This is a genomic window from Sulfidibacter corallicola (genome assembly GCF_017498545.1).
Lineage (GTDB): Bacteria > Acidobacteriota > Holophagae > Acanthopleuribacterales > Acanthopleuribacteraceae > Sulfidibacter > Sulfidibacter corallicola.
Window position 1 is genome coordinate 4,862,400 of record NZ_CP071793.1, and the last position, 115,343, is coordinate 4,977,742.

Here is a 115,343-nt window from a genome sequence, read left to right on the forward strand (position 1 = left end):
CACCACTACGTGACCGGTAAATACGCCCTCGACCTGCATCCCCGGGACATTTTCTGGTGTACCGCCGACCCCGGTTGGGTCACCGGCACCACCTACGGCATCATCAGCCCCTTCCTCAACGGTGTGACCAGCGTGGTCGACGTGGCGGAATTCGACGCCGATCGCTGGTACCGAATCCTCCACGACGAACAGGTCAGCGTGTGGTACACCGCACCCACGGCCATTCGCATGTTGATGAAGGCCGGGGCCGAAAAAGCCCGCGAATACACCTTTCCCCACCTGCGCTTCATCGCTTCGGTCGGCGAGCCGCTCAATCCGGAAGCGGTCCATTGGGGCACGGCCCACCTGGGGCTGCCGATCCACGACAACTGGTGGCAAACCGAAACGGGCGGCATCATGATCGCCAACACCGCGGCCATGGACGTGAAACCCGGCTCCATGGGCAAACCGCTGCCCGCAATCGAGGCCGCCGTGGTTCGTCGCGAAGGCGGACGCATCGTTCCGATCGAGGAACCCGAGGTCGAGGGCGAGCTGGCGATTCGCACCGGGTGGCCTTCGATGTTTCGCGACTACCTGAACCAACCCGAACGCTATGCCGCCTGCTTCGCCGACGGCTGGTACCTTTCCGGTGATTTGGCCAAACGCGACGCCGACGGCTATTTCTGGTTCGTGGGTCGCGGGGACGACGTGATCAAATCCGCGGGCCATCTCATCGGCCCCTTCGAGGTGGAGAGCGTTCTGATCGAGCACCCGGCGGTGGCGGAAGCCGCCGTCATCGGCCTACCCGACGAGGTCGCCGGTGAACGGGTCAAGGCCTTCGTGGCCCTCAATCCGGGAATCGTCATCGACGACGACCTACGCAAATCGCTACGGGGTCACGCCCGTAAACGCCTGGGCGCGGCCGTGGCCCCCAGGGACATCGACATTCTCGCCCAACTGCCCAAAACCCGTAGCGGCAAGATCATGCGCCGTTTGTTGAAGGCGCGCGAGTTGGGCCTACCCGAGGGAGATACGTCCACCCTGGAGGCTGAATCATGATTGCCACCACCATTCCCTTCGATCGGGAAAAATCACTCGCCCTGTACGAGAACATGTTGTTGATCCGCTTCTTCGAAGAAAAGGCGGCGGAATTGTACACCCGCCAAAAAATCCGCGGCTTCCTGCATCTCTACATCGGTGAGGAGGCCGTCGCGACCGGAATCGTGGCCGCACTCGAGCCCCGCGACGGCGTGGTGGCCACCTACCGCGAGCACGGTCACGCACTGGTCAAAGGGATTTCCGCCGCCTCGATCATGGCGGAAATGTACGGCAAGCAGGAGGGTTGCAGCGGCGGACGAGGCGGCTCCATGCACCTGTTCAGCGCGGAGAAACGGTTCTTCGGCGGGCACGCCATCGTCGGCGGTCACCTGCCCGTGGCGGTGGGCCTCGGACTGGCCGAACGCATGCGCGGCGGCAACGCGGTCACGGCCTGTTTCTTCGGGGAAGGTGCGATCGCGGAGGGCGAATTCCACGAGTCCATGAACCTGGCCGCCCTGTGGCAGGTCCCGGTGCTGTTCTGCTGCGAAAACAATCGCTACGCGATGGGTACCGCCCTGGAACGCTCCGAATCCCAGACGGATCTGTGCGCCAAGGCCGCCTCCTATAACGTGAACGTCATGCGCGTGGACGGCATGGACGTGGCGGCCGTGTACCAGGCCTCGGTCGAGGCGGTGGGCTATGTACGCGGCCAGGGCAAGCCGATGTTCCTGGAGTTGAATACCTACCGTTTTCGCCCCCATTCCATGTTCGATCCGGAACTCTATCGCGACAAGGCCGAGGTCGAAGGCTGGAAGAAACACGATCCGATCGCCTCGTTCGGCGAACGACTTCGCGAACAGGGCTATCTGGACGATCGCGAGGACCGAATCCTCAGGGACAAGATCGCGGCCGAGATCGCCGAAGCGGTCGACTTCGCCGAACGCGGATCCTGGGAGCCGCTGGAACGCCTCACCACGAACGTGTACACGGAGGTGGGATCATGAACCAAACCACCGTCACCTATCGAGAAGCGATCAAGGCCGGTCTCGCCGAGGCCCTGCGAAGCGACGATCGCGTCTTCATCATGGGTGAGGACGTGGGTCGCTACGGAGGTACCTACGCCGTCACCATGGGGTTTCTGGAAGAATTCGGGGAGGCACGCATTCGCGATACGCCCCTGTCGGAATCCGGCTTCGTGGGCGCGGGCATCGGCGCGGCCATGGGCGGCATGCGGCCGATCGTCGAAGTGATGACCGTGAATTTCTGCCTGCTGGCCCTGGATCAGATCGTCAACACGGCGGCCACCATGCGTCACATGTCCGGCGGTAATTTCAGCGTACCCCTGGTGATTCGCATGGCGACCGGTGCGGGCCGCCAGCTCGCGGCCCAGCACTCGCACAGCCTGGAGGGCTGGCTGGCCCACATCCCGGGCATCAAGATCCTGACGCCGGCCACCGTCACCGACGGGTACGGCATGCTGGGTGCGGCCCTCGCCGACCCGGACCCGGTCCTGATCTTCGAGCACGTGATGCTCTACAACCACAAGGAGCGATACGATTCACCCGAGGACTGGCAGCGGCCGGTCGACATCGAGAAGGCCGCCATACGTCGCGAAGGCGGCGACGTTTCCCTGATCACCTATGGCGGCTGTCTGTGGAAAGCCCTGGATGCCGCCGAACAACTGAGCCAGGAAGGGATTCAGGCCGAAGTCATCGACCTGCGTGTCCTGCGTCCGCTCGACACCCGCACGATTCTCGATTCGGTGGTGAAAACCAACCGGGCGGTAATCGTGGAAGAAGCGTGGCGCAGCGGCAGCCTTTCCGCGGAAATCGGCATGCAGATCGCGGAACGGGCCTTCTACGATTTGGACGCGCCCATTCAGCGGGTTTGCGGCGCCGAGGTCCCGATTCCCTATCCCAAACACCTGGAGGATGCCGCGGTTCCCCAGGTTCCCCAGATCCTTGCCGCGGTAAGGGAGGTCATGGGTCGTCATGTTTGAAGTCACAATGCCCTCGCTGGGGGCCGACATGGAAGAAGGCACGCTGATCGACTGGCTGGTCGAAGTGGGCGACAGCGTGGAAAAAGGGGAAGCCATCGCCGAGGTGGACACCCAGAAGAGCGCTCTGGAAATCGAGGCCTGGTCGGCGGGAATCGTCCGCAAGCTGCTGGTGGAGCCGGGCGAGACCGTCGCGGTCGGTACGCCGATCGCGCTGTTCTCGGCCGAGGACGAAGCCGCCGAGGAACTCCCGGCGGAACAGCCGGCATCCACCGCGACGGCGACGGCCTCGGTCCAAGCCGACGAACCACCGGCCCCGGAACCTACGGTTTCCCAGACCGCTGACGCGGACGCAGCACCCACCATCCAAACCCAATCCCAACCCACCGGAAAACCCGGGCGGGCCCGCGTCTCACCAGCGGCCCGCAAACTGGCCGGCGAACGCGGCATCGACCTCACCGGCCTGAAAGGCAGCGGTCCAGGTGGGGCCATCACCCTGGCCGACGTGGAACAGGCGGGCGAGCCCCGGGCCTCCGACACGCCCAGCGAGATGCGCCAAGCCATCGCGGCAACCATGAGCCGCGCCAATCGGGACATTCCGCACTACTACCTCGGCACCCAGATCTCCCTGCAGCACGCCACGATCTGGCTGGAATCCACCAATGCGACCCTACCCATGGCGCAACGCATCGTGATGCCGACCCTGCTGATCAAGGCCGTCGCCCTGGCTTTGGAGAAGTTCCCCGAAATGAACGGCTTCTATGTGGACGACGGCTTCCGGCAAGGCTCGGGAATCCATGTGGGCGTGGCCGTTTCCCTGCGCACCGGCGGCCTGGTGGCACCGGCGATCCACGATGCGAACCGGCTTTCGCTCGAGCGTCTCAACCAGGCCCTGACCGACCTGGTGGCCCGCTCCCGCGGCGGCGGTCTCAAACGCGCCGAATTCGCCGATCCCACCATCACGATCACCAACCTCGGCGACCAGGGCGTGGATACCGTTTTCGGTGTGATCTATCCGCCCCAGGTCGCCCTGGTGAGTTTTGGGAACATCGCCGTTCGGCCCTTGGTCCAGGACGGTGAACTGCGGGCGCTGCCCTGCGTGTATGCCGGGCTCTCGGCCGATCACCGCGTCACCGACGGCCGCCGTGGCGCCATGTTTCTCAACAAAATCAAAAGCCTTTTGCAAAAACCCGAAAAACTGGCGAGGATCCCATGAACGCGAAAGATATCGAACGACTCGTTTTTTCCGCCCTGACCGACATCGCCCCGGAAGTCGATCCCGAGGACCTGGAACCGGACGAACCCATACAGGAACAGATCGATTTCGATTCGATGGACTTCCGCAACCTGTTGTTGAGCCTGCACGAATCGCTGAACGTGGACATTCCCGAGAAAGACTACGGCCGGCTGCGTTCGGTCGACGAATTGGTCGATTACCTGGGAGCCAGGTTATAGGCCTGCAAGCGCGGCGTTCGAGCAGGCTCGACGACCCTGCCCGAAGGGCCTCGCGACATGCGGGTACCGCGCGCGGGCATTCTTCGATGGCGTGGGAGGAGGCGTTCCGACATTCGAGAAGTGATAAGGTATTAGACGATTCTTTCCCGTAGAGGCGACGACATGCGTCGGTCGGGTCTCGGGGGCGAGCCATGTCCGCCCGACCGATTTTTATTGCAGCGTTTTCGGTTTGGGCACTGTCCCATCGCGACAAGGGAGGAGCCCTTGGCCGATGAATCGTTTTGGATCGAACAGATCAAGAAAGGGAATACCCATTTCTTTCGCTTGTTGTACCAGGCCCATTACAAAATGGTGTTTCGGCTCTGCTATCGCTTCACCCGCGATGTCGCGGAAGCCGAGGAACAATTGCAGGAAGTCTTTATGAAGGTGTTGGGCAAATTGGACGGCTTTCGCGGCGATTCCGCCTTTTCCAGTTGGCTCTACCGTTTGACCACCAACCACATGCTCAACCACCAGACGCGGGTCCGGCGCCACGCGAACACCATTGCGTTGGATGAGAGCTTGCAGGGTCATCACCACGAAGAAGACCCCTTGATGAAGGCCGCTCTGGCGCGCGCCATCGAACAGTTGCCGACGGGGCTCCGCACCGTGCTCATCCTCCACGATCAGGAGGGACTCAAGCACGACGACATCGCCGAACTTCTGGACATCAGCGCCGGCACATCGCGATCCCAATTGACGCGAGCCCGCATGGCGCTCCGCAAGAAGCTGGAACCGTTGCTGCGACGGAAGCCCAGCCATCCCCCATCGTCCGCTCGAGGATGCGCCCCGGCAGCACGGGCCAAAGGAGGCCGACCATGACCCCGGAAGAACTGGAGAGCTTGATTTCGCGGGACATCGACTCGGAATTGAATCGAGAAGAAGCGGCGGAGCTGGAACGCGTTCTGGCCACATCGGCGGAGGCACGTCACCTCCACGAGGATCTGCATCGACTCCAAAGCTTGCTGGGGGAGGAGCCGATCCCCAGCGCGCCGCAACCCTCCGAAGCGACGCTCGCCAACTTGGAGCGGGAAGCGCGCACCCGATTCGGCCGCAGATCCCCCATCCGCGGCTTGGTGCTGGCCGTCGCGGCTGCGCTGGTGATCGGGTTCGGTGTCTGGTTGTGGTTCGACGCCGCGCCATCCACCCAAAAGACGCTTCCCGGCGAGCGAACGACGGGCCAATGGACGGAGATTCGCGCCGAAATCGATCGCACCCAACGGGAGTTCGATCGGGCCATCAAGAAAATGGAGGGTTTGGCCGAGACGCGAATCGCCCAAATGCCCGAGGCGCAAGCAGCACACCTGGCAGCCGACCTGAGGGAGATCGATGCCGCGATCGCGCGTTGTCGCGACCTGCTGGAAACCCATCCCCAAAACCACATGCTGTACGCGTCGCTGGCGCGTGCCTACCAAGCCAAAGTGGATTTACTCGAAAAAATTATCAGCTCCTGAACATGCGACGAGCGCGTGGCAACTCCAGGATATACGCGACAGGTTATCACGTTAAATATCAGAGAGATACCTATTCACTCCCCAGGCAGCACCGTCCCTCCATCCAAAAAAATCGGGCGTCAAAAATTGTACTATTTTCGTTCTGGCGCTTTGTTGCCGATACCCCTGGAAATGAAGGCCTCGTCTCCGTGGAGCTCGCTAAAAATTTGCGTTTTGTACGGGTTCTGGTTTTCAATTTAGTGGTACCATGCAGATTCGGCCCTCGACCGGGTTGCGAATAGGAGGTGGATGCGTGGAAACAGCAGAGCTTGTCACGAGTCTCAAGGTAAGCGTGCAAGAAATTCCCAGTTTGAAAAAAATCAAGGAAGGCTTCCATAACCCCCATGTGAAAGCGTGGAAGACCAAACTTGAAGAGGTCCTGAAAGACGGGGGGTCCTGTTGTGCGAAGGCCCTCGCCACTTTGACTCGAATCAAGTTATCTCTCAGCGGTTCCAAATTCATACAAGAACAAACGTACATCAATCAATTGGAGGCGCTCGAGCGCACACTTAAGCAAACCATTCAAACGATTGAATTTCTCGGCAGACCCGAAGACAACGACATCCTGCCGCACTGGGGAAAACCCAAAAGCCAACACCTCGCCGCGGGCCACTTGATGGTGGGCGACGAAGAGGTGGCCACAGAAGAAATCACGATTCATGAAGTATTAGACTGTTTGGTCTCGCTGGCAGAAGATTCAAACCACTTGAGTGAAGGCATGCGCTCGCGATTGATCGAGCCTTTGGCCGCCATTCTCGGTGATGATTTGTTACAACCCTTCCTCAACCAGAAGCTCGACGTGCTTCTGGGCCATTGGCCGGAGTTTTCCGGCAAATAAATAGCCGGTTTGAACATGTGAAAAACCTTCCGAAATCGGAAGGTTTTTTAATTTTTGGATACCGATTCTTCCTGTAACAGATCCAAAATCCGGCGCGCCAGTCGCGTGGGGCCTTGGCCGTCCAGGCGCTGCTGCGAGGCGTCGGAGATGGCGCGAGCGTGGTGGGGATCGAAGATCAGGTGGCGCAATCCGTCGACGGCCTCGGCCAGGGAATGGCCGACCACCGCCAAATCGGCTTGTTGCAATGCTTTGAGCTCCCGATCCTCGTCACTCCGGCCAGGTGCCAGGGTAACGGTCGGTAGTCCGTGATGCAGACATTCGAACAGGCTGACACCGTAGAGCGCGAATCCGAAATGGCAGCGGGTGATGAGGCTCGAGAGATCTTTGGGGTTCTCGTGCACGGTCCATTCGAGGCGCGGCTCGGACGGCAATTTCGGCTCGCGGGCAAAGGGACCCCGAACCCAGTGAACCTTGAAATGGGCGGGAAGGTCTTCATCCAACTGGCCGGGAAGCACATCGCCGAAGCCGTGGACGTCGCTGCCGCCCGTCAGCACCAGCAATTCGGAGCCGGGTTTCCAGGTGCGCGTCATCCTGCGTGAACCCAGGAGGAAACATTCCCAGCCGAATACCAGATTGGCGGACTCCATATCGCTTTCGCGCAGGAAAAACGAAGGTACCCACTGAAGATCGACGCGCTCCGAATCGGTGACGGTGAAATCGAGGGACACGACCTTGATTCCCTTGCCGCGCAGGCCTTCGATGAACCGCAACCATTCTTCGCCCAGGTACCGGGCGGGCAGATCGAGAATCACGACCTGAACCGAGCGCTGCGCCAAATCTCGCTCGATGGTCTCGAACATTTCTTCGAATTCCACGAAAACGTGGGGCAACAGATCCAACTCGGCTTTCTCGAAGCTGGGGCCTTGGATCAGCAACTTGACACCGGCACTGGCCGCATCCTGGAGACCGGAGGCGACGGAAATCGCCCGGCTCAAATGACCCATGCCGGTTCCGGGACCGGTGGCGGTCACGATTTGTACCGAGGTCGAGGATTCCTGCGCTGTTTTTTGCCGAACCTGGGCATTGATTCCGCGCAGGGCGGGATCGCGATCCACTTCGTCGAGCACCCAGGCCAAGTCGACGATCGAGTCGGCGTCGTGAACGGCGTACCAACGGCGGTACAACTCGCTCATGAACTGGTAATCGGAAGGGGTGTCCACCGACAACCGCAACTTGGGTCGGTAAAACACGGGATCGTCCTCCAGGGGAACGTGATTCAAATCCTTGGCAAAATGAACCAGGCTTTGGCCCACGTGCTCGCGCTCGAAGGGCTGTTCGGCTTCCAAAACCAATCGATTCCAGACGATGAAGGGAAAGAGGTCGATGCCTTCGTGCACGACCGGCACACCGTCCCGGGTCGGAAACGCCACGCGATCCGCCCCGCGCGCCAAGGCGCGAATCATGCGCGAAATGGTGGTCGGTTCGATCAGGGGCGAATCCCCACAGATATAGAGCACCATTTTGGGCCGTTCGCGGGACACGATGTAATCGATGCGTCCCACGAGGTCGTTGACATCGCCCTCGTAGGCGAAGGCGCGCCGACCCTGTGCTTCGGCCCAATCGACCAAAGGCCGGTTGTAGCTGTCGGCGGTCGTCGCCAAAATGCATTCGCGCAGTTCGGGAACTCGATCGAGCCTGTCGAAAATGCGTGCGATCAAAGGCTTTCCGGAAAGATCGAGCAAGTGCTTTCGGGGCAGTCGATTGGAATTGAGACGGGCGCCGACTACGGCAATCACATCCACAGAAACCTCCACCTTTTGGAAACGCGTAGAGCAGGGATCAGCCCCCACGAAATCAACCCTGCCCGATCAACTCAACAAATCACCTGGCCGTTTCTCAGAAACCTGTTCCCCATGATTCCACTCGTCGAGAGCGATACTTGACACCCGGTAGAGGTAGCGCACTCACAAACCCTGGGCGGGACACTCGGTCACACCATACATCGTAAAAAGGCCCGAACCCCGACGGACGGTCCGGTCACGCGGTGACGCTCGGAGTTCCGCAAGCGCCCCGTTGGATAATTCATTCAAGGTATTTGGCTTCGATTCGGGCAACCGCGCATCGTCGCGTTTCTCCCAGCCACTCTTCATGGGCACGAAACCAGAAACGCTTGATATCGGTCGCCATTCCATTCACAACCAAAACTCGGTCGTTAGGCAAAAAGTCTAAACCAAAGAGTTGACCCTAGGCAACCAGGGAAAAGTCATCCGACCGGATGCAGCGCGAAGGAGACCGAAGCCATGTCGTCGGATTCTCTGCGCGTCTCGTCCCACTCGGCGAGGGAAAAAAGCACGCGCGTCAGGTGACCGGGCGGTCGCGGGTCGTGCCAAAGCATGGGAAAGACGGCACAGCGTCCGGGATCCCAAGATATGCGAAGCCGCCGCCTGGCATCGCCGAATTCCAGCCAACCCTCGGTCGCGCCGAACCCGGTGGTACAAGACACCAGGCTGGACAGTGGCGACCCGTGGTGGCAGGCTCGATCCAACGGGAAGATTTCGACCGATCGGCCGCCATTGTGGCACCTCAATTGGAGCGGGCCCCGGAAAGCATGGGGCAGCAGCGTGAAGTGACCCACACGCGCGGTACCCCGCGGGAGCAGCCACCCGGGAAATGCGTAGGTTATGGCGAGAGATTCGGAATCGGCGCGGAATCGGTACTGTTTGAGAATCGGACCGAGGTGCGTCCCGATCCGACCCTGAACCACCAGATCTCCGGTTTCGCCTTCGAGATACCATTCGGGTTCGCATCGCGCCAGGTCGGTCAGGCGGCGATGATCCGCGGGCAATTCCATCACCACGTGCCCGGAGTAGAAGTCGGCGCCCAGATCGATGCCCTCGAAGTAGCCGTGGGCCAAGGTGCCGATCAGCGGTGCGGCATCGTGCCGGGGAAAGGCCAGCCGTTTGATCGCCAAGCCACGGCGCAGGTTGAGGGCTACGTCCAGGTGATCGGTGCGAATTCGCAGCTCGATGCCCTCGGGATCGCGTTCCAGGGTCACCCCCAATTCGGACAGTGCCGGATCCGAAAGGCGACGACCAGGCTCGCTGGACACCGCGATCGGAAACGTCGGGTCGCCCCCGAGTTCACGAATCAGGGTCTGCAGGTCATGGAGGGCTCGCTGCAATCGGTCCGGATGGATGTGGGTGCGCAAGTCGCTGGACCACAACAGGCAGAGCCGCCGATAGAATTCGGGTCGGGCCACTTCGGCGGCGTTCTCGATCAGTTCGGCGGCTCGATGGCACAGGGAGTTGAGGCGTAGATCGGCACGTCCCGTGACGGCCCATCGCGAGACGTTGTATTTGGGCTGCTTCTTGACCGGGATGGGTTGATCGACCGCGTTGAGTCCCAAGGGAGCGGGCTCGGGTTCGTCCTGATTCGGGACCATGCGGGTCAGCGCCTTCGAGGGCAGCAGCCAGGTAACACCGTGGCGTGAAAGCACTTCGTCGAAAAGGGACCCGATGCGTTGCCATTCGTCGGGAGCCGCGCTCAGCGGTTCGTAATCGTAGCGCCGGGGTCGAAAGCCGAAGATTTCCACATCGCTGCAGTACAACGGCAATGGATGCGACGCGGTGGCGAAGCGGCGAGCCAGATAGGCGTGGTACTCGGTCGAATCGATATCCCGATGCACGAACCGCTGAAATTTCTGGAAGAGAATCGAATCGCTCCAGAGCACGGGAAGCGAAGGGCGATCCAAACCACGGGCCAGCCAGGGCGCTTGCCGCGGCAGTGCATCGCCCAGAAGCAAATGGGCGTTGTCCCAATCCAATACCAGGGCTTCGTAACCGTGATCGGCGTAGATATCGACCATGGCGGGGGAGAAGGCCATTTCGTTGACCAAGACGATGCGCGGCCGAACCCCCAGCAAGGATCGATAGCGGCGAAGGCCCCACTCCTGGTTCCAGTGATTCACCGCGTGCGGCATCAGCGGGCCGATCGCCTGAATGTATCCACTGCCCACCAGTTCACAGCGCGACCGTTCCAGCAAACCGCGAAACCGATCCATCCACTGGGGTCTCAATGCCTGGACCTGCTCCAGAGTCCAGGCCGAGGCCTCCACACCCAACGGAAGCCCGCGGGATTCGATCAGGTCCAGCAGCGGGGCGTAGCAGGCATCGATGACCCGTCCGCGATCCTCGGTCGCGATTGCCGAAAAGGCGAGGTTCAGGTGGAAGATGGCGTAGACCTGACTCATGAAACTCCCGTTTTCACACGACATATCCGTCTAGACTCACTATCGGTCGGCAGAACGGATTTCGATCGAAGCACCTCGTTTATTCTATGGCCCGCATCCTCGGAAGGGGCACCGTCGCGGCTGGACGAACCCGTTTTCACCACCTCGACCGCATCAGGGCGCGAACCGGGCTCGCATTTCGCGCAGGGGCCGCAGGCCATCCTCCGGATCGGCTCGCCACTGGCGATCGGGCAATTCGAAGGAATTTGGCTGTTTGCAGCCGTCGCCGTCCGCCGCGAACCCGGACTTGATGCCCGCGATGACCGGCTTGATTTGCTCGGGCAACCAGCAATGGCCGGCCTCGTATTCGGCCCCTTTGGCATCCAAGTCCAAATGGAACTCGATGATCGATGCGTTCCAGCGGTTGACCGCCCGGAACAACACTCCCATGTCCCGCGAGTGATCGGACCACCCCACCGGGCACTGGAATTCGGTTGACAGGGTTTCCATCGCGGCGAGATTGCAGGCCTCGGCCGGGGTGGGGTAGGCCGAACTGCAGTGAAGCAGGCGAAAATCGCCACATCCGAAGCGACGCAGTACCTCGACGGCATGCCGCACTTCCTCGAGATCGGCCATACCGGTCGAAAGAATCAGCGGTCGACCCGTTCGGGAACAAGCGCGCAACAGCTTGTCCCACAAGAGTTCGTAAGAGGCGATCTTGAAAAAATCCACGTGTGGCTTGAGGATTTCCACCGCTTCCAAATCAAAGGGGGTACAGCAGAAGGCCACATCGCGCAGCTTGCAGCGAACCGCCAATTCCGGAATGAAGCTAGACGGCAGTTCCCAGGCCTTCCGGGCTCGGTGAGTCTCGGATTGGGTCAGGATTTCGGGCGCAAACAGCGATTCCAATCGGAAGAGTTGGAATTTCACCGCATCACAGCCGATATCGGCAGCGACATCGATGAACTCGCGACAGCGATCCAAATCCTGATGATGGTTGCTGGAGACCTCGGCAATGAACAGCGGAGGTGAAACAGGCGACATGGAAACTCACTTTATCGAACGTTTTGGATGATTCCATTTATAGGCGGGTTTTCCGTTCAGTGAAAGTACTTTTTTCGTTCGGATCTATTCCTAAATATAAGTAGTTGTTGTCGTATCGGGTGTTTTCGCACAAATCAGGAGGAACCCGCAGCGACGCCGATCTCTTTCAAGCTGCACGGCGGTGTGGTAGCTTTACCTCACCGCGTTTCCCCACTCGAGACATGGCGATCTCGCCGGCCGCATCGATCCCGATCGCAGGACCGATGGCGACCCACTCTTGAAATATCCTGACGATCGGGCTGAATCATGATGGACACACGCTTCAAACCGTTTCAACCGACGCCTTCACCGGCGCCGGAATCCGACTATCGCGCCGAGCGCCCCTGTCCCATCTGCGGATCGTGGGAATCGCGATCGGTCCTGCACATGAGCGATTTCCAATTCTTCAGCGACGCCCCGAACCTGTGCAAACGCGCGGACATTCACCACGTGCAATGCCGCCGGTGCTTCGCGCTGTTCATGAACCCCTGCTACACCGAAGCCGGATTTCGGGTTCTATTCGCGGAAGCCGGCATGACTTACGGTTCCAGTGGTATGCGTCAAAGCGAGCAGATGGGGTGGCTGGAAGAACGCGGCCTGCTGGAGCAGGGATTCACCTACCTGGATGTGGGCTGTGCCGCGGGTTCCTTCATCGCCGCCTTGCCGGCCGAAGTGAACGCGGTCGGAGTCGACATCGATGCGGACGCGGTGGCCCGGGCACAGGAACGATTGGGCGGCGAGACCCGGCGCTTCGTGGCGGCCGACTTCGAAAAGCTCACCTGGGACGAACCCGTCGACGTCATTACCATGTTCCACGTGTTGGAGCACCTGCCGAAGCCGATCACCGTGCTCGAGCGCCTGCGGGCCCTGGCATCGGCCGAGACCCGGCTGGTGGTGGAAGTGCCGTTGTTGGAAAAGGGAAAAACCAACGACATCAACGGTTTCCTTACGCCGTCACACCTGACCCACTTTTCGCGAACCAGTTTGACGATGTGCCTCCATCGATCCGGTTGGCGGCTCGTCGACGCCACCGACCAGCCCGATTACAACGGCTACCGCGTCCTGGCCGAACCGGCCGAGCCGAACGCCACGGACCGGCCCTGCCAAGACGATATCGCCACGCTCTACGATTACCTGGCCGACTGGAACGCCAACCTCCATCGCTGCGCCCAACGCCTGGTGCGACAACTCGATGCCGAGTACCTGGTGATCCGCGGTGGCGGCATGCACACCGAATTCATCTACCAGTTGCTGCCACTGTTCCACATGGAACATTCCGGAACAAAGGCACGGGGTTACGCGATTCTGGACGGCGATCCGAAAAAGCAGGGGCGTCATTGGCGCGGCATTCCCATTCTCCCGCCGACCTGTATCGGCGATTTCGATTGGGGCTCGACCCAAATGTTGATCAGCAGTTACGGCCACCAGGAGGCGATGATCGAAGAAGCGCTGGCGGCGGGAGTGCCCCGCGAGCGAATCATCGCGCTCTACGATTTCATCCGTCGTTACTGAATCTCGTTTGGCGCCCGATCGGCCACATGACCGCTTGACAGACACCCGTCGCCTCATTTGAAATAGGGTCCACCACACCGACAACCGATGATTTCCCTCTCCTCCCCATTTCCTCGAATCGGGCGGCCGCGTCGCCGGCCCGGAAGGTGATTGGACCATGGCCGACCACAAAGGACATCGCGTCAGACTTTGGGAGCGCTATCGAGCCCAGGGATTCCGGGCCGGATTCCACCACCCCCACGAAAAACTGGAACTGTTGCTGACGCTGGCCCTGCCACGGTGCGATACCAAGCCGTTGGCGAAACGATTGCTCGAACGGTTCGGATCGCTGAACGGCGTCGTCACCGCAACCACCAGACAACTTTGCTCGGTCGAAGGGGTCGGCAGCAAAACCGCCCACCTTCTGCGCCTGCTCGGCGAAACCGCGGTGGTCCTGGAAGAGGAAAAGATCCGATTTGGTCGCTTCCTGAGCGATATCGACGAGATGAAGCGCTACCTGCGACGCGAGTTGGCTTTCGAGGAAGCCGAATATCTGCTGGTCCTGTTTCTCGATCAACAACGGCGTTTGATTCGCGCCATCCGGGTATTTCGCGGCACGGTCAACCAAAGCGTGGTGTATCCCCGCGAGGTGGTCAAGGAAGGCCTGACCTGCAACGCGGCGCGCGCCATGATCGCCCACAACCACCCCAGTGGCCTGGCCGAGCCGTCACGCCAGGACATCCATTTGACCCACAAGGTTCGCGAGGCCCTGGCCATGGTCGACATCTTTTTGGAAGACCACTTCATCGTCGGCAAGAACGAAGTCACCAGCCTGCGCGAGCGCGGTGTGTTCGACCGCAAACGCGGCACCAAGGCGAAGGCGTGACCGGCGAGCGACGCGCTCGGCTCAATCCCGCAGGGTTTCCACCAAACGCGCGGTTCTCAGCAGGTGGGCTTCCTGGAAGTGGTTGCCCATCAGTTGCAGCCCGATCGGCAATCCGTCTCCATCCGCGCCGTACGGCAGCGACATCGCCGGAATGCCCGCCAAATTGGCGGTGACGGTGAAAATGTCGCTGAGGTACATCGACATCGGATCGTCCGTGCGATCGCCGAACGGAAAGGCCGTCGTCGGCGTGGTCGGCGCCAGCAACACGTCCACCTTGGCGAAGGCCGCCCGGTAGTCTTCGATGATCTTGGTGCGCACCCTTTGTGCGTTGAGGTAGTAACCCTCGTAATATCCGCTGGAAAGGCAATAGGTTCCCAGCAAAATACGGCGCTTGACCTCGATTCCGAAGCCCTCCGAACGCGAGCGCACGTACATGTCGCGCAGGTTGGCCGCGTCGGCGGTTCGGTGAGTGTAGCGCACGCCGTCGAACCGCGCCAGGTTGGAACTCGCCTCGGCCGTGGCCAGCAGGTAGTAGGCGGGGATCGCGTATTCGGTGTGGGGCAGGGAGACTTCCACGATTTCGGCGCCCGCTTCTTCGAGGCGTGCGACCAGTTTCGCCATGGCCGCCTTGATTTCGGGCTGGACATCGCCGCTGGAGAATTCCACCGGCAGGCCGACCTTCAGGCCGGCAGGCGGCGTCTCCAAATCCGCCAGCACATCGGCGGTCGCGACCCGTGCCGAAGTGGAGTCGCGCTCGCAATGGCCCGCGATCACTTGAAACAAACGCGCCACACCGTCCACGTCGCGGGCGATAGGGCCGATTTGGTCCAGGCTGGATCCGTAGGCCACGAGGCCGAATCGCGACACACGGCCGTATGTCGGTTTGAGGCCGGTCACGCCGCAAAAGGCGGCCGGTTGGCGAATCGAGCCCCCGGTGGAGCTGCCCAACGCCAGGGGAACCAGGTCGGCGCCCACCGCCGCGGTCGAGCCGCCGCTGCTGCCGCCGGGCACGCGTTCGGGGTCCACCGGGTTACGGGTCTTCTGCAGGCCCGAGAATTCGGTGCTGGATCCCATCGCGAATTCGTCCATGTTGGTCTTGCCGATCAAAATGGCGTCGGCTTCCCTGAGTTTCGCGATGACCGAGGCGTCGTAGGGCGAAACGAAGGCTTCCAAAATCTTGGAAGCACAGGTGGTCTTGCGACCGGTGATATTGATGTTGTCCTTGATGGCGATGGGCACGCCGGCCAAGGAGCCAAGCGGCTCGCCCGCGGCCCGCTTGCGATCCGTTTCACGAGCGGCGGCCAGGGCCTCCGCCTCGTCGATACTCAAAAAGGCACCCAACGCTTCGTCGCGCTCGCGAATCTCGTCGAGACAGGCGCGTGTCAGCGCTTCGCTGGTGAAATCGCCGCGCTGCAGGGCGGCCAACATTTCTTTGGTCGTCTTTCCCGTTTCTATCGCCATAGCCACCGCATCCACTCCAACCGCGTCATCGACGCTTGATGTTCCGGCCCATCCGAGGGGTTATGGCACCGGAATCCTTGAGATCATTTGACCTGAATCACTTTGGGAACCAGAAAATGGTCGCTTTCCGTATCGGGTGCGTTCTGCAAGGCGGCCTGGGTGCCCAAGCTCGCACGCGGTTCGTCCTCGCGAAAAGCCGTGGCATCGTGAAGGATCGAGGAGGTCGCGGGAACCCCTTCCAAATCCAGTTCGCCGATTTTCGCCACGTGATCCAAAATGGAGCCCAGTTGCCGGGCCAAGAGTTCGGCTTCCGAATCATCGAACTGGAGGTTCGCCAGTTTGGCGTAATGAGCCACCGTTTCCTTGCTGATATCCGACATGGAAGCTCCTTCATAGCCGAGGGGCTAGCGCGAATGCGTAACGTTTTAGCAGGCTCGCGAGCCATGGGTCAACTGCAACTTGTGGGGAATCCAGGACGGTCGGTCCTTTCAAAAAAGACAAAGCCCGCGATTTTCCCTGGGAAAAGCGCGGGCTCCGACGTGGCGCGATTTCAAAAAACAGCGGTTTGCTCTACTGGTCGTCGGCCAACTCGATGCCCAGTTTGCCGTCTTTCATGGCGATGCGACCCGTTACCTTGACATCCAGATCTTCCGCATCGCTGAAGGTCATGAAGCCTTTCTTCAACCCCAGCTTGACGATGTACTTGACCGTGCGGGAGTTGGTCACCAGTTTCTTCTTGTCATCCATCAGGTAGATGCCCTGAACGTCGTAATTGGCCAAAAGCCCTTTGTTGAGGGTGGTCGCCACGTCGCGCAAGCTCGCGAGAGGGACTTTGGCGATGGTGACCCCTTTGACCGAGTTGGGAATCTGGTCCGGCGTATGCGTCGACGAATTGAACACGACGGCCAACATGGAAAAATTGGGATTCTTTTCTAGAATCAGCTTGAGCTTGTCCTCGATGCCTTCACCGGCAAACGCGGACGCTCCGCAGAAAAAAACCAACAACAGAGCCAAATTTTTCATTTTCGACATGTGGAATTTGGAAAAACCAGGTGTGAACTTCATAAAAGGAACCTCTCCAGGTGCAAACCTGTTTCGCCTTGGTAGTCCGAACCTCGACATCGAAAGAAGGGGCCGACCTACCATGGAATCGAAACGCATTTTAGCGACGGACAGAGAAAAAGCCGTCAACCGCCGCAGCAAAGCCGACAAGCATACCTCAAACGCTCGTAATTGAGTAGTCCCTTCAGCGTCAAAAGAGCAGCGAAGCAGCACAGATCGGCACCGAACCCACTGACACGAAAAGGACATGTCGCCCACGGGCCGGTTGGCAAAAATGTTCGGCGAATCGATGGGCATGCGCCGAATGACGGGGGTTGGCCGGAGGTCACGGATTCAGGACAGCCGGAGCCACTCTAAACCAGAAGATCGAGGACAAGGGTTTGGGCTTCCAAAGCACGCTTGAGGTTCTTGTTCTGAACTTCCTGAATCTGCTGGGCAATATCGAATGGCGAAGGCGCTTCCGGCAAAGCACCGGAACCCCCGGACCGAACGCGTTGAGTGGGCGTTGCCAAGGTTCCGCTGGGGTTGGGAACTCCGCCGCCGACGGCTTCTATCACGAGCTGCTCCTCAAAGGGTTTGAAAGGGAGAACGTTGAGAACGGTACGTTCAGGTCGATGTATTAAATCCTTCGACCGCCGCCACACTTTTCTTGACCCCGATTTTTCTCTACCCCAAAAACCCCGAAAGTGGTCATCGGGGCCCGTCTCACTCGGGTGCCTGCTCCTGCTCCATGCGCCACTTCTCACCCTCGCGCACGACGCGACCGTGAACTTTGGCATCGCGCTCTTCCCGGGAATCGGAAAAAACGAGAATCCTGTATTTGGGGGCCTGCTTCATGAGGTACGAAATGGTGCGCTTGTTGGTGACCAGCTTGCCCTCGTCGTCCAAAAGCAGGAGCGCCTGAACCTCGTTTTTCTTCAACGTATTGTTGACGATGGACCGCGACACGTCGGAAACGGATTTGATACCGACTTCCAGAATCTGAATATCGCCCACGGACGATTGGATCTGGGGAGATCGATTATTGCGCGCATTGTAGACGACAACCATGGTCTTGATGTCGCTATGCTCCTCGGCGATCGTTCGGACCTTGGCGACGAATTCGGTTTGCCCGAATGAATTGAGACCGACAGCCATGAAGACTAGGAACCAATACTTCATTGTGATCCTCGATGAAAAAAAGAAAGTTGAGACACGCATCCAAGTGAGAACGCAACGTTTTTACACAAATTCCATGAATGAAGTTGCGTGCCATGTATTGAATCAAGACAGTAAAAAATCTTACCACTTCCCAGGATTTGAGGAAATGAGGAGAAAAGCACATCTGGGACGCTTTTTTCATCACAATTAGTTGATTTTTCACGACCAACCGTTTCGACGCCGTTCACAGCGGCAGTCGAACGCCCGGAGGAACGTCGCCGCGGGCAACCGCTCTTCCTGTTTTCTGATGAAGCGGTCTCGATTTCCCGCTACCATAGCGGCACGCCCTGAGAATTTCCAATCCAAATCGCACACAAGGCGGTACATCCGGTTCCCGCCGCGTTCGCGATCGGTCCGGTCGGGATCGACCCGAGATACGGAACCCGAATCAACCCCCGGCAGGTGCTCGTCGCCGTTTCACAAGGGTTTCCGCCGGTCGCCCCGAAAGGAATTCTCCAATTCAAGGCCCCGAGGATTACCAGTATCATGAGCGATTCATTCATTCTCGCAATCGATCAAGGCACCACCAGCAGTCGTGCCATTCTCTTCGACAAACAGGGCCATCCCGTGGGTATGGCACAGGAAGAATTTCCCCAACACTATCCGGCCGACGGCTGGGTGGAGCACGATCCCAACGACATCTGGTCGACGACGGAGCGCGTTTGCCGTGCCGTGCTCGCGGACCGGGGCATCGACGCCGGCCAGGTGGCCGCGATCGGCGTCACCAACCAACGGGAAACCACCCTGATCTGGAATCGCAGGACGGGTGAACCCCTTCACGCCGCCATCGTCTGGCAGGATCGCCGCACTGCCGAGCTCTGCACCAAACTCAAGCAGGAAGGTCACGAAACCTGGCTGCGCCAGAAAACCGGCCTTTTGTTGGATCCCTATTTCTCGGCGACCAAAATCAAGTGGATCCTGGATCAGGTGCCGGGTGCGCGTTCCCTGGCCGCCGCGGGAGACCTGGCCTTCGGAACCGTCGACACCTATCTGCTCTGGCGCCTGACCGAGAGGCGGGTACACGCGACCGACGCCACCAATGCTTCGCGCACGCTTCTGTTCAACATCCACACCCAGCAATGGGATCCAGACTTGCTGGATCTATTCCAGATACCGGCGGAGATCATGCCTTCGGTCCTGGATTGCAGCGCCGACTTCGGCAGCACCCGCCTGTTCGGCGGCGACATTCCCATTCTGGGCATCGCCGGCGATCAGCAGGCAGCCACGATCGGGCAGGCCTGCTTCGAGCCAGGCATGGTCAAGAGCACCTACGGCACAGGTTGTTTCGTCGTCCAAAACACGGGGGACACGGCCATTCAATCCCAACACCGACTGCTCAGCACCATCGCCTACCGAATCGACGGCCGAACGACGTACGGATTGGAAGGCAGCATTTTCGTTGCAGGGGCCGCAATCCAATGGCTGCGCGATGAAATGGGGCTGATCGACACCTCTTCGGAGAGTGAAAAGATCGCGGCCGCATTGAGCGGCAACCACGGTGTCTACCTGGTTCCGGCCTTCACCGGCCTGGGCGCACCGCACTGGAATCCGGATGCGCGCGGCGCCATTGTCGGGCTCACCCGCAACGCGAGCGCCGCGCATGTGGTGCGGGCAACGCTCGAGGCGGTCTGCTACCAGACTCGAGACCTGATGAGCGCCATGGCCGGCGACGGCACCGAGGCCGCCACGCTGCGGGTGGACGGCGGCATGGTCGGCAACGACTGGTTGTGCCAGTTCTTGGCCGATATTCTCGGTCTGCCGGTGCAGCGCCCGGTCGTGGCGGAAACGACCGCCCTGGGCGTCGCGTACCTCGCCGGCCTGAAACTGGGTTGGTATGGATCGCTGGAAGAAATCGGCCGGTTATGGGAACGACAGGCTTCGTTCAAACCGGCGATGGACGAGCCGAAACGCACCCGTCTCTACGAAGGCTGGAAAAAGGCACTGGCTCGGGTGCAGTGATTTCCGGCTACCCCCATCCTTTTTATCGATCGCGGTGGAGATCGGCGGGGCGCTCGACCTTGCCGATTCCATCCGATCACCGCCCACTCGTTCCGAGACCTTAAATCTGCTCGCGGACCTCCTCGATCAACAACAAGCGCTCGGGCGACAAACGAGCCAGGTTCAATTCGCCCGCTTTCAGGGCCAAAGCGTCCAACAACGGCTGAAACACCCGTTCCAGACCGGCTCCTTCGATCATCTCGCGAACCTCCCCATCCTGGCCCGCCCGAGCCAGGCACAGGGCACCGACCAACGCCAGTCGCAGCACTTCTTTGCGGCAGGGGTGTTCCACATGTTCACCCAAAAAGGCCAGGATGCGCGGCATCGCCTGGTTCCAAGGCGCCGGGTTCTCCCCGACCAACTCTTGAAACCCTCTGCGGCAAAACGGGTTCTCGGGAGCGAGGATCAAGGCCATGATGGCGTGCTCGACGGCTTTGGCACGACGTCCACTGGCTGCCAACAGGTCCGCCAAATCCCAATAGGACTGACCGGTGTCCGGCCCTTTTTCGATCGCCTTCAACAGCGCCTCTTCGGCATCGTCCAGACGGTCCAATCGCTCGCGGTACAGAAGACCGAGATTGGACCAGGGCAACGCCCAGTTGCGGTCCAGGGCACAGGCCCGGTGAAAGGCGTGTTCGGCATATTCCGGTCGCTCGAGACAGTCCGCACACAGGACACCCAAATTGTTCCAGGGCGCGGCGATGCCGTCGCGGTACTTCATGGCCTGGCGAAACGCGTGCTCCGCATTCTCGACCTGGCCCATGTGGGTCAAGGCGATGCCCATGTTGTTCCACGCCGCAAAAAAGTTCTCGCGCAGGTCGATCGCACGCCCGTAGGCTTCCTCCGCCTCTTCGTGCCGTCCCATGTGGCGGCTGTACAGGTTGCCCAGAAGAAACCAATAGATCGGCTCGCGATCGCTGAGGGCCAAGGCCTTTTCGGCTTCGCGTTCGGCATCGGCGATGCGCCAGTCCACGTCGGCGTAGATCCGGGCCAGGTTGGCGTGGGGTAAGGCCAGGCGATCGTCGACCTGAATCGCCTGCTCGTAGGCGTCGCGCGCGCCTGGGAAATCGCCCCGCTCTTCCAGAACCGCGCCGAGCCAATTCCACATTTTTGCGTTTTCGGGCTGACGGCGAACGCCCTCGCGGCACGCGGCTTCGGCCACGGCCAGGGCACCCTGTTGGCGAAAGGCCAGGCTCAAGTCGGTCCAAGCCCCGTATCCGCGGTCGTCCAAATGGGTTTTGGCGACTTCCAGCAGCCGGCCCAAAATCGTCTGGGGCGTTTCCTCCGCTTCTCGCGGGTACTGCTCGAGAAGATGCGCCACGTGAAGCTCGATCTCCTGAAAACGCTTTTGCTGTTCCACGTTCCGCGCGGGTCGAGCCGTAAGTCCGCGACACTTGTCGGTACCGCATACGTTGCCGAACGGGTTGAGGTAGGCGAACCGCGGCAAACGCTGTTTCGGTGCAAGATCTTCGGGTTCCTCGGACTGCGCCCGCTTCGACGTCCTGTCACGATCGTCGGCGCGGTAGAAAAGTTCCATGAAGTCCAACATGGGACGCAGCCGACGGAAGCCATCGTGATCGAAGCGGGCGAGGTAATATAAATTGTAGAACCGCTCCACCACCTGATAGGTCTTGCGTTTTTCGGACCCGCCCACTTCTTCGATATAGCCTTCGTCGATCAAGCGCTTGATCTGGGCACTGACGTAGTTCGACGGTTTGCGAATATTGCGGGTAAGGATTCCCACCCCTACCGGATCCCACTGGCGGGCGATCGCATCGAAGGTACGGCGTACCAACGGCTTCAATGCCTGGATCCGGCTTTTGAAAAAGATGCCGTTGTCGTCGAACAGGCGTTCCAGATCTTCCTGAACCGAACGGGTTCCCGTCTCGTGCCAAATCCGAAACAGCATTTTGATCAGGCGGGGATTCCCGCCGGTGAGAATCCGCAGCGCATGAACCCGGGCCGGCTCGCGTTCCACCAGTTGACGCACGTTGTCGCAGTCGTGCCGATCGGCGAAATTCAAAAGCGCCCGACACACCAGATCGCGGCGAAACGGTTCCAGGTGAATCAGGCGAAAGTAGTCGTACAGCGGCGAGTCCAAATCGGTGATGTGAGAAAAGTAGCCCGGGGCGGTGGCGACCAGAACCACGTCGTCGCCGCGAGAAAACGCGTCTCGGAAACGCACCAGCTCCGCTTCCTTGGTCAAGGCTTTCATCACATCGTTGATTTGGTCGACCAGAAGCAGGACCCGCTTTCCCACCACGTCCCGAACCAGGCGAAAAAACACGGCTTGGGCCTTCGCGGCCAAGTTCTTGGGGTTTTCCTCGATGAGGCGATCGGCGTGATCGTTGAGCAGCCCGGCCGCCAGGGAGAGTTGCCGAATCGCGGCCAACCAAAAATCCGCGAAATCACCCACCGCGTTCGCCTGGTCCCCGAAATGTACCGGCAACCAACGGGCGTTCAAGGAGGGTTCGTCCTCGATGAAGTAGGTAAGTGTGTACAGCATGGTGGTCTTGCCGATGCCGGGGGGACCCAAAAGCAGCCGGGGCTCCGTGGTTTGCCCCGCATCTCGCAGGGATTCCAAAAGCGATTGGATCAAATGCTCTCTCCCGACGAGTTCTCCCAGCAAGATCTCTCGGGGAACCAGGTCCGGTTGATGCAATTGAAAGTGGGCCAAATTCATGGGGGGATGACTCCAAACACCACGCCGACACCAGCGGGTCGAAGGCGGTTCTCAACATCGAGGTCGTTCACAAACCAAAACGAGGGTGGACAGGGAAACCCTGTCTCAGAGAGGGAATGGTTCGATCGAATCTCACGCACAACCGAGCGGTGTGCGAGAAATACAACGAGATCCATGCACATCGGCGGCAGTCCAGGGGGCGCTGCCACGATGCGATCCTATGTCTCCGAATTGCCAGTTGATTGAGATTAGCTTAACCAGCCGGCGTGTGGGACGCAATAGGTTTGCTGCCAAAAGCTGAACTACGCCAAAAAAGTGCGAAGGGCACAGCGGTTCCGCTTGGCAACTTCAAGATAACGCAATTCATTCATTGCGTAATGGGGAATATTACGGACAAACTCAACCTATTGCAACAAATCTGTTGCTAAAAATCTCAATTATCAAGTCATCGACTCAGGAAAATTATCGTCGACGTACCGCTCACCCGATCGCGCCGCAGGCGGCAGTCCCTGTGCCCGTTGAAATTGGAACATCACGATGCCTCCGGCGACCGCCACGTTCAAAGAGGGAACGCCACCCCATTGGGGAATGGAAATCAGGTGATCACAGAAAGGGGCCGCATCCGCCAAACCACGCCCCTCGTTGCCCAGGACAAAGGCGATGTCGCGGTCGAACGTCGTTTGCGTGATGCAGGCCCCGCCGATTTCGACGCCCCAAACCTGGAACGCCTGCTGGCGGCAATAGGCCACCGCGTCGGCAAGGGTGTAGAAATGGCGCCAGGACAAAAACTGAAAGGTCCCCTGAGCACCGGTCGATTTGACGCGCTGCCGGCCGACGATCAACAGCTCGTCGCACCCGAAGGCATAGGCCGAGCGACTCAACATGCCCACGTTGTTTTCCTTTTCGATATTGAACACGATCAATTTGAACCGAAACGCTGGTTCGTTCATGGAGCGGCTCCCCTCGAACTCACTTCAAATCGGCGGTACCGAGCCACGGGCTTTCGATGCCGGCCCGCTCATCTTGGCACAAGCGGCGCGAAGCGGTAATGGATTATCTGGCGTGGGCGAGTTCGGAAAGACGCATCGGGACGGCCGAAGGCATTTCGATGCCAGACACAAAAAAAGCCGCTACCGAAGAAAGACTCCTTCGGTAGCGGCAACCTCGAACCGTCGAGAGACCGTCATACAAGGGATGGGTGGAGAGGAGAGAGGAACGGAGGGGCTGGTTGTGAGTCGGGAATCAGTTGACCTGGATGCGAATCGGCTTGGCTTCCTCGAGCTTGGGCAGCGTCAAACTCAGGACACCGCGCTCGAGATGGGCCTTGATGTTCGAAGCGTCGATTCCCGACGGAATCTTGAAAGCCGCCTGATAATCGGATTGGGTGAATTCGCCATGAACCTTGCGATACCCCTCGAATTCGGGGGCTTTTGCCGTCGCCTTCAATCTCAGGTAGTTGTTCTCCACCTGAATGTCGAGATTCTCCGCGGGAACACCCGGCAACAACGCGGTGAACAAGAGCCCCTCGTCGTTGCGTTGGAAGCGGTGGCGCGGTACCACGATCGGGCTGGCGGTTCGATTGGATTCGGGAACGGGGCTGTTTTGCGTGTCGGTCTTGGCGACGGGCGATTTTTCCAAAGTGGCTGTGGTCATTTTTTCCTCCAAAGTTCGGCTAAGCGTTTCGAAACGGTGACAAGGGAATCAGGCGACGTTTACCTGGATCCGTTTGGGTTTGTCTTCTTCGCGTTTGTCCAGGGAAATCACCAGGACGCCGTCCTCGAGGGAGGCGGCGACCGAGTCTTCCCGAACCCGAAAGGGCAGGTTGATGACGCGATGAAAGTTACCGAATTGAAGCGAGCCTTGTTCGACATCGTCGGGAACGACACCCTCGAGATGAAGCTTGTTGCCTTCGACCGAAAGCTTGAGCCATTCGGCGCGCCAACCGGGCGCATGGAGCACGGCCTTGGCGCCGTCTTGATTCAGGTAAAGATTGACGGGGTGGGCATGAGCCCGTCCGGAGTGTTGAAAGGAAGGGAAGAAACGTGAAAATTCACGGTCGAAAAAGTCGAAGTCAAATGCGGGCGACCAGGAGCGGGAAAGCTGATCGAGCAGTTGCAACATAGGGGACCTCCAAAAAGTGTGCGCCTGAGAGCCAGGCTAATTGCTGAAAAGAATAATAAAACCTTAGCTTATTGATGTCAAGTTTTATGACAACATTATTCACTTTTCTACACAACCACCACCAATCAAGCCAGTTACAGTGCAATTCTCAACTCTTTATATGAGCGCCTCACTATAAGATTTTATGCTCACACCAATAAAAAGGGCCGAATCCCACATCACGCGGGATTCGGCCCTGCCTTCATTTCCTCAGTTCCCGGGTGCGATTCGGCCGGTTCCGCCGGTTCCGCCTGCCCGACCTCCGCTCCGGGCTATCCTTCCCCTTCTTCCTTCGCCTTGAAATCCAGCGACGCCGAATTGATGCAGTACCTCAACCCCGTCGGCTGCGGTCCGTCCTCGAAAACATGCCCCAGGTGCGCATCGCAATGGCTGCACAACACCTCGGTCCGCCGCATGAAGTGACTGCGATCCTCCTTGGTCTCGATGTGTCGCTTTTCCTTGGGTTTCCAAAAGCTGGGCCAGCCGGATCCGGAATCGTACTTGGCCTCGGAGCCGAACAACAGGGTTCCACAGCAGATGCAGTGATAGTCACCCACCTTCTTGAGATCGTGGTAAGCCCCCGTGAATGCGCGCTCCGTTCCCTTTTCGCGCGCCACGTAATACTGCTCCGGCGTCAGTTGCGCTTTCCATTCGGCTTCAGACTTGTGGACTTTGTCACTCATGGCATACCTCCTGGTGAAATCCCAAACCGTTTTCTGTTGCGGGTGAAAAGACAGTTCGTTCGATCCATTGATTCCATCATATATAAATAGGTGCGGCTGTCGATGAAACCCACCCGGGAGCCCCAACGGTGCGCCCCATACCGAACAAATTTCGGCCAACTGTTGCCTTTTTGATATCGAAATCTTAAGATCGGTAATAGCGCGCTTTTTTTGGACGACCTATGTTCCGACAGACTCCATCGGCATTTACCCACTTTTCATGGATCATGATCTTGCTGATCCTCGGCAACATGGCCGAGCTGTCTCCGCTCCACCATCACGAAGAAGAACACGCCTGTCTTCAAATCGACGGTACCTTTTTCTACTTCGACAAGACCTCGGTCGACGACGAAACAGGTTCGGAGCAGCCCGCCCTGCACGGCATTCGCATCGGGGACCGCCACGAGCACCCCATCTGCGGGATCTGCCAGATGGCTTCTACCTGGCTGCTCGAACTGCCGGCGCATTCCGTTGGTAATCCGAACTCCGAGCTCGAAACGCGCCTCATATCTTCCAACGCGATCCGTCCGATCAGCGCTCCCTTTCACCAGCGAGGACCACCAACCAACTCCTGAGTCAAATGGAAAGGAAACTCGTGAAGGTCCCGACGCCGACGCACTAGAGCGGTGTCGTCGGTTCGTGTTGCCTGTCTTCCTTTCCAGGTCACCCTGTTTCAATGACTTCAAGCAAAGAATCTCAAGGAGTTGGACATGTTCCCAGCTATCGGGCACCTCTGCCGGGTTGCCCTATTCTGCCTGCCGTTGACCCTGTTTGCGGGCGGCAGTATCAAAGGAAAGGTGCTCACCGAAACGGGTGAGCCCATTCGCCAGGCCAAGACGATGATCTTGGACTTGAAACGCCTCGGAAAAACCGATACCGAAGGCTCTTTTCATTTTGCAGATGTCCCGGCAGGCACCTATTCGCTCCAAATCTCGAGCGACATTTTCGGTAACAGAATTCAGGAAGTGACGGTGGCGGATGGCCAGGACGTGGATATTCAAGTCGTATTCGACATTTCCATCCACGAAGATCTGACGATCACCGCGACGCCCAAGCGCAAAAGCGTTTCAGATGTGGCCCAAGCCATTGGCGTCATGAACGAAACGGACCTTCAACAAAAAATGGAACCGACCCTGGGCGAAACCCTGGCTCGGGAGCCGGGCGTCAGCGCCACCTCGTTCGGGGCGGGCTCCAGCAGACCCGTCATCCGGGGCCTCGGTGGTGATCGCATCCGTATCCTGGAAGGCGGCATCGGTACTGGCGACGCATCCAACGTGAGCGCGGACCACGCCGTCACCATCGATCCCAGCACCGCCGAACGGGTGGAAATCCTGCGCGGGCCGGCCTCGCTTCGGTACGGCAGCAACGCCATCGGTGGGGTCGTCAACGTCATCGACAACCGCATTCCGGAGTTCACCGCCAGCTCGCCCCTCAGCGGCTCCGTTTCGGCCCGAGGCAATTCCGGTTCGGACGAGCAGGCGTTTGCGGTCCGCCTCAACGGCGGCGTGGGCCAGTTTGCCTATCACGCCGACTTTTCCTCCACCGAGACCGAGGATTACGAAATTCCCTCGCCCCCCGAATTGGAAGGAGATCACGAGGATGAAGGCGAACACGAGGATGAAGAACCCTTCAACGGTACCCTGGAAAACAGCGCGCTGGAAAACACCAAGGGCACCTTGGGCCTTTCCTACGTGACGGATCGCGGCTTCGTCGGTTTCTCGGTCACGAGCTATGAAAGTGATTACGGCGTTCCCGGCCACGGGCACGGCCACGAAGAGGACGGCCACGACCACGATCACGAAGGCGAAGAAGAGGACGACCACGAAGAGGACGGCCACGAAGAGGACGAGCACGGTCACGAAGGTGAAGAGGAAGAACAGGTACGCATCGACCTGGATCAGCGTCGCATCGACGGCCGCGGTGAAATCAGGGTGGATAGCGACTTCCTGGACGTGTTGAACATGCGCATCGGCTACACCGACTACGATCACCAGGAACTCGAGGGCGACGCGATCGGCACGACCTTCGAAAACGAATACCTGGAAATGCGCGGGGAAGTGGTTCACAAAGCATGGGGACCTTTCACCTCCGGCTCCTTCGGGGTCCAGTACAACCAGCGCGATTTTTCGGCGGAGGGCGCGGAAGCCTTCGTGCCGGCCAACGAGAACGATACCTTGGCCGTCTACCTCTACGAAGAAATGGATCGCGGCAACTGGAGCATCGTGGTGGGTTCGCGATTCAGCCGTCAGAACAGCAAGACGACCGAACCCATCAATCGCGATCATGACCACGATCACGATCACGACCACGAAGGGGAGGACGACCACGACGACGAAGGTGAACACGGGGAAGAGGACGATCACGACCACGATGACGACGACGATCACGGGGACGACGACGATCACGATGAGATCGAAGGCGAACTCTTCGATCGCGATTTCGACGGTCTCTCGGCATCCATCGGCTTCGTCTACGGCAAGGAGAGCGACTACGGCTTTTCCACCAACGTAACCTACACGGAGCGCGCCCCCACGCCGGAAGAGCTCTTTTCGTTCGGTCCGCACCTGGCCACTTCCGCCTTCGAAATCGGCGATCCCGACCTGAAGAAGGAGTCCAGCATTGGTCTGGACGTTCAGTTCCGCAAAAAATCCGGCCCCGTCACCGGTGAAATCAGTCTCTTCACCAACCGCTTCGACGACTTCATCTACGAGGCTGCGACCGGCGAAGAGGCGGACGGTCTGGATGAATTCGCATTCGTCCAGGAAGACGCCGAACTGTACGGCGGGGAAGCGCACCTGGACATCTCACTGCTCCACAGCGATCCCCATCACCTTCACCTGGAACTGATCTACGACTACGTCCGTGGCGAGCTGGATTCCAGCGGCAACCTGCCGCGCATCACCCCGGCCCGGTTCGGCGTGATGCTGGAGTACCAGGGCGATACCTTCTGGGTTCGGACCGAAGCACGCGTTACCGAGGATCAAGACGACGTCGCCAACTTGGAAACCGCCACGGAAGGCTACACCTTCTACAACGCTTCGGCGGGCTATCGCTGGTTCGTAGGCTCGACCCTGCATCAGTTCCTGCTGCGCGGCAACAACCTGACCGACGAAGAAGGCCGCAATCACAGCTCGTTCCTCAAGGACCGGGTCCTGCTGCCGGGCCGCAACGTCACGCTTTCCTATCAGCTTAAGTTCTAGACAAACCATCCAACGATCGCAAAGGGCGCGGCACGGCCCGTATTTCTCGCCAGGGGGTGGGAAATGCGGGCAGGACCGCGCCTTTTTCTTTGCAAAAAAAACCCACGGAACACATGAGGAAAAAGGTTCCGTGGGTAGGAATTGCGTTCTGCAGAGACTCATCTGAGGTTGAGGTGTCAATGAGTCCGTCTTGTTTCCTAGAGGAAGAACACAGCCATTATAACGAGAACCCATTATCAAGAAAACCCATTTCTCGATATTCCCTTATCAAAAACCACAACCTTTCTTCGCAACTGGCCCGTAGCGGGGACTTCGACCGTCAGGGTTGGGTTGCGGGTTTGGCGACGCGAACCAGCCGGAACCCGATGGCGCAGTCAGCCTTCTCCGGTGCGTAGCTGCTGCGATTGGCGGAACGGGCGACGGAGGCGGGCGTGTTCCAGGCGCCCCCACGAATGACTCGCTGATTCCCGCTCTCAGGCCCTTTCGGATCGCTCAGGGGCGATTCTTTGTAGTATTCGGGATCGTAGTAATCGCCGCACCATTCCCATACATTGCCCAACATATCGTAGAGGCCCCAGGCGTTGGGGTCGCGCTTGCCCACTTCGCGGATCCGGCCCTCGGAATTCTCGAGGTACCAGGCATATTTTCTCGGCGTCGTTTGAAAGACACCTCCGGAAAAGAGGCCCTTGGTACCGGCCTTGGCGGCGTATTCCCATTCGGCCTCGGTCGGTAATCGCAAATCCAAACCCACCACTTCGTTCAACTTGGCCAAAAACTCCTGGATTTCCAGCCAGGACACGTTTTCCACCGGTAAGCGGGCACCACGACGACAAGCGGGATTGTTGCCCATGACGGCTTCCCATAGATCCTGGGTGATTTCGGTTCGCGTCATGGAAAAGGGGGAGATGGTGACCCTGTGAATGTGCATCTCGTCTTTCTTCAACATTACGCGGCTGCCCATCTTGAAGCTGCCCCCGGGCACCTCGGCCCACTCCAAGCCGGCGAAGACACGCTCCACCTCCTGTCGCCAGAGCAACCGCTGCCGCTGGGCTTCCTCAGTGCTCACGGGATCGGGCTCGGGAGCCGGTTCGGCGGAAATGGATTTCTGGAAGTAGAAGAAAAAAGCGGCGAGCACCAGAAAGCCCCCGAAAGCCAACCAGAGACCCCAAGGGTTCTTGGTTCGTTCGGGTGAAGCGGCATCGCCGCGGCGGCTGGCCGGCTCGGGTCGCGTTCCGGTGACCTCAGTTTCGGCCATGAGCATGGCGTGCTTGAAGGAATCACGGTCCACGGTATTCTCGTTGCTCACCATTTCCATGTCGTTCCAGGTACTGGTCTCCATTTGCGCCGGATGAGGCACGCTCCCGAAGAGTTCCGGAAACGAGGTATGGAGGACCGATCCCAAGGCGGCACCGTCCGCGTAACGCTCCTGGGGACTCTTGGCCAGAAGTCGGAGGACGATTTCATCCAATTTTTTCGGCAGGTTGGGCTTAATTGCCGAGGGCGGTTGGGGAAGGTCCTTGACGTGTTTGAAAATGACGCCCATGGGATTGTCGGCCTGAAACAACACACTGCCGGTGAGCATCTGAAAAAAAACGGCGCCCAGTGAATATAAATCGGTGGCGGGACCCAAGGTGCCGCCGGTAGCCTGCTCCGGACTGAGGTAATAGGGGGTTCCGAGCATGGCCTGGGTCGCGGTCAGGCTCGCCTGGTCCAACGCCCGCGCGATCCCGAAATCGACCAGGATCGGTGTTTCCTGGGCATCGAACATAATGTTGCCCGGTTTGATGTCGCGGTGAATGACATTGCGGCGATGGGCATAATCCAGGGCCCCGGCGAGCAGGCTGACGATCCGGACGGCTTCCCGCCACTCCAAGCCCTGCGCGATGCGCGACTCGAGACTGCCGCCTTCCAGGAGGGCCATGGTGAAATAGTGGACCTTGTCCATGGTGCCGATGTTGTGAATCGCCACGATATTGGGGTGCTGCAGCGCCGCCGCGACCTTGGCTTCACGCTGAAATCGCTCGACCGCAACGGGATCGGAGGTCTTGCCATAGGGCAGGACCTTGACGGCGACACGTCGATCGAGGTCGAGATCGTTTGCCTCGTAGACCACGCCCATGGCGCCTTCGCCGAGCTTGCGGATGATCTGAATGCCCTCCTCCGGATGAGACAGAAAAAACTCGTCGGTCCGGTTGATCAGCGTTTTCAGACGCGCCTCGGGCAGATCCTCGGCATGGAGATCGTCTTCATCCGCCAATCCCAGCCCGCAATACTGGCAAAAAAGCGCCTCATCCGAGCACTGGCTATCACAGTTAGGACATTTCACCCCTGGCCACTCCGCATACGATCACGATTAGGGCGATTCATTGTGACATAGAAGCCTGAGAAATGGATGAGGGAACCATTTGATCTGGGCGAGAAGCCCGCTTCCCGCCCGCCGAGGAACGCCATCGACGGGTCCCTCATCCCCGGCTCGATACGTCGGATGTTATAGTGGTGGGGACGACACCCGATTCTTGCACCGCGCCACCATTCTCATTCAGCCGACAGGCCGGGGTGTCCCATGTCCTTCCGCGCCTGGCCAGGCCTGCGCATTTCGGACAGGCTTTTCCGATTCCAGCGAAGAGATCTGGAAGAATTCGAGCGGGTCGCTCCGTTAGAGTGGAAACAACGAGCTCCGAGAAGTGCCTGCATCCATGCAGCCGATCCCGAAGCGGGAAAAGGTAGGCCAACCATGACCATGTTTACGCGAGAGTACATGCTGACCCATGCGGCGATGCGGGACAAAAATTGCGACGGCAAGTTCATCACCGGGGTCCATTCCACCGGAATCTACTGTTTGCCAAGTTGCCCGGCACGCAACCCCAAGGCGGAAAACATCCGCTTTTACCGCACCGAACGAGAAGCCAAGAAGGCCGGCCTGCGCGCGTGCAAGCGCTGCAAACCCGATGATTTCTATCGCGGTTACGACGAGGATCTGGACCTGGTGCGCGAATTGATGGCTCGGGTGCGCAAGGAACCCCAGAAATATCCCACCGCGGCGGCCATGACGCGATCTTCGGGTATCGGCAATACCAAGCTGAATCAGTTGTTTCGCAAGCATTATCACCGAACGCCGGCGGAGTACCTGGCGCAAACGAAGATCCAGGCGGCGGCCGAGCTGTTGGATCAGCCCGGAGCCGGGGTCCTGGATGCGGCACTCGGCGCCGGTTTCGAAAACAGTTCCACCTTTCACCTTCAGTTCAAACGCACCATGTTCCTCTCGCCCGGCAAGTACAAGAACCTGGGAGCGGACAACAGCTTCACGCTTTCCCTACCGGAGGATTACCGCGCTCCCGAAATCGTCGCCTACCTGACCCGCGATCCTACCGAATCGGACAACCGCCTCACCGACAAGGGCATGGCCAAAGCCTTCGAATTCGAAGGAACGCCCGCTGTCATGTATTTGGATTTCGGGAACGGCGAGGTTCAGGTCCGGCTGGAAGGCATGGCCCCGAATCGCGCGAACATGCGCTTCGCACACCGCATCGGTCTGAGGCTGCTCGGCCTCCAGATGGACCCCAAACCCTTTTTGACCCGCATTCAGTCGGAACCGAAACTGGCACCCCTGATCGTGGGTCGCGAAGGATTGCGCGTTCCCCAAACCCTGGACTTCTTCGAGGGCCTGGTTTGGACCATCGTGGGTCAGCAGATCAACCTGAATTTCGCCTACCGACTGCGCAGCACCTTGATCGAGCGCTGGGGCAAACCCTCCGTCGACGGCCTGCACACCCACCCTTCGCCGCAAGCCATCGCCAACCTGGACTACGCGGACCTGACCGGCCTGCAATTCTCGAAACGAAAGGCGGAGTACCTGATCGACACGGCGCGACTGGTGGTCGAAGGCAAACTCCGACCGGAACGGTGGGAACATGCCGGTGCCGGCGAAATCGAAAAGGAACTGTGTGCGATTCGCGGCATCGGAAGCTGGACGGCCCGGTACCTTCTGCTGCGTTGCTTTGGGTTCGCGGACAGCTTCCCACTCGGTGACGCGGGCCTGGCCGCCGCACTGCAAAGCTATTTTTCTTTGGAAAAAAAGCCGGATCGAGAGACCTGTACGACCTTGATGGAGCCTTTTTCACCCTACCGGGGCTTGGCCTCCTTCTATCTGTGGCAATACTTGAAAGAACGAACGGGCAAAACCACCGCGAGCCCCATCCCCTGGAATCGGGGAAAAACCGCGTGAATGCCGGGTGCCGCACCGAAGTCCACCGAACGAGGACGTGAACGGCCGCGGCGACCTCGATTCGGACCCGAACTGGAGGTAATCCCATGCACCTAGCCGCCCGATTGGACACACCCATCGGCCCCATGGTCAGTGTGATCGACGAAGACCGGGCCCTGGTCGCCCTGAACTTCGAAGCGCCCGACCTGCCCGACCCGTTGCAACACCAGTCATTACGCCACCTGAAACAGGGCGTGGACCTCGAATGGGACAAAGCCCCACCAGAGGACGTGGCCGAACAACTCTCGGCCTATTTCAAGCGCGAACGGACCGATTTCGATCTGACCCTGGCACCCAAGGGAACCCCGTTTCAACAAAAGGTCTGGACCGCGTTGCAGGCAATTCCCTACGGCGAGCACATCAGCTATGGGGAATTGGCGCGCCGCATCGGCAATCCCAAAGCCGCACGCGGTGCCGGCTCGGCCAACGGCGCCAACCCGATCGCCATCATCATTCCCTGCCACCGGGTCATCGGTGCCAACGGAAAACTCACGGGCTACGCCGGCGGTGTCCATCGGAAAGCGGCCCTGCTGGACCACGAACAGAACGCACTGTTCACCTGGTGACGAAAAGCCAGGAAAGGGAAAACTCGGTCGGCCCAGGCTGTCCACTTCGAGTGCGAAGCTGTGTTTGCGCTCATTTTTCGCGCGAGACCGTCTCCCAAGTCGCAAAGTTCCGCTTGAGTGACATCGAACCGCGGGGCTAAGCTTTCCGCATGAAGAACTTAATTACCTCAGCCTCCATATGTCGCTTCTCGTTCCGGTTATGCCTCGCCGTCGTGTCACTCGGGTTTCCGATCACCGCCGGCGAACCATCGTCCTTCTTTCCGGGGGCGTTTCAGGCGGAAATCTCGGGCGTGGGATTCGCCGCCGATGTGGCCTTCGATTCGAAGGGGCACCTCTTCGCCCTGGATCGCAAGCAACGCCGCATCCGCGTGTTCGATTCCACCGGAAACCCGCAAAGGCACTGGATTTACAAAAAGAGCCGGGTGTTGCTCGACCCGACCTCTCTCCACCTGACCGAGAAAGCCGTTTGGGTCACGGATGCGGGTCGCCACTGTGTTTGGCGGTTCGATCGAAAGACCAAGCGAGCCACGAAATGGGGTTCGATCGGCCGCGAGGAGGGTTCGTTTCAATCTCCCATGGATGTGGTCGTCGCCGGTGATCAGGTGCTCGTCGTAGATTCGGGGAACCGGCGCATTCAGGTCTTCGACCGCTCGGGCAAGGTGATTCGGGTGACCGGCCCCACCGGAGAAGGTTGGGCGTTCGCGCTTCCCAGGTCCATCGCAACGGATGGCGGCGCGCGCATCTACGTCGCCGACAGCGGGCGCAACCGCATTTTGGTGTTCGACCTGGACGGTAGCTTCGTCACCCAATTCGGCGATTGGGGTTTCTTTCCCGGCCTGCTCGACGAGCCCTGCGACCTGGCCTGGCTGGGCGAGCACCTGTTGGTTCTGGACCGCCGCAATCACCGACTGCAGGCTTTCGACGGCGCCGGTGAATCGAAATGGCTCTGGGGAATTCACGAACGCACGCCCCACGAAGGGGAAGGCCGGCTCCACTATCCGAATCACTTCGCCATCGATCCCGCGCAAAAGACCCTGGTGATCGCGGAGGCGCTCGAGGATCGGTTACAAATCTTTCAAACGGCACCCGCCGATGCGGATCGGCGCTACGATCCGATTCGCAACACGGGCAAAGGTAGGGTCCATTTCGGCCGGACCATCGCGTTGGCGGGGCAATTGATGGTGGTCGCCGAACCGGAAAACCACATGATTCTGGTCTACGACATCCGACGGGATATCCCGGTCAACATCAACAAATTCGGGGAGCGAGGTACCGGTTTCGGCCTGATGTCGCGCACGGAATCCGTGGATATCGATCCGGTGAACCGGCGAATTCGCTCCCTCGATCGAATCACCAGGCGGGTTCAGGACTTCCGCTTCACCTACGACCCCGAAGAACAACTGCGCCAGCGGCCGAACATGGTTCAATTCGCCAAAGCGATGGCCTTCGATACGCTGGCTCGGCGTGCCGGGTCCGACCCAACGGCAACGGGCGACTTTGCGGCGATTCGGACCGCGCCCGACGGCCACACCTTTCTGTTGGACCAGAACCGCCACCGCATCCTGGTCTACGACGGCAAATGGCGCTTCCAATTCGGTTTCGGCAGCTACGGCGACAAAAAAGGGCGTTTCAACCGGCCCACCGACCTGGCGCTCGACCCTTCGCGCGACAGGACCCTGGTGGTCGACAGCCTGAATCGCAGGGTCCAGGTCTTCGACCGCAAGGGAACCTTTCGCTTCGCGTTCGGTCGCAAACATTTGAAGGCCCCCTTTGGCGCGGCCGTCGATCAAGATGGTCACATCTACGTCAGCGACCAGGCCTTGGACCAGGTATTGGTGTTCGACGCCAAGGGCAAGTACCGGCACCGATGGGGTGAACGCGGCGACGAAATGGGCCAATTGTGGAATCCGGCCGGCATCGCGGTCAGTGAAGATCAACGGGTCTTCGTTATCGATTATGGAAACCATCGAATTCAATCGTTCCGGACGGACGGTTTCTGGCTGGCGACCCTCGGTTCCGGACGCGCCTTCACCTACAAACATCCACCACCCAAAGCAAAGAACCGAAGTTCCGCGGATCGACGCTGATTCGCAACGTCCCCATCCAGTCCCCCAAAGGAGAATTCACCGTGTTTCATTCGCGAATCCATCAAAAACCATGGCTCATTCTGGCGATGTTGTGGTGTTGCGGCCAAGTCTGTGCCGCGAGCACCGGTGAGGCGCCCGGAGTTCTGGCCACCAGTGACGAGCAGTTTTTCGTCGTATTCGAAACCGATCCCAACCCCATCCCCCAAAACGCGCCGTTCTCGATCGTCGTCTCGGTGTACGAGGACCGCGAGCGGACTCGGTCGGCGAAAGACATCGAACTGACCGTCGACGGGCGCATGCCGCAACACCGTCATGGCATGAACACGACGCCGGTCATCAAAGCCCTGGACAACGGCAAGTTCGAAGTGCAAGGTATGTTGTTCCACATGGTCGGCCTGTGGCAGCTCCACTTCGACATCACCCGCGACGGCGAGACCGTGCGGGCTCAAACCACGATTCTCCTGGAATGAACCCGGGCCAAGAATCCCCGAGGGTGTTCGAACACTCGCCTCCAGGATCAGACCCGAAACGTAAAAACTTGACATGACGACTTGCAAACTACTGTGAAAATCAAGGATAGTTAAGCACAAGGCTTGAATTTCCGAATTTTGAAGTTTTTTAACGTCATTATTCTTTTAGCACAGTCTCTACCAGACTTCTTTTCTCGGCTTTTTCCGGCCAACTCACCGCTCCTTTTCGTGACCGAAGTCACAACCACCGCGTTTGCGGCCAGCGGACAATCGCAAACGGCGAGACCTTCCCACGATGGGATGGGTGTCTTTTGATGCACGCAGTGAGGTATCGGACATTGGGTCGGCAAACTCGAACACCGCGAATTCTTCGGATCGGACTATGGTTGATGGTCTGCGGGTTCGCGCTGTCCGCCGCTCCCATTCGCGCGACGGAAGTGCCGATCGTCACGTTCACCGAAATCGAGAAACGGCTTTTACTGCAGCACCGTCGAGCGCCCTTGCCGAAAGATCCCACCAACCGCTACGCCGATTCGCCGGCGGCGGCACGCCTCGGACAATTTCTGTTCTTCGACACGCGCTTTTCGAAGAACGGGGAAATCGGCTGCGTGACCTGTCATCAGCCGGCCTTGGGATTCGCCGACGGTAAGTCTCTCGGCGAGGGTTTGGCAACCGTGGACCGACATGCACCGAGCCTGTGGAATGTCGCCCATCAGCGGTGGTTCTTCTGGGACGGACGGACCGACAGCCTGTGGGCCCAAGCGCTCCAACCCTTCGAGAACGAACGCGAGATGGGCACCAACCGAATGCGGATCCTGCACCGGATCGCCGAGGATCCGCTCCTGAAACAAGCCTATACCGACCTTTTCGGGCCCCTGCCCAACCTGGCGGATACATCGCGTTTCCCGCGTGACGCCCGCCCGGTCGATGGCGACCGAAACCATCCCGAGGCCGTCGCCTGGGCCGGCATCGGCCCGGAGGATCGCGACAAGGTCAACCGTGCCTTCAGTAATGTGGGCAAGGCCATCGCGGCTTACGAACGGCAATTGGTCAGTGACCCCACTCCCTTCGACCAATTTCTCGAGGGCCTGGAATCCGGCGATCCGCAGAAAATGGCGGCACTCGATACCAAAGCGCAACAGGGTGCCAAACTGTTCGTCGGTAAAGCCAATTGCCGGCTGTGCCACCTGGGTCCCAATTTCACGGATCTGGAATTCCACAACAACGGCGTCCCGCCTCTTGCCGGGGGCTTCCTCAGCGATCAAGGCCGTTATCAAGGCGTGGCGGCCGTCAAACGCGATCCCTTCAACGCCGCCGGGCCGTACAGCGACGATCCCGCCGGCGACAAGGCGGCGGCGTTGCGCTACCTCACTCGCCAAAGCGATCAATGGGGCCAATTCAAGACCCCGGGCCTGAGAAACGTGGCCAAACATCCGCCCTTCATGAGTCAGGGCCAGTTCGCCACGCTCGACGAAGTGATCCGGTTCTATTCCACCCTGAAAGACCGCGTGTCCAACGGTCATCACGAAGACGTTCTGCTGGTACCGCTCCACCTGACGGATGCCGAAATCGAAGCCCTCGTGGCGTTTCTCGAATCGCTGACCGCCCCGAATCCACCCCATCACCTGACCCGGAAACCCGACGATCCCCGAGATTCGGCCAAGCCCTAGCGGAACGGCGACCTCCCATGTCGCGTTCGGTTACACGCACCACCCACCCATTCGAAACCTGTCTCAATCATTCCCGATTCTCCACGTCGGGGAGAACTCGGTTTTAGTGCAGCAGTGTACCAAGGTGACCCTCATGAAAATAACCGGTTCGAGGCAATGCCGTTTATGGGTCCTGACCGTGATTTGGTCGATTTTCAGCGCATCCGCCCACGAGAACGATCCCAAGTTGCTGGACCGACAACCCCGCTACGAAGGCCCTGGGTATCGCAGTGATGTAGCCGGTAGAAGGGGTGAACCCGCGTTTCCATCCTCGGGCATCACCTTGATGGCCTGGTTGCCCCTGCCGGAATTCGGCGAAGTATACAGGGCCAGCGACTGCTGGGGCTACACATCGGACTCCGGTCGCGAATACGCCATTCTCGGTTTCATGGAGGGCACCGCGTTCGTCGAGATCACCCAGCCCGGCAATCCACAAATCGTGGCGGTCCTCGAGGGCTTCGTTTCCGCTTGGCGCGACATCAAGACGTATCGGCACTTCGCCTACGCCTCTACCGAGGGCGGAGGTGGAGTTCAAGTGTTCGATCTGGCGCAGATCGATGCAGGCATCGTCACGCTCGCCACGACAATTACCGAGGGAGGCACCCTGGAAACGCACAACGTGGCCATCGACGAAGACAGCGGCTTCCTCTATCGCTGCGGCGGCTACAACGTCACCGGCCTGCGAATCTACAGCCTGGCGGATCCCGCAAATCCCGAATTCGTGGCGAGGTGGGACGACAAGTACGTGCACGACGCCCAAATCGTGACCTACACCGAAGGTCCCTATGCCGGCCGCCAAATCGCCTTTGCCTGCGCCGGTTTCAACGGCGGTTACGTCAATCCCGGCTTGAGTATCATCGACGTGACCGACAAGAGCGACCTACGGGTTCTGACCCACTACGAATTTCCCGATCCGGTCTATTCCCATCAAGGCTGGCTCTCCGAAGACAAGCGGTTGTTCTACCTCAACGACGAGTTGGACGAGCGCGATTTGAACATCCCCACCACGACCCACGTCATCGACGTCTCCGACCTGGCCAATCCGGTTCAGGTTTCCACGTTCGGCAGCGGAAGCAGCGCGATCGACCACAACCTCTACGTCCGCAACGGACATATCTTCGAAGCCAATTACCGCAGTGGTCTGCGGGTGTTCAACAATGAGGCCGACGCTCGAAACCCGGTGGAAGTGGCGTTCTTCGATACCTATCCCGAAGACGACCAAGCCAAGAGCAACGGCTTGTGGAGCGTGTATCCCTTTTTCCCCAGCGGCACCATCATCGGGAGCGATATCGAGCGCGGCCTGTTCGTCTGGCGATTGACGCGATGCGGTTCATCCTACGATGTGAACGAAGACTGCTTCGTCGATTTAAAGGACTTTGGTTTGGTAGCGGCCCAGTGGAATCACTACTGCCAGGGTTGCGCCCAGGATACGGACCATAACGGACGCGTGACCGTGCAAGATATGGTGTCGCTCCTCAACAACATACCCTAAACCGGAAACCACTTCCGCCCGGCTCGGCCCCGGACAGCCCATGGATCGGGAGATTCGGCCGTATGCGGAATAAAAACATGTTCTTTCATTCTTTTTGTAGAGAGGGGAGTCACATTCGTCGTACTCACTCTTGAAGGTCAACTCTTTCATCCCTAGTTTGCTAGATTAGGATGATATCGATTTTTTTTGAACCGAGTGCATAGAGGAGAAATTTATGAAGATATCCGGATCAAGGTTTATCACTCTATTGGTCCTTGTCATGATCTGGGCGACCACCGCCGCATTCGCCCACCAGGACGATCCCAAGGTTCTGGATCGCCAACCCCGCTACGAAGGCCCTGGATATCGTTTCGATCTGGCCAACAAGACGGGCGAGCCCGAGTTCCCGTCATCGGGTATTCAATTGATGGCTTGGCTGACCTTGCCGGAGTTCGGCGGTCACTCCAGTGCCAACGACTGCTGGGGCTACACGTCGGGCTCGGGCCGCGAGTACGCCATTATCGGACTCAGGGGCGGTACCGCGTTCGTCGAAGTCTCCCAACCGGGCAACCCACAAATCGTCGACGTGCTTTCGGGCCCCAGTTCCTCGTGGCGCGATATCAAGACCTACCGCCATTACGCTTACGCCGTTTCCGAGGGCGGGGGCGGCATTCAGGTCTTCGACCTGGAACAGATCGACGCCGGCACCGTGACCCTCGCCGCAACGATCACCGAGGGCGGCAACACCGCCACCCACAACGTGGCCATCGACGAAGCGAGCGGTTTCCTCTATCGCACCGGCGGCAGCGGCAACGGATTGCGCATCTACGACCTGACCGATCCCGTCAACCCCGATCTGGTCGCCAGTTGGGACGACAAATACGTCCACGACGCCCAAATCGTGACCTACACCGAAGGCCCCTACGCCGGCCGCCAGATCGCCTTTGCCTGCGCCGGCTTCAACGGCGGCTGGGTCAACACCGGCCTGAGTATCATCGACGTGACCGACAAGAGCAACTTGCAGGTTCTGGCGCACTACGAGTTTCCCAATCCGGTCTATTCCCACCAGGGCTGGCTTTCCGAGGACAAGCAGTTGTTCTACCTCAACGACGAGTTGGACGAACAGGACCTGAACGTTCAGACCACCACTCACGTCATCGACGTCTCGGATCTCAGCGATCCGGTCCAGGTGTCCACCTTCACCACCGGTAGCAGTGCGATCGACCACAACCTCTACGTCCACGACGGCCGCATCTTCGAAGCCAATTACCGCAGCGGCCTGCGCGTGTTCAGCAACACCGAAGACCCTCGAAACCCGGTGGAAGTGGCCTTTTTCGACACCTATCCCGACAGCGATTCGGCCAATTTCAACGGCCTGTGGAGCGTGTATCCGTTCTTTCCCAGCGGGACCATCATCGGTAGCGACATCGAACGCGGCCTGTTCGTCTGGCGATTGGAAGAGTGCGGCACGCGCTACGATCTGAACGAGGACTGCAAGGTAGACAAAAGCGACCTGGAGCTGGTCGTCTCCGAATGGAACCAATTCTGTACGGACTGCAACCAGGATGCGGACGAGGATGGGCGCGTCACCATTCAGGACATGGCGATGATCATCAACAACATTCTCTGATCCCAAGATCCCAAACAATCCAAAAAAGCCGGAGCCTGGACTCCGGTTTTTTTGTGCCCAAACGGGCCGAGCGAGACCAACCGGCGAACGATATTGCCTCGCTCTTCTCCGGGATCACCGGGTTCCCGCCTCCGCGGTTTCATGGGGCGACGGCATGGGGCCACCCGGGTGGGGTGGAAAAGGCGGCGAATGGGGAAACATCGCCAACGATACGTGGAAAACGGGAGAATATTTTTCGCGAAAATAAGGCCATACACCCGCGAGGATTCGTCACATCCGAGGTGTTTCTTGGATGGTTGCCCAAGGAAAAATAGAGCGACACCAAATACCCAATGATTTTTTTTGCCGATATACCAAGAATATAAGTATAAAAAACATCGGTATTTCAGTGTGAATGTACACCAGATCCCTGTATTTATCATGCAGTTGCGATCACAACCGAGTAAATCGCGCTTTCATTGCAATTTCCCAAAAAAAGGTTTCTTACCCTAGATTCTATAGAATAACGAATTTATTTCCAGGTTTTTGAATGCAATCCTGATAGAATGAGCCTGCACCTTTTTTACCCCTTGACCGCGGAAATGAAAAGAACGAGCCCTGATCTTTTCGTTTTCGCGGACTTCCTTCCTCTCGAGGAACAACACAATCGAATCGTCGGCCGCGCATGGCCCTCGTGCTTTTGGCGCCCCCTGCCCATTGACCCCAACTTGACCCGGGCGCGATAATTTTCTCCAAAAGCCATCGGCCGAACGGGTCACGGAACGCTCGCCACCGCGCCGTTTGCCGAGGCGTTCCATGCAATGGGGTCAGCTATGTCATCAGATCAGGTGTTTTTGGATGCGATTCAACAGGCCGCGGCGCTGCTCGATGTGGCCAAAAGCGTATTGGTGATTACCGGGGCCGGCATCAGTGCCGATTCGGACCTGCCGGTCTACCGCGGTATCGGCGGCCTCTACAACGACAACGCCACCGAAGAAGGGATGCCGATCGAGGAAGCCCTCTCCGGCCACATGCTCCACGCCAATCCCGAAATCACCTGGGGTCACATCTCACGGATCGAGAAGGCTTGCCGGGACGCCACCCATAACCGCGGGCACCAAGTGGTGGCCGCCATGGAGAGGTATGTGGAGCGGGTCTGCGTGTTCACCCAGAACGTGGACGGATTTCACCGTTCAGCGGGTTCCACCAACATCATCGACATTCACGGCGACGTGCACGACCTGTTCTGTACCACCTGCCACTATCGCGAACGGGTCCACAATTACAGCCATTTGGACATTCCACCCAAATGCGATGGCTGTGGTGGGCTGATTCGGCCCGATGTGGTGCTGTTCGGCGAATTGCTCTCGACCGCCAAACTAAAAAGGCTGGAGGAAGAAGCCGCCAAGGGCTTCGACGCGGTGATGACGATCGGCACATCCAGCCTCTTTCCCTACATCATGCAGCCCGTGCTGATCGCCAAGGCGTTGGGCGTGCCTACCATCGAAATCAATCCCGGTGTTTCCGAAGTCAGCGAGGTGGTGGATATCAAGGTCACGGGACGTGCCGCGGACAGTCTGCACCGAATCGCCGAGCTATTGGCATGGGAAAAATGATCACCCCCAGCCCGTCACACGAGAGCGTATCCGGCATCGGGATTCGTTTCGAAAATGTATCTTTTATTTGCGCACACAGCACATGCACCATGAGGGACCGAGGGCCTATTTCAACTTCGGCGAATTTGTGCCGATGGCAAGGTATAACCTGATTTTCAAGGAGTATCCGCAAATGTCCGCAGAGGAAAAGAACCCCGTTCCAGAAGCGGATCTTCAACAACGGCCCATTGGCGAGCTGCTGATCGAAGAAGGCTTGATCACCAAGGATCAGTTGGGTCGCGCGCTCCGCATCCAAAGCAAACTGACCAACAAAAAGCGGGTAGGCCGCATCTTGATCGAACTCGGGTTCATTCGTGAAAAGCAACTCGAAGAGATCATGGTCAAGTACGCACGCAAAATTCGTCTCGGCGATCTACTCGTCGAGCGCGAGTTCATCAAAATTTCCGATCTCGAAGAAGCCCTCGCGCTCCAGAAGAGGCACCCCAACAAGCGCCTGGGCGAAATCCTGCTGGAAACCAAAAAGCTCACCGAAAAAACCCTGTGCGACGCCATCTCACTCTATTTGAAAATGGAGCGCGTCGTTCCGGATTTTCGAAAACTGGACCACGATCTGGTCAACAAGGTCTCCCTCAGTTTCCTGCAGCAAAACATGACGCTGCCGTATCGCGAGGTCGGCGGATCGGTGCAAATCGTCGTGACGCAAACCTTCAGCGACACCTTGAAGCCTATTTTTAAACGAGTCTACCAAAAGCCGCTCGAATTCTGCCTGGCCACACCCGGCGAGCTGGAAACGATTTTCCAGTACCTCCACCACCGACCCAAGATCCAGGGCGCCCGCGAATTGGAGCCCAGCAGCGACGAACAAAACGTCTCGGGCATGTTGGACAGCATGATCTCCGAAGCCATCGAGCGGGGTGCATCCGACATTCACTTCGAACCGATGGACACGATCGCTCGGGTCCGATTTCGCATCGACGGACGGCTCATTCAACACGAGACCTATGCGCTGGACCGCAACTCGAGCATGATGGCGCGCATCAAGGTGCTCTCCAACTGCGACATTTCCGAACGCCGCAACCACCAGGACGGCAAGTGTCAGGTCAATTTCCACGGCCACCCGATCGATCTGCGGGTCTCCATCTTCGTCACGGTCCACGGCGAATCGGCGGTCATCCGGATCCTGAACCCGTTCACGAGCCTGGTGGGCCTGCAATCGCTGGGTCTGAACCCACGCAACCTGGAGCGGTATGTGGACGAGGTGATCGGCAACGCGACGGGGATCGTGCTGATCACGGGTCCCACCGGCAGCGGCAAGACCACGACACTGTACAGCACCCTCCAGTACCAGCTCCTGGGCGGTCACAAGATCGTCACGGTAGAAGATCCGGTGGAATACATCATTCCCGAAATCGTGCAGTGCAGCGTGGACGAACGCGCCGGCAGAACCTTCTCCTCCTCGTTGAAAGCCATCATGCGCCAGGACCCCGACATCATCGTCCTGGGCGAAATTCGCGATCTGGAATCGGCCAATATCGCGATCCACGCCAGCATGACGGGTCACAAGGTCTACGCCACCTTCCACACGGAAGACGCCACCGGCGCCCTGATCCGGCTGGTCCAAATGGGGGTGGAACGCTACCTGGTGGCTTCGACCGTGTTGGGCGTGGTGGCGCAACGCCTGGTCCGCGGTATCTGCAAACACTGCCAGTCACCCCATGTACCACAAGCCAAACAATTGAGGCGTTTGGGCCTGCCGCCCAAGATCCTGTCCACCCGCGAATTCGTGTTGGGCCAGGGATGCGAGACCTGCTACAACACCGGCTACAGCGGACGCATGGCGATTCACGAGTTGTTGATCCTGGAGGAACAGGTCCGCGACGCGGTACTTCGCGACGCCAGCAGCTTCCAAATCCGCAACATCGCCATGGAACACGCGGACCTGATCACCATGGCCGAAGACGCCGTGACAAAAATCTGTGCCCATCGAACCAGCTTCGAAGAAGTCCTGCAATACGTACCGGTGAGCACACCGGTGCGACCGCTCAATCAGCTCCTGGAAATGGTTGAATAGGATCGATGATTCCAGACGGGGAGACATCATGAAAATACATTGCCCGGTTTGCCGGCATACCAACCTGCTCAATGACGACGACATTTCCGGCTTTCTGTTCAGCTTCCAATGCGAGAACTGCCAGAACCTGCTTTCGGTAAAAATCCAGGTCCACGCACTGAACGTCGTCAAGACCGGTCGTCAACAGACCCAACCCAGCGACCGCAAAAATCAGGTGGCGGCGTTCATCTACGAGAACAAGGACAAGCTCAACCTACCGGTGTTGCCGGTGTTGGCCACCAAGATCCGGCGCATCCGCAACAACGCCTCGGGCACCCTCAACGACGTGGTGGACCTGGTGCGTTCGGACCAGATCATCGCAACGAAAATTCTCAGGCTGGCCAACAGCGCCCTGTACGGGGGACTGGTGGAGATCACCGATCTCAAGATGGCGATCATGCGGCTGGGTTTGACGGTGACCGAAACGCTGGTGACCGCCTTGGAAAACAAGCGCCTGTACACCTCGGACCACGCGGTGCTGTTGGACTTTCTCGAAAAGATGTGGCGCCATTCGCTGGGCGTGGCGGTGACCTCGCAAAACATCGCCGAACAGGTGAAATACCCACAGGTGGAAGAGGTCTTCACCGCCGGCCTGCTCCACGATTTCGGATATATCCTGTGTCTTCAGGCGCTGCAGCAGGGCGAAGGATTCAATGTCGATTTCAACCGCTTCACCGAGGAAGAGTTCTTCAACCTGTGTTTCGAGGAACACACCAAGCTGGGCGCCTGGTATTTGAGCGAGGCGGGCCTCCCGCCGAAATTGACGAACGTGGTCGCCTTCCACGAAGAAATCCCCTCCGAGGAATCGGACAACTCGGCGCTGCACATCGTGGCGTTGGCCAATCTCCTGTGCAAGAAGGTGGGTATCGGCGCCAAACACGAGCCCGAAATCCGGCTCGAGGTCACCGAATCGGCCCAGTTTCTCAATCTGAACGAGGTCCAATTGGCGAACCTGGAAGTCCACTGCGAGGATTTGACGCAAAAGCTGGCCGAAATGCTCCAATGAGGCCCTCAAGGCGGAGCCGGAAATCAAGTCTTCGGGGAACCGGCTGAGCTCCAAGGATTTGGCCGGAGGTTCCACATGGAACATCGGCACGGGCACTATCTCGCCCGATCACGGGAACCACAAAGCCGCCGGAATGCCGGACCACGGATTGCCGGACCACGGAATGCCGGACCACGGAATGCCGGACCACGGAATGCCGGTGGTCCGGCACACCGGCCACCGGGTTTCAGGTGGGTGACCAATCGAAGCGAATCGCTTGAGAGTTCCCGCATTCACGAGAGGGTCGTCGTGCCAGGTAGGTGCGACCGCTGGTCGCACATTCCGAAGCTCCTGCTTCTATTAATACTTCGCCTCCTGGTGTTTCATATCTGCGCATCGAAGTGTCGGGCCACCGGCCTTACCGGCCGTGCCCTACCGGCCGTGCCCTACCGGCCGTGCCCTACCGGCCGTGCCCTACCGGCCGTGCCCTTCTTAACTACCGCGCCGACCCTCACAGCATGCGGGAACTTCTCGGCTGAATCACTTCGACAAGTTCAGCCAGCGGCTGAACCTACCGGGCACGACGTATCTCTCGGCTTTCGGGCACTCCAAGCAAGTTTGTTAGCGCACCAGCGGGCAAACCCGCTCGATTTCGAGAATGAAACAACGCGAAGCGAGCCACCCGGATGCCTGAGAGGGGCGTCGTGCCAGGTAGGTGCGACCGCTGGTCGCACATTCCGAAGCTCCTGTTTTTATTGGGGCTTCGCTCTTTGGCGTCCTGGATTTTCGCAGCCCTGATCACTTCGACGGGTCGGCCGGGCCGGCTTACCGCCCCTGACCAACTTACTACCGCGCCGACCCTCGCTGCATGCGGGAACTCTTCGCATGGATTGCTTCGACGAGTTCATCGGGCCGATGAACCTACCGGGCACGACGTATCTCTCGGCTTTCGGGCACTCCAAGCAAGTTTGTTAGCGCACCAGCGGGCAAACCCGCTCGATTTCGAGAATGAAACAACGCGAAGCGAGCCACCCGGATGCCTGAGAGGGGCGTCGTGCAGGGCCGGTAAGGCACGGCCGGTATGGCCAGGTAGGTGCGACCGCTGGTCGCACATTCCGAAGCTCCTGTTATTATTGGGGCTTCGCTCTTTGGCGTCCTGGATTTTCGCAGCCCTGATCACTTCGACGGGTCGGCCGGGCCGGCTTACCGCCCCTGACCAACTTAACTACCGCGCCGACCCTCGCTGCATGCGGGAACTCTTCGCATGGATTACTTCGACGAGTTCATCGGGCCGATGAACCTACCTGGCACGACGCATCTCTCGACATTCGGGTACCCCGAGGGTGTGCATCCTTCTCAGGAAGGTGCACCTTCGGTTTTTTTCTTCTTTTCCCGAAAACGCCAACGAACCTCGCGATCGCCCTTCTTGGCCTCCGGTTTGATCAACAGCACCGGACAAGGCGCCTTTTTGATGGTGCGTTCCGATACCCGGCCCATCACCAAATGGTTGAGACCGGTTCTGCCGTGGGTGCCCATGATGATCATGTCCACATCGTTATCGGTGACATATTTCATCAGCTCGCGCTCGGGCACGCCTTCCAAGAGCACGGGTTCCACACCCTCCAAGCCGGCACTGGCCTTCTTGAGCTTTTCCAAGGCTTTATCCTTCAAGTCGCTGAAATGGCGACCCAACCAGTGATCGACCCCCGGCAGCAGGTGAGAGGCCGCGGGTACCCTGAACGCCGTGCGATCGAAAACGTGAACCAGAATCAGCCGGGCACCCAAACGCCGACTCAGTTGTTCGGCATACCGTCGCGCGGCCTTGGATGCATCCGAAAAATCGGTGGCCAGGACGATTTTTTCTATTTCCTTTTCCTTCATGGCCGACCTCCAGGATCGGTATCTCGCTCATTCATTTGGGGCGCCACTCGATAGGACGCCACCGCATCTCGTGAGGATGTTCCTCCGTTTTCCGCCATTTCCAGGCGGGCCCGCGTATTGTCGGCCGCGACCAAAACGGGCGCCTTGGCCGAACGCGTCACGTATTCGGAAGTACTTCCCAACAGACGCTCCACCATGCCCGTTCGCCCCAAATGCGACATGCAGACCAAATGGCAATGTTTTTCTTGGGCAAAGGAGAGGATTTCTCGGCCCGGATGGCCGCACACGACGTGAATTTCCACCGGAATACCGCGCCCGGCCTTCACCGCCACCGATCTCAGCTTCTCCTCGGCTTCCCGGACCTCGCTTTCGCGGGATCCCGACTGTTTGGGCAGCACGTGCAGCAACAGCAACCGACCCCCGAACGCCCCAGCGAAACTGGCACCGCAATCCAGCGCCGCCAGTGCGTGATCGGAGAAATCGATCGGAACCAGAATGCGCTCCATGCGGCCTGGCACCAGGTCCACACCCGCGTGGGGACAGACCATCACCGGGCACGGCGCGAGGCGAATCGTCTCTTCCGCGGTACTGCCCAGCAGCCAGCGTTTGATGCCGCGATGACCGTGGGAACCCATCACCACCAGGTCGATGTGCTGGGTTCGGGCATAACGCAGGATGGCCGAGGGCACCGAGAGCGCCCGCATCTGAATTCGTTTGACCGTGACGTTGGCGGAACCCGAGGACTTCTCCATCAACCGATTCATGTGGACCGTGATCGCGCGATCCGGTTCCTGAAGCACGTCGGCCAGTACCGCAAACCCGTTGGTCACCTCGAGCGCGGTTTCGAGGAGGCGGCTGACATGGAAAAGATGGAGCTCGGCGTCCAAGCGATTCGCCAGGGCCAGAGCATTGGCCACCGCAATCGAACTACAGGCCGAAAAATCGGTGGGCGCCATGATTTTCTGGATAGGTTGCACGAGGGCCTCCCAAGAAGAAGACCTAAGGCCAAGCCTTGTCACGACAAAAGTAGCATCTGATCATTCATCTTACCCCAAATGAAAGCGATCGGAGCGGAGAGAAATGATCGAGGCGCGAACCTTACCCAGATAAGTGATGGAGACCCATCAAAGAATTATTGAACTTTTATTTGCGCACATGACTTTTTCTAACTTTAGGGCATGATGCAGAACGCGTCATTCGTTGCGCCCAATACCGGCACCGCCAGCCATTTACCCATAATGGCCAAGACGCCGAACAGGATCAGGAACACCGGAGTCAGGCGATACACCCGGGTCAGCAGCGTTTGGGACACGAGACTCGACCCCAGGCCCACCGTGACCAACGCGGGCAGGGTTCCCAACCAGAAACCCAACATGACCAGCAGCGCCTTGGCCGGATGACCCGTGGCACCCGCCGCAAACGCGAAACTGTAGAGGTACCCGCACGGCAGCAACGCCGAGCAGCTCCCCAGCAAGACGCCGGTCAACGGGCCACGCGGCGCTTTGGCCAAAACGCCGTTGACCCGTTGAAGCGGCTTGGTGAGGCCACGCATCCACGTGGTTCCGTTGGGAAGAAAGAGGCGGAACAGGCCCAGGCCGATCATGGCCACACCCATGGAAACCATCAACATGCGCTGTGCGCTGATGGTGGCACTCATGTAAAAGAAACCGCGTCCCAGGAGTCCGGCCAGGGTGCCCAGGCCCAGGTAGGAAACCAGGCGGCCCGCCTGGTAGCCGGCATGGCCGATCCACGATCGACGCCCTCCGGTCATGCCGAAATAGCCCATGAAGGGACCGCACATCAAGGCGCAGTGAAAACTACCGGCGAAACCGGCCAGGGGAATGAGATACCAGGCGAGTGAATCCACGCTGACAAACCTCGTCGCGAAACAGGATCAGAAATCCAGGTGGCTGCGGTAGGCCGCGACATCGGCGCCCGAGGCGACCTCGATTTCCAGGTTCCAACGGCCGGCCGGCAGATCGGCGACAGGCGCATGGTAGACGCCTTCACCCGTCCGACCCAATTCCAGGGCCAGATCGGCCGAGGCCTGGTTGGGACGCATCAGGTGGGCTTTCACCGATTCGGCCACCACGGGCAGCCCATCGCCGTCGCGTATCACCAGTTGGAATCCGGTTTCCTCGGAAACCGAAACCCGCCAGTCCCATTCGCGACCGAGACGATAGCGGCGCATGGTCTCTTCGTAGACCTGTTCTTTTTGATAGTAGTCCGGGCTGGTCAGTTCGTATTCCCGACCCGAGATGTACCACACGGCGCCCACGTGGAAGATGGCCACGGAGGCGAGCAAGGACATGACGATGTACTTCCAATAATTCATTTCGACGGCCCCATTACAGTGACTTCCAGATCGAATACCAGTTTTTTGGTCTCCGCATCCATGAAGGAGACGACGACTTTTTCTTTTCCGGAAGCATGGAAGGCATCCCGATTCTTGCGCACGAAGACGGGATTGGTGGCGGTGGAGGCGGGCGGAATGACCCAGGGATTGTGGGCGGCGACCACCTGAAATTCGGGGCCGACCTCGGGAATCAAGGTGTAGGATTTATCGGTCTTGTTGGTGGCCTTGGCGTGGAACTGATTGGAAACGGTGGTTTCGGCCGAGATCGTGAAACTCTGACCGGGTGGGCGCACGAACTGGATCGACAGATCGCGCTTGTAGAGCATCAGGTAAGTGCCCGTGCTGTAGAACCCGAGGACCAACATGGCGTAGATGATGACCCGTGGCCGCAGGAAGCGGCGAATGCGGCCTTCCAGGTTGGCGATCGAGGTATAGCGAATCAGGCCCTTGGGTTTCTTGACCTTTTCCATCATTTCGTCGCAGGCGTCCATACAGGCGGTGCAGTTGACACATTCCATCTGCAAGCCCTGGCGAATGTCGATGCCGGTAGGACACACCGCCACGCAGCGGAAGCAATCGATGCAGTCACCCTTGTCTTGCGTCTGGTTCTTGCGCAATTTGCCGCGCGGTTCGCCGCGATTGTGGTCGTAACCCACGATCATCGAGTCGCTGTCCAGCAGGACCGACTGAAAGCGGCCATAGGGGCAGGCGATCAGACAGAACTGCTCGCGGAACCAGGCGAAGTCGACGAAGAACATGAAATTGAAAAAGGCCATGAAGGTGAACCAGCCCCAATTCTGGGCCGGGGGTTGGAAGGTCATTTCCAGCACCTGATCGGTCCCGACGAAGTAACACAGGACCGTATTGGCGAAGTGGCTGGAAATCACGATGAATATCAGGTATTTCAGTGCTTTCTTGCGGAATTTGTCGAAGGAAAGGGGTGCGCGGTCCAACTTGCGCCGCTGGGCCGCGTCACCCTCGATCCAGATCTCGATCTTGCGGAACACGTGTTCCAGGAACACCGTTTGAGGACAGGCCCATCCACACCAGATCCGACCCCACTGGGCGGTCAGGAACAGGATGAGGATGGCGGTACCCGCCACGAAAAACCACAAAATGGGAAAGTCCTGTGGCCAAACGACAAGGCCGAAGAACGCGAACTTGCGCTCGGCGATATCCAGCAAAATGGCCTGCTGACCATTGATCTTGATCCAGGGCATCACAAAAAAGACCAAGATCAACACGGCGGCCACGATCTGCCGGCGCTTCAGCCAAAGCCCGTGAAAACGGGCCGGATAGAGCCAAAAGCGCTTACCGCCTTCACCAATCGTCGTCATCTTTTCTCGGGTAGGTACCTGTTTGCTCATGGTGATCCTTCACTATTCTCCGGCTACGGGTTAATCGACGAAATTGCCGTCCTCATCCACTTTCTGACCCTGGGGGTCTTTGGGCGTGGCGGGCGTGGTGCCACGCAGGGAGCGGATGTAGAACGAGACCTCGTGGATCTGATTCGGCTTCAGCGTCGTCTTCCAGGGCACCATCCCCTTGTCGGGAACCCCTTCGGTGGTGACACGTACGATGTCGCCCAACTTGCCGCCGTGAATGTAGAAATCATCGGTGAAGTTGGGGCCGATGAGACCGCCACCGTCGGGACCGTGGCAAGCCGCACAATAGGTGTTGAACGTCTGCTTCCCGGCCTCTTCCCAACCGCCGGCCGCGAACGCCGTCTTGAGTTCGGCCTCGATGTCGCCGGTCTTTTCCGGAGCCGCTTCGGCTTCGACCTTGGCGGCTTCGGCTTCGGCGGCCATCGTGGCCATGAGCGCGTTTTCGGGGAGCTTTTCGGGATACATGAAGTGGTAGTAGGGCACGTAGAGGATCGAGAAAATGATCGTGACCCAGAAGATCCCCAACCACCAACGCGGCAGTTCGTTGTCGTTTTCTTCGATGCCGTCGAAGTCGTGTTGATGAAGCAGTTTTTTATCCTCTGCCATGGTTTGCCTCCGTTTCCGGACCATCGTCCTCGAGAATCATGTTGGCCATGTCGTCATAGTGCTTGCCCGAGTTCTTGCGATAGACCCAGAACAGGATCCCGGCGAAAGTCACCAAGAACATCACCAACGAGAGTTGCGGCCAAAACTCGAAATTGCCTTGACTGATAATCTGTTTCAACATGGTGATGCCTCACTTCTTGATATCGGTACCCAGTCGCTGCAAGTAGGCGATGAGCGCGGTGATCTCTTTGTCGTCCATGTCGGCAACACCGGATTCAGCCAGATTCTGGCCGATCTCGCGGGCCTGCGCTTCGGCCAGGGCCTTGGCGTTCTCGATGGTTTCCTTGTCGTAGGGAACACCGAGTCGAGACATGGCTCGGACCTTGGCCTTCACGTCGCGCAGATTCGTCTTGTCGCGAAGCAGCCAATCGTAGGCGGGCATGATCGAATCGTTGACGATTGCACGGGGGTCTTCCATGTGGCGCAAGTGCCAGAGGTTGGGATATTTGCCACCGATGCGGTGCAGGTCGGGTCCGGTCCGTTTGGAGCCCCACAGGAAGGGGTGATCGTAGACGAACTCACCGGACTTCGAGTATTCGCCGTAGCGCTCGGTTTCGGCCCGCAGGGGTCGGATCATTTGCGAGTGACAGTTATTGCAACCCTCGCGGATGTAGATGTCGCGACCCACCAGTTCCAGCGGCGTGTAGGGTTTCACGCTGGCAATGCTGGGCACATTCGATTCGATGGCGATCATCGGAATCGTTTCGACGATCCCGCCGATCAGGATGGCGACCGTGGTCAACACGGTGAACAGCACCGGTTTGGCTTCGAGTCGGTAGTGGAAGGCACCCTTGAGTTCCGTGGGCCGGAAGGGCGTGGCCTCGGCTTCGGTATCGGCGGGGGCTTTCACACCGCTGATGGTCTTCATCACGTTGTAGAACATGACCAGGGCGCCGGAGAGGTAGAGCAGTCCACCCAGGAAGCGAATCCAGTAGAAGGGAATGATGGCGGCCACGGTCTCGACGAAGTTCGGGTAGACCAGGTAACCGTCTTTGTCGAAGTCCAGCCACATCAGGCCCTGGGTCAGACCGGAAATGTACATGGCGAGCATGTAGATCAGGATGCCCAGCAAGCCCATCCAGAAGTGCGCGGTGGCCAGTTTCTTGGAGTAGAGTTCGCGACCGTACAAGCGGGGGATCAACCAGTAGATCATGCCGTAGGTCAGGAAGCCGTTCCAGCCGAGGGCACCACCGTGCACGTGAGAAATGATCCAGTCGGTGTAGTGGCTCAGCTTGTTGAGCGACTTGATCGAGAGCATCGGCCCTTCGAAGGTGGACATCCCGTAGAAGGTGATCGCCACGACCATGAACTTGAGAATCGGATCTTCACGCAGCTTGTGCCAACCGCCGCGGAGCGTGAGCAGACCGTTGATCATGCCGCCCCAGGAGGGCGCGATCAGCATGAGACTGAACAACATCCCCATGGTTTGGGCCCAATCGGGCAGCGAGGTGTACAGCAAGTGGTGCGGACCGGCCCAGATGTAAAGGAAGATCAAGGACCAGAAGTGAATGATCGAGAGTCGATAGGAATAGATGGGGCCGTTGGCGGCCTTCGGCATGAAGTAGTACATCAAGCCGAGGAACGGGGTCGTCAGGAAGAAGGCGACCGCGTTGTGGCCGTACCACCACTGGACCAGCGCGTCCTGAACCCCCGCGTAGACCGAATAACTCTTGGTCATCGATACGGGCAGCTCGAGGGAGTTGAATATGTGCAGCACGGCCACCGTGACGATACTGGCGATAAAGAACCAGATCGCGACGTAAAGATGGCGTTCGCGACGCTTCATGATGGTCCCGAAGTAGTTGATCGCCATGATCACCCACACCAGGGTGATGGCCAGGTCGATCGGCCATTCCAATTCGGCGTATTCCTTACTGGTGGTCATCCCCAACGGTAGCGTGATGGCGGCACTGACAATGATGAGCTGCCATCCCCAGAAGTGGATTCGCGACAGGACGTCGGAATACATTCGAGCCTTCAGCAGGCGCTGGGAGGCATAGTACATGCCGGCAAAAATCGAGTTACCGGCGAAAGCGAAAATCACCGCATTGGTATGCAGCGGTCGAAGGCGGCCAAACGTCAAGTAGGGGATACCCAGGTTGGCTTTCCAGTAGGCGAGTTGTAGGGCGATGATCACCCCTACCAGCATCCCCACCATGCCCCAAATCACCGTTGCCCAAACAAATTTCCGCACGATGTCATCGTCATAGCGGAAGCGTTCAACAGTCATGATTCCTCATCCTTTCGTGCTTCTCCTCATCCACGAGAAGCGAATTTCCCGGTTTTGCATCCTCGAAGAGGACCCGCAACGCGGGGGTTTCCATATCCTCGAATTGGCGATTCCGCCAAGCCCACCAATAAGCACCACCGGCCGAAGCGGACAACAGCAAGGCCAAGGGCACCAGAATCCATAGGATCCCCATCAGCTACCTCCTTCTCGAAAGGTCCAGGCAGAGATTCCCACTACCGAAAGCGAACTGAGCGGCATCAGAATCGCGGCCGTGAGCGGACCGATCAGACCGGCAAGGCTCAGTGAAACCGCGATCAGGTTGTAGCCGAGGGACAGCGCAAGCCCGCGACGTGCAGCTTTCCCAGTGGTTTCCACCAAATCGAACAGGTAATCGATGCGGCTCAGGTCTCGTGTCCGCAGAACCACATCGGCAAATTTCAAGGCGGCGTCGGTCGCCCCGCCATAGGTCACCCCGACTTCCGCCGCGGCGATCGCTCCCATGTCGTTCAAACCGTCACCCATCATCAGGAACCGGTTGCGCTCCGATTGGCGCGCCACCACATAGCGCAGTTTGTCCTCGGGCATCTGGCCGCCGAGCCCGCGATCGAGGGGCAGATCGTCGACCACCTTTTGCACGGCTTCGGGTCGGTCCCCGGACAAAACCGTCAAATCGAGCCGGCGCCGTTTCAAGGCGGACAGACTCCCGTCGACCTCGTCCCCGACGCGATCTTCCACGGCGAACAGCGCACCTGGCCGACCATCGATCAAGACCGCGACGATGCCCACCCCGGCAGGAAAGGAAGCCGCTTCCCGGGTCATGAAATCCTGCACCTGGGGTTCGGAAGCGAAGCCGTCGAGACCGGCCAGGGAGCCGACGCTGACCCGCACGCCATCGACCTCTCCCCGCACGCCGATGCCCGGTCTCACCTCGACCGCCTCAATGTGGTCGATCGTCTGGCGCAGCCCCTTGGCGACCTCCAGCCGTTCGCGGAACATGCCGGCGAGCGGGTGGTGGACCGAGGATTCGAGCTCACAAATGGCGGCACTCAGCCAGTGGGGTCGATCGGTAAACCATTTCTCTTCGACGATATTGGGTTTGCCCTCGGTGAGGACCCCGGTTTTGTCGAAGACCACGGTATCCACGGTGGGCAGGGTCTCGAAAACGCGCAGGCTCTTGATCCAGATGCCGGCGCGCGAAGCGCGGCCCAATGCCAGGGAGCGTGCGGTGGGCACGGCCAAGGCCAGGGCACAGGGGCAGACCACGATCAGGACCGTCAAGGCCGTGGAGAAGGCCTGGCCCGGAGATACCGGCCACCACAGGAACAATCCCAGAAGCGCCGCGCTCAGGGCGGCGGGAAGAAACCATCTGGCCGCCCGTTCGAAGACTTGATCGCGATTTTTTTGGCGAGTCAGGCTGTCCGCCAGTGTCTGGAACCGTGCGAAACGCGAATCTTCGACGGTCTGGCTGGCCTTCATCCGCATGGTGCCGCCCATGTTGACCGATCCCGCCAATACCTTGTCTTCGCGTTTCAGGTACACCGGATGCGATTCGCCGGTCACCACGTGCAAATTCAAGACGGCGGTCTCGCTGGTCAGGATCCCGTCGAGCGGCACCACGTCGCCCGCCCGCATTCGCAGGGTTTCACCCACCAGGATTTGATCCGCGGATACCGGCATCCAGCGACCGTTGCGCCACACTTCCGCGAGCTGCGGCATGCCGGCCAACAGTTTCGCCGTTTCACTCATCGCCTTGCGGACACCCATGCGTTGCACGTAACGACCCGTCAGCAGGAAAAACACCAACATCCCCATCGAGTCGAAATAGAGCTCGTGGTAGTTACCCAGGACGAGCTGAACCGTGCTCAGCACGAAGGCGCTGGTCAGTCCGATGGCGATCGGCATGTCTAGGTTGACGCCGCCGCTTTTGAGGCCCACCCAGGCCTTGGCGAAGAAGGGTCTAGCGCCGTAGCCCATCAGCGGCAGGACGAGGGCGAACGCCATCCAGGCGAACATGGCCGCGTAGGGACCCTGGGAGAGACCGGTATAGAACGGCAGGCTCATCAACATGATGTTGCCGGCCAGCGCACCGCAGATCCCCAACCGCAGCAATCCCTCGTTGGGCAGTTCCGAGCCGTGGGGACGCAGACCCACGCGGTAACCCGCGGCAGCCAATTGTTCCGCCAACTTCTGCAGGTCGCTTTCGCGATCGAATTCGAACGACAGGCGACTTTCGCCGAAGTTGAGATCCATGACACCGATGCCCTCGTGGGCGCGCATCATCTTTTCGACCAGCCACACGCAAGCGGCGCAGTGAAGACCGTCCAAATACCAGACGGTGCCGTAGGTCTGCTGCGTCCGCTCCTGACAAAATTGCTCGCGATAGGCCTCGCTGTTCAGGTAGGCATAGGATGGAATGTCCAGGTCCCGGTCCTGGTTCATGGTGCCGGCCTGGTCGCGCAGGCGATAGAACTCCTGCCATCCCCGAGCCTCGATCAAATGAAAAACCGTTTCGCATCCGGCACAGCAAAAGGGTGAATCCTGTTCTGCCCCGAGCACCGAACCACAGTGTTTACAAACCGATGAATCGTCTTCGACGCGCAGGGTTTCGGTCAGGGAGGGGGTGGGGGATAGGGCTGGCTGGTTCATGGAGAGCTATCCTCGAAATATCCCGAATCACGGGATGCGGAACGGCAGGCAGAGCAAGGCTGGACGGCGAACGGTTCGCCGCGACAAACACCGAAATCTAAAAGGAATGGGTCGTGATTCAGGATTCAACGACGACGGAAAGCACGGTTTTCAGCGTGCGAATCACGCCCCATTCCTTAAGTTTTTCAATCAAGAACGTTCATTTGGGTCGAACCGTCAAAACCGCACAGGTCGCTTCGCGCCTCACGAATCGAGCCACACTGCCCACGAAGAAATGATCGAGTCCCGTTCGCCTGCAAGTCCCCATGATGATGAGGTCGCTTCCCAGTTCCTGGGCCAAGGCGACGATCCGCCGACCGGGTTTGCCTTCGATGTAGTGGGTTCGGATTTCCGTGTGGAAGTGCGTGCCCATTCCTCGCAATGACGATTTGCTTCGCTCCTGCAACTTCGACAAATTCTTTTCGAGCCAATCGGCCAGGTTGGATGTCAGGCTATAGGGTTTCGGAGGTTTGAATGCGGTGGGATCGAAGACATGGACGATATCCACCGTGGCACCGAACACCCGATTGAACGTTTCGGCCATCTCGAGGGCTTGTTCCGAAGCCGGAGAGAAGTCTGTGGCGAATAGAATCTTGCGATAAGCGACCATGACGACCGACCCCCTTTGCGTTCAAGGCAACGGGTTTGTGGTTCGTGGGCTTCCCTGGGGACGAGCCGGGGATTCTGACAGTGGCGTTCTCCTTAATTTCTTATGCCGGCGGGACGGCAGTTGAGCAAGAGCAATACCAAGATGAAGGAAAAGCGCGGATCCGAATTCGAACGAGATCTACATAACTATATTTTTTTCATATGGTTAGCCATCATTACCGCGAGCCTAACAATCGGTCGAGACCCACTTTGGAGCTCATCGAGACGCTTCAAGGAAGTCTGACGATCGGAGAATTGGGGCCTGTCAGACTCCATATTGCGGATTTATCCCTGGTATTGGGTGGAATTCCTCATTTCAAATGGGGGCGATCACCCGATCGGCTCTGGCAAGGGCTTGGCGCGACATCGGGCGGATTGGGGAATATCTCTCAAAAAGAGCGAAATGCCACGATCGCTTCGCGGCGACCTCATCGCCACGACGAAACTCGGTCGACGGTGAAGTACCGAAACGTGATGAAGCCGGCGGGGAATTTGGCGTAAAGATTTAGAAAAAATACCGACACGATCACAAAACCCCGAGTTTCGGTCCTTTTTTCAGCCACCGCAATTACCTCGACGAAGCTTGGCAAACCTCTTGCTGCCCGCCCTTTAATGTAAACAAAAAGGCTTCTCAGCACTCCCTGGCGTTTATTAGATAGGGCCCATCCGGAACTGGGGAAGTCTCCAACTGCCGAGATTCTCCGGCTGGGTGGGTGCGCTGTCGAGCCTCAGTGATCGGGCTTCGGTACGTCACACACGGAACGCTTCATCGCGAAAACCTGAAAACTGAGACTCGAAACCTGTCGGTATCGGGCGGTTCCTCGGACCCAGGAACCGTTCGAACGGCCGTCGTTTCTGCACAGGTACCCCCTCGATGCCGACGCGAAGAAATTGTAAAAGGATTGTTCCCATGAAATTCAAAGATCGCTCATTTCATCGCAAACAAAGAAGCCACTCCGATCACCAGGATCCCCATCCCATGGCCAACCTACACCGAGAGTTGAACCGTGTCGTCGAGCAGTTCGGATCGATCATTCCGGGGTTGGAACGGTCTTTTCATTGGGCCTCCATGGACGGGGATTTCCGACCACACCTGGACATCCGCGAAGAGGACGACCACTATCGGCTCTCGCTGGAATTGCCCGGTATGGAATCCAAGGATGTATCCATCTCCATAGAAAACAACGAGTTACATATTCACGGTGAAAAAGAGGAAAACTCCGAGAAAAAAGAAGGCACCACCTGGCACCGGCGGGAGCGTCGTTTCGGTCGATTCGAACGCATTCTCGAACTGCCGGCCGACGCCAATCAGGACGAAGTGGGCGCCAATTTCCAAGCCGGCGTCCTAACCATCACCATTCAAAAACAACAGGATCCCGAGCCAAGCGTCAAAAAGATCGATATCGATGGATAACCGATATCACGAAACCAAAGATCCCCCGATCTTCACCTCGTCCCTGAGAGAGCTGGAAATGCCCGATAAAGATCCATCCCTCAAAACCATACTTGTCGTCGACGACGAAGAGTCCGTCCGCAAACTGGTGGTTGCCAGCCTGAGGAAAAACCACTACCGGGTGTTTCAGGCCGAAGACGGCAAAGAGGCCCTCGAACTGGCGGTCACCGAACATCCCGACTTGATCGTGATGGACGTCTACCTGGTGGAAGAAAGCATGAACGGCCTGGTGACCGCCACCGCGATCAAGGAAAAATTAGGGGACCATCCCTGCAAATTCCTGTTCATCTCAGGTCGTCAAAACGTGTTGGATCACCATCCCGAGCTGGCAGAACTCCGTTACTATTTCATAACCAAACCATTCAGTCCTCTAGAGTTGCGAAAGACCATCGAATCGCTGCTGGATTCCTGAATGGCCGTGCACAGTCCATGTCGTCGGTTCGGGTCTCCAACTCGTGCAGGCAGGCACCACTTCAATCGAACAGGTCGTAGAGCTTCATGCGGTATCTCAGTTGATCTCGTGAGAGATGCAGAAGTTTTGCGGCTTTCGTTTGGTTGCCCTTGGTTTTCTCCAAGGCCTGGCGAACCAGATCCTCCTCGACCGAGGTGATGCTGATGCCCTGATCGGGGAGCAAGATTCGGCTCTCGTCGACCTGGGCCTGGGGAACGGCTTTCTTTCGAAGCGGGAAATCGGTGGCGGTCAACACCTCGTTCTTGGAAAGAATCATGGCGCGTTCGATGATGTTCCTCAATTCGCGCACATTGCCCGGCCAGGGGTAATTCGAAACCAAATCGAGGCCCGCTTGATCGATGCCCTTGATGTTCTTTTTAAATTTACGGTTGAAGAAGTCCACGAAGAAGCGGGCCAACAGCGGAATGTCTTCCGGGCGTTCGCGCAGAGCCGGCATGTGAATCTCGATCACGTTCAGGCGGTAATAAAGGTCTTCGCGAAACCGCTTTTCGGCAATCATCTTTTCCATATCCTGATTGGTGGCCGCCACGATGCGCAAGTCGACGGAAATGTCACGAGTGCCGCCCACGCGACGAAAGCGCCTGCTTTCCAGGAAGCCCAACAGCTTGGCCTGGGTTTCCAGGGGCATTTCGCCGATTTCATCCAAAAAGAGCGTGCCCTGGTGCGCCATTTCACACAGACCGCGCTTCATGGTGCGGGCATCGGTGAAGGCGCCCTTTTCGTGACCGAACAATTCCGACTCGAGCAGGGTGGCGGGCAATGCGGTACAGGTCACCTCCATGAACGGGCGAGAGGCACGCAAGCTGTTGTAGTGAATGGCCTGGGCGATGAGATTTTTACCGGTGCCGCTCTCGCCGAGAATCAACACGGTTTCGGCGACACTCTCGGCCACCGTTTTGGCGGTCTCCATGACGGCCCGCATCTTGGTACTGCCGCCCACCACGCGATGAAACCCGAACTCCAATTCGAAATTGGCGCGCATCATCTTGACCTGACGACGCAATTCGGTCATTTCCAGGGCTTTCTGAATGGTCAACATCACCTCGTCCAGGTTGAACGGCTTGGTGATGTAGTCGAAAGCGCCGAGCTTCATGGCTTCGACCACCAATTGAATGGCGTGATTCCCGGTCATCATGACCACGGGCAGATCCGGGTCCTTTTCCTTGGCCTCGCGCAGCAGGTCGATGCCATTGGCATCGGGCAGGTTGATGTCCATCAGGACCAAATCGGGACTGCCGGATTCGAGGCGCGCACGGGTGTCGGCCCCGTTGGCGGCTTCCTCGGTAAAAAAACCTTCCTTGACCAACTTGCGACAAAGGGTTTTGCGAATCAGCGGTTCGTCTTCGACGATCAAAATGTTAATGGGCGAATCCATATGGCAAAAACCTGGTTTCCAAGAGTTGTCACGGCCTCTCATTATAGGCATCCCGTGTCAACGGATAAACCCAAAGCGCGCGATGTCCGGTGAAGTACCTCGACAAAACCGGCCGAATCACCTTCAAAAACCCAACGATTCAAAGGAACTCCCTTGCAAATTTTTTCCGCTTCCCACATCTCAAATCTGAAAAAAGGCTCTTTCCATAACCCACTAAATATCTAATTTTAAATGAGTTATAACGAAAACCTATCGAATGTTCCACATGGAACCATGCATATTTCACAGCTCGAAATCCACCAACATCCCGGTCCGGATGTTCGGCTCGAACTGGAATTGAGACCGGGAAAATCTATTTGCCGATTTGCCGTGCTAGGATGGATTCATCCGCAATGGACGGACTGCAAATCCCTTTACCAACCCATTCAGCTCGCGAAATCGCGTGTCGCAGCATCTCTCGTTCCCGGAAGGCCGCCGGCCTTTCCGATGTAATACGAACTCACCTGGTTGGCCCTTCATGACGAGAAAAGTCACATCACGTTCGGTTGTCGAAACCCAGTCTCCCGATTACCTGGAGACCTTCGCGAGGCTCGATCCGGAATCGGCCTACTTTGCCGTCAACGGCAATCAGATCATCACTTTCTGGAGCGACGGTGCCGAAACCCTGCTCGGGTACGGTGCCGAAGAAGTGCTGGGCAAACATTGCTCCCAGGCGATTCGCTGTGTTACCTGCTCCAAAGGATGCGGTCTCAAAGAGTACACCAACGTCAGCAAACTGAATCTCTCCCACTACCGAAAGGACGGCAGCGAGATTCTGGTTCAAAAGAGCGCTTCCGCGTTTTTCGGCAACGAGCAGGGATTTCAAGGTGGCATCGAGGTTTTGAAACCTCTGGAACGACCGGAACCGCCTTTGGAGCGATCGCGCAGTTTGGTGGATTTCCATGGCATTCTCACTGCCGATGCCCAGTTCCTGAACATGCTCACCGGCCTGCGCCACGTAGCCCACACCGGAGTCAACGTACTCATCCGCGGAGAAAGCGGTACCGGCAAGGAATTGGTCGCCAAGGCGCTTCACGCCATGAGTCCCAGGGCCAGGCGTGCCTTCGTGCCGATCAACTGCGGCACCCTGAGTCGCGAATTCTTGCAAAGCGAGCTGTTCGGCCACCGACGCGGCGCCTTCACCGGGGCGATCAGCGATAAAAAAGGCCTGCTGGCCGAAGCCGATCACGGCACCTTGTTTCTCGACGAGGTGGCCGAACTCCCATTCGAAGTCCAAGCCATGCTGCTGCGCGTGGTTCAAGACCAGCGCTACCGCAGCCTGGGTGACAGTCGCGACCGTTCCACCGATGTGCGGTTCATCAGTGCCACCCACGTCTCTCTCAGGCAAGCGGTCAAGGAGAAACGGTTTCGCGAAGACCTCATGTTCCGACTGCGGGTGGTTCCGCTGTTCCTACCTCCCTTGCGCGACCGAAAAATCGATATTCCACTGCTCTGGCAACATTTCCTTCTCAAATCCTGTCAACGCCACGGATTGCCGCAACCCAGTTCTCCGCCGGATCTCATTCGGTTGTTGACCACCTATCCCTGGCCCGGCAACGTGCGCGAATTGATCAACGTCGCCGAAATGATCGCGATCACCTGTCCCGGCAAAGTGGTCACACCCCAGCATTTGCCTCCCGAGTTCCGCGAGAGTCCCGCCGCCCCGGCCGCGACCGACCAGGCCTTCCTCCCCGAACCGAGTTCGGTCGCTCGCCCCGAGCCCTGTCCCCCGCCCATCGAATCCTGGATGCCGCGCAGCCCCGATCGACCGGCCATCGAGGCGGCACTCCGCGCATGTGAGGGCAACACCAGTCAGGCCGCCAAAATGTTGGGCATCAGCAGAGCCACCTTGTGGCGCAAACGCAAGAAGTGGGGACTGGTCTAACGCTCATCGAGAGAATCATGGGTGCTTCCCAACCGGTTCGGTAGGGAAACAAGGTTTTTGGAATCGGGTTGGCAGAGCAGGCGATTTTCGCAATCGTTCCCGTGGACCTTTCCCCCTCCGGATGGGAAGAAATCCCACGCCGATCCCGTAGTGTATCCATAGGCAACCTTGCCGAAACACATGCCCCGGTTACGAGCGACACGGAACCGGTTGTCGCACTTGATGTACAATGACATCAATCCATCGCCCGGTTTTTTAGCGCAACACGATCCCAAAAAAGCGCTTTGACACGATTAAGGAGCCGATCATCATGCCCATTGAAAAAATGCGCCTGTTGTCACTACTCATTCTGGCCGCATCGATCATTTCTTTGATTAGTGGTGATTTCGGTGTCCCCCAATTCGTGACATATCTCGCCATGATCTTACCCATATGGTTCGACATCGATCTGGACAAGATTCGCAAGATGTTTTTCTGGAAAATATATATATGGGTTACCTTCATACTCTTGTTTATTGCAATCGGGCTAAAGATCAATTTGAAACTGGGTATCTTCTTCCTCATATTGTTTTGCCTCATATACGAGTTCTATGGTGAGCAGAGGCCCAAGGCACCGTTACGACTGATCAGTCTTTTGTCGTTTTTGATCGTCATATACCAGGCAAGGCTATATATCGGTTCGAAACTGTTGCTGACCATCTTTCTATATACACTTTCCATCGCCCTCTGCCTCATGGGCTTCTATCTACTGAGATTGAACTACAAGAACAAGCGCGACCAATTCAAATGGACACCGATCTCCGCCCTGCTGCATATCGTGCCGATATTGGCCGTCAGCCTGCCCATTTACTGGCTGGTTCCGCGGATCCCCCGCCAAAGCCTCCGCATGCAAATCAGTGAGGTCGGCGAAAGTATCTCCGGATTCTCGGACCGCGTCACCCTTACCGATATCGGCGTTCTGAAACGATCGCGCAAACACGTCATGGACCTCACCATCGAATCCGGCAGACTGCGCTCACAACACCTGAAGGGCAGGTCTTTTCGGCACTACGATCGAGGTGCCTGGGAGCCCGGCGGATTCAGCACCTTCAAAAGAGGCGACCGCGTGGAATTCGCCTCCGCTTCCTCCTACAAGGAGACGTATTCCTATCGCATCGATTTGGATCCGTTTTTGGGAAATACACTCTTCTTTTTCGAAGACCTGATCCGTTTTCGAAACATCGACAAATATTTGAAAGTGACGATGTCGAAAGACCACATCAGTTTGATGAATACCTATCCCACCTCCATTACCTATTATGGTATTTCGGGTTATCAATCGAACAAAAAAGAGAAGTTGACCAATCGGAATCCATATTTACAAATCCCCGACAACCACCAATATATTTTTGATTACGCATCGGAAGTCGTGCCCAATCCTGAAAGCATGACACATAAAGAAATCGCCGATACTTTGGTATACCATTTCCTGGCTAATTTCGAATACACACTGGATATCAACAATTACAACGTCGAGGATCCACTTCACGAGTTCCTGATCATACGTCAGGAAGGACACTGTGAATTGTTCGCCAGCTCGATGGTTCTATTATTGCGTTCCATGGGCATTCCAACGCGATTGGTTACCGGCTTTCTCTTACCCGAGATCCACCCTTCCGGCGATTTCTACAACGTTTCCGAGTCCGACGCGCATGCCTGGGTGGAAGTCTTCATCGACGGTCAGTGGCGCACCTACGACCCCACCCCGCCCGCCACTTTTGTCGAACCCAATTACGTTCAAAACCAAATCGTTTCGTTCAATTACTTCTTGAAAACGATGATCCTGTCCTGGGACTACGATTCACAGAGGGATGCCGTGGAGGCCATTTCGAAGAAAATCGACCTGCTCAAATCCCTCTTGGCCGAGAACCCTTGGTATCTTCTGGTATTTTTGGTTCCCATCGGCGTGACGGTCGGGATTTACTTGAACCGGGAGCGCTTGAAAACACCACACGACCGTCTGCAGATTCACTTCCAGAAACTGGAGCGATCCTTGGCCGATCAGTACCGTCCGCGTGAACCTTCCGAAACGTTTCAGGACTACATCCAACGCCTGAGTCTGCCGGCCAAGCTGGAAATCGATCTGAACAGGTTCAGCGATCGATACTACCATTTGCGGTACGGCCGTGAATTCCAGATGACAAGCGTCAAAAAACTCATTCAGGATGCGCGAATGTTGCGCGGAAGGATCGTGTCGGGTTGAGTCTGGCGCCAGGCTCGGTAGTTTTCGACGGTGACCGCGGATTATGACCATGGAGTCGCCGCCCAGGCCGAGGGCTGGATTGCCGGTGGCCGGTAGGTGACGGGCCCCGCAGGGCGCTGGGCCAACATTTATTGACGAACTCCCTGAACATCCGCCTGTTTAGGTTTATAACTTTATCTTCGAACTTTACACAGCTTGTTACACAAGAGCCGCGAACCGGCGGGCATACCCAGCTCGATTTCGAGAAAGAAACACTATATCTGGATTCTGGCGAAGGGCCATGGGTCATTCATCCGAAAAAATCAGCAGGAACCCACGAACATCGGAAAGCAGGAAGGGATCGGCATTGGGTGACACATCACGGTCTTGCTTTTCCTGGTTTCAATCCTTCCAGCCTTCCCAATCAAGATTTGGCGACGGCAAGGCCCAGCTCTGGTTGAATGCACCACTTCGTTTCAAGAGAGTTCGCATAGGACGCGGAGAATCGACGAAACCTACGCCTGCTGGGCCTTCCCTGGTTTTCTCCTGATTGACTATGAGGCGTGTAGGGATTCTCCCTGCCTGATCACGCGGTGACGTTTTACATGAATGGTTTTTTAATTCGTGTCAATCGGTGTGATTCGTGGACGAACTTTTTTAGCCAAAGCGAGCCGGAAAGGAAAGAGCACGGGTTTGGCTGCACGGCACGTCACTACTTCTCCTGGCTTTTGAAATTCCTGTTTTCATGATTTCATTTTGACGCCGGTGAGATCAATTCCGTTCGACATTTGGTTCAGCGTTCCTGGGATACCCCAGGCTCGGAAAGCTTCCGAAACAGGTTACGCGCAAAATCGGCGAGCTCCGGGCGCATCAGGGCATAGCGACAAATGCTTTCAAGGTAGCCCTCCACCTGGCCGGTGTCCAAGCGCAACCCGGCAAAGGACCAGGAAACCAGGTTCCCGGCGGCGGCCAATCGGTTGATCGCATCCACGTGATAGAACTCCGCGTCGGGAGATTGGGCCAAATGGCGTCGCCAGCCTTCCTCCAGATGGGGAAAGATATCGGGTGTGAGCAGAAATCGTCCAAAACTGACCCATTTCGAAGGTTCGCGGCCAGGCTTGGGCTTCTCCACCAACTGGCGTACGGGTGAAGGGTTGCTGGCGGCGTCGACCACGTCCAGAACGCCGTAGCGCGAGACGTCCACATCGCCCATGTCCTTGGCGGCGAGCACACTCGATCCGGTCTGACGATAGACTTCGACGAGTTGACGGGCGAGCGAGGTCTTGTCGAAGACCAGGTCATCGGGATAGGCGACGACGAAGGGACAATCACCCACGAAGGGTTGTGCGCAGAGCAAAGCGTGACCGGTACCGCGCATCTGCTGCTGGCGCGTGAAGAAGAATTTGGCGGGAGGCGGTTTGATTTGGGCCAAACGGTCCGACTTTCCTTCGGCTCGAAAGACCGATTCCAATTCCATTTCGCGATCGAAAAAATCTTCCAAAACCTTCTTCCTGCGAGAAGAAATGATCAAGATCTCGTCGATGCCGGCCTCGATGAATTCGTCGACGATGAAGGAGATCGAAGGCCGATCGAGAAGCGGCAGCATTTCCTTGGGAACGGTCTTGGTAATGGGAAGAAATCGGGATCCATAACCCGCGGCAACGATGACACCTTTGATACGCAAGAGGCCTCCGATAAAAGCTCAGAATGACGCAAGGAACATCATAAAGGATAGCGAGCGAAACACAGAGCCCCAAAGCGGAGAGAGGCGCGGGAAGGGGGCATTTCGCGATCGACGAAGGGGAGAACCGGAGCTTGGGCTCCGTATTGGCGAGATCCACTTCGGAGCCCCGTGCAACGGGCCGGTTGCATGGCCCACGGCGAAGGTTCCATGTGGAACAATTGGCGAAGTTTATATAGCACAACGGTTTAGAAGAAACTAGCGCAACAGGGTGCGCTCGCTCGGGGGAATCGGCCCTGCCCCGATCGGCACAAATATTCCGCCGTAAACGCCCCAGGAATTGAAAAATCCAAACGGGATCCCCGTAATCTCCCGGGGATGGTCGCCAAATCGCGGCGGAACCTTTTTTCAGGCATAAAAAAAGGACGGCATCGAGCCGTCCTTTCATCAACGAATTTTGTGGCGAATCCGCCCGACCTGCCTTTCCGAATCAGACCTCGTCGGCGGCGACCTCCGAGGTGTTCACCTGGCGGATGGCGATTCGCTTCAGGTGTCCTTCGCCCATGGATTCCGTTTCCAGATGATCGTGCTCCTGCAGTGCCATGTGAACGATACGACGCTCATACGGATTCAGGGGCGCCATCAGCACCTCCTTGCCCGTATCCATCGCGCGCTGCGCCGCGGACATCGCCATGTCGCAGAGCTCGCGTTCCTTGTCCCGAACCAGGTTCCCCGCATCGACCTTGACGTCGTTTTCACTCTCGGGAAAGGCTTTCCGATGAAGGGTGTGTAGCAGGTACGTCATGTCCCGCAACAACTCGCCGCGGTTGTGCTGGAAATACTCCTGATCGTCGCCCACGATGTTGAAATACACCGCGTTTTCGCTGATTTCCGTTTCCAGTTCCACCGTCAGCTCGAGCTGTTCCAACAAGCCGCGCAAGGTACTTTCCAGCAGCTCCACTTCAGCACTGGCCATTTGAATCGATTCCGTCATTTGTTTTCATACCTCCATCTCAAACCGTAGGACTGTATCAATGTGAAAATATTGCCTGTGATCATGTAGAGCACTAATCCGGCAGGCATGCCGATGAAGAAGAATGCAAAGAGTACCGGCATGAACTTCATCATCTTCTGCTGAGTCGGGTCACCGCTGGGCATCGGCATGCTCAAGGAAGTCAAGAACATGCTCGCAGCCATCAAGATCGGCAGTAGGAAGGTGGGATCTTTGACCGAGAGGTCTTCGATCCAAAACAGCCATTCGGCTTGGCGCAACGATATCGAGGTGCGCAGCAAAGAGAAATAGGCAAAGAATATCGGCATTTGCGGCAGCATCGTCAAGCAGGACGAGAAGGGATTGACGCCCTCCTCCTTGTAGATCTTGAACATCTCCTGATTGAGCTTCTGCTTGGTTTCCAGATCGGTATCGCTGTATTTCTGGCGCAATTTCTCCAATTTCGGTTGCAACTGGCGCATTTTGATGGACGACTTCATGCTGGGGATCGCCAAGGGGAACAATGCCAACTTGATGATCAGGGTCAGCACCACGATTGCCCAGCCCCAGTTACCGGTGATGTCGTAACAACCCTTCAACAGGATGAACAATCCCTTGGACAGCAGACCCGCCCAGCCGTAGGACACCAGGTTGCCGAGCTTCTCGTCGACCGTCTCCAGTTGCTGTTCCTCGGTGGGACCGAAATAGAAGCGGCCGGTCAGGGCACTGTCGCCGCGCAAGGCCACGGCCGGCAGGTTCACCGTTTCCTGGCTGTTGACGATCGGTGTCGCCACCCCACTCAAATAGAGGTTGTCCGTCGCCTGGTCCAACAGGAACACGCTGGCGAAGTAGGTGTCCTGAACACCGGCCCACACGACCGTTTCCACCTCGTCCAGGACCGGTTGAAAGTCGTGGACCTTGAGTTTGGCGATGTCGTCTTCCTGGTGGGACCCGTCCTCGGACCACGCGATCCGCATGATCTTGGGATTGATCGCGCCCATATCGAAGAACGAGGGCGTCAACTTATCGCCGGGAAGTACTGGTTGTAAACCCTCTGAAACCACCATCTTGAAGGTGTCGTCCGAGGGTCCTTTCATCTGGATGTCGCAAAAGACCTCGTAGGTCTGGCCCAAGCGAAAGGTCTTGCGAAGTTCGTAACCTTCGGCCTTTGCCGTGAAGACCACTTCATTGGGATCCGGCTGGCTGATCTTGAACATCCAATCCGCGGTGCTCCTGCGATCCTTCAGCAGGACCTCGCCGGGGAAATGCTTCCAACCGTTGACCAACCGAACCAATTCGATCTTCTTCGAGCTGTTGTGATAATTCTTGAGGACGGCGCCTCGAACGAGCCCGCCGCGATTGTCCAATCGCAGTCGCAAGTGTTCGTTTTCCAGGGTGACCACTTGCTGCTCGATCGCTTCTTCGGGAGGATTCTCGACCGAAGTCTCGGCATCCGCGACCTCGAGGGTCCCCGTTTCCGGCTCCAGGTCCAGGTTCGGGGTCTCCTGGGTTGTCACCTGTTCTTGTTTCACTTCGGGACTGGCCGGCTCCGGTTTGTTCATCTCATAACCCAGATACCGGCCTGCGGCCATCCACAAGAAATAAATGGCCATACAAGTGGTTATCGCCAGAACAAAACGTTTCTCCATGATTTCCTCAAAATGGCGCTATGAAGGGGCCCCTGACCGTTGGAGTTTTCGAAGTAGGATGTCAAAACTCTTCTGATAATCCTGGAAACTCCGTTCCAGAATGCCTCTCCGGGGGGAAATCACGATGTCAAAGCCCTGTGGAAACAAAGCCTTCCGTTCCCGGAAAGCCTCGCGAACCCTGCGTTTGATTAAGTTCCGCTTTGTCGCTTTACCCACTTTCCTGGAAACGGTCAGTCCGATTCTCGATTCCGGCAAGTCGTTAGGGAGCACCCTAAAAATAAGGGTGTAGGTCACAACCTTTCGACCCCGTTGAAATACTTTTTGAAATTCAGAAGATTTGCGAAGATGATTGCGCTTTAAGAATCGCTTATCCCGCAATTCTCTTTCTTCCGGATGAGCGGCGAGCATTGACGATGCGGCGGCCGCCGACAGTTTTCATGCGAGAGCGAAAACCGTGCTTTTTAGCGCGTTTACGACGATTGGGTTGAAAAGTACGCTTCATGGTGGAGAACTCCTCTACGATGTTGCAAATGTTTGGGATAGTCCTGAACAGCGGAGGAAGATCCATCCGAGGTTCTGTCTGTTGCGGGCTGGAGACGGCCAAGAGAGGCAACCCAAACCACAAGCCCGTAGAAAATACCTAAAAAGCGATCAAAAGTCAATCCAAGGAGTTCGGATAAAATTATTGCCAAAGCAGGACTGGAGAGGTTATCGTTCAGGGCTTGGGCGAGAACCAGACGCGAAATTCGGTCAGAATTCTCCATTCGAGTCATTTTTGCGAAGCATTATCTGTTTTCTTTGATATCAGCACTCACAAGAAAACGTTTAGCAAAAATTTCATCAGAGATTCTCCATTCGTTCATTTTTTGATTTAACTCACCGTGGTGATGAACGACTGTGGATCCGAATTCGCCTCGCGTCTCAAATCGACAAAAAACTCACGAGGCGTTTTCGTAAACGCCTGAATTCAGGAAATTTAGTATTAAATACAACATTCCCTGAAGGATACATCGGAACCCATATCAGGTGGGGATTAGTCCTTGTTTGGCTTCTTCCTACTATGTTAGTATGAGCTTCCGTTTTGGGTTTAAACATCTCCCCATTCGTTTTTTCTTTCCATTTTTCCAGGAGGAGCAAGGTTGTTGTCTCTTTGGAACAAGGTTTTGTCATGCCTTGAAGAGCGTCTCCCAGCGGAACAGATCGACGAGTGGCTCCGACCGACGAAAATTCTGATTGAGTCGGAAAAAGAAATCAAGATCAAAGTTCCTAACGATATCTTCATTGACTGGATTCAGGAAAACTACTTGGAGGACATATCCTCAGCTCTTCGCGAACTGGGGCATCCAAAATGTAAAGTCAGTTTTTTGAATCAGGCCCAGGCTGATCAGTTACACCCGGTCGCATCCGGATCCGAGGATATCGACGCTGAAGAGGGCAGTGAAAAAAAAGAAGCGGTTCGGCTCAACCCGAAATACAAATTCGAGTATTTCGTGGTCGGGAGCAGTAACCAGTTTGCGCACGCCGCATCCCTGGCCGTGGCCGAAGCACCTTCCGCTTCTTACAACCCTCTTTATTTATATGGTCCTTCGGGATTGGGGAAAACGCACTTACTCCACGCCATCGGGCACCGACTCCTCGAGAGCCGGCCCGATCTCAATATTTGTTATACGACCTGTGAGGAATTTACCAATCAGTTCATCAACTCGATTCGCTACAACAAAAGTGAAGCGTTTCGAGGACGTTACCGTTCCGTTGACGTCTTGTTGATCGACGATATCCAATTCCTCAGCGGCAAGATGCAGACTCAGGAAGAGTTCTTCCACACGTTCAACGCCCTTTTCGAGCAGCAGAAACAAATCATTCTCAGCAGCGATTGTGCGCCGAGCGAGATTCCCAAGCTGGAATCGCGCCTCACCAGTCGCTTCAACTGGGGCTTGATCGCCGACATCCAGGCACCTGCGCTCGAAACACGGATCGCGATCCTGAAAAAGAAGGCGGAAGCGGAAAAGGTCTACCTACAGGATGACGTGGTGCTCTACATCGCGACCAAAGTGAAAACGAACGTTCGCGAATTGGAAGGCGCCCTCATCAAATTGATGGCCTACGCTTCACTTTCCAATCGGAAAATCGATCTGGAGCTGGCGGAAACCTGTCTCCGCAATTACGTGCGTGATGAACCTTCGCAAATCTCCTGTGAGAAAATCCAACGATTCATCGCAGACCACTACAAGATCCAAACCAAAGATCTTTTGTCGAAGAACAATTCCAAGAGAATCGCGCAGCCCCGGCAAATCGCCATGTACCTGACGCGACAGCTCACCAACATGTCCCTTCCGGAAATCGGCATGGCCTTCGGCAACAAGCACCACTCCACCGTACTCTACTCCGTTCAGAAGATCACCAAGAAGATCAAAGAGAGCCAAGAGTACCAGCAAATGATTACCGGCTTCACCAAGTCCCTGACGTGAAGCACCGCCTCGCGGGTTCGGCCCCGGGGACCCGTTCGCACGGGGCCGACCGTGGCATTCTGTGATTTTTTCCACAGGCCATCTGTTGAAAAATTGAAGGAGCACCTATAATCTTGGCAGTTTTCCACAGCGATCCACAGTCTTTTTCAACACGACTGTGAGTATCCTGTTAAAAACAGGTGAGGAAATGGACACTTCCGAACCCCTTGTGGAAATCCCCCCTGGTTTTCCACAATTTTCAAAAAGTTTTCCACACGCCTCAAAGCCAACGGTGATCACGGTTCCACGACTTTTCCACAGTTTCCACAGCCCTTACTGTGAATACCTGATTAAAATAAATTAAAAATCTAGAATAAAGGTTTTAGAAAATGGAGTTTCACATCGTCCGCAACGACCTGCTCAGTGAGCTACAACTGATGATGGGTGTGATCGAGAAGAAAAACACAATGCCGATCTTGGCCAACATTTTTATTCGGGCCGAGAACAACCACTTGATTCTTCAAGCGACGGACTTGGAAGTAGGCATCATCTCTCAATGTCCCGCCCAGGTGATCGAACCGGGAGAGATCACCGTTCATGCCAAGAACCTTCAGGACATGTTGAATACCTTCTCCGATTCTCAGGTCTCGTTCTCCATGAACGAGGGAACCATGTTGAACCTGGATTGCGGCGCGGCGCAATTCTCCATTGAAACCATGTCAACTCAGGACTTTCCGTCCATTCCCGAATGCGAGTTCGCCACGCCCATCAAGTTTCGGGTGGGCTTTTTCACCGACTGCATCAACAAGGTGCTGTTCTCGGTATCCACCGATCCCCACAAGTACGCGCTCAATGGTTCGTTGCTGCGGGTCGCGGCCGGCGACCTGGCCCTGGTCAGTACGGATGGTCACCGCATGAGCGTCGTCAACAAGGGGCTGGGTCCCGATTTCAACGACATGGACATCATCATTCCGCGAAAGACCCTGGTGGAGCTCTTGAAGTCGCTGAAGGCCACCAGTTCCGACGAGGAATTCGAAATCGATTTCGTGGAAAACCGAATCTTCTTCAAGATCGGGCCCAGGGTTTTGTTTTCCCGGCTGATCGACGGGAAGTTTCCCGATTACAACAAAGCGATTCCGTTGAACAACGATAAATCGTTTGTCTTGGAACGATCCAAGCTGTTGGAAATCGTGCGACGCAAGTCGGTTCTCAGTAGCGACAAATCCAAGCTCGTCCGCTTGAGTTTTGGCCCAGGTGAAATGGTGGTCGTTCTGAAAAATGCTGAACGCGGTGAATCCATCGACAAGTTGTCGGTCGACTACGATGGCGAAATGGTCGATGTAGGCTTTAACGTCGATTACCTCTTGGAATTCCTTAAAAACATGAATGTCGAAAAAATCGAAATCAACATCAGAGATAACGCCAGCCAGGGTTTGTTCAAGTTGGTCGACGAAGGCGAAGAACTGGATTACAAGCACATCATCATGCCCATGCGTTTGACCGGCTGATCCGAATGAAGACGGGTATGTGTTTCCTTGTGGATTAAATCCTTGGAAGTAGAGAACTTCCGTAATCTAGAAGATGGCGTGATCACCTTCGAACCCAAGCTGAACTGGTTGGTCGGACCCAATGGCCAGGGGAAGACCAACTGTTTGGAAGGGGTTTACTTCGTGTTGACCACGAAGAGCTTTCGCACGAATCGTAATTCGGACTTGACGGGCTCGGCCAAACAGGGTTCGGGATTGAAGGGCGAGCTAATCAAAGAAGGTGCACGCTATGTCTTTTCGGTGAATATCGTACCTGGAAAGACCCAGCGGTGGCTTGGCGAGAAAGCATGTAAACCGCTTGATTTTTTTGAAATTGGTTCGGTTATTTCGTTTACTGCTCGAAATAAAGCGCTGGTTGAGGGTCAACCAGACGATCGCCGCCGGTTCCTTGATCGAATGATTGCCAGCTTGGAACCGAAACATATCATGACGCTGGCCAAATACCGTCGTATTCGTGGTCAGTTGAAGAAGATCATGATGAGTAGTAAAGACTTGCGTGTGTACCGCGGATTCAAGAGTACGGCGTGCCGATCCGCGATGGAAATCGTTCACAAACGCATCGCATTTCTCGAATCGATACGGTCGCGATGCCTGGAGATTCACCGCGACGTTTTCGATGGTGAGGCGGACCTTTATTTCGATTATCGGGTCCGAAATTGCGCTGAATTGAGTCACTACGAGAATCGCATGATGGAGTTGAGCGCGCAGGAGCTGTTGTACGGTCGCAGTATGATCGGGCCTCATCTCGACGACATTGACATTCGCTTTATAGGTAATAAAGCCAGGCACTTTGCCTCATCTGGCCAGGTGCGATCGATCGTGTTGAGCATGAAGCTGGCGGTTCGAGAAACCTACCACGAAAAATACGGAAGTTATCCTATTATGATCCTCGATGATATTGACGCGGAGTTGGATTCCGAGCGCCTTTCTCGTTTGCTTAACTATCTGGATACAAGGGGCCAAACATTAATAAGTACCTCAAAATATGGTACAATCCAGGGTCGCCTGCAAGATCATGTCTGCATGGTTCATGCTGGGTGTATCAGCCCCGAAAGGAAAATTGAATGACGGGTCCAATGCAGGAATATGGTGCCGACCAGATTAAGGTTTTACAGGATCGCGAGGCGGTCCGCACTCGCCCGGGAATGTACATCGGGAACACGGATGACGGATCCGGTCTTCACCAGTTGGTATACGAGGTCGTCGACAACGCGATCGACGAAGCGCTCGCAGGTTACTGCGACCTCGTGAACGTGACCATCCATGTGGATGGTTCCATTACGGTTGAAGACAACGGTCGCGGAATTCCGGTGGATATGCACCGCGAAGAGGGACGTTCCGCGGCCGAGGTCATCATGACCGTGCTGCACGCCGGCGGTAAGTTCGATTCCAATTCCTACAAGGTCTCCGGTGGTTTGCACGGTGTGGGTGTTTCGTGTGTCACCTTCCTCTCCAAAGAGTTGGAACTGGAGATTCGCCGCGGTGGATTCCTGCACGTTCAGAAGTACGATCTCGGTCGACCTACCGGACCGATCCAGAAGCTCGGCCCCACCAAGGAAACCGGAACCAAAATTCGTTTCCTCCCCGATCCCGAGATCTTCGCCATCACCGAATTCAGTTTCGATTTACTCAGTGAACGTTTGCGCGAGTTGAGTTTTCTCAACGAAGGCGTACATATCAAGATTACGGACGAGCGATCCGGACAAACCCACGATTTCTCCTTTAGCGGTGGGATTCCGGCTTACGTTTCCTACCTTTCCAAGAACAAGAAGATGTTGTTCGATCAACCCGTCGCCTTCACCGCCAGCAAAGATTCGGTGACGGTCGATGTGGCGCTGGTTTGGACGGGTAGTTACCAAGAGAATATCTACTGTTTTACCAATAATATTCGAAATCGGGACGGCGGTACCCACCTGGCCGGTTTGCGCGGTGCCCTGACGCGCAGCATCAACAGTTACATTGCCGAGCATCCGCTGCCGAAGAACGTCAAGGTCACCATTTCGGGCGACGATGTACGCGAAGGTATGGTCGCGATCATTTCGGTCAAGGTACCCGATCCCAAGTTCTCCTCGCAGACCAAGGACAAACTGGTTTCCAACGAAGTCAAGGGGATCGTGGAATCCGTCGCTCTGGCTCAGTTATCCAAGTTCTATGGAGAGAATCCCAAAGAGACGAAGCAGATCATCGACAAGATCGTCGAAGCGGCCACGGCCCGCGAAGCGGCGCGAAAAGCGAAGGAATTGACGCGCCGCAAGGGCTATTTGGACATGGGTGGCCTGCCGGGCAAGTTGGCCGATTGCCAGGAAAAGGATCCCGCACAGTCGGAACTCTACCTGGTGGAGGGTGACTCCGCGGGCGGTTCCGCAAAAAGTGGTCGAGATCGCAAGAACCAGGCGATCCTTCCCCTGCGCGGCAAGATCTTGAACGTGGAAAAAGCCCGCTTCGAACGACTGATCGCCAGTGACGAAATCAAACACATGATCAAGGCGTTGGGTACCGGCATTCACGACGAATTCAACATCGAAAAATTGCGCTATCACAAGATTGTCATCATGACGGACGCCGATGTGGATGGCGCTCACATTCGCACTTTGCTTCTCACGTTTTTCTATCGAATCATGCCGTCCATCGTAGAGCGCGGCTATCTATACATCGCACAGCCGCCACTCTACAAATTGAAGAAAGGCAAAAAGGAACGCTACATCCAAAACGAGGATGAGCTTCAGCGCTTTTTGGCGGATCAGATCGCCGACGGCGTCAAAGTCAAGATCCTGAAGACCGACGAGATCATCGAAGGTCAGGAACTGGCGCCCAGGCTGGCCTTGCTCCGGCGCGAGCGCGAATTGTTCAACCTTATGGAACGAAAGGGTTTGACGACGGATATGCTGAACGTGATTCTGCATCATCCGGATATCGATCAAATGGCCTACTGGCAGAGCCAGGACAACCTGAAATCCCTTTCGGAGAAGCTGGTCGCTTTGGGTTCCACCTTTCAACAAATCGTGGAAGACGAACAGTACGAAGCATACGGTCTCCGTATGTCGTTCCAGCATCGCGGTCATTCCCATGTCATCAATATCGATTACAATCTCATTCATTCACCCGAATTCAAGCTTATCAAACAATACTATGACGAGCTGGAAGCCTTTAATGACACGGGTTTCGAAGTTTACTATCACAATAATGACCCGATTCCAATCGACAACAAAGCTTCGATGCTTACATTACTTAGTGACTTGAGTAAAAAGGGAATTCAGATGACCCGCTTCAAGGGTCTGGGTGAGATGAACCCGGAACAACTTTGGGAAACGACGTTGAATCCCGAGAATCGAACCTTGCTCAAAGTCCAAATCGAGGACGCCGTGGAAGCCGACAGTCTTTTCTCCGTGTTGATGGGAGACGAGGTAGAACCGCGTCGGCGCTTTATCGAGGACAATGCCTTGAACGTGAAGAACCTCGACGTCTAATCAGGGAGCGAATATGAATTCCGAGCTGCCGGTAAACATTACCCGGGAGATGAAGCAGTCCTATCTGGACTATTCCATGAGCGTGATCGTCGGTCGCGCATTACCCGACGTTCGCGACGGATTTAAACCGGTACACCGCCGCATTCTCTACGCGATGTTTCGGGAAGGCCTGCTTTCCAACCGCAAGTACTCGAAGTGTGCCGGTGTCGTCGGTGAGGTTCTGAAGAAGTATCACCCCCACGGTGATGCCGCCGTCTACGATGCCCTGGTGCGATTGGCGCAGCCCTGGAACATGCGTTACATGTTGGTGGACGGTCAAGGTAACTTCGGTTCGATCGACGGCGACCGGGCGGCGGCCTACCGCTACACCGAAGCCCGCATGATGTCGATTGCCGAAGAGATGCTGAACGACATCGACAAGGAAACGGTCGATTGGCAGGCCAACTTCGACGAGACCGTCCAGGAGCCCCTGGTACTTCCGACGCGTTATCCGAACCTGTTGGTCAACGGCAGTTCGGGCATCGCGGTCGGGATGGCGACCAACATTCCGCCGCACCATATCGGCGAGGTGATCGATGCGTTGTTGGCCTTGCTGGACAATCCCGGTGTCACGATCGACGACCTGATGCAGATCATCAAGGGACCGGACTTTCCCACGGGCGGCATGATTTGCGGTCGCGACGGCATCTTCGATGCCTACACCACCGGCAAGGGAAAAATCATTCTGCGGGCAAAGACCCATTTCGAGGTTCAGGACGACGGACGCACCTGGATCATCGTCGACGAGATTCCCTACATGGTCAACAAGGCGAAGGTCTGCGAGAAGATCGCCGAATTGGTCAAGGACCAGAAAATCGACGGGATCAGCGAGTTGCGCGATGAATCGGACCGCCATGGCATGCGGATCGTGGTGGAGTTGAAGCGCGGCGAAGTGCCCGAAGTGGTTTTGAACAAACTGTTCCAAATGACGGCACTGCAATCGACCTTTGGCGTCATCATGCTGGCCCTGGTGGACAACCAGCCCAAGATTCTCAACCTGAAGGAAATCCTCAACCAGTTCATTGCGTTCCGCAAAGACGTGGTAACCCGGCGCACCCGCTACTTGCTGCGCAAAGCGGAAGAGCGGGCCCACATTTTGGAAGGCTTCGTCAAAGCCCTGGATATTCTCGACGATTTGATCGCCTTGATTCGGGCGTCGCAATCGCCGGCCGAAGCCAAGCAGAAAATGATCGAACGTTGGGACTTCAGTGTGCGCCAGGCTCAGGCCATTTTGGAGATGCGTCTGCAAAAATTGACGGGCATGGAACGTCAGGCCATTTTGGACGAGCACCGCGAGATTCAGGAAGTGATCGCCAAGTTGCGGCTGATTCTCGACGATCCGCGCGAGTTGACGCGTGTGATCCGCGAAGAGACGATGGAGGTTCGCGAGAAGTACATCGACGAGCGCCGTACCGAGATTCGCGACATGTCGATCAACTTCAGCATCGAGGACCTAATCGCGGACGAGCAGGTCGTCATCACCTATTCGCACCGCGGCTACATCAAACAAACGCCGCTGACCATCTACAAGGAGCAGAAGCGCGGCGGTAAGGGCCGCCTGGGTATGCGCACCCACGACGACGACTTCGTGGAATACATGTTCGTGGCCCAGACGCACGATTACCTGATGGTCTTTACCAATTTCGGCAAGGTGTACTGGATCAAGGTGCACCAGATCCCTCAGACCGATGCGGCCAACAAGGGCAAGGCGATCGTGAACCTGATCGATTTCGAGGAGGGCGAACGGGCGGTGGCGTTCAATGCCGTTCGCGAGTTCGAGGAAGAAGATATCTTCCTGATGTTCGCCACCCGCAACGGCATCGTGAAGAAGACCGCGCTCTCGGCCTACAAGAACATCCGCTCCAACGGCATCCGTGCGATCAACATTCAGGAAGGTGACGAGCTGATCACGGTTCGCCGCACCGGCTCCGACGGGGAAATCTTCCTCGCCACCAAAATGGGTAAAGCGATTCGGTTCTTCCACCGGGACGTTCGGCCCACCGGGCGGACGGCGACCGGCGTCACGGGGATCCGTCTCGGTGATGGGGACGAGGTCGTGGAGATGGCGGTCATCATAGAGAACACGGGCTCGATTCTCACCATCAGCGAAACGGGCTTCGGCAAGCGAACCCTGGTCAGCGAATACCGATTACAGAACCGCGGCGGCAGCGGTTCGCTCAATATGCGCATGACCGAAAAGACCGGTCTCATTTCCGGAGTACGCTACATTAAAGATCACAATAGCGTGCTGATCATCAGCCAACTTGGTAAACTGATCCGTATGGACCTCTCCCAGATTCGGGATATCGGACGCGTCACCCAAGGTGTTCGTCTGATCAACCTGGACGATCCCAACGACCGTGTGGTCGGGATCGGCCTCGTACCGACCGAAGAAGCTCGAGACGAGGAATCTGAACTGGAGGGTGAACAGGAATCCACGATCCAATCCGAGGATCAGACAAGCCAAGGTGAATCCGATCCTCCGGCTGAAACTGAGGAGTGAGACGAAGCTATGAAATTTTTTCTAGACACTGCGATCGTAGAAGAAATTCGGGAAGGTTTGGATTTGGGCCTGGTTGATGGCGTGACCACGAATCCTTCCCTTATTGCGAAATCAGGTCGAGATCACAAGGAAGTGGTACTCGAAATATGTGACATGGTCGATGGTCCTGTGAGTGCGGAAGTCATTGCCACCGATTTCGAAGGCATGCGCGAAGAGGCGGAGATGCTGGCCTCGTGGCACGAAAACGTGGTGGTCAAGGTTCCTTTGACCGAAGCTGGACTGAAAACCGTTCACCAATTGGCACCGCAGGGCATTCGTTTCAACGTAACCCTGTGCTTCAGCCTCGCGCAAGCCTTGTTGGCGGCGAAGGCGGGAGCCAGTTTCATTTCGCCCTTCGTGGGGCGGTGGGACGACATCAATACCCGGGGAATCGAATTGATTCCCGAGATGGTTCAAATGTACGACAACTACGGTTTCGATACGCAGGTCCTGGTGGCCAGCATTCGTTCGCCGCTTCACGTGACGGAAGCGGCCCTGGCCGGCGCCCAAGTTGCGACCTTGCCGTTCGGTGTCCTCCGGCAGATGTTCAAACATCCGCTGACCGATATCGGTATCGAAAAATTCCTTGCGGATTACCGCAAGACTCAGGAATCGTGATCGAAGCCATCCGAGGAACGATATAACCCAAAAGAGGAAGCTTTGGTTGCGGCCGGCTTCCTCTTTTTTTGTGGGCGATGGAAGATGCACCTGGTATGCCGATGGATTTTTTGAATTGTTCCACGTGGAACATCGAGATCTCGCAGGTGGTGTGGACTGGATCCGATCCACGGGGTCGAACCAAATTGCCGCGCGAAGCGCGGCGGCGAAATAGGAGAGAGGGGAGATGAGCAACGGTTACTCCGACGTCGATGTGATCGTGGCACCGGCGACACCTTTTCGGACCAAGGCGCCGCTCGCCATCATTCGCGTTTCGGGAGAAAAATCTCTGGAGTTGTTGGCTCGTTGCTTCCAGCCTCGCCACGGCGAACTCAAGGGATCCTGGCGCGTTCACTACGGCGACTGGATCGATGGCGAAGGCATGGTCGACGACGTGGTGGTTTCCACCTTTCGCGCCCCGCGCTCCTATACCGGTCAGGACATGTTCGAGGTGAGCTGTCACGGCAATCCGGTTTTTGTGGAAGCGATCCTTCAATCGATTTTAAAGGAAGGGGGGCGCCGCGCCCGTCCTGGCGAATTCACTATGCGCGCGGTTCTGAACGGCAAGATGGATTTGCTGCAGGCCGAGGGCGTCAACGCGTTGATCGATTGCAACACCCGATACCAGGCCGGATTGATTCGTCGTCAGGCCAAGGGACCGCTGGTGGATTTTGTTCACCGTCAAGTGGAGGAGATTCTTCAAATCCAGGCGCACATCGAAGCCACCATCGATTATGGCGAAGAGGATATCGATGCACTCGAACGAGACTCGCTCGGTGGTCGATTGGCCCAGTTGATCTCTCGCTTCCAAAAGCTTCATCAAACCGCGGCCTTCGCCAATTCCATGCGACGCGGCTTCAAGGTCCTCTTGACCGGCGAACCCAATGTGGGCAAGAGCACCCTCTTCAATGCACTGGTTCGCCAGGAGCGCGCGATCGTCACCGAGTTGCCGGGCACGACGCGCGACTTGATCAGTGAAGAAATCGAGATGCAGGGTTTGCCGGTGATCCTGATCGACAGCGCCGGCGTGCGACAGACCGACGATGTGATCGAGAATATCGGTATCGAGAAGATCTACCAAACGCTCGAGCAGGTGGATCTGGTTCTGTTCCTCAGTGCGGCCGGCGATGCGATGGAACCCTACCCGCGTTTGCGTGAATTACCCGAGGAAAAGTGGCTTCACGTACAAACCAAAGCCGATTTGCAGCCCTCGGACGGCGAAAATGACCTCGAAAAAGAGGGTCGAATTTGCGTATCTGCCGCCACTGGTATGGGTTTACAGCGACTGGAATCTGAAATTGTGCTAAGATTGTCAACGGATTTTGAAGATCAATCGGTGTATTTGATCAATCAGCGGCAAGAAGAAATAATTTCCACGGTTATTCAGCAACTCCAAAACGCTTACGATGATTTTGACATGGGTTTCGGCGAGGAAGTGTTGAGTTCCTATTTGAACACCGCTCGCCAGCAGCTTGGAGAGTTGACCGGCGAAACCACCGTAGAAGACATTCTCGACCGGATGTTCTCCAATTTTTGTTTGGGAAAATAGAGGTATGCAGCAAACCGATGTAATTGTGATCGGCGCCGGCCACGCCGGTTGCGAAGCGGCTTGGGCTTGTGCTCGGATGGGACTGAACACCGTGGTCTTTACGATCAACCTGGATTCGGTGGGACAGATGTCCTGCAATCCGGCAGTCGGCGGTTTGGCCAAAGGTCATATGGTTCGCGAATTGGATGCCCTCGGCGGGATCATGCCCGAGATCGCCGATCAAACGGGGATTCAATTTCGCATGTTGAACCGCAGTCGGGGGCCGGCGGTTCAGGCGCCTCGTTGCCAATCGGACAAGGTGGCCTATCGATCGCTGATCCGTCGGCGGCTCGAAGCCCAAGAAAACCTGATGATCCGCCAGGGGATCGTGACCCGCTTGTTGATGGAAGGGGAGCGGGTGGTCGGCGTTCAACTCAAGGACGGCGATCGGCTTTTCGCCAAGGCGGTGGTCGTGACCACCGGTACCTTCCTGCGCGGCAAAATTTTTATCGGGCAGACCACTTACGAGGCCGGCCGTTGCAATGAACTGGCGGCGCGCGAATTGAGTGCCAGTATTTTGGATCTGGGTTTTCAATTGGGTCGTATGAAAACCGGCACGCCCGCCCGTCTGCACAAGAAGAGCATCGACTACGCGCGTTTCGAAGCACAGTGGGGCGATCGCGATCCGGTGTTCTTCAGTTATCAGACCAAAGAGACCACTTTGGAACAGGTCTGCTGTCACCTGGGGTACACCAACGAAACCACCCACCGCATCATTCAGGACAACTTGCACCGTTCCCCGCTTTTTTCCGGGGAGATCCAGGGCGTTGGCCCGCGCTATTGCCCCAGCATCGAAGACAAGGTCGTCAAGTTTCCGGATCGCAATCGCCATCAGATTTTTTTGGAACCGGAATCCCATCACACCATCGAAGTCTACGTGAACGGGATGTCCACCTGTTTGCCGATCGATGTTCAAAAGGAGCTGTATCGCTCGGTTCCCGGTTTGGAGTACAGCGAGATTCTGCGTCCCGGCTATGCGGTCGAATACGACCACATCGATCCCACCGAGTGCAAACCCACTCTGGAAACCAAAAGGGTTCAAGGCCTGTACATGGCCGGCCAGATCAACGGAACTTCGGGATACGAAGAAGCGGCCGCGCAAGGATTCGTGGCCGGGGTCAATGCCGGACTCGCCGTACGGCAAATGGAACCCATGATCCTGACTCGCGATTTGGCCTACATCGGTGTGTTGATCGATGACCTGGTCACCAAGGGGACCAAGGAACCCTATCGCATGTTCACCTCGCGAGCCGAACACCGCTTGATGCTCGACGTTTTCTCCGCCGATCAACGCTTGGCGGAAATCGGTCGACGCATTGGCCTGGTGGACGAGGCGCGTTATGCCGCGGTCGTCGAAAAGTACGAAACCCTGGCGCGCGACATTCAGCGACTGAAGGAATATCGAATCAAACCGACCAAGGATAACAAGGCGAAATACGAGCTGGCCGGTCTGCCGCTCAAGCAGGTCGTCACCGCCCACGACCTGGTTCGCCGACCCAAGGTAGGATTGCGTAAGATTTTGTCCATTGCGGATGATCTCCAATTGGAAACCGATTTTCTCGACGATTTGGAGCACAAGATCCGCTATGCGCCATATGTGGAAAAGGAAAACGAAGAGCTGGCCAAGATCGAAGGCCTGCGCCGTTTTCAAATACCCGAGGAGTTCGATTACGCGTTGGTTCCCAGTCTGCGGCGCGAATTGTTGGAAAAGCTGACCACCATTCGTCCCAAGACGTTGGACCAGGCCTCGCGAATCAGTGGCATGAACGCCAGCACGCTGGCCATCATCCACGTTTTTGTGAAACGCTATCTCAGTGAGAAACAGAAATCGGCCTAATTGAAAACATTCAGCCGTGATCACGGCGATGAGGTAATGCCATGGGGCAAGTGATTGGAATCGTAAACCAAAAGGGTGGCGTGGGTAAGACCACGACCGCCGTCAATTTGGCTGCGTCATTGGCGGCTATCGATAAGAAAATTCTTCTCATCGATTTCGACCCACAGGGCAACGCCAGCAGTGGTGTGAACATCGATAAGGAAGAGGCCTCTCACAACATCTATCACGTTCTTTCGGGGGAGGTGACCCTGGAAGACGCCATGATCGTATGCGAAATCCCCACGCTGTTTGCGATTTCGGGCCATCGGAACCTGGCGGCGGCCGAAGTCGAATTGGTCAACGAAGTTGGACGCGAGTTCGTGTTGAAGAACCTGCTCGACCCCATCAAAGATCAGTTCGATTACATTTTTGTGGACTGCCCGCCTTCGCTCAGTTTGCTGACGGTAAACGCGCTCACGGCTTCCGATGGTGTGGTGATTCCGATTCAAGCCGAGTACTACGCTTTGGAGGGGGTTCGCGATCTGGTGGGCACCATCGAGCTGGTCAAAAAACGGCTGAACCCCAGCCTGCAAATTACCGGTATCATTGTCACCATGTACGACGAACGCACCAATTTGAGTCAGCAGGTCCTGCAAGATGTGAAAGGCTTCTTTGGGAACCAGCTTTACAAGACAGTCATTCCTCGAAACGTGCGCCTGAGCGAAGCCCCCAGTTTTGGGAAACCGGCCATGCTCTACGATATCAAAAGCAAGGGTGCGCAGGCCTATCTTAAATTAGCCAAGGAGTTTTTGAATGGCCAAAAAATTAGGTCTCGGAAAGGGGCTTAGCGCGCTCATTCCTTCAGTACCCAAGGAGCAGGAGGAACTGAAGGAGTTTTTGGAAGAAATCGACGTCGCCCTGATCGATCCCAATCCGGATCAACCTCGGCAGGTTTTTCACGAGTCACAACTGATCGAACTGTCCGAATCCATCAAACACAATGGTGTGATTCAACCGATCATCGTGACCCGAGACGGCAATCGCTACATCGTCATTGCCGGTGAACGTCGTTGGCGTGCCACCAAACTGGCCGGGTATCCCAAAATTCCGGCGATCATTCGCAATATCGAGAAAGGGCAGATGCTCTCGTTGGCGCTGCTCGAGAACATTCAGCGTCAGGAGTTGAACCCGATCGAAGAAGCCCTGGCCTATCGAAAGCTGATCGATACCCACGATTTCACCCATGAGAGCCTGGCCAGCAGCCTTGGCAAGAGCCGGGTCACGATATCGAATACTTTGCGACTGCTGCGATTGCCGGATGTCATCAAGAACATGATCCAGGACGGCGGCTTGTCGTTCGGCCATGCACGGTGTTTGATCACCCTGGAAGACAAGGAAAAGGTCGTCAAACTGGCGCAGCAGTGCGTAGACAAACAGTGGTCGGTTCGCGAACTCGAGAAGCGCGTGGCACTGGAACGGGAAAACAAAAAGCGCCCGTTGAAATCCAAGAAAGACCCCGTTGTCAAAGAGACCGAGACCCGCTTGCGCCAGTCGATGAAGCACAAGGTCAACATCTCCGGCGATTCGAAAAAGGGGAAGATCGTCATTGCCTACGGCTCAGAGAACGAATTCCAGGATCTGCTGTCGTTCCTGACTCGAAACGGTGAAGGAGAGTAGGGTTTATGGCGGACAACGGTTTCTTGAGTGGCCTGATCATGGAAGGTACGCGCTTCGAAGGGAAGCTGATTTTCAAAAATAAAATGCGTATCGATGGCGAGTTTTCCGGCGAGATTGTCTCGGAAGACCAGCTCATCGTAGGCAAAAAAGCCTGTGTCGAAGGCAGTATCAAGTGCGGGCAAATGGTCGTGATGGGCGAGGTGAGAGGTCACATCACCGAGTGCTCTCATTTGCAGATACAGGAAAACGGGAAGGTCTACGGCGACATTCGCGTGGGGATTCTCGAGATAAAACCCGGTGCCATTTTCGATGGAAAATGCGCTATGATCTCTGACTATCGAACCGAAAAGACCAAAGCAGGGAAGTCATAATGTCTTGGTTTATTAAGAAATCCGCTCCGATTCGGCGCACCAACGATAAGAAAGTTGAAATTCCTAAAGGCCTGTGGGAGAAGTGTCCAGCCTGTAAGGAGATCATCTACCGCCAGGAGTTGGATCGCAACGACAGTGTGTGCCCCAAGTGCGGCTATCACTTTCGCATTTCGCCGGCTGAACGCTTCAATCGCCTGTTTGACGATGAGAAATTCCAAGTCCTTTTCAACGATGTTCAGCCACAGGATCCCCTGGGCTTCAAAGCGGTCAAGCGATATAAAGATCAGTTGAAGTCTTTGGAGAAACGCGGATTTCAGGAAGAGGCGGTTTGGGTCGCCCGCGGTCACATCGGTGGTATCGAATCCGTTGTGGGCATCATGGATTTTTCCTTTCTCGGGGGTTCGATGGGCTCGGTTGTCGGTGAGAAAATCACCCGCGGCATCGAGGCGGCCACTGAAGAAGGATTGCCTGTCATCATCTTTTCATGCAGCGGTGGTGCGCGCATGATGGAAGGGGCTATTTCGTTGATGCAGATGGCCAAGATCTCTTCGGCCCTTGCGTACCTTTCCAAGAAGCGTCTCCCGTTCATCAGCGTCCTGACCGATCCCACGACCGGTGGGGTGACGGCGAGTTACGCGATGCTGGGAGATCTGAATATCGCCGAGCCCAAAGCCCTGATCGGTTTTGCGGGTCCGCGCGTCATTCAGCAGACGATCAAGCAGGAGCTGCCTCCGGGCTTCCAGCGTTCCGAGTTTCTGTTGGAGCACGGAATGCTCGATGCGATCGTCAAGCGGAGCGAGCTGAAAGAGAAAATTACCAAGTACCTCCGCTTTTTTAACTTCACCTACCAAGATTGAGTGCTCTGGAAACCTGTCGAGAATTAAAAAATGCCGTGGGTAGGGTCGAGTAAGCCGTGAAAAACGGATTCTCGTGGAGTTAACGTGTTGCTTGCTCTAACCCTATCAAAAAGAGATAGTTGGAAGCATCAATCGATGGCTTTCGGAATGTGGGTGATTGTTGAGCCTTTCCCCGGAGCTTTTACCCGAACCAAAACCGCCGCTGGCCATTTTTGAGCGGAGTCGAGAGTGGGCGAGTTTTCGTCCGACCTTGAATCGGGTGCGCGCCGTGCTCGATGCACTGGATGAACCCCACCGAAAGTATCCGCACATTCTGGTAGGCGGCACCAATGGCAAGGGAACCACGGCCACCAACCTCGCTTTCAATCTTCCTGGCCGAGTCGGTTTGTTTCAATCGCCCCACCTGGTAGACATTCGGGAGCGAATCACCATCGGCGGGGCCTGGGTTTCGGATACGCTATGGCGGCGAGCAGAGGAACGAGTGCTCGAGGTAGTACCCGATCCGGAGCTTTCCTATTTCGAGTGGCTGCTCGTTCTCGCGGTAGAGATCTTCCGCATGGAGCGAGTGGATTGGGCGGTATTCGAAATCGGTTTGGGTGGCCGATGGGATGCCGCGAATGCCTTGGATCCCTGTCTCTCGGTGATCACCAACGTGGGTTTGGACCACGTTGCCATTTTGGGAGATACACGAGAGGCGATCGCTTCGGAAAAGATAGAGATTGCGCGGCCGGATCGGCCCTTGGTTCTGCCCGAATCGGTCTATCGATTGGATGGGGTGGCCCAGCGACTTGACGAAATTGGCTGCGTTCCCAGGGTGCTTACAGGAGTGAATGGCTACTTGGGATATCGTCGCTTGGTAGATGTTTCCTTAGATTGCCTTAGTATTACGAAGTCATCACAGGAATGGATGTCGCTGCCAGGACGTAGAGAAGTTTTAGTACTAGAAGATAAAGTATATTTAGACGGTGCGCATAATGTGGATGGCTGGTCATCCGTCCTGAACTGGATGCGAGAGTTGGGTGTAGGAAAGATACCGATATTATGTAATCTTTCTTTGGGAAAGAATCCTCGAGAATTCATGGACATTTTTGATGCCATCGCCGATTCGTACCATTTGTGGCCGATAGGGTTCGAAAAGGAATTACCCAGCCAAAATTGGCCCGAGCATGTGTCCCGTGTGGACGTCGCGGGGGTTCGAGGCCTGTTGAGGCGACCCGTCCTGGTAACGGGCTCCCTATACCTTGTAGGGGCCTTCAAACGCCTGTTGATGTGAAGGGGCCGGTCGCCTCCAGGAGACCCCGAACGTTCACGCCTCTCCCCTCTTCGAAACGAGGCTATCTGGAAAATCCGGCGATCGGTCGCTCAGCCTTTGGCGAGAATCGCGTCGAGTTTGGCGCGCAGGGTTTCGGGCGACATGGGTTTGATGACGTAATTGTTGACACCTGCCTTGAGCGCAATGATGACGTCGTCCTTGGCGGCCATGGTCGTGACCATGAGAATCGGCGTATTCGCATAAGGGCCTGATTTTACGTTCTTAACGAAAGTAAGACCGTCCATGACCGGCATGTTCCAATCCGTGATGATCAGGTCCACCCCACCGGCTTCATCGAGGTGTGCGAGCGCCTGTTTCCCGTTCTCCGCCTCCATGACGTCGTGGTGACCGATCTGCTTGAGCGTGTTGATGATGATGCGCCTCATGGTACTGCTGTCATCGATGACCAAAAATTTCACCTTGCCCTCCTGGAGCTGTGATCCGCTGTAACGAGAAAAAGCGCTCCCGCCGTACGCAACCGATTAGGATTATTTTTCGGACATTTTTTCCCATAACCTGAGTTTCCGTTACCCCGCGCACCCGGGTCACGAATTGGAAAGTGCACGCATGGCCGAGGTGATCGTTTGAAGGATGTAGCGGTTGCCGTGGATGTCCAAAGAGGTGGCATGGATCACGACTTGAATTTGATAGCCCTCGGCATGAATGAAGTTTTTTTGGTAGCGGATCGGCGTTTGACCGATGCCTTGAAGTCGGTCCCGCTCTACTTCACTACCCTCTTCAGGTGTGAAATCCCATATGGATTTTTTATGAACTTGATTGTCGCGGAAGCCGATCAGAGCGCAAAAACTCGGGTTGGCGTCATAGATGACGCCCTTCTTGTTCATAATGACAATACCGAGTGGTGATGCATCGAACAGTTGGCGATTGTAGGTACCTGTTTCGTGTAATACCAAAGCGGATTTTTGGGCACGTATCACTTCAAAACAAAACGTGGAAAATACGCGACAAAAATCCAAGTCCCATTGATTGAAAGGTGGCGTGCGTTTGTTGTGCAGGCTGATGATGGCGTGAATGTGATTGTCTTCGTCCGTCAGCGGAAGAATCATGAGAGAGCCGTCGTTGTAACCGGCCCAGCCACTGCTGGTGATGTTGTTGTGTTGGGCCACGTCTTCGACGAGGATCGGCGCCCGATTTTCCAGGGCCGCGTTCAAAGGACTCCCCGCTTTCAGGGGAAGCGGAATCATTTCCGGAACGTGACCGGGGTCCAGCGATTGGCGAAGGCACAATCCACCGCGCTCGAAGGTAAACAGGCTGCCGCCCTGGGCGTCGGAAATCGCGGCGACCTCTTCGAGCACCACGCGGTAGACCATGGCGTGCGGGCAACGAGCGACGCGCTTGGTGGACTGTATCAACTGTTCAATTTGATTGGATCTGGATGTCGTCATGGGGAAAGACCAAAGGCTGCGTCATCGCGAGCCAGGCGATCGGGATGCGCGACGCGCCATCGCTGTTTGTCCCACGAGGCGAAACCATGTACGAGATAACTTTAAATAATTTGAAATAATAGATTTAATTGTCACGACCGCATTCGTGGAACGCGCTGACATGGAGCCTCGCAAGGGGTGGTTTACTGGAACAATCGGCCGAATCGCCCGGATCATTAGGTGCCGGAGTGTTTTTTGTAACGTGTTCGCTTCTCAGGTTTTGAAAAAGGGAGGCGTCGAAAGGCACGGGCTCTTGCTAAGATCGCAGGAGATACCGAAGCGGGTTCGGTTCCATTCGCCTCATTCGTATTTGTGATCGCGGCCTTTCCTATCGATCATAACGCCTTACCGGATAAAGTAGTCCAGGAGATCGTCGATGACGAAGAATCTCTACCTCAAGCGACAAAACCAAGCGGCATTGATCGAGAAATACCGCATGTTGGGCGAGTCGGAATCGTTTTTGGACTCCATGCAGCGCGTTTCTCGCGCGGCCAAGGTAAACCGTCCGGTGTTGATCATCGGCGAGCGCGGCACCGGCAAGGAGTTGGTGGCGGCCCGTCTCCATTATCTTTCGCCGCGATGGCAGCAACCTCGAATCACGATCAACTGCGCGGCTTTTTCCAAGGACCTACTGGAATCCGAGGTGTTCGGCTACGAGCAGGGTGCCTTTACAGGGGCGACCAAGACCAAGCCGGGCCGTTTCGAGTTGGCGCACCAGGGGTCGCTGTTCCTGGACGAATTGGCCAACAGCCCGCTGGCTCTTCAGGAAAAGCTGTTGCGGGTCTTGGAATACGGAGAATTCGAGCGGGTGGGCGGCATTCAATCCCTGCAGGTGGACGTTCGCGTCATTGCCGCCACCAACCAGGACTTGCCCGAATTGTGCCGGCGCCAGAAGTTCAAGGAAGACTTGCTGGACCGTCTTTCGTTCGAGGTGATCACCCTCCCCCCTCTTCGCGAGCGCATTGACGACATCCCGCTGCTGGTCTCCAACTTCGCGGTGCGCATGGCGCGTGAAATGAACCTGCGCAGTGCGCCGCGGTTCAGTCGTCCCGCGATTCTCTCGATGATGGAATACCCTTGGCCAGGCAACGTACGCGAGCTGAAAAATACGGTAGAGCGGGCTGTGTATCGCAGCGACGGCGAGCCGATCGAAGAAATCGAATTCGACCCGTTCGACTCCCCTTTCCGCCCCGCAAGCACTCCGCCCGCGGATCCCGGAGTGCCCCGCGTCGATTCGGTGCCGGCGCCGGTACGGCCCATCGAGAGCGGCCCTTCGGTTGCGGCGGTCGCTGGGTCGGAGGCTCCGGAAGTGGATGGAGCCGGTGTCCCATCGGATGAAGCGCGATCGGACGAGGCTGTCGCGGTCGGTGAGGGCGATCCCTCCGAAGCCGAAGAGGTCACGCTTCCGGCGGCGATCGAGGCCTTGGAGCGCAAGATGGTCACCCAGGCGCTCGAGAAGACCCTGTTCAACCAAACCCGAGCCGCCGAGGCTTTGGGTGTGAGCTATTATCAATTGCGTAGAATATTGAAGCGATTGGATTTGCCTTGAGCGGTCCAATCCACCCGTTCGTTTTTCAAATCACGAACCGACGAAATTTCCAGGTGGGTTTAGGTCGGTCTTGGGTAGAATGGTGGAGCATTTGTTCCCGTGGAATCGGTCCTTTATCGCGATGGCAGGCCACTGATCGGACATAGAACCGACCTGCTGCCCTTTGGGGAATTGGCTCGATGGAACCAACCTGAAATCGAGATTTTTATGATTCGCTTTTACCATGTGTATCAATCTTATCAAAAAGACGTATTTGCCCTTTCCGACATATCCTTCATCGTGAACCCCGGTGAATTCATTTTTCTGACCGGGCCGAGCGGGGCCGGCAAGACCACTCTGTTGAAGTTGATCATTCGTGAAGAGGTTCCCAAGAAGGGCCAAATCCTGGTCCATGGCCAGAACGTCAGCTCGATTCCTGTCTCCAAGATTCCCCGTTTGCGGCGATCGATCGGTGTCGTGTTCCAGGATTTCAAATTGATTCGCACCAAGACCGTTTTCGAGAATGTCACCTTCGTACTGAAGACCCTGGGCGTCGATTTGAAGGAGCGGCGCCGGCGTGCCCACAACGTACTCAAGATGGTGGGCCTCCAGCACAAGACCCACTTCTACCCGCTCGAGCTATCCGGGGGCGAACAGCAGCGGGTCGCCGTGGCACGGGCGATCGTCAACGATCCGGCCCTGTTGCTGGCCGACGAGCCCACGGGCAACCTCGACCCCGATCGTGCCGGAGAGATCATGGACCTGTTCGAGAAAATCAACCGCAAGGGGACCACGGTCCTGGTGGCTACCCACGATCGCGATATGATTCAGCGCATGCGCAAACGGGTGATTTCGTTGCAGGCAGGCCGTTTGGAGCATGATTCCGGGCCGCAAATCCAAGTCGAGGAAACCTGATGCTCCAGTTTCTCTACTTCTCCTTTTCCGAGGCGATCACCAGCCTGTGGCGGACCCGTATTCTCAACCTGCTGAGTCTGGGAACCATCATGTTCGCGATGTTCATTCTGGGGTCCTTCATGTTCGTGGGGCTCAACCTCAAGAAGGTCACCTTGGATTGGCAGGACCAGATTCAATTCAACGTATTTCTCAAGGACAGTTGCACCGAGCAAATGGTCAAGGCGATCGACGACCATCTGGCCAACAGCTTCTTCGTGGACACCTATACCTACCTTTCCAAGACCGACGCGCGCGACCGGTTTCAGGACAACTTCGCGGCCTACAAGAACGTGGTCGACAATTTGGACGAAAACCCCTTCCCTGCCAGCTTCCAGGTCTTTCTCTTCAAAGGAACCAATCGCGAAACGTTCGAGAGCCTGCGCGAGGAATTGGCCAATTTGCAGGGCATCGAGGAGATCTACTACGACGAAGAGGTCTTCCAGCGATTGGAGCTGTTCGCCGGCTTGATTCAGCTCTCGGGCTGGTTTTTTGGCGTCATCGTGATCTTCTCGTCGATTTTCACCATATCCAACGTGTTGAAGCTGACGTTCTTCACCCGCCGCGAGGAAGTGGATATCATGAAGTTGGTGGGCGCCTCGCGGGCCTACATCCGCGGACCCTTCATCGTGGAGGGCGTGCTGCAGGGTTTGTTGGGTGCCCTGGTGGGCGTGACATTGGTATACATCGGGCATCTGGGCCTCTCGCGCTGGCTGACGAGCAATCCCGAATTCATTTTGAGCAACGTGGAGCCCGTCTTCCTGCCGTTCAAGTGGGTCCTGTTCCTGGTGGCGGCCGGTGGATTTTCCGGATTGGTAGGCAGCCTGTTTTCGCTGAACCAGTTCCTGGAAGAGCACATCAGCTACCAGTGACGGACTATCGGGTCCTTGCACTCGCTACGGTCGAATGGGGCGTGGGAGTTCGTTCTCCGGCTCGTCGCCGAGCCATGCCACTCTTTTTTCGAGACGGCACGAACCCTTCGGATTCGGTCGTCAGTTCCTCCGGTCCGTTTCGAAAGTGAACCTTTTCGTCGGCTTCCACCAGGTGCTCCAAGCTTTGTCCGGTCGGCGCAAAACATTGGTTCCGCAATGAATGGCACCCAAGCGAACATGGTAGTACCAGGCCTCCACCCACTCCGCTTTCAGGCCGATGGAGGCCAATGCGATATGGGTGTAGACCTGGAACAGGTCCACCATGCCGTCGGGAATCAGGATCGGCCGCCAACCCGTCCGCAACCGGCCTTTCCCGTGAAAGTGTCGGGGATTGGCCTTCAGGATCTTTTCCGCGATTTCTTTCTTTTCCTTGCCCGGGAACCCGTCCTGAAAGGATTCCGCCAGTTCTTCGTGATCCTTGTCCTGGTGATGACCGCCGGGTTCGCGATAGGTCCAGTGGATGGTGCGGAATTCGGCCCGTTTGAGGTAGGCGGCGCCCAGCCGGTGTCCATAATTCACGTCGAAGAATTCGAGGACCGGCTTGAGGACGGCGGCGGCATCGTCCGGGTACATTCGCGGTCCGTGTGGTCGTGCCACCAGGGCGTGGCCGTTGACGACCTGCATGTTCACCATATTGGGCAGAAAGGCCGAAGTGGTTTGTTTGGCGGGATCGTCCACCCTATCGAAGAGAACCGGAATCAACAGGTTGTCGGCCCGTGGTAGTTCCTGGTTCATCTGAAAGTTGAGATAGGCTGCATGAGATCGACTGATTTTGGTATTGCCGTTTTTGTCGAACACCAGGAAATCCAGGACGCTGATATCGGCCGGATAGCGCGCCTGCGTGCCCTCACCCCGTTTGTAAGGTAACTGCCAGTTCGCCAAGGCGTCTTTGTAATACTCGGCCATGATTCGATAAATGCGGGGTGGCAACGTGACCATGCCGGCGCCCACGGGCTCGTGGTGCAGCCATTTCATGCCGCGAAGCATGCGGGTCATGGGGGCGTCGCCGTGGTTGGTGAACCGCTTGGTGTAGGAGTAATCGTCTATGATTCGTTCGGGAGGGCCCGTGTGGGGGTGGCCGCTGGGAAGGCCGGAAACATAGCGCCTGATGGCCTGTTCCAGGATGCGTAACGCGATCATGGGCGACGCCATCATGACCGTGCAGTCGCGTCCTTTGCGGGCGGGCCCGAACGCCAGGATTTCGTCCACATGACCCACATCCAGCCACGAAGTATCGACGGCGACGATGGGTTGCCGACGCTGGGCTTTCAGGAACGAGAGCAGGGCCCCATCCATTTGTGCCTTTTGATGGTGGCCGATGACCAATTTGCCGAAGGGGAACCCGTCCAAGGGAGGCGTCGCCTCGATGTTGCCTCCGTAATTTTGGGAGCTGTGCATATCCATGATGCGCTGGAAGAGTTTGTTCAAGTCGTCGGGGGTGACGGTCGCCAGTAGCTTTCCCTTGACCGAAATCCGCACGTTGCCCCCGACGATCTTGAAACTGTTCATCAACCGTACATATCGTTTTTTTTCGACGTTTTTGAGGTTTTGCAAGTGTGAACGAACCTGGGCATGGGGCGACTTGTCGATCAGCTTGTCCACCACTTCTCGAAACGAATGGTGGAGCGTGGGGAGCGTTTTGGTCAGGAGTTGATGAAAGGTATCGGGCTCGGGAGGAAATTTTTTATGTTTGCGCCCTTTCAGCTCGTCCACCAGTAGCTTGCGGAACCGGAGGAATCGTTGAAATTGGTACAGGAGCGGGCCCGATCGTTCGAATGCGAGATGAGCGACCTTCCCATTCACGTCCCTGATGGCCAGTTTGCGTTTGTGGAAATCTTGGAATAATCCCAAATCTCGAGAGGGAAAGTGGGTGGTCACGAATTTCGAGAGATTGGGTGCGTAATGCGGTTGGATGACGTTCACCAGGACCCTGGGCAGGTGCACCACCAGGCGCATTCCTGGCCCACCCGGTTTGTGGGCGTAGGCCATTTGGAACTGGTCCTGAACCCAGGCGTCACCGAGGTTGAGTGTCGTGGGAATCTTGACGAGCTTCAGGCCCCTGATGCGTTTCACGGCAGCTTCCACCTCGCGAACGGCCGCGCCATTTTCCGATGTTTCCGCCATGTAGATGTGCTCGGCGTGACCGAGACTGCCGGCAAACAAGAGCGGCGCCAGTTGGAAGTAGCACCAGTCCAAAACCCGCTCGCGCCGGTGCGCGTCGATCGTGATCAATTGGACTTTCAACTCCGATGGATTCTGGGGTTTGGCGCCCGGGGCCGGTACGGGCACACCCATGGGCGATCCCGCCGGAGCGGTGGCCTCCAGGTAATAGGTTCCGCTTTTCCAACCCGGAAGTGCGAAGCGGGATCCCTGGTGCCATTGGGCACGGAGCGCCTTTTGGCGATGGTCGTAGAGGCGCACCACCTTGGCGGACGCGCCGACGATCTTGAGGAACAGGGGCCCTCCGAGGGATCGGCGAATGCGAATGAACAGCGGCGTGAGGTCGCGGTCGCGGCGCCTCTTGGGGGCGTCCATGTCCAAAACCGTTGGCGCCACGAGCGTGACCTGCCTGGGCAGACGACGTCGATCGGCATCCAGATTGGCCAGCAATATGGCACCGGGAAGCGTTTGGCGCTTGGCATACTCGCGCCGGGACCGGGAAAGCCGACCGTCGTGATCGAAGTCGGCATGTAGTTCGAAATCAGCCATTGGATTGGTTGTCGATATCCATCGTTTTGTCGGTGAGGCTGTCTTTGATGGCGGGCACCTCTTCCAGATCCTGAACGACCACCAGCGAGGTGGGAACCACCACGTCCCACGGTTTGGCGTTGGCGTCGGGATAGGGTTCCGTCTTTTGGCCTCTGCCGTGTCGACGCATGATTTCTTCCACGATGGGCACGTACAGGTCGTCGTCGCGCAAGGGGGCGTCTCCACCGTTCCAGGTGACCCCGGTTTGCAGGAAATAAGCGATGGCTTTTTCGAAACCCGGACGGACGGGTACCTGCACGCGAGCCGCACCGGCCTTCAGGAAGGCCGCGAAATCGGGATCGGGATCCTGAAGATGCAACGCCTTGGTCCAACTGGCCGTGCGCCCCCAAAAGTAGGGGTAGAACACGTACAACATGTTGTCCCATTCGAAGGTGTTCTCGAAAAAGCGAACGTAATCGCCAACCGGACCCGCCAACGTCAAGTCGGGAACGGGTGGTTTTCCCGACCAGACGTCGAAGCCGGGATGGGTGCGCCCCGTGAGCATGGAAACGGTCAGTTTTTTCAGCTCGTCTTGCTCCAAACGCCTGTTTTCGCCAGGGTTCCTTCCCAGAATGCGGACGCCCTCGGCAATCTGGCGCGCTTCTTTTTCTTCGTCGTAGTCGGCTTTTTGTTTGAGGTAGGCTTCCATGATGGAGGCGAAGACCTTGTGCTGCCATTTGGCCAGGCCTTCGGGTGTCAGGCGGCAGAACACATCCACGCCCAGGCCGAAAGAGGTCACGTTCATGATGCTCAGGGCCAGGGCGATTTCCTTTCGGTACCCGCGAAAGAAATTGTGGTACTCGGCGCCCCAGGCATTGGTGAAATCGTAGGTGCTACCGCCCAAGACGATGCGAAACCCCTTCTTGCCATGGCCCGACATCACGTAATCGGTGGACACCAAGCCACCGTAGGCTTCGTAATCGGGAGGGATCACCAATTTTTGGGCACGGCCGAAATTGCCGGCCGTGGTGCCGTCCTGCTTTTCGAAATGGGAGACCACCGTATAGGTATCGGGTGGATGGGGGGCATCGGTAACGCCGTAGGCCGCCAGGAATTGACCGTAGTTGCCGCGGGTCAGGTGTTCCGGTTTCAGTTTCGAGCCGCGATGGCTGGGTGCGATCGGTTCCTTGAGGACCCTGTCGACGGGAGGGTCCTCCAACAGGCCGTGAAGGAACCAGGCCGCCGGTTCGGGAACCAGGAACTCGAACATCATGCGCTGACCGTAATTGAGGATGCGGGCTTCGTAAATTTTGTTGAGCCAGCGATAGACGCCACGCACGTTTTGATTGGTTTGGCCGGTGTTGTCCAGGCGGTGCAAATTGGTTTCTTCGATTTCGTGGAGCACGCGCCGCCGTCGTTCCTCGCGCACCCGTTCCCGCGTTCGTTCGGCCGCTCGTTCGGTGACTTCCCTTGCGAACCTGGAAGCTTGCCGAGTGGATGATTCGTGAGACGTGGCATAGGAGGCATTCAAACTGGCGGAAAAGTTCACGGCCGGCCCAAACGAGGCGCTCACACGCATGCCCGCTTCCAAGTTGAATCGATCGCGCACCACTTCTTCGGCTTCTTTTTGGATTTCGTTGCGTTCCGTACTCTGTAGATCTCGTTCGCGTTCGGTTTCCTGTTCCGTCTCGAGTAGGGTTTGCTCTTCGCGCTGCTCCAGGCGTCGGTGTTCCCGCTCCCTGAACTCGCCGCGCAACACGTTTTCCACGTGGGCGATATCCCCCAACTGGTAGGCCTTGAGGCGCTGTTTGACCACCAACAGATCGCCGACCGAGGCCTGAAATCCAGCGCCTCGTATTTTGGAGACGTCGGGTTTGGCATAGCCGATGGTCGAGTGAAAGCTTTCCCGAGCCAGCCAGGCCCCGCCCAAATCCACCAGGGTTCGATCGGCGGGGGTTACGCTGAATTGCCCACTGAGTATCTGCTGTTCGGCTTCGATGGAGTGCACGATCTGGTGGGGTTCCTCGGCTCCGGAAAGCCCCAATCGAGCCAGGATTTCTCCGGTATGGGTACTCAGCGCGCCGCGAGCCGACTCCGACAGGGACAGTCGCGTTTCCGCGGCTCGCTGGTCCGGGCTGACGCCGGTTCTGATCTCCGCGAAGGCCTGGTCTTCACCCATCAGCGCCAACTGTTCCGAGAGCAAGTTCACCTTTGCCTCGATGTTTTGAAGGGAATCATCTGAAGTGGGCGTCGGTTCCGGAGGCGTTTCCTTGGCGCGCAACACGAGACCATCGGGCGTGGCGATTTGCGCCATGATTTCCCGGCGTGCCCGCTCCAGGGCATCCAGGTCCTGGCGCAACGCTTCCGTATCGTCTGCGGGAGGATCGGGAGCGGGATCCTCCACCACGGGAGACGGCGGTTCCGGCATCGACCATTGTTCCGGGTTTTCCACGGTAACGGTATTCAGGGCATCGCCCAAGCTGGTGTCCGGATCGCCGAAAAACGCGTGCTGGGCAACCCGTTCGACCAGGTGGAGCAGTTTCAGGAAATAGACCAGTTGATCCCCGAGGGCCTGCTCGCCCAACACCGAAACGGCTTGCAGCGAGTCGGCCAGATTCTGCCTCGTCTGGCGAAATACCTCGGATTCCACCATGTCCATGGCCGGAACACCCAGTGTCGACTCCAACTCGACAGCAAGATCCAATTGATCCGCGGCCAGGGAACGGGCGTTCTCGAACCAGGCCGGAAGTCCCTGCAGTTCGGCGGGTAAGGCGTTTTCGCCGGGGATGAAGTCGGAAGAGGCGCGGAAGGCGTCCGCAAGGGTGGTGCGAGCGGCGTCACTTTCGGCATTGGCGAGCGATTCGAAAAAATCGCTGACCCCATCCGCATAGGGTTTCATCTTGGGAAGCGCTTTGGGTTTGGCGGGACGCAAAGAAAGATAGCGAAAAACTGAATCTTCGGACATGGCTGGACCTCGCGAGAAAAATCCGTTTGTTTTTGGAAAAATGGATTAGTCTCATTGTATCCGAAAAAGCAGTGGGGGATCGAGAGAGGAAGAAGTTAGTTTGAGGATAGGCTGGTTTTGTCTGGAAAAATTATCCTGGCATTTTAGGGTATCGCGCCAAAAACGGATGCCGATGTCTCGAGGGCCCTGGGTCCTGCAGGTTCCTTCGAGCGACCGGTCGATCCGATCGAGATGGGCCGACACGGCCTATCTCCGAGGTGCACACCAGGCATCGATTTCGGACGCAAAAAGAGGCGCCGCAACGCCTCTTTTCCGCATTCTGTCATTCAGTTTTTCAAGCCCATCATGCGGAATACGGTCATGGCGGGGCACCAATCGGTGAAGGCACTCTGCAGCAGGTTGGCACCGACGAAGATCGTCAACCAGATGAAATGAGCACTGACGAGTTGGGTCAACAAGACACTGATCAGAACCACGAGTCCTGCCATCAGACGAAGCGCACGGTTAATGGTCATGGAACACCTCCGGATGTGGTTTCACATCGTTTTGCTGGACCGCTCCGTGCTTGCGGCTTGCACCGGGTGCTTCGCGAGTCGGGCGGGCCGGGTCCGCCGGCAGGCGGCCGCTGCACTACTAGGGCATAGCCTGTGCCATTTAGTTAACTTCTGAAAATGAAGTGGTTACTGATATGGAGGTGTTTCATCTGTTTCATCGGTGTTTCAACCGTTTCGTGTCGGTGAAACCGTGAAACCTATTTAACTTGTTGAAAATGAGACAGGTACGCGATTTCCTCCTTGGCATTGGCGTTGCTCTTTAGCTTGCGAAAGAAATATTTCGCGGAGGCTCGCGATGAAAACCCTGCTCACCGATTTCAGCCTGAAGCATCCCTGGTGGATCTTCTCGCTCGTCCTACTGGCCACGGCCGGCTTGGCCCTTCAGTTCCCCAAGGTTCACTTCGACAACGATCCCGAGAACATGTTGCGCGCGGATGAGCCGATTCGTCTATACCACCACGAGGTCAAGGAACGGTTCAGTCTCTACGACTTCGTCATCGTCGGTATCGTGAACGAAGACCACGAAGACGGTATCTTCAATGTGGAGACTCTTGGACGGATCGATGATTTGACGGGGCAGTTGCTCTCCCTCGAGCCCACCGATCGCGGGGAAATCCGGGTGACCACCCCGTCTCGCGGCGATCGCGCCGCCCAGACGGCCACTTTGGATCTCAATCCCAGCGACCTGTTTCACCGGCTCCTCAATGTCGCTTTTCGGCACAACCCCAACCGGCTGTTCGACGAAGAGGGTCACAGTGCGATCGTGGGTCGCGAGTTGATCGCGCCAGGTGTGGTCGACAACCTCAAACAGGCCGAACTGGGTGCCCTGAAACTGGAATACCTGATGGAACGGCCCCCGCGCACCCGTGCCGAAGCGCTGACCATTCGCGACGATGCGATGGGGAACCCGCTCTATCGCGGCACGCTGGTCTCCGAGGACGGCATGGCGATCTGTCTCTATATCCCCATTTCGGAGAAAACGTTCAGCTACAACGTCGCCAATTTGGTGGAAACGCTGACCGCCGATTGGCCGGCATCCGATCAGGTGCACATCACCGGCCTACCCGTAGCCGAAGATACGTTCGGCGTGGAAATGCTGGTGCAAATGGCGACCTCGGCACCGATGGCGGGCCTGGCGATCTTCCTGCTGCTCCTGTTGTTCTTCCGTCGCCTGTCCCTGATCATTGCGCCGATGGTGGTGGCGGTGATCAGCATCGTCTGCACCATGGGCCTGCTGATCGGGCTCGGCTTCGACGTGCACATCATGAGCTCCATGATCGCCATCTTCCTGATGCCGATCGCGGTGGCGGATTCGGTGCACATCCTCTCCGAGTTCTTCGATACCTATCATCGCTTCCAGGACAAGGCCAAAACGGTTCGCTCGGTGGTGGGCCATCTGTTCATGCCGATGCTGTACACGAGCCTGACGACCATGGCGGGTTTCGGTTCGCTGGCATTCACCCCCATCCCGCCGGTTCGCGTATTCGGTGCCCACGTGGCCTTTGGCGTCGGCCTGGCCTGGTTGCTGACGATGACGCTGATCCCGGCTTACATCATGGTGTTCGTGCCCGCCAAATCCCTGGCGAATCTGCAACCGACGGGTCTGGCCCACGCCCCCGGACCGATGGCCAGGTTCCTGGAGCGGTTCGGTCGCATCAGCTACCGCCATTGGAAAGGGATCTTGACGGCGACCGCGCTGTTGCTGGCCGTCGCCGCCTTCGGCATCTCCCGAATCAACGTCAACGACAATCCGGTCAAGTGGTTCACGGAAGATCACGCCATTCGCACCGCCGACCGGGTTTTGAATCACCACTTCGGCGGGACCTACACCGCCTACCTGACCCTGACCGCGCCGGAATCTTCGCAGGTGAATGCCGAGACCGTTGCGGCCGATGTGACCGAGCGAATCAGGGATCGGCTGTCCCTCATCTTTCCCGACGCCGTTGGCCAGTTTCTCGGCGACATCCAGGCCACGTTGCGCACCCATGGCCACGACGCTTCGGCGCTGTTGGATGCGCTCGGGCCCAAGGCGGCCGCGATCGACGCCCAACTGGCCGGCGGTTGGGACCTGCTGGCCGACGAAATCAACTACCTGGACCCCGAAGGTCTCGATCGAAGCGGGTTGAAGCGGGTGGTCGCCGGGCTGACCGGCGTCGATCCGGCCATTACGGCCACCCTGTTTTCCGAAATCGAACGCGTCGATCCCGCCGAGGGCGCCGACCTGCAGGACACCGCCCTCGAAATCTGCGACACCTTCACGGAGCGACGCTTCAGTCAGGTGTTGGCCGAATGCCGTACCGCCTGGTTCGCGCCGGCCTTCAAGCGACCCGAGGTGTTGCGCTACGTCGAAGACCTGCAACGGCATCTGGCCGAGCATCCTCTGGTGGGAAAAACCACTTCCGCGGTGGACGCGCTGAAGAAGGCCTCCTTCGAACTCAACTACCGCCAACCGGGCGCGGAGGCGCCGCACCCGGCACCTGCCAACGAGACCTATTTCGCCGTGCCGAACACGGTGGAAGCCGTCGGCCAGGTCTTTACCCAACTGGAAGGCATGAAGAAAAAGGACAGCCTCTTCCACTTGGTGACTCGCGATTACCGCATGGCCAATCTTTGGGTCCAACTCAAGAGTGGCGACAACCAGGACATGGAAGCGGTGGTGACCGCCGTGGCGGATTACATGGCCGCGCACCCCGCACCCGACGGGCTGGTATCCGATTGGGCCGGGCTGACCTACCTGAACGTGGTCTGGCAGGAAAAGATGGTCAACGGCATGATGACCTCGCTCGCCTCCAGCTTCGTGGTCGTGCTGTTGATGATGATCGTGCTGTTCCGGTCCCCCCTGTTCGGCCTGCTCTCCATGATTCCCCTGACTGTGACCATCTCGCTGATCTACGGCCTGATCGGGTTGGTCGGCAAAGATTACGACATGCCGGTCGCCGTTCTTTCGGCCTTGACCTTGGGGTTGAGCATCGACTTCGCGATTCACTTCCTACAACGAGGCCGCGAGATGACCCGCCAACGAGGGTCCTGGAAGGCCGCGGTCGCGGAAATGTTTCGCGAGCCGGCCACGGCCATCAGCCGCAACGCCGTGACCATTTCCATCGGGTTCACGCCGTTGCTGTTCGCGCCGCTGGTGCCCTACCGCACCGTCGGCTTCTTCCTCGCCACCATCATGGCGGTTTCCTGGGTGGCGACGCTCTTCATCCTGGCTGCGCTCTCGCGCGGCCTCGAGCGTTGGCTCTACCCCGCCCAAAACGTTCCGGCCGAACCGGAACCCAGCAATCGAAAGGAGAAGTGTCATGTTTAAACGCTTGGCTGGTTTTATGGTGCTGTTTCACGCGCTGACCGCCTGGGCCGGCGAGCCCGACGTCACCGAAATCATCGAGAAGGCCAACCGCGCCGCCTACTACGCCGGCAAGGACGGCCGCGCCGACGTCGCCATGAAAATCGACGACGGCAAGGGCAACATCCGCGAGCGCGCCTTCACCATCCTGCGATTGAACACGGGTGAGGTGGACCAACGTTTCTACGTCTATTTCAAAGCGCCCGCCGACGTTCGCAAAATGGCCTATCTGGTTTGGAAAAATCCGGGAAGAGAGGATGATCGGTGGCTCTGGTTGCCCGCCTTGAACCTGGTGAAACGCATCGCGCCCGGTGACAAACGCACCTCCTTCGTGGGTTCGGACTTCGTGTACGAAGACGTGTCGGGACGCGATCTGGCCGCCGACCACCACGAGCTCGTGGAAACCACCGACACCCAATACGTCGTCGAGAACACCCCCAAAAAGCCGGATGAGGTGGAGTTCTCCTCCTACAAGGTATGGATCGACAAGGACACGTTCCTCCCTCGCAAGGCCGAGTACCGCGATAAATCCGGCAAGCTCTACCGGCGCGTCGAGGCCTTGGCCGTGACCGACGTCGACGGTTATCCGACCGTGACCGAGTCGCGGGTGCAGGACCTGGTCACCGGAGGTTCGACGCTGAATGCCTTCAGCAACATCAGCTATGACCTGGGCCTGGTGGACAAGATTTTCACCGAGCGATTCCTGCGTCGCCCGCCGCGGGAGATTCGATGATCGAGCGTGCGAAACGGGCGGGAGGTACGTCATGCGGATGAAGTTTTTGGTTCTCTTGGTTTGGACCTGTGCGCTCATGGGAGGCGAGGCCCCTTTCGGCTTCGAAGCCCACGGGTTCTTCGATGTTCGGGCCGGCTTTCGCCTGCAGAACGACGCCACCCAACGAGACACCAGTCTCGCCGAATCGCGGCTGCAATTGGATCTCAACCGAATGGGCGAATGGACCACGCTTCAAATTCGCGGCGATGCCGTCTACGACGACGTCATCGACGACCGCGACATCGATTTGGAAACCGGTCGGGGTTGGTTCGACCTGCGCGAGGCCAATCTGCTGTTCTCGCCGAATCGGTCGATGGACGTGAAGGTGGGCCGCCAGATCCTCACTTGGGGAACCGGTGACCTGTTGTTCGTCAACGACCTGTTTCCCAAGGATTGGCAATCGTTCTTCTCCGGTCGTCAGACGGAATACCTCAAGGCTCCTTCCGATGCCCTGATGATGAGTTTCTTTCCGTCGTTCGCCAATATCGATCTGGTCTACACGCCGCGCTTCGATGCCGATCGCTTCATTCGCGGCGAGCGTTTCTCCTATTGGAACGGCAATCTGGGACGTCGCGCCGGTCGCGACGCGGTCGTCGCGGTGGATCGGCCCGATCGGTGGGTGGACGATGGCGAATGGGCCTTGAGGATTTCCCGAACGATCAAGGGCTACGAGTTGGCGTTCTACGGATATGACGGATTTTGGAAGAGCCCGGCCGGCCAGGATCCGGTGCGCGGCTTGGCGACCTTTCCCGAACTGCGCGTATGGGGGGCGTCCTTGCGCGGTGGGTTCGGCAAAGGCCTGATTCATGCCGAATTCGGCTGGTACGATTCGCGCCGAGATCGCGATGGCGAAGATCCGACGGTGGGCAACGGCGAAATACGGGTCCTCTTGGGGTATGAACGGGAGCTGGCGCGCGAGTTTACCCTGGGCGTTCAGTATTACCTGGAACGGATGCTGGACTACGAAAACTACCGAGCCAGCCTTCCGGCGGGTTTGGTGGGCCGCGATCGGAACCGCCACGTGACCACGGTGCGATTGACCAGGACCGCCATGAACCAGAACCTGACGCTGTCCCTGTTCGGGTATGCCTCGCCCAGCGACAACGACTTCTACCTGCGGCCTTCGGTCTCGTGGAAGGTGACCGACGCCTGGCAGGTATTCGCGGGGGGGAATTTGTTCGGTGGCTCGCGCGACCACACCTTCTTCGGACAGTTCGAGAAGAACAGCAACGCCTACGGCGGTTTCCGCTACAGCTTTTGAGTGGGAAAGTCGATGCCTCCGCGTTCTCCGTGACCTTGGTGGTAAAAATCCCGGAAAACTCCCCGCTCGGTATTTGGCTCGAATGATGAGAGAATCGCGCCAAACTTCACCGATTCGGGAGATGCGACCATGGCCGACACACCCCTCATTCGAACGCTGGATCCAGGTGATTGCGACATCATGGTATCCATCATCCGCGAAGGATTGCGCAGTCTGACCGGCGGTAGCTGCGGTTCCGGCGTCGACGATCGCGAACTCGACGACCTGTACGCGGCCTACCGAGCGGAGGGCCGCCGTTACCTGGTCCTCTCCGAGGGCGAGGCTTTGTTGGGCGGCGGCGGTTTCGCACCCCTGAAAGGTCGCGAGGGCGAAGGCATCTGCGAACTTCAGCGGATGTATCTGAGACCGGAATCGCGCGGTCGCGGTCTGGGCCGGCTGCTGTTGGAGCGCCTTTTGGCGGAAGCCGTCGCGGCCGGCTACCATCGCTGTTATTTGGAAACACACCGCAATATGACCGCCGCTCAGAAGCTCTACGCCCGTTTCGGGTTCCGGCGCGCGGAGGATCGCACCGGCGCCACCGGGCATTCCGCCTGTGACCTGTTCTTCGTGAAAGATTTGAGTGCCGATCCGCACCGGGAAGCCTGATGGGCACCAGCCATCTTTTTTATATGTAAGGTAAATGAAGAAAAATATCGTCTAAGTGACACGATGTATTCGTCTCACCCTTGCTCCCTCAGTATCGGTCTCCAGTGATCCCGCGAATGGCCCTCGAATCCTCGCGGACACGCCCGAAACAGAAATGCCCCATCCCGGCCAGGCGGTTCGATCGCGATGGCCAATTCTGTGGCTTACCCCAAGAGAACCAAAAGTTTGCTGGGAGCGTTGGAGACGCACTGGTACAATTTTGGAGCCTTCCTGGATTCCTTTTTCACCCTGTCATCCGTGCTTGGATGTGTGAAGTCCGACCGTCACGAGGTTTTTCATGAGTGCGCCGACTGCCGCCAACCAATTGGTCCCGCCCGAAGTTCTCGAAGTGGCGAAAAGCTATACCGACCACACCTTGGAGCAATTGGACAAGATCCTGTTGGGCCGATCGCAGCTTCACCGCCTGGTGCTCATCGCCGTTTTGGCGCGTGGCCACCTTTTGCTGGAGGGCATGCCCGGTTTGGGAAAAACCGAATTGGTAAAGGCGCTCGGAGCCATTTTGGACCTGGATTTCAAGCGGGTCCAGTTTACGCCGGACCTGATGCCCTCGGACATCCTGGGTGCGCACATCCTGCAGGAAACCGCGACGGGCGGACGCGAGATGAGTTTCCGGCCCGGACCGGTGTTCACGAATATTCTGTTGGCCGACGAAATCAACCGCGCTTCGCCAAAAACCCAGTCCGCGCTCCTGGAGGCCATGCAGGAGGGTGCGGTGACGCTCTTGGGGGAAACGCGTCCCTTGCCCTCGCCGTTCTTCGTGCTGGCGTCCCAGAACCCGATCGACCTGGAGGGCACCTATCCCTTGCCCGAGGCCCAGCTCGATCGTTTCCTGTTCAAGCTGGAGGTGGGTACGCCCGAAGTGGACGTGCTGGCGCAGATCATCGGTACCCGGCGCCGCGGCCTGGCACCCAAACCCGATTGGCGCCTCTCGCGGGAGGAGTTGGCCAAACTGTTCGGCGTGCTGGAGCATATTTTCGTGCCCAAGCCGGTTTGTCAGTTCATCAGCCGCCTGGTGGCCGCGAGTCATCCCGAGCATCCCCTGGCGCCGGCCCTGGTGAAGGAAAACGTGTCGTTCGGTGCCTCGCCCCGAGCCGCGATCGCGATCGCCGAGGCAGTTCGTGCCCTGGCCCTGATCGAGGGCCGCCCCACGGCGGGTTTCGAGGATGTGCGGGTCGTGGCGGAATCCGCGTTGAACCATCGTTTGATTTTGAAGTACCAGGCCAAGGTAAACGGCGTCACCAGCCGCGATCTCATTCAAGCGCTGCTGGCGGAGATCACCCAGGACGACCTGACCCTGCCGAAAGGGGTTTCGTTGGAGGATCGCCGTGCCTAGACGGGGGCTCACCGCGCTGGTTCTCTGGTTGACGGGTACGCTGCTCTTCGCCAGCACACCGCGCTATTCCGAGGATTACGGCAGCCTGTTCATCCAGGCTCGCCAAACCCCGTCCGCCCTCAGCGGCCACGGTTACACCTCGCTCGAGTTCGATCTCGTCAACAAGCTGGATTCACGGCCGTTGGAGGTGAAAATCTCGCTTTTCGCCGGCTATCACCTTTACAGCAACAACGATGCGGAATTGGCCTACGGGCGCACCTTTTCCCTTTCTGCCGGCGAATCGCGTCGCGTGCGCGTTCCCTTTTGGCGGTGGTGTGGCCAACCCGACCGGGCCCAGATCTGGCTCGATGGCAAGGCCATGGAGAATCTGTTGTTGGTGCCGATGGGCCACGAGGCGGTTCCGAACGCGCCCAATTTTGGCGTGGTTACGGTTCTTTTCAGCAAATCGATCGAGGCACCGGAAGATATCGCCCATCTTGCCGAAAACCCACAAGTGCAGCACGATGGATCATCGGTCAAAACGAGTGCCGGAACCGCGGGATACCTGGAGGCCGATCAAAGTGACATCGAACGCTGGAGCGATTTCTGGTTGGATTACACCCAGTTCGACATGGTGGCGCTGACCGGCAGCGATTGGTCCTCGTTGACGGGAGGCCAGCGCGAGGCGTTGCGGACCTACGTCCACGCCGGAGGTATCCTGCTTTTGGATCGGAGCACGAACCTACCCCATGAGTTGAAGCCTCGAGATCACCAAACCCGTCTGGGGATGCCGCTGAGTTTTGTGGGATTCGGCCTGGTGTATGCCTGTGCCGGCAGCTTGACCGACTTGAGTGCCGAACAGTGGTACCTGTTTTTGGACGACTCGATCGCAAACGGGAAACGTTGGGAGCAAACGCTCGGAAACGCGCTGCAAAACAACGAATTGTTTTCGGTCATCGAGGGTTTGGGGATTCCCGTTCGGTCCTTCATCGTTTTGCTGATCGTGTTCGTTTTGTTGATCGGGCCCCTGAACCTGTTGTTCGTGATCAAGAAGGGTCGCCGCATCTGGATATTCTGGACCATTCCCCTGCTTTCGATTTTTGCAACCGGTTCGTTGGTTGCGGCCGCCCTGGTATCCGACGGTCTCAGCATCAAGTTGCGCTCGGTGGGTTTCACCCTTCTCGACCAGACTCGGCATCGCGCCATCAGTGTGGGCACCACGGGGGTCTATTCGCCGCTCACCTCGTCGCAGGGTTTGCAATTCGGAGCCGGTACCGAGATCTTTCCGATGTTTCAGCAGCAATCCGGCAACCGCGGCGTGTCTCTGGATGGCGGCCAGATCCTCACCAACGGATGGCTCCGCGCCCGCTTGCCGTTCCATTACCAGGAACGCAAGGTGGAGCTGCGGCGGGAACGCCTGGTGATGGAATCGAAGGACGGGCGCACGATCGAGGTGACCAACGGCCTGGGTGTTCACATCGAGGAATTGTGGGTCGCCAATGGGGCGGGTCGTATCTTTCGTGCCATCGAAATCGAGCCCGGTGGTCGGGTCCGGGCCCAGCCGGATCCGAGCCTCCAGGCCACCGCCGTGCCCCCTTCGTTGTGCCGCGAGGCGTATTTCCTGCCGTGGAACAAGGACGTCAAAGAATTCGAGGCGCGTTTCCGGCCCTCCGCCAACCAGATTTTCCTGAACCCACATGACTATCTTGCCGTGGTTCGCGGGACGCCGTTTCTGGATACGACGCTCTCGGAAGACATCGAGCGCAGCAGCAAGACGTTGGTCTACGGCATCCGGGAAGGTGCCCCTTGAGAATCGTGGTGGAGGATTTGAAGCGCTATTTCGGAGAAACGAAAGCGGTCGACGGCATCAGCTTTTCGATCGAGGAAGGGGCGATCTACGGTTTCGTGGGTCCCAACGGTGCGGGCAAGACGACCACGATGCGCATCATGGCCACGCTGGACGAACCCACCTCCGGCGACGTCCGCATCGGTGGGGTCTCCATCATCGAACGTCCCGAGCAGGTGCGGCGCTATATCGGATTCATGCCGGATGCGCTTCCCAACCACCGCGACATGACGATTACCGAATACCTGGATTTCTTTGCCCGCGCCCACGGTATCAAGGGACCGCAGCGGGCGCGCACGCTCACCGATGTCCAGGCCTTCACCGGCGTGACGCCGATCCAACACAAGAGCTTGAATCAGTTGTCCAAGGGCATGAAACAACGGGTCAGCCTGGCTCGGGCACTGATTCACGATCCGCAGTTCCTCATTATGGACGAGCCGGCGGCGGGCCTGGATCCCAAAGCCAGAGTCGAATTGCGCGAATTGATCCGGGCGCTGGCCCGTCAGGGCAAGTCGATCTTCATCAGCTCGCACATTCTCGGTGAACTCACGGAAATCTGCGACGGCACGGTCATCATCGAACAGGGCCGGCTGTTGCGGGCCGGGAAGATTCACGATCTGCTGCACCAGGATCAACCCCATTGCCACTACTGGATCGCCGCCCGCTGCGAGCCCCACCGCCTACTCGAAACCTGCATGACGCTGCCTTTGGTGGAGGAAGTCGAGATCGTGGGTCAGGAGGTCCGCGTGCAGCTCCCGCTCACCGACGAAGCACCCGTCACCTTGTTGAACCACCTGGTGACCAGCGGTCTGGCGGTCCACGAATTTCGACGTCAACGGGCCGATCTGGAGCAGATGTTCATGAAGGTCACGGCGGGAAAGATTCATTAGGGGTCGGGGGCACCGCTCTCGACGGGAAAGAAGCCACGGAGGAGGAACAAGCACATGAACGCCGTTCGCACATGGTGGAGCCGGCTCGACGACCTGATCAATCCGGTCGTGGTCAAGGAAGTGCGTCAAGCCGTGCGTGGTCGCTTCGTTTCGGTCACCTTGAATTGCTTCCTGCTGGCCCTCCTGGCCACCAGCTCCGCCCTGTTGCCCGAATACGCCAATCCCGCCAATATCTATCATCGGGGCTACGAACTGATGCAGATTCTGGTGGGTATTCTGCTGTTCACCACACTGATCTTCGTGCCCATCGCTTCCGGCGTGCGTCTCGCGCTCGAGCGCTCGGGCGACAACATCGACCTGCTCTACATTTCGGCGATCTCCCCGCGATCGATCGTGCTGGGCAAAATGCTGGCCTCGAGCCTGGTCACCGCCCTGTTTTTCTTTGCCGCGGCACCCTTCATCACCATGACCTACTTTCTGCGCGGCACGGACTTCGTCGCGATCATGGTCTCCCTGTTTGTCGCCTACCTGGCGGTTCTCGGTACCATCCAATTGGCGATCTGTCTCGCCTGCTTCAAGACTCCGACGGCGATGAAGGTCATTCTTGCCGCGGGTTTTCTGGTGCTCGCCCTGTTCATCTTCGGTGGGACCATGGATCTCTTGAGTGATATCAACCGCCGGGGCCTGGGTGGCCTGGTATTCCGCGGAGGCCTATGGGAACGGATTCTGGTGTTGCTCAGCATCGGCGTCATCGGCGGCCTGGGTTTGTTTTTTGTCTCCGTGGCACTCATCAAACCGGACTCCGCCAACAAGGGCAGGCAACCGCGCGCGTTTTTCTTCGTGGCCTGGACCCTTGTCTGCCTGACCATGGTGGTCTTCGACGCCAGCACCGACGTGTTGGAGGTGGGGGCCGTGTTCGGCCTCACCGCCGGCATCGTCGGCATGCTCGTGGCCGTGTCGGAACGGGACGACCCAGGCCTGCGGGTAAGGCGGGAAATTCCCGTTGCCGGTTGGCGTCGCGCGATCGCCTTCGCTTTTTTCAGCGGGTCGGCGTCGGGCATGGTCTGGTCTGTCCTGATGATGATGGCGGCGATCGGCTTCTCTTCGGGGTTCGTACGGTCCGGGATCTGGAATTCGATGGAAGAGATCATGGTGGGCGTGTCGCTCTACACGGTGTTTTACGGACTCGCCGCCCACCTGCTGCACCGCCATTGGCTGAAACGATTTTTTGGAAGAGGATGGACCTGGCTGGCTTCACTGGTGTTATTGGGATTGGGCATGTTCGTGCCTTGGGCTTTGGGCGCGTTGCTCTTTCCTCAAAAGTGGAGTGACGGCGATCTTTCGCCCTATTTCTTTCTGTGGAATCCCTTCACGCTGTCCAGTCATTCCCATCGGCCTCTGTCCCTGGCCATGGCCTCGATTTTCGTGGTGATCCTCGTGGTCCTGCGCCATCGTTGGTTCTTCACCTGCTGGTCCAAATTCAAGGCCGAGGTACCCTCGGAGCCTCCACCCCGGCGCGGCACCGAAATACGGGGTGTCGCATGACTCGACTTCGGCGCGACTTCCTCGAGCGGGGCTTTGCCCACGGCACGCATTTCGCCCTGGCGCCGCCCCGCACACACGTGCGCGGCCGACTTGGGTTCCATCAGGCGAAAGCCTCGGGTAGCTCCTTGGAGTACAAGGATTTCCGCGATTATCAACCCGGCGATGATCTGCGCCATATCGACTGGTCGGCCTACGCCCGCACCGATCGGCTGACCATCAAACGCTTCCACGAAGAGGTCAATCCCTTTCTCGATCTCATTTTGGACAATTCGCGTTCGATGGATTTGCCCGATTCGCCCAAGGGTGGCGCCGCCGCCGGTCTTGCGGCGTTTTTCGTGGCCGCCGCCATCAACGCGGGTTTTTCCTTCCGCACCTGGTTGGCGAGTGAAGAGGTAGTGCCCTTGGATCACGGCGAAGCGCCCCCCTCGGCTTGGCGCGGCGAGCTGTTTGGAGATACCCGGTCGCCGGATCGCGGGCTCCTTGCCCCCCACCGTTTTCGACCGCGCGGTATTCGCATCTTCGTTTCGGATCTCATGTGGCGTGCCGATCCGACCCCGATCCTCAACAATTTGTGTCGCGGTGCTTCGAGTGTCTTGATCGTCCAGGTTTTGGCCCGGCAGGATGTGACCCCCTTGCAGGGCGGCAAGGTGCGCTTGGTCGACGCCGAAACCGGATCCGTACGGGAGCTGATGCTCAATGCGGCCAGCCTGGATCGCTACCAGCAGGCTTTTGCGCGTCATGGCCAGCTTTGGCGCGATGCGGCCATGCGGCACGGCGCGGTTCTGGCCCAATCCATCGCCGAAGATCTGGTGGTCGATTGGCGACTTCCGGATATCCTGTTCCATCAAAGCCTGGTGATGTGTTGATGGTTTCTCTCTTCGTGGGTTCGCGCCGGGAGACCCGGATTCGACGCCATCGCGTTCCGTTTCGGGTTTGTCGTTCATTGATTTCAGGATCGTTGAAACCATGACTTTCGCTTTTCCCCTCGCCCTTTGGGGCCTACTCGCCATTCCGGCCTTACTCGCCATCTATTTCCTGATCGGGCGAGCCGTGCCTCGCCGGGTCTCCAGCCTTTTCCTTTGGGTAGGGGAACAGCACGCACCCAGCGAGGGCGCGCGGTTTCGACGCCTGGATCGCGCCTGGATCCTGTTGTTGGAAATCCTGCTGTTGTTGCTGTTGGTTTTTGCCGCCGCTCGCCCGGTGGTGACGGTGCGGAGCGATGCCGTACCCCTGGCCCTGGTGCTCGACCAATCGTTTTCGATGGCCGCGGCTCGCGAGGGGCGTCCGGTTCGCGATTGGGCGTACGCCGGATTGGCGGAAATCGTCGAGGATCGCCGCTATTCGTCCTTCTTTTTTGTATTGGCGGGCGAAAAACCGGTGTTGCTGCCACCGCCCAGTGATGCGCCATCCTCGACCGACTTGCTCGCTACGGCCCTGCCGCAATGGACCTGTGAGGCCGCCGGCGCCGACCTGACGGGCGCGCTGGCTCTCGCCCGTCAGGTGGGTGGACCCCTGGCGCAGATCGTCGTCCTGACCGATCGGCCACCCCCGAGTCCTGACGTGGCCGATGGTGTGCTGTGGGCGGCATTCGGAGTGCCACAACCCAATGCCGCTTTGGTCAACGGCGTACGAACCCTGGATTCCGGCCGCGATCGCTGCCTTTTGGAAATCGCCAATCTGGGTGAGGTCTCGAAGGAGATCGAGCTCACCATGGACGGCTCGCCACCGCGCCGGCAAATATGGTCGTTCGCCGCGGGAGAGCGCAAACTGCTCCGATTCGACATTGAGCCAGGTCGCGATGTGGTGCGTTTTCAACTGGCTGAAGACGCCTTGGACCGCGATAACGCGGTGGTTCTGGCCCGTCCTTTCGAGCGCAGTATCGGGGCTGCCGTGCGCGTGGACAACCAGGCTCGGCGACGCTTGGTGGAAGCCGCACTCTACGCGTCTCCATTCGCGCGTCCGGTTCGTGCCCAGCCGGAATTGCTGATTACCGACGCGCCCTACCGATTCGACGGCGCCGCCAACCGACCATGGGTCCTGGAGCTTCACACCGCGGCCAAACCCCTGGCCTATACGGGCCCATTCGTGACCTATACCAGCCATCCTCTGTGCGAAGGGCTCGGTCTGGCCGGGGTCATTTGGGGGGCCGACACCCGTAGCTTGAATGGCCTGCCGTTGATCACCGCGGGCGATCTCACGCTCTTCAGCGAGGAACGCCGCTCGGGAACGCCCTATTTTCACCTTCAGTACAACAACGACCGCGGCAACCTGCACCAGACACCCAATTGGCCGATCCTGTTCGACAACCTGGTACGACTGCGCGCTTCGGAGTTGGATGGCCTGGATGCCGCCAACTGGCGACTGGGTAGTGAGGTCGTATTGCGTACCCGTGCCACGGGTGAGACCGTCACGCTGTCGGGGCCGGGTGGCTCGGAACGGGCATGGGTCGTGGATCGCGACCGGATCGAACTTCCCACCCCGAAACCGGGTCTGTACCAGGTGGCGGGTGGTGGCGTGGAACTTACCTTCGCCGTCAATGCCTTGGACCAGGGTGAATCCGACCTGCGGAGAACCGCTTCCGGAACCTGGGGTACCTGGCGTGCCTCCGAGGAGCGCCATCCCGACAGCCGTGAGCTGACCCTGCCCCTGTTGTTGGTCGCACTTTCGGGGCTGTTGCTGCACGGATTTGTCCTGCGTCGCCGCAAAGCGGAGGTGGCATGGTGATGTTGCAACAGCCCGCCTGGCTTTTAATGTGTGTGCCCGTCCTCGTGATGTGCTGGTTCTGGCGCACTTCCTCCCGAGTCGAAACCGCGATCCGGGCCATTTTGCTATGCCTTTTGTTGTTTGTGTTGGCCGGTCCGCGCTTCGAGCGCGATGCCCGGGCCGGATCCTTGATCGTCGTCGCCGATCGAAGCACGTCCATGCCCACCGAAGTTCAGTCGCGACTCGAGGAAACGCTTCAGATTCTCGAGGAGGATCGGCCCCACGATGCCCGTCTGGGCTTGGTCTCCTTCGGCACGACCGCGATGACCGAGGGCTTCTCCGAATCGGGACCGCCGGTGATTGCCGGGGTTCTCAATCCCAATGGTTCCAATCTCGAAGGAGGTCTCCAACGGGCCTTGAGTCTGATTCCACCGGATCAGGGGGGCCGTGTTCTGGTCATCAGTGACGGTCGCTGGACCGGTCGAGATCCGCAAAAGGCGGCGGCCGACGCCGCCGCTCGGGGAATTGCCATCGATTTTCGTGAGTTGTCGCGGGGAGAACGGGACCCGGTGGCTGTGGTCAGTGTGGATGCACCGCGCGAAGTGGCGCCAGGAGAGGGATTTGTCATCAGCGCCTGGGTACGGGCCGATGTGGCTCAGAAGGTCGTGGTGACCCTGATGCGCGACGGCCTCGTGATGGCTCGCGGAGATCATTCCTTGCGGAGTGGGGCCAACCGGTTGGCTTTTCGCGATCTGGCCTCCGAGCCCGGAACCCATGGCTACGTGCTCCTGATCGAAGGCGATGGGCCGGACGGCATTCCCGAAAACAATCGAGCCGAATTCATCTTGGGTGTTCGTGGACCCAAACCCGTGCTTCACCTCGGCTCGAGCGATGACAGCATGTTGCCGGAAACCCTGCGTCGGGGCAACCTGGCGTTGGTTCACCGGGATGCCGGCCAAATGAGCTGGAACCTGACCGAATTGTCGCGATATTCGGCCGTGGTTCTGGAGAATGTTCCCGCGTCCGACATCGGAGAGCGAGGTCTGGAGATCTTGGCGGCCTGGGTTCGGGAAAGCGGCGGCGGTTTGTTGGTTTCCGGAGGCGAGAACAGCTTCGGCCCGGGTGGATATTATCGTTCACCGCTGGATCCGCTGCTGCCGGTTTCGATGGAATTGAGACGTGAACACCGCAAGGAGTCGCTGTGTATCGTCATCGCCCTCGATCGTTCGGGCAGTATGGGTGCTGCCGTCAGCGGGCACCACACCAAAATGGATTTGGCCAATCTGGCCTCGGCCGAGGTACTGCATCTTTTGTCGAGTTTGGATGAATACGGCCACATCGTCGTCGACAGCGAGGCGCACGTGGTGATCAATCGTCGCCCCGCCACGCAAAAGGCCGCCATGCGGGGGCGTATTCTCTCGGTCGAGTCGGCTGGCGGCGGAATATTCGTCTACGAGGCCCTGTCGCATGCGGCGCGGATGATCCTCAGTTCCCAGGCCAGTTCGCGACACATCATTCTCTTTGCGGATGCCGCCGATGCCGAGCAACCAGGCGAGTATCGCCGTCTTTTGGCGCAGCTCGGCAAGGCCGATATCACCGTCAGCGTGGTGGGTCTCGGCAACGATCAGGATGTCGATGCGCCCTTGCTTTCGGAAATCGCCCAGCTCGGCGGTGGACGCGTTTATTTCACGCAAAACCCAAAGGCCTTGCCGCGCATTTTTGCTCAGGAAACTTTCGTCGTCGCCCGCAGTGCCTTCATCAAGGAACCCACGAGTGGGAAGTTTACGCCAGGCATGACGGTCCTGGGCCCGCGGGAATGGTCGGCCGCGCCCCGCCTGAACGGTTACAACTTGACCTATGCGCGTGATGAGGCCAACCTCGCGTGGCTCACGGCCGACGATCACCGGGCCCCGCTGCTCGCCACTTGGCATGCCGGCACCGGACGTGTGGCCGCCTTCACCGGCGAAGCGGCGGGAACCTTCAGCGGAGATCTGCTCGATTGGTCCGATTACGGTCACTTTTGGGCCACCGTGACGCGATGGTGTGCCGGCGCCGGGACGCGTTTGC

At 57.7% G+C, this 115,343-nt stretch carries 90 protein-coding genes (2 of these 90 cut by a window edge); 54 read left to right on the top strand and 36 right to left on the bottom strand.

From position 1 onward, the window contains the following. From acsA to J3U87_RS14430, 8 genes are all read left to right on the top strand, one after another. On the top strand, positions 1 to 1,038 hold the 3' portion of the coding sequence (gene acsA / locus J3U87_RS14395) for an acetate--CoA ligase (protein ID WP_237383748.1). It extends 720 nt beyond the left edge of the window; 1,038 of the gene's 1,758 nt are visible here — the last part of the coding sequence; its start codon lies off the left edge, out of view; the stop codon is at positions 1,036 to 1,038. After that, positions 1,035 to 2,021 (top strand): pyruvate dehydrogenase (acetyl-transferring) E1 component subunit alpha, encoded by a 987-nt coding sequence (gene pdhA / locus J3U87_RS14400; protein WP_237383749.1) that lies wholly within the window; start codon positions 1,035 to 1,037, stop codon positions 2,019 to 2,021. The genes acsA and pdhA overlap by 4 nt, the downstream gene beginning before the upstream one ends. Beyond that, positions 2,018 to 3,016, top strand: a complete 999-nt coding sequence (locus tag J3U87_RS14405) for an alpha-ketoacid dehydrogenase subunit beta (protein ID WP_237383750.1) — start codon at positions 2,018 to 2,020, stop codon at positions 3,014 to 3,016. Before pdhA ends, J3U87_RS14405 begins: the two co-directional genes overlap by 4 nt. Then, complete coding sequence (locus tag J3U87_RS14410; RefSeq protein WP_237383751.1) at positions 3,009 to 4,229, top strand: dihydrolipoamide acetyltransferase family protein; 1,221 nt, start codon at positions 3,009 to 3,011, stop codon at positions 4,227 to 4,229. Before J3U87_RS14405 ends, J3U87_RS14410 begins: the two co-directional genes overlap by 8 nt. Then, positions 4,226 to 4,468, top strand: a complete 243-nt coding sequence (locus J3U87_RS14415) for an acyl carrier protein (RefSeq protein WP_237383752.1) — start codon at positions 4,226 to 4,228, stop codon at positions 4,466 to 4,468. The genes J3U87_RS14410 and J3U87_RS14415 overlap by 4 nt, the downstream gene beginning before the upstream one ends. Positions 4,469 to 4,732: 264 nt before the next feature. Then, positions 4,733 to 5,329, top strand: coding sequence for an RNA polymerase sigma factor (locus J3U87_RS14420; protein WP_237383753.1), 597 nt, complete (start codon positions 4,733 to 4,735; stop codon positions 5,327 to 5,329). Further along, a complete protein-coding gene (locus J3U87_RS14425) occupies positions 5,326 to 5,961 on the top strand; it encodes an anti-sigma factor family protein (RefSeq protein ID WP_237383754.1) in 636 nt (211 codons plus the stop codon). The genes J3U87_RS14420 and J3U87_RS14425 overlap by 4 nt, the downstream gene beginning before the upstream one ends. Positions 5,962 to 6,253: 292 nt before the next feature. Next, a complete protein-coding gene (locus J3U87_RS14430) occupies positions 6,254 to 6,838 on the top strand; it encodes a hypothetical protein (protein WP_237383755.1) in 585 nt (194 codons plus the stop codon). A gap of 47 nt (positions 6,839 to 6,885) precedes the next feature. On the opposite strand, the gene J3U87_RS14435 is transcribed toward J3U87_RS14430, so the two are convergent. The 3 genes from J3U87_RS14435 to J3U87_RS14445 form a co-directional block, all read right to left on the bottom strand. Then, entirely contained in the window at positions 6,886 to 8,640 is a 1,755-nt protein-coding gene (locus tag J3U87_RS14435) for a cytidylyltransferase domain-containing protein (RefSeq protein WP_237383756.1), read from the bottom strand. A gap of 461 nt (positions 8,641 to 9,101) precedes the next feature. Next, positions 9,102 to 11,087: a hypothetical protein gene (locus tag J3U87_RS14440; protein WP_237383758.1), complete on the bottom strand. Its 1,986-nt coding sequence runs from the start codon at positions 11,085 to 11,087 to the stop codon at positions 9,102 to 9,104. 153 nt (positions 11,088 to 11,240) lie between these two features. Beyond that, a complete protein-coding gene (locus J3U87_RS14445; RefSeq protein ID WP_237383759.1) occupies positions 11,241 to 12,110 on the bottom strand; it encodes an N-acetylneuraminate synthase family protein in 870 nt (289 codons plus the stop codon). Between the two features lie 306 nt (positions 12,111 to 12,416). Here J3U87_RS14445 and J3U87_RS14450 point away from each other — a divergent pair, with 306 nt between their 5' ends. Continuing rightward, the gene (locus J3U87_RS14450; RefSeq protein ID WP_237383760.1) at positions 12,417 to 13,661 is read left to right on the top strand and encodes a class I SAM-dependent methyltransferase; all 1,245 of its coding nucleotides are present in this window, start codon (positions 12,417 to 12,419) and stop codon (positions 13,659 to 13,661) included. 157 nt (positions 13,662 to 13,818) lie between these two features. Beyond that, positions 13,819 to 14,526, top strand: coding sequence for a RadC family protein (radC, locus tag J3U87_RS14455; protein WP_237383761.1), 708 nt, complete (start codon positions 13,819 to 13,821; stop codon positions 14,524 to 14,526). A 21-nt stretch (positions 14,527 to 14,547) separates the two neighbouring features. On the opposite strand, the gene gatA is transcribed toward radC, so the two are convergent. The 5 genes from gatA to J3U87_RS14480 all read right to left on the bottom strand — a co-directional run bounded on the left by gatA (position 14,548) and on the right by J3U87_RS14480 (position 18,210). Continuing rightward, positions 14,548 to 15,987: an Asp-tRNA(Asn)/Glu-tRNA(Gln) amidotransferase subunit GatA gene (gene gatA / locus J3U87_RS14460; protein WP_237383762.1), complete on the bottom strand. Its 1,440-nt coding sequence runs from the start codon at positions 15,985 to 15,987 to the stop codon at positions 14,548 to 14,550. 83 nt (positions 15,988 to 16,070) lie between these two features. Next, positions 16,071 to 16,367 carry an Asp-tRNA(Asn)/Glu-tRNA(Gln) amidotransferase subunit GatC gene (gene gatC, locus J3U87_RS14465; RefSeq protein ID WP_237383763.1) on the bottom strand — a complete coding sequence of 99 codons (297 nt, stop codon included), beginning with the start codon at positions 16,365 to 16,367 and terminating at the stop codon, positions 16,071 to 16,073. Between the two features lie 190 nt (positions 16,368 to 16,557). Continuing rightward, a complete protein-coding gene (locus tag J3U87_RS14470; protein ID WP_237383764.1) occupies positions 16,558 to 17,052 on the bottom strand; it encodes a hypothetical protein in 495 nt (164 codons plus the stop codon). 350 nt (positions 17,053 to 17,402) lie between these two features. Beyond that, positions 17,403 to 17,606, bottom strand: coding sequence for a hypothetical protein (locus tag J3U87_RS14475; RefSeq protein ID WP_237383765.1), 204 nt, complete (start codon positions 17,604 to 17,606; stop codon positions 17,403 to 17,405). A 148-nt stretch (positions 17,607 to 17,754) separates the two neighbouring features. Next, the gene (locus tag J3U87_RS14480) at positions 17,755 to 18,210 is read right to left on the bottom strand and encodes a hypothetical protein (RefSeq protein WP_237383766.1); all 456 of its coding nucleotides are present in this window, start codon (positions 18,208 to 18,210) and stop codon (positions 17,755 to 17,757) included. A gap of 525 nt (positions 18,211 to 18,735) precedes the next feature. Here J3U87_RS14480 and glpK point away from each other — a divergent pair. After that, positions 18,736 to 20,208, top strand: coding sequence for a glycerol kinase GlpK (glpK, locus tag J3U87_RS14485; protein ID WP_237383767.1), 1,473 nt, complete (start codon positions 18,736 to 18,738; stop codon positions 20,206 to 20,208). A gap of 100 nt (positions 20,209 to 20,308) precedes the next feature. Here glpK and J3U87_RS14490 read toward each other — a convergent pair whose 3' ends face one another. The 5 genes from J3U87_RS14490 to msrB form a co-directional block, all read right to left on the bottom strand. Continuing rightward, complete coding sequence (locus tag J3U87_RS14490) at positions 20,309 to 22,930, bottom strand: ATP-binding protein (protein WP_237383768.1); 2,622 nt, start codon at positions 22,928 to 22,930, stop codon at positions 20,309 to 20,311. 440 nt (positions 22,931 to 23,370) lie between these two features. Further along, a complete protein-coding gene (locus J3U87_RS14495) occupies positions 23,371 to 23,880 on the bottom strand; it encodes a TrmH family RNA methyltransferase (RefSeq protein WP_237383769.1) in 510 nt (169 codons plus the stop codon). A gap of 292 nt (positions 23,881 to 24,172) precedes the next feature. After that, the gene (locus J3U87_RS14500; RefSeq protein ID WP_237383770.1) at positions 24,173 to 24,583 is read right to left on the bottom strand and encodes an Hsp20/alpha crystallin family protein; all 411 of its coding nucleotides are present in this window, start codon (positions 24,581 to 24,583) and stop codon (positions 24,173 to 24,175) included. A 48-nt stretch (positions 24,584 to 24,631) separates the two neighbouring features. Continuing rightward, positions 24,632 to 25,051 carry an Hsp20/alpha crystallin family protein gene (locus J3U87_RS14505; protein WP_237383771.1) on the bottom strand — a complete coding sequence of 140 codons (420 nt, stop codon included), beginning with the start codon at positions 25,049 to 25,051 and terminating at the stop codon, positions 24,632 to 24,634. A gap of 311 nt (positions 25,052 to 25,362) precedes the next feature. Continuing rightward, positions 25,363 to 25,773 (bottom strand): peptide-methionine (R)-S-oxide reductase MsrB, encoded by a 411-nt coding sequence (gene msrB, locus J3U87_RS14510; RefSeq protein ID WP_237383772.1) that lies wholly within the window; start codon positions 25,771 to 25,773, stop codon positions 25,363 to 25,365. Between the two features lie 266 nt (positions 25,774 to 26,039). On the opposite strand from msrB, the gene J3U87_RS14515 reads away from it, so the two are divergent. Beyond that, positions 26,040 to 26,387, top strand: coding sequence for a hypothetical protein (locus J3U87_RS14515; protein ID WP_237383773.1), 348 nt, complete (start codon positions 26,040 to 26,042; stop codon positions 26,385 to 26,387). 135 nt (positions 26,388 to 26,522) lie between these two features. Beyond that, positions 26,523 to 29,012, top strand: a complete 2,490-nt coding sequence (locus J3U87_RS14520) for a TonB-dependent receptor (RefSeq protein ID WP_237383774.1) — start codon at positions 26,523 to 26,525, stop codon at positions 29,010 to 29,012. A 319-nt stretch (positions 29,013 to 29,331) separates the two neighbouring features. On the opposite strand, the gene J3U87_RS14525 is transcribed toward J3U87_RS14520, so the two are convergent. Beyond that, positions 29,332 to 31,338: a bifunctional serine/threonine-protein kinase/formylglycine-generating enzyme family protein gene (locus J3U87_RS14525; protein WP_237383775.1), complete on the bottom strand. Its 2,007-nt coding sequence runs from the start codon at positions 31,336 to 31,338 to the stop codon at positions 29,332 to 29,334. Between the two features lie 408 nt (positions 31,339 to 31,746). Between J3U87_RS14525 and J3U87_RS14530 the strand changes: the two genes are divergently transcribed. The 10 genes from J3U87_RS14530 (at position 31,747) to J3U87_RS14575 (ending at position 45,920) form a co-directional block, all read left to right on the top strand. Next, on the top strand, positions 31,747 to 33,237 hold the full coding sequence (locus J3U87_RS14530) for a DNA-3-methyladenine glycosylase 2 (RefSeq protein ID WP_237383776.1): 1,491 nt from the start codon (positions 31,747 to 31,749) through the stop codon (positions 33,235 to 33,237). A gap of 86 nt (positions 33,238 to 33,323) precedes the next feature. Next, positions 33,324 to 33,842, top strand: coding sequence for a methylated-DNA--[protein]-cysteine S-methyltransferase (locus J3U87_RS35005; protein WP_272932488.1), 519 nt, complete (start codon positions 33,324 to 33,326; stop codon positions 33,840 to 33,842). A gap of 290 nt (positions 33,843 to 34,132) precedes the next feature. After that, positions 34,133 to 35,929 (top strand): NHL repeat-containing protein, encoded by a 1,797-nt coding sequence (locus tag J3U87_RS14540; RefSeq protein WP_237383777.1) that lies wholly within the window; start codon positions 34,133 to 34,135, stop codon positions 35,927 to 35,929. A 41-nt stretch (positions 35,930 to 35,970) separates the two neighbouring features. After that, a complete protein-coding gene (locus J3U87_RS14545; protein ID WP_237383778.1) occupies positions 35,971 to 36,399 on the top strand; it encodes a hypothetical protein in 429 nt (142 codons plus the stop codon). A 389-nt stretch (positions 36,400 to 36,788) separates the two neighbouring features. Next, positions 36,789 to 38,069 (top strand): cytochrome-c peroxidase, encoded by a 1,281-nt coding sequence (locus J3U87_RS14550; protein WP_237383779.1) that lies wholly within the window; start codon positions 36,789 to 36,791, stop codon positions 38,067 to 38,069. Between the two features lie 133 nt (positions 38,070 to 38,202). Then, positions 38,203 to 39,600 carry a choice-of-anchor B family protein gene (locus J3U87_RS14555; RefSeq protein WP_237383780.1) on the top strand — a complete coding sequence of 466 codons (1,398 nt, stop codon included), beginning with the start codon at positions 38,203 to 38,205 and terminating at the stop codon, positions 39,598 to 39,600. Positions 39,601 to 39,814: 214 nt separating this feature from the next. Continuing rightward, complete coding sequence (locus J3U87_RS14560; protein WP_237383781.1) at positions 39,815 to 41,209, top strand: choice-of-anchor B family protein; 1,395 nt, start codon at positions 39,815 to 39,817, stop codon at positions 41,207 to 41,209. Between the two features lie 812 nt (positions 41,210 to 42,021). Next, positions 42,022 to 42,804, top strand: a complete 783-nt coding sequence (locus J3U87_RS14565) for an NAD-dependent protein deacylase (protein ID WP_237383782.1) — start codon at positions 42,022 to 42,024, stop codon at positions 42,802 to 42,804. A 172-nt stretch (positions 42,805 to 42,976) separates the two neighbouring features. After that, complete coding sequence (locus J3U87_RS14570) at positions 42,977 to 44,875, top strand: GspE/PulE family protein (RefSeq protein WP_237383783.1); 1,899 nt, start codon at positions 42,977 to 42,979, stop codon at positions 44,873 to 44,875. Positions 44,876 to 44,903: 28 nt separating this feature from the next. Next, positions 44,904 to 45,920: an HDOD domain-containing protein gene (locus J3U87_RS14575; protein WP_237383784.1), complete on the top strand. Its 1,017-nt coding sequence runs from the start codon at positions 44,904 to 44,906 to the stop codon at positions 45,918 to 45,920. Between the two features lie 1,335 nt (positions 45,921 to 47,255). Here the strand turns inward: J3U87_RS14575 and J3U87_RS14580 are convergent. The 11 genes from J3U87_RS14580 to J3U87_RS14625 form a co-directional block, all read right to left on the bottom strand. Further along, on the bottom strand, positions 47,256 to 47,780 hold the full coding sequence (locus J3U87_RS14580; RefSeq protein ID WP_237383785.1) for a universal stress protein: 525 nt from the start codon (positions 47,778 to 47,780) through the stop codon (positions 47,256 to 47,258). Next, positions 47,777 to 48,757 carry a universal stress protein gene (locus J3U87_RS14585; RefSeq protein ID WP_237383786.1) on the bottom strand — a complete coding sequence of 327 codons (981 nt, stop codon included), beginning with the start codon at positions 48,755 to 48,757 and terminating at the stop codon, positions 47,777 to 47,779. The genes J3U87_RS14580 and J3U87_RS14585 overlap by 4 nt, the downstream gene beginning before the upstream one ends. A 194-nt stretch (positions 48,758 to 48,951) precedes the next feature. After that, positions 48,952 to 49,647 carry a sulfite exporter TauE/SafE family protein gene (locus tag J3U87_RS14590; RefSeq protein ID WP_237383787.1) on the bottom strand — a complete coding sequence of 232 codons (696 nt, stop codon included), beginning with the start codon at positions 49,645 to 49,647 and terminating at the stop codon, positions 48,952 to 48,954. 27 nt (positions 49,648 to 49,674) lie between these two features. Then, the gene (locus J3U87_RS14595; RefSeq protein WP_237383788.1) at positions 49,675 to 50,115 is read right to left on the bottom strand and encodes a FixH family protein; all 441 of its coding nucleotides are present in this window, start codon (positions 50,113 to 50,115) and stop codon (positions 49,675 to 49,677) included. Next, positions 50,112 to 51,503, bottom strand: coding sequence for a cytochrome c oxidase accessory protein CcoG (gene ccoG / locus J3U87_RS14600; protein WP_237383789.1), 1,392 nt, complete (start codon positions 51,501 to 51,503; stop codon positions 50,112 to 50,114). Before ccoG ends, J3U87_RS14595 begins: the two co-directional genes overlap by 4 nt. Before the next feature lie 30 nt (positions 51,504 to 51,533). Then, the gene (locus tag J3U87_RS14605) at positions 51,534 to 52,127 is read right to left on the bottom strand and encodes a cbb3-type cytochrome c oxidase N-terminal domain-containing protein (RefSeq protein WP_237383790.1); all 594 of its coding nucleotides are present in this window, start codon (positions 52,125 to 52,127) and stop codon (positions 51,534 to 51,536) included. Further along, a complete protein-coding gene (locus J3U87_RS14610) occupies positions 52,114 to 52,308 on the bottom strand; it encodes a cbb3-type cytochrome oxidase subunit 3 (RefSeq protein ID WP_237383791.1) in 195 nt (64 codons plus the stop codon). Before J3U87_RS14610 ends, J3U87_RS14605 begins: the two co-directional genes overlap by 14 nt. Positions 52,309 to 52,317: 9 nt before the next feature. Beyond that, entirely contained in the window at positions 52,318 to 54,417 is a 2,100-nt protein-coding gene (gene ccoN / locus J3U87_RS14615; protein ID WP_237383792.1) for a cytochrome-c oxidase, cbb3-type subunit I, read from the bottom strand. Further along, positions 54,407 to 54,610: a cbb3-type cytochrome oxidase assembly protein CcoS gene (gene ccoS / locus J3U87_RS35265; protein WP_420038267.1), complete on the bottom strand. Its 204-nt coding sequence runs from the start codon at positions 54,608 to 54,610 to the stop codon at positions 54,407 to 54,409. The genes ccoN and ccoS overlap by 11 nt, the downstream gene beginning before the upstream one ends. After that, positions 54,610 to 57,063 (bottom strand): heavy metal translocating P-type ATPase, encoded by a 2,454-nt coding sequence (locus J3U87_RS14620; RefSeq protein WP_237383793.1) that lies wholly within the window; start codon positions 57,061 to 57,063, stop codon positions 54,610 to 54,612. The genes ccoS and J3U87_RS14620 overlap by 1 nt, the downstream gene beginning before the upstream one ends. Positions 57,064 to 57,262: 199 nt before the next feature. Further along, positions 57,263 to 57,712, bottom strand: a complete 450-nt coding sequence (locus J3U87_RS14625) for a universal stress protein (protein WP_237383794.1) — start codon at positions 57,710 to 57,712, stop codon at positions 57,263 to 57,265. A gap of 948 nt (positions 57,713 to 58,660) precedes the next feature. Here J3U87_RS14625 and J3U87_RS14630 point away from each other — a divergent pair. Then, positions 58,661 to 59,164 (top strand): Hsp20/alpha crystallin family protein, encoded by a 504-nt coding sequence (locus J3U87_RS14630; protein ID WP_237383795.1) that lies wholly within the window; start codon positions 58,661 to 58,663, stop codon positions 59,162 to 59,164. Further along, on the top strand, positions 59,157 to 59,615 hold the full coding sequence (locus J3U87_RS14635) for a response regulator (protein ID WP_237383796.1): 459 nt from the start codon (positions 59,157 to 59,159) through the stop codon (positions 59,613 to 59,615). The genes J3U87_RS14630 and J3U87_RS14635 overlap by 8 nt, the downstream gene beginning before the upstream one ends. A gap of 61 nt (positions 59,616 to 59,676) precedes the next feature. On the opposite strand, the gene J3U87_RS14640 is transcribed toward J3U87_RS14635, so the two are convergent. Then, positions 59,677 to 61,050, bottom strand: coding sequence for a sigma-54-dependent transcriptional regulator (locus J3U87_RS14640; RefSeq protein WP_237383797.1), 1,374 nt, complete (start codon positions 61,048 to 61,050; stop codon positions 59,677 to 59,679). A 517-nt stretch (positions 61,051 to 61,567) separates the two neighbouring features. Between J3U87_RS14640 and J3U87_RS14645 the strand changes: the two genes are divergently transcribed. Beyond that, positions 61,568 to 62,974 carry a sigma-54 interaction domain-containing protein gene (locus J3U87_RS14645; protein WP_237383798.1) on the top strand — a complete coding sequence of 469 codons (1,407 nt, stop codon included), beginning with the start codon at positions 61,568 to 61,570 and terminating at the stop codon, positions 62,972 to 62,974. A gap of 310 nt (positions 62,975 to 63,284) precedes the next feature. Further along, entirely contained in the window at positions 63,285 to 65,216 is a 1,932-nt protein-coding gene (locus J3U87_RS14650; protein WP_237383799.1) for a transglutaminase TgpA family protein, read from the top strand. Between the two features lie 772 nt (positions 65,217 to 65,988). On the opposite strand, the gene J3U87_RS14655 is transcribed toward J3U87_RS14650, so the two are convergent. The 5 genes from J3U87_RS14655 to rpmH all read right to left on the bottom strand — a co-directional run bounded on the left by J3U87_RS14655 (position 65,989) and on the right by rpmH (position 70,018). Further along, positions 65,989 to 66,879 carry a UTP--glucose-1-phosphate uridylyltransferase gene (locus J3U87_RS14655; RefSeq protein WP_237383800.1) on the bottom strand — a complete coding sequence of 297 codons (891 nt, stop codon included), beginning with the start codon at positions 66,877 to 66,879 and terminating at the stop codon, positions 65,989 to 65,991. Positions 66,880 to 67,366: 487 nt separating this feature from the next. Beyond that, positions 67,367 to 67,870, bottom strand: coding sequence for a Jag family protein (locus J3U87_RS14660; protein ID WP_237383801.1), 504 nt, complete (start codon positions 67,868 to 67,870; stop codon positions 67,367 to 67,369). Beyond that, positions 67,867 to 69,516, bottom strand: coding sequence for a membrane protein insertase YidC (gene yidC / locus J3U87_RS14665; protein ID WP_237383802.1), 1,650 nt, complete (start codon positions 69,514 to 69,516; stop codon positions 67,867 to 67,869). Before yidC ends, J3U87_RS14660 begins: the two co-directional genes overlap by 4 nt. A gap of 18 nt (positions 69,517 to 69,534) precedes the next feature. Next, positions 69,535 to 69,924: a ribonuclease P protein component gene (gene rnpA, locus J3U87_RS35270; RefSeq protein ID WP_420038268.1), complete on the bottom strand. Its 390-nt coding sequence runs from the start codon at positions 69,922 to 69,924 to the stop codon at positions 69,535 to 69,537. Then, positions 69,884 to 70,018, bottom strand: coding sequence for a 50S ribosomal protein L34 (gene rpmH, locus J3U87_RS14670; RefSeq protein ID WP_237383803.1), 135 nt, complete (start codon positions 70,016 to 70,018; stop codon positions 69,884 to 69,886). Before rpmH ends, rnpA begins: the two co-directional genes overlap by 41 nt. Before the next feature lie 640 nt (positions 70,019 to 70,658). On the opposite strand from rpmH, the gene dnaA reads away from it, so the two are divergent. The 13 genes from dnaA (at position 70,659) to J3U87_RS14735 (ending at position 87,797) form a co-directional block, all read left to right on the top strand. Continuing rightward, a complete protein-coding gene (dnaA, locus tag J3U87_RS14675) occupies positions 70,659 to 71,984 on the top strand; it encodes a chromosomal replication initiator protein DnaA (protein ID WP_272932511.1) in 1,326 nt (441 codons plus the stop codon). Positions 71,985 to 72,352: 368 nt separating this feature from the next. Then, entirely contained in the window at positions 72,353 to 73,471 is a 1,119-nt protein-coding gene (gene dnaN, locus J3U87_RS14680) for a DNA polymerase III subunit beta (protein WP_237383805.1), read from the top strand. A gap of 42 nt (positions 73,472 to 73,513) precedes the next feature. Then, positions 73,514 to 74,578 (top strand): DNA replication/repair protein RecF, encoded by a 1,065-nt coding sequence (gene recF / locus J3U87_RS14685; protein WP_237383806.1) that lies wholly within the window; start codon positions 73,514 to 73,516, stop codon positions 74,576 to 74,578. 8 nt (positions 74,579 to 74,586) lie between these two features. Beyond that, positions 74,587 to 76,977, top strand: coding sequence for a DNA topoisomerase (ATP-hydrolyzing) subunit B (gyrB, locus tag J3U87_RS14690; protein ID WP_237384500.1), 2,391 nt, complete (start codon positions 74,587 to 74,589; stop codon positions 76,975 to 76,977). A 13-nt stretch (positions 76,978 to 76,990) separates the two neighbouring features. Beyond that, positions 76,991 to 79,519, top strand: a complete 2,529-nt coding sequence (gene gyrA, locus J3U87_RS14695; RefSeq protein WP_237383807.1) for a DNA gyrase subunit A — start codon at positions 76,991 to 76,993, stop codon at positions 79,517 to 79,519. Between the two features lie 9 nt (positions 79,520 to 79,528). Next, positions 79,529 to 80,176: a fructose-6-phosphate aldolase gene (gene fsa / locus J3U87_RS14700; protein WP_237383808.1), complete on the top strand. Its 648-nt coding sequence runs from the start codon at positions 79,529 to 79,531 to the stop codon at positions 80,174 to 80,176. Between the two features lie 226 nt (positions 80,177 to 80,402). Then, positions 80,403 to 81,764, top strand: a complete 1,362-nt coding sequence (gene mnmE / locus J3U87_RS14705; protein WP_237383809.1) for a tRNA uridine-5-carboxymethylaminomethyl(34) synthesis GTPase MnmE — start codon at positions 80,403 to 80,405, stop codon at positions 81,762 to 81,764. Positions 81,765 to 81,768: 4 nt separating this feature from the next. Next, positions 81,769 to 83,640: a tRNA uridine-5-carboxymethylaminomethyl(34) synthesis enzyme MnmG gene (gene mnmG / locus J3U87_RS14710; protein WP_237383810.1), complete on the top strand. Its 1,872-nt coding sequence runs from the start codon at positions 81,769 to 81,771 to the stop codon at positions 83,638 to 83,640. 41 nt (positions 83,641 to 83,681) lie between these two features. Next, positions 83,682 to 84,467: a ParA family protein gene (locus J3U87_RS14715; protein ID WP_237383811.1), complete on the top strand. Its 786-nt coding sequence runs from the start codon at positions 83,682 to 83,684 to the stop codon at positions 84,465 to 84,467. Next, positions 84,433 to 85,296 (top strand): ParB/RepB/Spo0J family partition protein, encoded by an 864-nt coding sequence (locus J3U87_RS14720; RefSeq protein ID WP_237383812.1) that lies wholly within the window; start codon positions 84,433 to 84,435, stop codon positions 85,294 to 85,296. The genes J3U87_RS14715 and J3U87_RS14720 overlap by 35 nt, the downstream gene beginning before the upstream one ends. A gap of 5 nt (positions 85,297 to 85,301) precedes the next feature. Continuing rightward, positions 85,302 to 85,667: a bactofilin family protein gene (locus J3U87_RS14725; RefSeq protein WP_237383813.1), complete on the top strand. Its 366-nt coding sequence runs from the start codon at positions 85,302 to 85,304 to the stop codon at positions 85,665 to 85,667. Then, the gene (gene accD / locus J3U87_RS14730; protein WP_237383814.1) at positions 85,667 to 86,524 is read left to right on the top strand and encodes an acetyl-CoA carboxylase, carboxyltransferase subunit beta; all 858 of its coding nucleotides are present in this window, start codon (positions 85,667 to 85,669) and stop codon (positions 86,522 to 86,524) included. The genes J3U87_RS14725 and accD overlap by 1 nt, the downstream gene beginning before the upstream one ends. A 157-nt stretch (positions 86,525 to 86,681) precedes the next feature. Beyond that, the gene (locus J3U87_RS14735) at positions 86,682 to 87,797 is read left to right on the top strand and encodes a bifunctional folylpolyglutamate synthase/dihydrofolate synthase (RefSeq protein ID WP_237383815.1); all 1,116 of its coding nucleotides are present in this window, start codon (positions 86,682 to 86,684) and stop codon (positions 87,795 to 87,797) included. A gap of 89 nt (positions 87,798 to 87,886) precedes the next feature. Here the strand turns inward: J3U87_RS14735 and J3U87_RS14740 are convergent, their stop codons facing one another. Next, the gene (locus J3U87_RS14740) at positions 87,887 to 88,255 is read right to left on the bottom strand and encodes a response regulator (protein ID WP_237383816.1); all 369 of its coding nucleotides are present in this window, start codon (positions 88,253 to 88,255) and stop codon (positions 87,887 to 87,889) included. Between the two features lie 126 nt (positions 88,256 to 88,381). Beyond that, positions 88,382 to 89,242 carry a PAS domain S-box protein gene (locus tag J3U87_RS14745; protein WP_237383817.1) on the bottom strand — a complete coding sequence of 287 codons (861 nt, stop codon included), beginning with the start codon at positions 89,240 to 89,242 and terminating at the stop codon, positions 88,382 to 88,384. A gap of 460 nt (positions 89,243 to 89,702) precedes the next feature. Between J3U87_RS14745 and pspF the strand changes: the two genes are divergently transcribed. The 3 genes from pspF (at position 89,703) to J3U87_RS14760 (ending at position 92,632) form a co-directional block, all read left to right on the top strand. Beyond that, entirely contained in the window at positions 89,703 to 90,830 is a 1,128-nt protein-coding gene (gene pspF / locus J3U87_RS14750; protein ID WP_420038304.1) for a phage shock protein operon transcriptional activator, read from the top strand. Between the two features lie 207 nt (positions 90,831 to 91,037). Continuing rightward, positions 91,038 to 91,724, top strand: coding sequence for a cell division ATP-binding protein FtsE (gene ftsE / locus J3U87_RS14755; protein WP_237383819.1), 687 nt, complete (start codon positions 91,038 to 91,040; stop codon positions 91,722 to 91,724). Further along, positions 91,724 to 92,632: a cell division protein FtsX gene (locus J3U87_RS14760; protein WP_237383820.1), complete on the top strand. Its 909-nt coding sequence runs from the start codon at positions 91,724 to 91,726 to the stop codon at positions 92,630 to 92,632. The genes ftsE and J3U87_RS14760 overlap by 1 nt, the downstream gene beginning before the upstream one ends. Before the next feature lie 120 nt (positions 92,633 to 92,752). On the opposite strand, the gene J3U87_RS14765 is transcribed toward J3U87_RS14760, so the two are convergent. From J3U87_RS14765 to J3U87_RS14775, 3 genes are all read right to left on the bottom strand, one after another. Next, positions 92,753 to 95,401 (bottom strand): protein-arginine deiminase family protein, encoded by a 2,649-nt coding sequence (locus tag J3U87_RS14765; protein ID WP_237383821.1) that lies wholly within the window; start codon positions 95,399 to 95,401, stop codon positions 92,753 to 92,755. Then, positions 95,394 to 98,345: a hypothetical protein gene (locus tag J3U87_RS14770; protein ID WP_237383822.1), complete on the bottom strand. Its 2,952-nt coding sequence runs from the start codon at positions 98,343 to 98,345 to the stop codon at positions 95,394 to 95,396. Before J3U87_RS14770 ends, J3U87_RS14765 begins: the two co-directional genes overlap by 8 nt. 326 nt (positions 98,346 to 98,671) lie before the next feature. After that, positions 98,672 to 98,860: a YgaP family membrane protein gene (locus J3U87_RS14775; protein ID WP_237383823.1), complete on the bottom strand. Its 189-nt coding sequence runs from the start codon at positions 98,858 to 98,860 to the stop codon at positions 98,672 to 98,674. 334 nt (positions 98,861 to 99,194) lie between these two features. Between J3U87_RS14775 and J3U87_RS14780 the strand changes: the two genes are divergently transcribed. From J3U87_RS14780 to J3U87_RS14830, 11 genes are all read left to right on the top strand, one after another. Further along, positions 99,195 to 102,206, top strand: a complete 3,012-nt coding sequence (locus tag J3U87_RS14780; protein ID WP_237383824.1) for an efflux RND transporter permease subunit — start codon at positions 99,195 to 99,197, stop codon at positions 102,204 to 102,206. After that, entirely contained in the window at positions 102,199 to 102,975 is a 777-nt protein-coding gene (locus J3U87_RS14785; RefSeq protein WP_237383825.1) for an outer membrane lipoprotein-sorting protein, read from the top strand. Before J3U87_RS14780 ends, J3U87_RS14785 begins: the two co-directional genes overlap by 8 nt. Before the next feature lie 31 nt (positions 102,976 to 103,006). Beyond that, positions 103,007 to 104,275 carry a hypothetical protein gene (locus tag J3U87_RS14790; protein ID WP_237383826.1) on the top strand — a complete coding sequence of 423 codons (1,269 nt, stop codon included), beginning with the start codon at positions 103,007 to 103,009 and terminating at the stop codon, positions 104,273 to 104,275. 129 nt (positions 104,276 to 104,404) lie between these two features. Next, positions 104,405 to 104,920, top strand: a complete 516-nt coding sequence (locus J3U87_RS14795) for a GNAT family N-acetyltransferase (RefSeq protein WP_237383827.1) — start codon at positions 104,405 to 104,407, stop codon at positions 104,918 to 104,920. Positions 104,921 to 105,257: 337 nt separating this feature from the next. Continuing rightward, on the top strand, positions 105,258 to 106,313 hold the full coding sequence (locus J3U87_RS14800; RefSeq protein WP_237383828.1) for an AAA family ATPase: 1,056 nt from the start codon (positions 105,258 to 105,260) through the stop codon (positions 106,311 to 106,313). Continuing rightward, positions 106,306 to 108,102 carry a hypothetical protein gene (locus J3U87_RS14805; protein WP_237383829.1) on the top strand — a complete coding sequence of 599 codons (1,797 nt, stop codon included), beginning with the start codon at positions 106,306 to 106,308 and terminating at the stop codon, positions 108,100 to 108,102. Before J3U87_RS14800 ends, J3U87_RS14805 begins: the two co-directional genes overlap by 8 nt. A gap of 5 nt (positions 108,103 to 108,107) precedes the next feature. After that, a complete protein-coding gene (locus J3U87_RS14810) occupies positions 108,108 to 109,028 on the top strand; it encodes an ABC transporter ATP-binding protein (RefSeq protein WP_237384501.1) in 921 nt (306 codons plus the stop codon). A 54-nt stretch (positions 109,029 to 109,082) separates the two neighbouring features. After that, on the top strand, positions 109,083 to 110,573 hold the full coding sequence (locus J3U87_RS14815) for an ABC transporter permease (protein ID WP_237383830.1): 1,491 nt from the start codon (positions 109,083 to 109,085) through the stop codon (positions 110,571 to 110,573). Further along, positions 110,570 to 111,439, top strand: a complete 870-nt coding sequence (locus J3U87_RS14820; protein ID WP_237383831.1) for a DUF58 domain-containing protein — start codon at positions 110,570 to 110,572, stop codon at positions 111,437 to 111,439. The genes J3U87_RS14815 and J3U87_RS14820 overlap by 4 nt, the downstream gene beginning before the upstream one ends. A gap of 100 nt (positions 111,440 to 111,539) precedes the next feature. Further along, positions 111,540 to 113,297, top strand: coding sequence for a vWA domain-containing protein (locus tag J3U87_RS14825; protein WP_237383832.1), 1,758 nt, complete (start codon positions 111,540 to 111,542; stop codon positions 113,295 to 113,297). Then, positions 113,291 to 115,343, top strand: the 5' portion of a protein-coding gene (locus tag J3U87_RS14830) for a VWA domain-containing protein (RefSeq protein WP_237383833.1). Its footprint extends 725 nt past the window's final position; only the first 2,053 of its 2,778 coding nucleotides appear in the window; its start codon is at positions 113,291 to 113,293; the stop codon falls past the right edge of the window. The genes J3U87_RS14825 and J3U87_RS14830 overlap by 7 nt, the downstream gene beginning before the upstream one ends.

Excerpts from the sequence above, each read along its gene's own strand:
- pdhA (WP_237383749.1), top strand. The coding sequence starts at position 1,035 with ATGATTGCCACCACCATTCCCTTCGATCGGGAAAAATCACTCGCCCTG.
- J3U87_RS14405 (WP_237383750.1), top strand. The coding sequence starts at position 2,018 with ATGAACCAAACCACCGTCACCTATCGAGAAGCGATCAAGGCCGGTCTC.
- J3U87_RS14410 (WP_237383751.1), top strand. The coding sequence starts at position 3,009 with ATGTTTGAAGTCACAATGCCCTCGCTGGGGGCCGACATGGAAGAAGGC.
- J3U87_RS14415 (WP_237383752.1), top strand. The coding sequence starts at position 4,226 with ATGAACGCGAAAGATATCGAACGACTCGTTTTTTCCGCCCTGACCGAC.
- J3U87_RS14425 (WP_237383754.1), top strand. The coding sequence starts at position 5,326 with ATGACCCCGGAAGAACTGGAGAGCTTGATTTCGCGGGACATCGACTCG.
- J3U87_RS14440 (WP_237383758.1), bottom strand. The coding sequence starts at position 11,087 with ATGAGTCAGGTCTACGCCATCTTCCACCTGAACCTCGCCTTTTCGGCA.
- J3U87_RS14445 (WP_237383759.1), bottom strand. The coding sequence starts at position 12,110 with ATGTCGCCTGTTTCACCTCCGCTGTTCATTGCCGAGGTCTCCAGCAAC.
- J3U87_RS14450 (WP_237383760.1), top strand. The coding sequence starts at position 12,417 with ATGATGGACACACGCTTCAAACCGTTTCAACCGACGCCTTCACCGGCG.
- radC (WP_237383761.1), top strand. The coding sequence starts at position 13,819 with ATGGCCGACCACAAAGGACATCGCGTCAGACTTTGGGAGCGCTATCGA.
- gatA (WP_237383762.1), bottom strand. The coding sequence starts at position 15,987 with ATGGCGATAGAAACGGGAAAGACGACCAAAGAAATGTTGGCCGCCCTG.
- gatC (WP_237383763.1), bottom strand. The coding sequence starts at position 16,367 with ATGTCGGATATCAGCAAGGAAACGGTGGCTCATTACGCCAAACTGGCG.
- J3U87_RS14470 (WP_237383764.1), bottom strand. The coding sequence starts at position 17,052 with ATGAAGTTCACACCTGGTTTTTCCAAATTCCACATGTCGAAAATGAAA.
- J3U87_RS14480 (WP_237383766.1), bottom strand. The coding sequence starts at position 18,210 with ATGAAGTATTGGTTCCTAGTCTTCATGGCTGTCGGTCTCAATTCATTC.
- glpK (WP_237383767.1), top strand. The coding sequence starts at position 18,736 with ATGAGCGATTCATTCATTCTCGCAATCGATCAAGGCACCACCAGCAGT.
- J3U87_RS14490 (WP_237383768.1), bottom strand. The coding sequence starts at position 22,930 with ATGAATTTGGCCCACTTTCAATTGCATCAACCGGACCTGGTTCCCCGA.
- J3U87_RS14495 (WP_237383769.1), bottom strand. The coding sequence starts at position 23,880 with ATGAACGAACCAGCGTTTCGGTTCAAATTGATCGTGTTCAATATCGAA.
- J3U87_RS14500 (WP_237383770.1), bottom strand. The coding sequence starts at position 24,583 with ATGACCACAGCCACTTTGGAAAAATCGCCCGTCGCCAAGACCGACACG.
- J3U87_RS14505 (WP_237383771.1), bottom strand. The coding sequence starts at position 25,051 with ATGTTGCAACTGCTCGATCAGCTTTCCCGCTCCTGGTCGCCCGCATTT.
- msrB (WP_237383772.1), bottom strand. The coding sequence starts at position 25,773 with ATGAGTGACAAAGTCCACAAGTCTGAAGCCGAATGGAAAGCGCAACTG.
- J3U87_RS14515 (WP_237383773.1), top strand. The coding sequence starts at position 26,040 with ATGATCTTGCTGATCCTCGGCAACATGGCCGAGCTGTCTCCGCTCCAC.
- J3U87_RS14520 (WP_237383774.1), top strand. The coding sequence starts at position 26,523 with ATGTTCCCAGCTATCGGGCACCTCTGCCGGGTTGCCCTATTCTGCCTG.
- J3U87_RS14530 (WP_237383776.1), top strand. The coding sequence starts at position 31,747 with ATGACCATGTTTACGCGAGAGTACATGCTGACCCATGCGGCGATGCGG.
- J3U87_RS35005 (WP_272932488.1), top strand. The coding sequence starts at position 33,324 with ATGCACCTAGCCGCCCGATTGGACACACCCATCGGCCCCATGGTCAGT.
- J3U87_RS14550 (WP_237383779.1), top strand. The coding sequence starts at position 36,789 with ATGGTCTGCGGGTTCGCGCTGTCCGCCGCTCCCATTCGCGCGACGGAA.
- J3U87_RS14555 (WP_237383780.1), top strand. The coding sequence starts at position 38,203 with ATGAAAATAACCGGTTCGAGGCAATGCCGTTTATGGGTCCTGACCGTG.
- J3U87_RS14560 (WP_237383781.1), top strand. The coding sequence starts at position 39,815 with ATGAAGATATCCGGATCAAGGTTTATCACTCTATTGGTCCTTGTCATG.
- J3U87_RS14565 (WP_237383782.1), top strand. The coding sequence starts at position 42,022 with ATGTCATCAGATCAGGTGTTTTTGGATGCGATTCAACAGGCCGCGGCG.
- J3U87_RS14570 (WP_237383783.1), top strand. The coding sequence starts at position 42,977 with ATGTCCGCAGAGGAAAAGAACCCCGTTCCAGAAGCGGATCTTCAACAA.
- J3U87_RS14575 (WP_237383784.1), top strand. The coding sequence starts at position 44,904 with ATGAAAATACATTGCCCGGTTTGCCGGCATACCAACCTGCTCAATGAC.
- J3U87_RS14580 (WP_237383785.1), bottom strand. The coding sequence starts at position 47,780 with ATGAAGGAAAAGGAAATAGAAAAAATCGTCCTGGCCACCGATTTTTCG.
- J3U87_RS14595 (WP_237383788.1), bottom strand. The coding sequence starts at position 50,115 with ATGAATTATTGGAAGTACATCGTCATGTCCTTGCTCGCCTCCGTGGCC.
- ccoG (WP_237383789.1), bottom strand. The coding sequence starts at position 51,503 with ATGAGCAAACAGGTACCTACCCGAGAAAAGATGACGACGATTGGTGAA.
- J3U87_RS14605 (WP_237383790.1), bottom strand. The coding sequence starts at position 52,127 with ATGGCAGAGGATAAAAAACTGCTTCATCAACACGACTTCGACGGCATC.
- J3U87_RS14610 (WP_237383791.1), bottom strand. The coding sequence starts at position 52,308 with ATGTTGAAACAGATTATCAGTCAAGGCAATTTCGAGTTTTGGCCGCAA.
- ccoN (WP_237383792.1), bottom strand. The coding sequence starts at position 54,417 with ATGACTGTTGAACGCTTCCGCTATGACGATGACATCGTGCGGAAATTT.
- ccoS (WP_420038267.1), bottom strand. The coding sequence starts at position 54,610 with ATGGGGATCCTATGGATTCTGGTGCCCTTGGCCTTGCTGTTGTCCGCT.
- J3U87_RS14620 (WP_237383793.1), bottom strand. The coding sequence starts at position 57,063 with ATGAACCAGCCAGCCCTATCCCCCACCCCCTCCCTGACCGAAACCCTG.
- J3U87_RS14625 (WP_237383794.1), bottom strand. The coding sequence starts at position 57,712 with ATGGTCGCTTATCGCAAGATTCTATTCGCCACAGACTTCTCTCCGGCT.
- J3U87_RS14630 (WP_237383795.1), top strand. The coding sequence starts at position 58,661 with ATGAAATTCAAAGATCGCTCATTTCATCGCAAACAAAGAAGCCACTCC.
- J3U87_RS14635 (WP_237383796.1), top strand. The coding sequence starts at position 59,157 with ATGGATAACCGATATCACGAAACCAAAGATCCCCCGATCTTCACCTCG.
- J3U87_RS14640 (WP_237383797.1), bottom strand. The coding sequence starts at position 61,050 with ATGGATTCGCCCATTAACATTTTGATCGTCGAAGACGAACCGCTGATT.
- J3U87_RS14645 (WP_237383798.1), top strand. The coding sequence starts at position 61,568 with ATGACGAGAAAAGTCACATCACGTTCGGTTGTCGAAACCCAGTCTCCC.
- J3U87_RS14650 (WP_237383799.1), top strand. The coding sequence starts at position 63,285 with ATGCCCATTGAAAAAATGCGCCTGTTGTCACTACTCATTCTGGCCGCA.
- J3U87_RS14660 (WP_237383801.1), bottom strand. The coding sequence starts at position 67,870 with ATGACGGAATCGATTCAAATGGCCAGTGCTGAAGTGGAGCTGCTGGAA.
- yidC (WP_237383802.1), bottom strand. The coding sequence starts at position 69,516 with ATGGAGAAACGTTTTGTTCTGGCGATAACCACTTGTATGGCCATTTAT.
- rnpA (WP_420038268.1), bottom strand. The coding sequence starts at position 69,924 with ATGCTCGCCGCTCATCCGGAAGAAAGAGAATTGCGGGATAAGCGATTC.
- rpmH (WP_237383803.1), bottom strand. The coding sequence starts at position 70,018 with ATGAAGCGTACTTTTCAACCCAATCGTCGTAAACGCGCTAAAAAGCAC.
- dnaN (WP_237383805.1), top strand. The coding sequence starts at position 72,353 with ATGGAGTTTCACATCGTCCGCAACGACCTGCTCAGTGAGCTACAACTG.
- gyrB (WP_237384500.1), top strand. The coding sequence starts at position 74,587 with ATGCAGGAATATGGTGCCGACCAGATTAAGGTTTTACAGGATCGCGAG.
- gyrA (WP_237383807.1), top strand. The coding sequence starts at position 76,991 with ATGAATTCCGAGCTGCCGGTAAACATTACCCGGGAGATGAAGCAGTCC.
- fsa (WP_237383808.1), top strand. The coding sequence starts at position 79,529 with ATGAAATTTTTTCTAGACACTGCGATCGTAGAAGAAATTCGGGAAGGT.
- mnmE (WP_237383809.1), top strand. The coding sequence starts at position 80,403 with ATGAGCAACGGTTACTCCGACGTCGATGTGATCGTGGCACCGGCGACA.
- mnmG (WP_237383810.1), top strand. The coding sequence starts at position 81,769 with ATGCAGCAAACCGATGTAATTGTGATCGGCGCCGGCCACGCCGGTTGC.
- J3U87_RS14715 (WP_237383811.1), top strand. The coding sequence starts at position 83,682 with ATGGGGCAAGTGATTGGAATCGTAAACCAAAAGGGTGGCGTGGGTAAG.
- J3U87_RS14720 (WP_237383812.1), top strand. The coding sequence starts at position 84,433 with ATGGCCAAAAAATTAGGTCTCGGAAAGGGGCTTAGCGCGCTCATTCCT.
- J3U87_RS14725 (WP_237383813.1), top strand. The coding sequence starts at position 85,302 with ATGGCGGACAACGGTTTCTTGAGTGGCCTGATCATGGAAGGTACGCGC.
- accD (WP_237383814.1), top strand. The coding sequence starts at position 85,667 with ATGTCTTGGTTTATTAAGAAATCCGCTCCGATTCGGCGCACCAACGAT.
- J3U87_RS14745 (WP_237383817.1), bottom strand. The coding sequence starts at position 89,242 with ATGACGACATCCAGATCCAATCAAATTGAACAGTTGATACAGTCCACC.
- ftsE (WP_237383819.1), top strand. The coding sequence starts at position 91,038 with ATGATTCGCTTTTACCATGTGTATCAATCTTATCAAAAAGACGTATTT.
- J3U87_RS14760 (WP_237383820.1), top strand. The coding sequence starts at position 91,724 with ATGCTCCAGTTTCTCTACTTCTCCTTTTCCGAGGCGATCACCAGCCTG.
- J3U87_RS14765 (WP_237383821.1), bottom strand. The coding sequence starts at position 95,401 with ATGGCTGATTTCGAACTACATGCCGACTTCGATCACGACGGTCGGCTT.
- J3U87_RS14770 (WP_237383822.1), bottom strand. The coding sequence starts at position 98,345 with ATGTCCGAAGATTCAGTTTTTCGCTATCTTTCTTTGCGTCCCGCCAAA.
- J3U87_RS14775 (WP_237383823.1), bottom strand. The coding sequence starts at position 98,860 with ATGACCATTAACCGTGCGCTTCGTCTGATGGCAGGACTCGTGGTTCTG.
- J3U87_RS14780 (WP_237383824.1), top strand. The coding sequence starts at position 99,195 with ATGAAAACCCTGCTCACCGATTTCAGCCTGAAGCATCCCTGGTGGATC.
- J3U87_RS14785 (WP_237383825.1), top strand. The coding sequence starts at position 102,199 with ATGTTTAAACGCTTGGCTGGTTTTATGGTGCTGTTTCACGCGCTGACC.
- J3U87_RS14790 (WP_237383826.1), top strand. The coding sequence starts at position 103,007 with ATGCGGATGAAGTTTTTGGTTCTCTTGGTTTGGACCTGTGCGCTCATG.
- J3U87_RS14795 (WP_237383827.1), top strand. The coding sequence starts at position 104,405 with ATGGCCGACACACCCCTCATTCGAACGCTGGATCCAGGTGATTGCGAC.
- J3U87_RS14800 (WP_237383828.1), top strand. The coding sequence starts at position 105,258 with ATGAGTGCGCCGACTGCCGCCAACCAATTGGTCCCGCCCGAAGTTCTC.
- J3U87_RS14815 (WP_237383830.1), top strand. The coding sequence starts at position 109,083 with ATGAACGCCGTTCGCACATGGTGGAGCCGGCTCGACGACCTGATCAAT.
- J3U87_RS14820 (WP_237383831.1), top strand. The coding sequence starts at position 110,570 with ATGACTCGACTTCGGCGCGACTTCCTCGAGCGGGGCTTTGCCCACGGC.
- J3U87_RS14825 (WP_237383832.1), top strand. The coding sequence starts at position 111,540 with ATGACTTTCGCTTTTCCCCTCGCCCTTTGGGGCCTACTCGCCATTCCG.